The sequence below is a fragment of the Gammaproteobacteria bacterium genome, from assembly GCA_028819075.1.
Taxonomy (GTDB): Bacteria; Gemmatimonadota; Gemmatimonadetes; order Longimicrobiales; family Gaopeijiaceae; genus BD2-11.
Genome location: JAPPMM010000052.1, coordinates 1 through 115343, shown reverse-complemented (window position 1 = coordinate 115343; position 115343 = coordinate 1). Strand labels below are relative to the sequence as shown.

Below are 115343 nucleotides of genomic sequence, written 5' to 3'. Positions count from 1 at the left end.
AATCACGGCAGGAAGTCACGTAAGTTGAACTGGGACTGCACGATCTGCGTTTCTTGCCGTGGGACAATACTTGTTTCCGTCGAGTCAACATAGCCGGAAAGACAAATCGTTTGGCCGGAACCGCGCGCACCCCTAAGGGCCCCTGCACTTGCTTCTCCGGCCCGGAGCCGGTCCAGATGATTCGGCGAAGCCAACCTTAGTCACTTGCCGTTTCGGCCAGGAACACCCTTCGGGAGCAGGATCGGGTGTTGGGCGTGCAGAACTCGGGCGCGGTCAAGTGTCAGGCAATTCCTCAGCGGATCCCACTTTGCACTCGACGGGGCACCCCCGGATCAGCGAAGCTCGTCCGGCAACCTCTTCACCACCACGTAAGGCACGTCGAAATCGTCCGTCTCCACGAAGGCAGCTAGCCCGTCGGGGCCGAAAGCCTCGGGTAGCGCCATGGAGCCGGGCGCAAATGTCCCCAAGTAGCGCCCGTCCGCTGTGATTAGATCGATGGGGTCGCCTCCCGTCCCTTCCTCACCTCGGCGGCGGACCCAGATGGTCCCTTCCCAGCCCGTCCGTAGGCCGAGCAGGACTGGCATTTCTGGGTAGAACTCCATGGACTCGATCCCGGCGCGTTGGGCTTCGATCATCGGCTGATACATCGCCCGCATGGTCGCGTCACCGGTCGGTTGTCCCCCTTCAAGGGCCTCCAGTCGGCGCTCGATCTCCTCAGTCCTGATTCGGGACGATACGGGCCTGGGCTGGAACGGCCGCGTCACGATCCGGGTCACGCGGCCGCCCGGCTCGGTGAACTTGATTGCGTAGGCGGAGGAGTCGGAATATGCAATGCCCCCGCCAGGAAGCGCACCCGCCATCAGCTCCGGCTTGAATGCATGCCGATCCGAGGGGGGGTTCCATGCCGTCGCAGCCGTGTCAACGGCGGCCTCGTCACCGCTAAGGTCGTAGCTCAAGACGTACCGGAACTGGGATCTCCGCCCCGGATCCGATCTCCCCATGTAGATGACCAAGGTCGTGGAGAGCACCCGCTCCAATCCCGGGAGGGCCTGAATGCCCCCCCAAAGGATCGGACGCCCCGTGCGGTCGCCGCCCACAGGGATCGTACGTTCAAACTCGCCGCCTGCACCGAAGAGGGCGAATCCGACGCGCCCCGCATCGTAGACGGCAACCCGCCCGTCCCGCAGGACGGCGAACCGGAGAGCCGCTGCGTATTGGTTCCCGAACTCACCGGGGCCGTCCCCCTCCCCGATGAACTGGCGCACCAGATTGCCCTCCGGATCGACCACCGAGATCCGCATCGCTTGTGTGTCGAGAATGTAGAGGTTGCGGGCGCCGTCGAAACCGAGGCCGGCAATCCTACTGAAGGTGTCCCAGCCACCCCCATCCAGCGAGCCCAACTGGTAGATTTCCTCGAAGTCGGGGTCGAGGAGCCTGTCCTCGGTCGGCAGTTCGATCATCTTTTGGGCGGCGAGCGAGGGTGCGGTCCCTGCGAGCATCGTGATCAAGGCCACTGCGCCCGCCACCATACGGCGTAGCGACGACACGACATAGGACATAGTGCAACTCCTTAGAGTAAGAGCGCTTCCACAATTTCAACGATCCCCAGCTACTCGACGAGGAGAGGAGTAGGCGAGCATGGAACATCGAGGACGGAAACCCCGTCACCTCGGTCAGCAGAGCTTCGCCGCCTGATGCCGTTTACACAAATCTCCCGACACGAACCCCTGACATGGTGATCTGGAGCGAGCATTGCATTCGCGCCCTCGCGCCTTCCGGAAACCGGCTCGAACGCCGCATCAGCTGATCCACCTTTGCGAACATTCACATCGAATAAGTTCTGCTGCTCCGGCGTCAACAGGCTCCGCACCAGCTCCCTATACTTCATTTCCAACCCGAGAGCCTGCATCACCACCGCCATCTGGTTATTCCCGCGCAACTGGCCGTACTCTTCCAAGTACTCGGTCCTGAGCTCGTCAACTCGCTTCAGTTGTTCGGTCGACAGCTCGATCTCGTAGGGGCGGGCGATCCAGGTATCAATGGGTGTACGGCGGCCCTCGGAAGCCGTGTCGGCGCGCGGCTCCTGAGCGACCGTAGGCACAGCAGCAACACACAGCGCGCAACCGACGACGGCCACGTAGAGTGCCGTAGCTCCGCATCGGATCCTCATAGGTTTTTTCATGGGTTCTGAATCCTCCAATGAAACGGGCACGATGTGATCCACGGTCGGACTTCCCACCGGCACCGGCAAGGGATCAACGTCAGCGACTCGGGTCCGCTGCCTCGCGGACGCGCTCCACCAGCTCCCCAGCCGTGACTCCGCCGGTGGCGATGCGATCGCCGATCTGGAGAGCAGGCGTGCCGCGAACGCTCAGTGTACGGACACGTGCTAGGTCCGTGCGTACGGCTGCCCTCGCCGCCGAGGCAAGGTCGGACATGCACGCCCCAAAGGAAGTCGAGTCCGGAATGTCGCTCTCTGCCATGAGCGATGACAGAGGCAAAGACTCACCATTCAGTGGATCGCCGAAGAGTGCCTCATGCATCTCCGGGAAACGGCCCTGCTCGCGTGCACACTCCGCCGCGACCGCGGCCTCGAACGCAAGAGCGTGCCCGGTCAACGGAAAATGGCGGTATATGACCGCGAGACTGTCGCCCAACTCTTGACGCGCCAAGTCGAGTTCTCCCTCAAACCGACGGCATGCAGGGCACTGATAGTCGAACCACACAACCAGCCTGTACGGAGCATCCGCCAACCCGATTCGCCGGTCAAACATCAAGTCTTGCTTCCACCCCTCGAAAGCTGTGGCGCCATCGATAACCTCGGGGGAAAGCATAAGACTACGCACGACAGCCCACGTCATCAAAACGGCGCAGGCCACTAGAACGAGGTCAAGGGCCTTCGTCAATCTCGACCGCATGAAACCCTCCGAATGCCGAATAAACGAAATCGAAAGCGCCGCCGCTTGGGGGGGGGCACCGACCGTCGGTGTCCCCCCAAGTCTCCGGATGCGCTTGCCTTCTTCCTGACTACCTATCTCTCGCAGCCACAGAACTTGGGGCCGCCGCTCCCTTCGAAGAAGCAGCAATACGATCCGCTGTCGCATAACTTGGTGGGGACGCAGCAGTCGGTGGGAGGCGGGTCACTGCAGCCGAACGCGCTGTTCGCCACGGCCGACTGCGGAATGGCCAAGAACAACAAGCCGGCCATGATGACGATAGCCGCGGCAAGCCGCCCGGTACGATTCAGCATTTGATCCTCCTTGGTTGAGTTCTTCGGTGCCCCGCATCCGACGGGACCGCCTTTCCGGCGCTTGGGATAAAGATGCGCGGTACCGCGACCCGACGTTAGCGGGAGATTCCCGCAACTGCTGACGGGAGAATTACTGATTCCCATGACGGGAGAATCCCGTCACAGCTTTCGGCGGTCCGCCGGTTGTGCCGCCGTCTACTCCCGTTCGTTGCCGCGCAACAGCCCGCTCTCGAGAGCGAACCGCAGGATGTCGGTGCGGCCGGTCAGGCCCAGCTTGCGCCGCGCGCGCGCCAAGTACCCCCCGACCGTCTTCGGACTGACGAACATCCTCTGGGCCGTCAACCCGCTGGCGTACAACTGGATCGCCGTGCATTCCTGCGCCGACAGAGCTTCCAGCCCGGGCGCCTCCCGGACAGGGCTGCGTTGGCGGCGAGCGAGAAGCGCAGCGCCACGGCGCCGGAGGGTAGGAATGCCCTCGCACCAGGGCTTCGATCGCCACGATGAGGTCCGTATCGGCCACCGACTTTGTTGAGATAAGCCCGCCGCCCCGGCATCGAGCGCCCGCGAAAGCTGATCCCTTCGGCTGGACGGGCGATCGGGCTTGGGTTGATCGCGCTGGTCGCTCGGGCCCTGGTCGGCGAGGAGACCGTGCCAGCATCCGGGGTATCGGTGTGCAGGTTGTAGTGGCGCACGCCGGGGCGCGACCGGAGCTGGACCTCTTTCCGTTTACCGGGCCGCCCCCGCTTCACCCCGAGTTCCTTCGGACCAGTTCTTGAGCCCGAGATTGGGCGCGGATCGGCATCGGCAGCTTTCGTTCCCGACGGCCGGATTGAAACCCATGGCACGCGAGAGTCGTAGGATGCCGCCCTTCGGGTCACCGAAGCGTGAAGGGCAGCACGAGCGAACGACGCGAAGCACCGGAGGAGTCGCGCGTAGTCAGGTTGATCCACCCCAGGGCGGAACCGGTGCCCGTGTCCATCGACATGGGCGCTTGCGGGCTCGTTCGCCGAACCGGCCTCCGCGTGACCGCCAGCCGCGCTTGCGCGAGGGCCGCTTGAACGGGTTTCCCGGAGCGCTCGCCGACGTGCTCCTGCCCCGCGTCGGCGGCTGCGGTCGCCGGGTCCCGGACGCGGCCCCCACGGGCTTCTCCGACGCCCGTTTCGTGGTCCAGCCCAGCCAGCCAGCCCAGCAGCTTACTCCTTGGGGCCACACTCCGTGCGTCCCCTGCGGAGGCTGGCGGGGGGCCGCGCCCCCTCTGACCCCGGCACAAACCCCGCGCCGGCAGCGTTCGCGGTTGGGGGTCCGAAGGTCCCCCCCGGTCGGCCAGTCGCCAGGTGTCCTCCCGGCCGCCGACCGATCACCGCCGGTCGACGCCCGTCGGCTTCGCGGCTGAGTCCGCGGAGTGACCGGCGAGCGGCGTGGTCGGCGTCGCCGCCGCTTCGGCGCCGGTCCCCCGGCCTCCGGGACGGACTCCGTCCGTTCCTCCCGCCGGGGTCGAGTCCCCACCCTACCCCGGACGGAAGGAGGGCCAACCCAACGGCTTTAGCACCTGACGTTGCCAGAGACAACTGCAGGGAATCAGCTCTACCCCAACGATCGACGTCTGAGCGAATGATACGCTCGCTCCCCGTTCCTTTCGAGTAGCCAACGCGCTCTCGCGACTCGATGAGACGCTTGGAAGATCCGCCCGTTGGACAAGTCGAAGTGGGCCGTCGCGAGTTCCCTCGCGATGCGCGCCCGAACCTGCTGAGACTTCTCGCTGCTCACACTCCCCAACCCGTAACGGCCAGGCGGGGCACCGGAAAGCGGATACGCTTCTTCCGCCGCTTCGATCACGGCAAGGCCGTCACGCCAAACGGCGTCCACCACCCGCCGAAGCGAGCGAACAGGCTTCTCGAAGTCGGACGCGAAATGAGCTTCCTTCGCGGAAGCAGCCAAGAACGCATCGTCGATACTCCGAAAACGATCAACAGCGCTATCCCATGTCGCGGACTTCCAGACCGGATGCCAAACGTTCGGTCGCAGATGCCATTCATTGGGGGACATGATCTGATTCCTTGCCGATCAGGATGGACGAATCGCGGCAGACAAACGGGGCTGGACCAGTGAACAGGAATGGCGTCTGGTTTTCGCCGCCACGGCTCCTTGGGGTTGTAGCCTCGTGCCCGCGCCATGCACACTGACACCTCGCGTGCTCCAAGGCGTGGCAGCGATCCGTGAGAGTGCAACAAGTCGCGGACCGGGATCATTGCTCCGCGATCTCCAAATGGGGGCGGCTTTCGCGCCCAGCGTCTCCAGCCAGTCCGTCCCCCCGCCCATCAATTCTACCACGGACCCACGCATGTTGGGAACCCAGCCGAGCGGCCGGGCGTTCGGATCGTCCGCCTCCGCGCGAACGGGGCGCGGCACCGCCGTGGATGCCTGACTGACTAGCCCCCAAAGGGCGGGATGGGCCGACACCCGGAGGTCACGCCCTCTGGCGGAGAGCTCCTCGTCCGGCGAGCTTCCGTTGCGCAGATCGTGCAGTCCATCAATCGAGGGAATCGAACGATGGCACGCACGAAACGAAGTCGTCGGAGCTACGGCGCTGGCGAGTGGGGCCGGAACCGGGTGAGAGTGTTCCCCGATCCCAAGACCGGCATCTTCCAGATCGAGTGGCGGTCGGTGGCGGAACGGATCGCGGAGTTGCGGGCGGCTGGGATTCGGAACGGGGATGCATACAGGAGCGTGAGGCCATGAGCAAAAAGAGGCGCGCAACCGAAGGCGACGTGGTGGCAGAGGAGAAGAAGCGGGTGCCGCTTCCGGGTTTATCCAAAGCGGATCTCGAAAAGGTACGGCGGGAGGGAGAACAGCACGCCCGTGACATGGCCAGCATCGGCCACAACTTTCTCCTTCACGTTGTGTCGCCTCCGCATCTACCTGATCGCCCGGTCACTCTCCGGGCGGTAGCCATCCCCCTTGACTACAAATGCAAGATTCGGGAGAAGATGGTTCGGTCCGCAAGGGAATTCCTCCGCTATGCGTCCATGATCGAGGATCTGGACCAAAGGCTGACGTTGATCCTCGGCAACGCCATCGAGGGCAAGCCGTTGCTGGACGAGGTTGACGGGGCACCTACGGGAGAGTGAACCGATGAAGGATGGTTTACCTGATCGCACTAAGTGAACCTAGGAGCCTGGCGACGGTGGAGCCGCCACGACGCGAGCGTCGTCGCGGGCGCGGGCTTCACGGTCCCGCTGGCCGCCAGCCTGAACTTCGGGGCGGAGGTCATGTACCTGGACGGGGTCCTCGGGATCGACGAGGAGTACACCATGACGGGCAGCCTTCACGGCGACGGCGGGGTTCGGGATTCCGCTGGGGTGAGGAGGATAGCTACGTGAAGGCCATGGCGCTTGTGCGAGAGTTGCAGGCGGCGAGAGCGTATCGGGTCCGGGACTGGCACTCCTTCGAGCAACTGATTCCGGCCGCGCCCGGCGTGTACCGATTCACGAATGCCGACGGGTTGCGAGTCTATGTTGGCGAGACCAGCGATCTCCGCGAGCGGCTTCGCTATCAGGTTGTCGGTGCCCGGATCGACAATCCTGGGTGGAAACCGCGTCCTTCTGTCGGTGGAGTCAACCTGGTGAACAAGGTGGCGAAGGATCAGCGCGACGGACGCGGGTGGTCCTCCTACGAAATCGACCCCAGCGATCCGACCGAGATCGAGGCGCTGAACGCGACCCTCGACGCCATTGACGGGCTGTCCGTGCAGTGGGTGGAGTGTCCGGACGGAAAGAACAAGCGCGAGCGCGTCGAACACTTGGCCGATCGTTGTGTCTTTGACGGGCGGTGCAGGTGTCGTTCGTGACCTAGCATCCCGACGCCGCAGGACCCGCAACCGCCGCGCACCCGCGCGCGACGCACGGCAATGATCGCCAGTACATCCGTGGAGTTCTAACCGAGCATGTGGACAGATTCGTCGACGAGTACCTCCGCGTGAAACGGAGCGTGGTGCGGGAAATAGACTGGGCGGGAGGTGCCCACCCACCTCATCGGCGTCATTTGCTGGTCCGACGAGGACCGAGGGGTTGAAGCGTGGCCTGTGGAATCTGGTACTACACCGTCGCCGAAGCTGAGCTTGTGGGCGTGCTCCTCGGTGCGTATGGCGTTCCGCGGGAGAGCTTCGCCGACCTTGCCGTAGCAAGACCGTATGGAGGAGGACGTCTTGGAGAGGGTAGGTATGGAGGCCGGCCACCCATCCGCCATGCAGCGATGGATCAGGGTTGCCGTATGGCTGGAGCTAATTCCTCCTGATCGTAAGCTGACCACTACGGATCGGCGAAAGAACGCCGTCGCGGCGGTGATGGGCCTACTGATCCTAGTGCTCGCCATGCTCGCGGATGTCGCTGTCGTCGGTGTCCGAGCTTGCAGCGGATCGCCCGACTAATTGGGCTGGCACGCAAGCCGAATCGTCGGGGGCCGGGCGCGTTCACCGCGGCCTTTGGCGCCCCCGCCTACGCCGCACCGTAGTGTGAGAACGACGGTGGGGGGCGATTCACACTTCAACCCTCCGGCGATTCACGCCGGCCTTCCTGCGCATCCGCTGGCGCGGCAGTGTCTTGCGGTACCACCGCCGGTTGCGCGGTGGCACACCGGCGACAGGTGCCGTGACGGGAGCGACCCCCCTCGCCGAGGGCTCGGTACGGCGTAGGGCCGAGCGTGGTTTCACACCCTCGTCCCCGCCTCCAAGGGGTCGCTCCAGCAGCATCAATCCGTCCCGGAAGGGTGTCGAGCGCCGCTACGAGGCGGCGGAGGACCGGTTGGCCAGACCGGCTGGTCGGCCCCGCCGCCTCGGCGCCGGTTCCCCGGGCCTCCGGGACGGGCAAAGCCCGCCCCTCCGGCCGGGGCGCTGACTTCACAACTCGGCGGCCCGGCCGCTTACACCCCGCCGTAGCCGACCAAAGCTGCATGGTGGGTTGTCAGGGAGGGGCGGCGGAATCGGACCCGCGTTCGGATGACGAGTCTCCCGGGGCCCGAACGTTGGTGGACAAGCGAAGCGCGTCAGCCCGCCAGCTGCGACCGATTGCCAGATCAGAGCAAATCGTCGGAGCCTCGAACGGGATTCGGTGAGGAAACGGCGGTGCGGGTCCTGCGGCAAGCGCCAGGTGGGCCGTCCCCGGCAGGAAACCGTGTGCGCGGTTCGCTTCGAGATCCCCGGTTCCTCGTCGAGGCTGTGCTCGAAGGCGATTCTCACCCGACCCGTACCCCTCGGAGACCCGAGATCGTCGAGCCTGGGCGATCCTAGAGCCCGTAGATACGCCGAAACCACGTCTGGATCGACCGTTTCCAGACGATCCGCGTGGCGATGGGCGCGCCCGCGCCCAAGACCGGCCGAGCCGCCGACTCTGGACGACGCGCCCGAGCGGCGCGAGGTTCCGAACGTGCAGATCGTGCAATCCATCGAATCGAGAGAGGAATCGAACGATGGCACGCACGAAACGAAGTCTGCGCTCGTACGGCGCCGGCGAATGGGGCCGAAACCGGGTGAGGATCTTTCCCGACCCGAAGACCGGCAACTTCCAGATAGAGTGGCGCGCGAACGGTCGGAGGCTCACCCGGTCGCTGGGGCACCGGGACTGGGTGAGGGCGAAGAAGCAGGCGGACGAGTTCGCCGCGGGCTTCATCGACGCGCCCAACGGCAAGGCGGAAGCCGAGCCCGAGCCGCTCACGCTGGAGAGTGCGGAAGAGCCGCGTCGTATGGGCGCATCACCGGTCCGTCCGCTCGATCACTTCCCAAACGCCCTTTCGACCTCGTCGATGATAGGAATCGCCGTGGTGGCGAGGTCAGTCATGCCGTCAACGTAGTAGTCCGTAATTGGGCCTCCCCCATTCTCCAATTCCCGGTACAAGTCTGGAAGAAGGGCATTCCAGCTGGCTTTTTCGTCGCTAACCCGCCCCAAGTACGGCCACCAGGAGTCGCTTCGTCCCGCAACGAGGCCAGTTCGAAGGTTCTCCTCAAGACGCTCGCGCCGCTCCTTTTCCGCCCTAGTAGCTATGCTGCTCTTGGCCAGCGGGTGAAGCACGCCCCACCTCCAACCGTTTGGTCCTGGCCCTGCCGATTGCATTACGACGGCCGTACACCCTTCGTACGGAGGGTGCGTGGTTCTGCGGTTCTCCCACGGACGCCAGCTCCCGCGATAGATCCAAAGAAAATTGGCCCATCCTTTTTCTCCACCGTACTTGGTTTCTGTCTGGAGATCCGAGCCACTGCCGCCCAATTCCTCCTCGACCCTCTTGTGGATCATCGTGCGCAGATGTTCCAGGAACCGCTCGCACAGCCTTGCCTTGATGGCTGGCCACGCGTCATACACCGCTTGCGCGGTTGGAAGCTGATTCGGGTTTGAGAAGAGGTAGTCCTGCATGGCGCGAGTTTCGCTGTCGGTCGGCATCGAATGACCTCCGAAGTTTCGGCAATACGTTTCAGCGTCCCTGAGGAAGTAGCGTAGTCGTTCGGGGTCGCAACGTTGACGGCAAGCCGCGAACCAGTTCGCCAGCGAAAGCTCTACTCGGAAATCGTCGAAAACGTCCCCAGAGCTGCCTTCCGAGTCCACGCTCGCAGCGTCGGCCCGATAGGCCATGATGGCGAAGCGTTCGTGCCATCGCTGAAGCTCGTCTTGCGGGATACTCGATTCATCGGGACCGTCGCTCGTGGGCGAAAGATAGAGCAGCAGAAAGCGGTTGGAGTACTCCTGTTCGAGATAGCCGAGGTAGTCCTTGACCTGGTTGGGCTGGTCATCCGCGTAAGGCTTATTCTCGATGGCGAGGCAGAAGGCACGATCACCGTCCGGGATCTCCACGGAGATGTCCAGGCGACGGTTGTTCGTGATGGTCCTCTCCGTGACTACTCCGATCCGTTTCGTGAAGGCGGTACCCAGCTTCGGCCGGTGACGAATCTCGGCCAGTCCTTCTAGCAACGTCGCGAGGAAGATCGTTCCTTGGCCGTGGGGCCCCGCGGGATTGAGCAGATCGGCAATGATCCTCGAGAGTCCGGCCTCGGACGTGTTCAAGTAATCGGAGACGTTGAAACGACGTGCTAGGTGACGGTCAAGATCTCGTTCGAGAACCTTGGCGGTGTCCAGCCGAGGCGACAACTCCACGAAAAACCGCACGATCTGGCGATGCTCTGCTCGTCTAGCATCTTCGAGGTGCCTACCGAGTTCGCGGAAGAAGCGTGCGTATCGTCGCCGACTCTTCAGGCTCGCGTCATCCATGATCCTGATTGCCGCCTGCCAAGCCAACTCCTCCCACAGCGTCCGCCAGACCAACCCCGTCGTTGATCATCGGCCAGCCTCGCCCCGCGTTCGCTCCGGCGGCTTTGCGGCGCTGCCTGCCCGCCCCCCGCAAGGTGGTATAGCGCGATCAGAATGAAGTCTCTCGCCTTCTCGTGGAGAGTCGGGCTCTGCGCGGCTACCGGGGACGCCTCATGCGCGGAGCGCGACGGAACGCCAAGCGCGCGAGCGTCATAGCTGAATGTGCCACTCGAAATCAGGGATGCCCGAACATGTAACGGTGACCAGCCGTAACCCGGCCTCGGTCACGAACAGGGCCTGACTGCCGCCGTGCAACTTGTTCCACGCCACGCAGACGACCTGCGTGAACTCCATCGCGTCAAGGCTCTTGGTACCGACCATGCGGCCCGTCTCGTGGTTGAGCACCACTCCCAGCCTGTCACCCTCGCGCTCAACTCTGACCACAACATCGCAGATTGCGTCCATGAGGCTTAGGCCAAGCGCCGCCGTGCCGTTTTCCTCGCAGCGCTGGAGCCGGGCTAGCTCCTCACGCAGGCGGTCCTGTTCCACCACCCTATCGAATTCCTCCTGACGCGCGCGGCTTTCGAGGACGCTCTGGCAGATGCGCCAGAAGGCTGCGGAATCTCGAATGACGGTTTTGGCCCGGCAGTAGTCGAAGTCCTCGGTAGAGAGCGTGGCGATTAGCGAGTCGTGGTGTGCTACTACGCTGTCATAGGCGGGATCGCCTTGGTTTAGGCCGAGGAATCGCAGGCACCGTTCCTTCCATCCTTCCTCGTAGACACGGTTTGACATCTCGCGGACGCAAGACATGTATTGCGCGTTGGTCAACTCCTGGGCGTGCACGTGTCCCGTCAGGATGCTCGCCGTAGTCGCGAGCGCGATGATGGCGAGAACGGTCCTCATGTTGCTTCCCTCGCTGGCGCACATGTAATGCTCTCATATACGAAACTGCGGAAGCGCCCGAGAGCAAGCAAGAACAGCGCTACCAGAGGTGAAACTGCCCGCCGATGGCCTCCACGTCGCGTGCGGGGATCGAAGCTCTGGCGCAAGAGACTGGGCGCGTCCTGACCAGCGATCCCCGCTGAACGAACCAGCGCGACGCCGTTCACGGGGGACGCCCTGCGAGCCGTATCACGAGGCACTGGTCAAGCCCCTCGACGTCGTTCGTAGAGCCATGCGCGCGCCGATATGCGCGCGCGCTCCAGTCTTGCTTCATGCTCGTGCGCGCGCCTGGAGCAAACGGCATCGCAGTAATCCGATTCGCGGTTGGGATGCACCGGCCGCGAACAGCCGTCGCGCTTGCAGACCTTGTCAGCGCGCTCGACGCGGAGTCTCTTGCGTAGTATTCGCCGCCTCATCGCACATGCAGGAACTCGAAGTACGCGCGCCCTTCCTCACCAAGCGATCTGACGGTCACCGCAGCGCCCCTGACCCGGCTCACGCCAGCCTCCAACATCATCTACGATAGGCGCTCGGCCAACATCGTCGTGTCGCCGACGACCCGGACCGGCCGGAGGGAGGTGCTGTGCTGCTTTCGTCGAGCAAGATGGATGTGATCGGTCAGCACTTGTGCGACGTCACCAGCGCATGGCGAGGACCGAGGAAACGTCGCCACGCCAAGCCCAAAGGGGATGGGTGCCGACCTTCCAAGCTGTCATGCGAAAGACCGGATATCCTGCCAGCACGGTTGCACCGTCCTCGCTGGCTGGATCGGCCTCCGGCCCCTCCAAGAGGAACACGGGCCCCTCCCCGGTGCTCTGGACGAATACTGTAGTGCCCTGCGGGATGCCATCAAGGATGTTTTGGGGCTCGCGGGTCACGTGAATTCGCTTACGTTGCATTCGAGTGCGCGATGTGCATCAGTAGTCGGCCGCTTCCCTTCAATACTGGCCATCGTTCCCCCGCGGGGCTAGACGAAAGCCCATCTCGTCACGATTCTGCCGCTAAATCGCTCCTATGGTGCCAGTTTTCCACTTATCCACCGCGTCTTTCCACCGATCTGCTCTCCAGTCCATCACGTCCGGGAGGTGAATCGTCTTGCAGTCGCTCTTGGCGGCATAAGGCATCGATATCGTCGCATATGAGAAACGCAGGAGACCCGCTGCTGAAGCGATCACGATCACGGCGTTCGTCGCAGTCATGTGGCCCGGCGGACTACTTGTACCGATACGTGATGCGGCCCTTCGACAGATCGTAGGGTGACAGCGCGCACTTGACCCGGTCGCCCCCCAGCACCCGGATGTAGTTCTTGCGCATCTTTCCGGCGAGATACGCGAGAATCGAGTGGCCGTTCTCCAGGCGGACCCGGAAGGTGGCGTTGGGAAGGACTTCGGTAACGACCCCTTCGATTTCGATCGCCTGTTTTGCCAAGGGCGGGTCTCTTCTCAGGAACAGAGGTAGGCAGCAGGTCAGCCTAACGTCCGTGACACGATCCCGCCGCGCAAGCCGCGTTGTCGGGCCATGCTCGAATCGGCCCTCGCCGCGATGGCGTTGGCGCCAGCAGACGCCTGCAGGCTCGGGATGCGGTCGTCCCAGGCGTCCAATGGCCTTCCTGCCAAGGATTGATGGACTGGGAGCGACCCCCGGGGGAGGGTGGGATGGGCGTGCACATCCCGACCCTCCCCGATGCCCGCACTGGGCATCGAAACAGGGGGGTCGCTCCCAGCCACGGCCAAGGAGCGCGGATCGGCATCGGGTGCTCCGTCGGCCGTGGCGCAACCGCTAGGCCGTCAGCGACTTGCGGCATTTGGCGCGTGTCCATATGAGCGCGGATTCCGTGTCCGGTCGACGTCGATGTCAAATACACATCTCCCGTTCGGCCACGGGACGGCCGGATTCCCCGTCAGAACAGCGTCCGCCCGAGCCACTCCGTCCGCCATGCGTTCACCCGGTGCAACAGCCCCGGCCGGACTCTCGGCAAGCCCGATTCTTGAGTTCCACCACCCGCACGAGTCCACCCCGGATGTCGCCGCACACCCCTCGGGGCGGGCTATCCTCCAGCACTGGCCAAGACGCTCGCCTCGGGCGAAGTTTCGTGCGCGCAGATCGTGCAGTCCATCATCGGAGGAATCGAATGATGGCACGCACGAAACGAAGCCGCCGGAGCTACGGCGCCGGCGAATGGGGCCGCAACCGGGTGAGGGTGTTTCCTGATCCGAAGACCGGCCTGTTCCAGCTTGAGTGGCGCGAGAACGGGCGCAGGCTCACCCGGTCGCTCAAACACCGCGACTGGGCGCGCGCGAAGAGGCAGGCGGATCAGTTCGCCGCCGGGTTCATCGACGCGCCCAACGGCAACGCGGAAGCCGAGCCCGAGCCGCTCACGCTGGAGACGCTGTTTGACATCTATGGTGAGGAGGTGACGCCCACCAAGGCGGAGGCGTCTCAACGGTCCGACCGGGCGGCCACGAGGATGTTCCTCCGGTTCTTCGGAAGGGACCGGAAGCCCGCAACACTCTCCCAGCGCGACTGGGACCGGTTCATCCGGGCGCGGCGCGCGGGCAAGGTCGGACCGAGCGGCAAGCCGGTATCGGACGCGACGCTCGAACACGACCTGAAGTTCCTGATCGCGGTGCTCAACTGGGCCACGAGGTCGAAGGACGAGCGGGGCCGCCCGCTTCTGGACAGGAACCCGCTCAAGGGCCTGAAGATGCCCACGGAGAAAAACCCCACGCGAGTGGTGTTGTCCGAGCAGGAATACCAGGCGCTTCTCGGAGTGTCCCAAGAGGTCGATTGGCGCTTCCACGTCGCGCTCGTGCTCGCGCACGAGACCGGACACCGGATCGGGGCCATCCGTCACCTGCGGTGGCCGGACATCGACCTTGAAGACGGAGTCATCCGGTGGAGGGCGGAGCACGAGAAGACCGGATACGAACACCAGACGCCGGTCACCGCCGAGGCGGTCGCGGTTCTGGAGGAGGCGCGAGAGAGAAGTTCGGGGATGGATGGGAGTCCCGTGCTCCCCGCATTGAGCGATCCCTCGCGGTGCGCGGGCCGGTCGCTGGTGCGCTGCTGGTGGAACCGGGCCCGGAAGCTCGCGGGACTTGAACCGAAGCGCGGGAGAGGTTGGCACTCGCTGAGGCGCAAGTTCGCTAGCGATCTCATGGATCAGCCGCTGAAGGTGCTCTGCGAGCTGGGGGGCTGGAAGACGGCCAAGACGGTGCTTCAGTGCTACCAGCGAGCCGACGAGGGACAGCTTCGGAAGGCACTGGAAGCCCGCCGGAGACCCGGCGGCTGAAGCTCACGAATCAGCGGGAGTCATTTGGCGGGAATCCGGCCTACGGAGCGCGTAACAATCAGTGATTGCACGAGATGGAAATCTGAGAGCGCATGACGTTACGTGAGGGTTCTCAACTGCCCGCGAGGCTGACGTAGACGCCGCGCACGAAGCCTTCGGGATTCTCGCCCCAGTTGGCGTCGAGATCGGAGGTGGGGCCCGCGGCCACCACTTCGTCTTCCGTCATCCCGTCGTCGATCATGCCGCTCACCCGCTCGCGCACCGTCGACAGCATGTCGCGATAGGCCTGCAGCGACGACTGGTCGGTGATCTCGCCGTGCCCGGGGATGATGCTCGTTTCGGCAGTCGAGTGCTCAAGCACGTAGTCGGCGATGGCGATCACCCCGTCGACGTTCCCGCCGCTGTCCACATCGATGAAGGGGTAGCGCCCGTTGAAGAACGTGTCTCCCATGTGCACGGCGTCGGCGCCCGAGAAGAACACGAGCGCGTCGCCGTCGGTGTGTGCGTTGGGCATGTGGTTGACACGGATGTCCTCGCCGTTCCAGTGGAAGCTGACGCGGTCGTTGAAGGTCACCACCGGGAGCCCCTCCGGGGCGACCTGCTGGGAGCGCCCGACCAGGTCTGCGAACTCGGCGGGATTGAGGCGGCGGTACACGTTCTCGTGCGCGACGATCAGGGCGCCCTCGCGGCCCAGATTCTCGTTGCCGCCGGTGTGGTCGCCGTGCCAGTGCGTGTTGAGCACCCAGCGCACCGGCTGGTCGGTGACCTCCGCCACCGCGGCGAGGATCTTCTCGGTGAGCGGGGCGAACTGGTCGTCGACCAGGAAGGCCCCGTCGTCTCCCACCGACAGACCGATGTTGCCGCCCGCTCCGAAGAGCACGTAGAGCCCGTCGGCGACCTGCTCGGTGCGAATCTCGACCTGCGAGAAGTCCTGCTGGGCCGCGACCGGCGGCGAGGCAAGCGCCAGCGCGGCGACCACGACCGGCATCGCGCGCGGCAAGCGCGCCCCGGCCTTCATTGGCAAACCTTGCGGCCGGTGAGGAAAACCACCGCGGCACCCACCAGAGCGACGCCGACCGACGCCGCGTTGGCACTGACGACGAACCAGATCACCCCGTAGGCCATCACAAAGGTGGCGACCAGCAGGACGTAGAAAACGAGGGGATTGTGACGGGCAGCGGCCATCGATCGATCTCTCGGCTGGGAGTGCGCAGGCAGGGCCCGTCCGGACGCGCCGGACAGGGGGTTCTTCAGGTCGAATCTGCCCAGCCCCGGATGGTGTGTCAACGACGGCGGAAACGCCCTCCGGAGCGCGGACGGTTGTCCGATCCGCGATTCCATCCGCATTCTTCCTTCCGTAGCAAGTGCGCTCGAACAGAGGGACTCGCATGGCGTTCGAGATCAGGCTTCATCGGGACGTTGCCGCGGAAATCCACCGCGTCGCGCGCGGGCAGGTGGACCGGGCCATGGCGGCGTTCGACCGAGCCCGCGAGGGGCGTTTCAAGGGGGTTCACGACGCGCGCAAGCGCTTCAAGGCCATTCGGGCGCTGCTGCGGCTGGTGGCGCCCCGGCTGGGGCCGGCCTTCCGTCGGGAGAACCGCTGGTATCGGGACGCCGCCCGGAAGCTCGCGGGGGTGCGCGAGGCTCAGGCGAGTCTCGAGACGCTGGATCGGCTGGAGAGCGCGGAGGATGCCACCCTGCGCCGCGGACTCGAGGCCCGTTACGAAGCTCGACGCGGGTTCCAGTTTCGGGACACCGATACGCTGGCGGGGCTGCTGGAAGACCTGGCGGAAGCCAGGGAGCGGGTCGCCGGATGGCGTTTGGCAGGAGAGGGGTTCGAGGTCATCGAGCCCGGCCTGCGCGTGACCTATCGGAGGGGACGCAGAGGCTTCCGGCGGGCGGTCGGAGGCGCGTCCGCGACCGACCTCCATGAGTGGCGCAAGGATGTCAAATACCATCGTCACCACCTTGAGCTGCTGGTCCGGCTTTGGCCCGATGTCCTGACTGGTGCTGCCGGGACGGCACGGCGGCTCGGGGATCTGCTCGGCGATCATCACGATCTGCACCAGCTACGCGCCCTGCTTTCGAGGTCGCCCGGACTCGCGGGGAGCGAGCGTGAGCGTGTGTCTGTGCTGGCGGCAGCCGCCCGTCGGTCGCGCGAACTGGAGGCGCACGCCATCGCCGTCGGCGGGCTGGTCTACGCGGAGAAGCCGGGACGCTTCATCGCACGGATGGGTGCCTATTGGGACACCCGCTCCCAGGGGCCGGGCCTGACGGGACACTGATCCGACGCGCCGGTCCGCAGTGTTAGCTTAAGCGCTCGTGTCATCTCCCTCCGATCCCATCAAGCTCATGAACCGCGCCTACTTCACGCCCGCCACGTTCGATTTCCTGACCGAGCTCGCCGCCAACAACAACCGCGACTGGTTCACCGTGAACAAGACGCGTTACGAGGGCGACGTGAAGGCCTCCGCGCTCCGCTTCATCTCGGATTTCGCGCCCCACCTCGCGCGTATCAGCCCCCGCTTCCGCGCGGATCCCCGGGCCAATGGCGGCTCCCTGTTCCGCATCTATCGGGACACGCGCTTCTCCAGGGACAAGAGCCCCTATAAGACTCACACGGGCATCCACTTCAGGCATGAGGCGGCGAAGGACGCGCACGCCCCCGGCTTCTACCTGCATCTTGAGCCCGGCAGCGTCTTCGTGGGCTGCGGCATTTGGCGGCCCGGGGGTCCCGCGCTGCGGAAGATCCGGGAAGCGATCGACGAAAACCCCGATGCGTGGCTGCGGGCCTCCCGGGACGAGGGCTTTCGGGCGTCGTTCGAGCTTGAAGGCGATTCCCTGATCCGCGCCCCCAAGGGCTTCAGCGTGGAGCATCCGCTCATCGTGGATCTCAGGCGCAAGGACTTCATCGGGGTCGCGCATCTCAGCGAAGAAGCGGTGTCATCGGAAGGGTTTCTGGAGACGTTCGCCGGACTGTGCCGGGACGCCGCGCCGTTCCAGCGCTGGCTGTGCGGGGCGCTCGGGGTGGGGTATTGAGGTGCCGGGTCGCGCGGGAAGCTTTTCGGCCTGGCGTGGGTATCGATAGAAGATGGATCCAGCCGCAGAGAACGCTATGGTGGAAAAAGCGCGTTTGGTGAAGCGTCCCCTCCACGCTACACGAAAACTCATCCCTGGTGTGTACGCGCTGGTGGCTGTTCTTGCGGTGACCGAAGGCGCCGCCGGGCTTCAGGAATCCGGTTCGGTGATGGGTCTGGTCTTGGATGAGGAAGGCCTCGCGCCCGTGTCCGGCGCCCTGGTGGCGCTCCCGGAATTCACGCACCACCGCACGCGTACGGACGCCGACGGATGGTTCCGGCTCCTCAACGTTCCCGCCGGAGAAGTCGTGGTACGCGTCGAGGGCGACGGGTTCATCACCCTCGTCGAAACAGTGGAGATCACTCCGTTGGAGGAATCGCTGATCCACTTCCATGTCCACCGTGTCTCGGTCGTGCTGGATCAGCTCCTGGTGGAGGTTCCGCGACGCGACGATCTCGGGCGCGGACACTCGGAAGCGCGCGTCACCGGGACGGGCGCAAGGTCACGAACTGCCGCCGACCTCCTGTTGACGGGCGTCCCGGGCGTCGCGGTCCAACAGCCCCAGGGGGGAGTCGGGATCGGAGTGACGATTCGGCTCAGAGGCGTGAACTCGTTCCTGCTGAGCGAGGAACCACAAATCTACCTGGACGGCGTCAGGATCGACGCCGGCGGGCAGGACCGGGCAATGTTGACTCTCGAGCAGATCCCGGCAACGTCCGTAACGCGGATCCGAGTGCTGCGCGGACCCGCATCGACATCGCGGTACCCGGGTGCCGCGGCGGGCGTCATCCTGGTTGAGACGATGAGCCGGGGCGGTTAGGGAAGAGACTCCGCGGAAGCCTCCGACCCCCCACAACGGGAGGCCGGAGTGAGCTTCCGCACAGGATGCAGGATCAGCTTCCCACCTGCTCGTTCTGAGCGATTGGGAAGCAAGTTGTGTTGCCGTAGACCTGACCGTACTGATCGACCCCGTTCGGATGATCGGAGCCGGGTTCACCGAGGTACGGGATGTTGAACTGGGTGCCCCGCCACCGCAGATGGTCCCTCTGGCGATGACCGCCTTCGACGAAGAACTCCCGACGGCGCTCCTCGATGACTTGCCGGATGACGTCGTCCTGGGTAGGCACGTCTTCCGCGGTGATCGGAGGAATCCCGGCAGCGGCGTGGAAATCATCCATGATGCTGATCGCCGTGGCCAGGTCCCCGGTCAGGGCCGAGGCCTCGGCAATGATCATGCGGGCCTCACGCGACGAAGCGATGATGACGTCCTGGGCCGCGCCCGCGGGGAAACTCTCGGGCGTCTTGTTGTGGCGCCAGACGATGGTGGCGTTGTCGTGGCCGATGAGCCCGGTTTCCATGACCGTCACCCGGGGGTCGGGCACGCCCTTCCACCGCACGTCACGGTAGCTCGGGGCGACGGTCGACTGCTGGTTGGTATCGAGCTCGTTCGTGTTCGCCATCGAGTTCTCGCGCCGATTTTCTCCATACTCCCGAGTTGCGTAGAAATCGAGGTCGGGATCGTTCACGATAGACTGCGCGTCGGCGATGGCGTTGGAATACTGATCCAGGTTGAGGTACGCCCGGGCGCGTCCAATCCGCGCCGCCTGCACAAGTTCCTGACCCCGCCTCGTCCCCAACTGCCCGGCGATGCTCAGGGCCTCCGTAAACTGATCCACGGCGATCTCTAGGAGCTGTTCCGGAGTCCGGACCACGCCGTCTCCGTTGAGCGGCGTTCCGCAGAAGCCCTCGCCGAAGACCACGTATATGAAGCCCCCGTACGTCCGCATCTCGGCCAGATATTGGGTCCGGTTCAGGACGTCAGCGTCGGCAAAGGTCTGAAGCCGGTCAAAATGGCTTTCGAGCATGACCCTCGCCCGATGGAGCCGGCCGAAGACGTTGACCTGATACCGTGGCTCATTAGCCGGGATATCCCGGATCTGCAGTCGTCGTCCGGTGAAGTTCCCGGAAGACTGGATGTACTCGTCCGAATGTTTGGCCGCGAAGTCTACGTACTCATCCCACGCCCACTCGAAGTCACCGATGGCGGATACCCGCATGGTACCGGCCAAACTGGGATCCTCGATGTCCTCGGCCGTGACGTTACCCGGAAGATCCACCTCGAGGAGCTCGGCGGTGTCGCACCCCGCCACCCCAAGGGCCACCGAAAGCGCCACAACGCCGGGCAGCCTCCGCCACCACGGCACCATCTCGATCACTCTATTCATGACAGGTCCCTCTGTGGTTTCGTCTGAAATCAACAATCCGTTTCTGGATCCCTCCGCCTGCGCGCGCATCACCAGGTCACCCGCACGGTCGCCAGGAAACGTTTGAACATCGGGAAACCGTCCTGCGTATAGGCTGAGATTCCTCCGGGGTCGGTATTCCTTGCGCCGGTGTCCCGAATCTCCGAATCGACGATGGAGTGCCCAAAGGCTTCGCTCTGCGCTCTCCATATCCTCCAGAGGTTCTGACCGGAGAGCGTCAGATTGAGCCGGGAGGCACCGAGTCTCGCGGCCATTTCACCTGAAAAACTGTGACTCAGCGACACGCTCCGCATGGTGAGCTGGGAGGCGTCGAAGATCCCCGACGGGTTGACTTCCCCGATCTCGTCGTAGCCGAGGAAGATCGGGTCGGTCTTCTCGTTGATCGCCCTTGTGTTCCGGAAGAAAAGGTGGGAGCCCGCCGTGATCCCGTCCACCATGGTGTGCCCGCCCACGTATTGCAGGTCGACGTAGAAGCGTGTGTTGTCCAGGAACGACACGGTCGCGTTGAAAGCCATTTCGCGTGTAGGAACAGTCGAGCCCCTGTAGACCTCGGGCGCGGTCTCTCCGCTGGTGCACGGCACAGGAGGACCCCCTCCCCGGGTGATTCGGGTGCCCGGCGCTGCGATCGGACCGCTTTCGCACATCACGTTCGTCGCGCGCGCCTGCAAGCCTGTGCCCACGATGTCGGACGACACCACCACAGGCAGGAAAATGGACCCAAGCGGGAAGCCCACTGCGTGGCGCTGGCCCGTCCACCCGGTTGTAAAGTTCCGCCCGAACACGGGAATCGGGTCCAATCCCCCCAGATCGAGCACCTCATTCCTGTTCGTGTGGAGCGCCAGGCCGAACTCGACCCCCACGGTCGAACCCTGGTATGCATCCACGTTGAGCCCGAGTTCGAATCCCGTGTTCTGAATCTCTCCGATATTCCTGAGCTGGGAGCCGGGAAAGCCCGTCGAGGGCTTAACCGGAACGCTGATCAGGGCATTCGTCCGCCTTTGGTCGTAGTAGGTAAACTCGAGACCGACTCGGTCGTTGAAGAGTCCGGCGTCGAAGCCGATCTCGGTCTCCACGCCAACCTCGGGTTGCACGTCGGAGTTTCCGATCGTCAAGGGAGTCACGCCGCCCGCGCCCTGGTATCCCGGCTCCGGATTGTAGAGCCTCACCGCTGCGAACTGATCGGGCTGCTGTCCGGCTTTCCCCCAGGCTGTCCGGAGCCGCAGCGAGTTGATCCAGTCCAAACCCTCCAGCGCGGACTCCTCCGAGACAACCCAACTCGCGCTCAGCTTCGGATAGACTACGAAGTCGTAGTCCGCCCCGAAGGCGGAGTTGTCGTCCCCTCGGAGAGCACCGGTCAGGAAGATCCGGTTCTGCCAGGACATCTGCTCCTGAACATACATCCCGATGGTCTTGTTGCTGGAAAAGCCATCGGACGTCTCTCGGGTTTCTCCCGCGGAGATCGTCTCGAGACTGGGCACCGCGAAGCGTGATCCACGCCCCGCGAGCCACTCCGAGGACCGCTCGTAGTACTGGGCACCGGACGATGTCGCCAGCGAGAACCCGGCTACAGGCTCGTAGGTCAGCGTACCGGAGTAGTCGAAGCTGAAATTGTCGGTGTTGCGAAATTCGAGCCTCTTGTCGCCCTGACGGCCGCTGATGCCAACCCGCCCCGACGAGTGGCGATTGAGCCGGAAACCGTTCGTCTCCGCCTGGTCCAGTCCCACGACCAACCGGTGGGTGAGCCAGTCGAATGGGCGATGCGTGGCCGTTAGCGTATAGATGCTGCGATAGACTTTCTGCCCGGAATCGAGCAACTCGTCGTACAGGTCCGGCAGATACGCGATATAGCCGCGGAAAGCACCATCCAGCGCGTTGGGCGTCCCTGTACCGATCTCGCATCCACCGCCAGGGCAGGACCAGTGGAACCCTGTAACACGCGCGGGCTGGCGCCCCGTCGTGGTGTGCAGTTCGGAGCGAATCCCCCCGAAGCCGAAGTCCACCGTCAGGTCCTCGCGGGGCAGCCAGTTGAGGTTCGCACGTGCGTCCAGCCTGTTGTTGGTATTGTTTGGGACGGGTCCTTCATCAAAGTCCCAGCCCAGCGTGAAGTGATACCGGACCGCGTCCGTGCCTCCCGAGACGGTACCGACGCTTCCAAGAGGCATTCCGACCTGGAAGTGCTCCATGCCGTGGACCTCGTAGTCGCGCTTAAAGACGTTCACTTCCACGATCTCACCGGGAGTGCACGGATCCGTACCGCGGCCGGTGCAGGTGTAGAAACTTCCCGGCCAGTGCTCCTTGGGATCCCGATACCAGTTCTGCCCGACCTTCGACGTCAGAGTGAAAACGGGAGCGCCCCGAGCGCCTCGCTTGGTGATGATGTTGATGACCCCGTTCGACGCCTCCGTCCCGTAGAGCGTAGCCGCCGCCGGACCCTTGATGATCTCGATGGACTCGATGAGTTCCGGGCTGATGTCGTTCAACCGCGTGGACGGACTCTGCGTGCCCACGCCAAGGGACCCTTCGGCCCCCGGACCGCCGCTGTTCACCCGGACACCGTCGATGTAGATGAGTGGCTGCCCTGAGAGGACCATGGATCCGGCTCCCCGGATGCGTATGTTGTTGCCGCCCCCGACGTGGCCGCCGCCGTAGGCCACGTTCACGCCCGGAACGGCGCCCCCCAGCATGGTCTCGAAGTTGTCCCGGGGAGCGATCACCTGCGTTTCGGCCACCGGGAGGGATCCGACCGTGGTCCCGAGGGAACGGGCCTGCTGCTCCCCTGCCGTCCCGGTAACCACGATCTCGTCGAGGTTGATGGCCGTCTCGACCAGGAGGAAGTTCACCTCGGTCGGGGCATCGGCCGTGACCGTGACCGCCTGTTCCGCAGTGCGGCGTCCGATCAGCCCCGCCGTCAGGACGACGTCCCCAACCGGGACGTTCAGGAGAATGAACCTGCCGTCGTTGTTTGTGGCCCCATTGATGTCTGTGCCTTGTACCTGGATCTCAACGCCGCTCAGGGGGACCAGGGTGTTCGCGTCCGAGACCAGGCCGGTTACCGTTGCGGTGTTCTGCGCCGCCGCGATGCCGGGCACCAGCAGGGGCAGACACGCCACCAGCGTCGACATACATCGCGCGGATCTCCGCAGAGACGTCCAGTTGGCGCCTACGCTTTGCAGACAGAATTCGAGCATCATGACCTCCTCGCACATGGCGATTCCGGGGAGACTTGACTTGAGGGAGGCCCCCTCAGAGACGTTGCACTACGCTATCCATCAACGAGCACTCGCACCGGGATCATCGGCCCCGACCAGCTGCCGGAAGTCCGGGTGCTCGTGGAGAGTCTCGAAGTTTCGGTCGCGGGGCAGGGTGCGCATGCGACCGGGGTTCAACTCGACTGCCCTGCGGAGCGACTCCAGCGCATCCGCGTCGCGTCCCATACGGGCCTGCACAGTCGCCAGTGCCACCCACGCGTTGTCGTTCTCCGGCGACTTGTCGCGCGCGGCGGTGGCAGTGGCCAGGGCCTCTTCCAGGTTCCCTTGCGCCATGCTTGCGTTGGCGTTGCGCACCATCTGGCCGGACCGGAAGAGGTTGAGCACGCGCCGGAGCTCGTCCAGCGGCCTGGCATGGTCGTCCACCCGGATATCCACGACCCGGTCGCTGAACCCGCCGCTGCCGGCACGCGGAGCCACCACCAGGATGGCGCCCGACTGCTTGCCGCGTGCGTCCCCGCCCGCAGCTTCAGCGGCGTCGAGCGCGTCCATCAGCCGCTCGGCCAGCGGACCGCTGGACGCTTCGAAGGAAGCCGCCATGGCGTCGACCACTTCGGGACCGGCCAGGATGTTGCCCTGGGCGCAATAGTCCCGGCCGCACCGGTGACCCTTCCAGTCGCTGGCGCCGGCTCCGGTCCAGGCCGCCGTGCGGCCCTCCATGTCCAGAATCGCCACCTGGCGACGGTCACGCCCCTCGTCGCTCGCCACCATCATGTCGAGCGCCTCCTGCGGGCTGTAGCCGCGCTCGATCAGGTCGACGCCGATCGCGCCATACATGGGGTTGGCCGACGCCTGGTGCGCGATGACCGCAACGCCGCCCTTTGCGTGCATGGCCCGGTTTCCGGCCGCGAAGGCCTTGGACTGGACGCCCATGCCGAGTTCACCGGTGCCCCGGTCGCGAGCGATGATGGAGTAGGTTGCCAGATAGTTGGGATCTTCTTCCTGCGCGGCCGCGGCCTCCGACGTCGAGGGCGGCAGCAGGGTCACCACCACGAGGGCCGTGGGGAAGAGAAGGGTGCCGGCCTTCATGGCGGACCTCCAAGGTCGAGAGTGGCTCGGGTACCGCGATTCACGCCCTGCGCGAACGGTCAGGTGCATCCCGAGAACGATCGGGAGTCCCTTGAGGACGAGCCGGTACCAGGAGCGCACCGGTAGACGCCCATGAGGGACGCCGACTCCGGCTTGCCGGCCGAGGACGGGTGGCTGGTGCCCGCTGTCAGGGTGAAGGGGAAGGCGACTGCAGCGTTGATGTTGACGAACGACCTGCAGCCGGGCACCGGGAGGGCCACCATCGTCACCGGGTGGCATAGCTCAGATTAGCGCTGCTGGCCACCAACGGAAAGGGGAGATCAGGCTCGACGCCGCGAGTTGCGGGGCCGAATGGCCCTCAGGCTCTGCGCAGGCGCGCGAAGGGCAGGTACATCCCGACGACGATGACCAGCAGGAGCCCCTCGAGTACCAGCAGGTACCACGGCCATTCCGGGAAGATGTCCATGAGCGACGCGGACTCCGGTTTCTCCACGATGTACAGGTAGTTCGTGCCCACCAACAGGTTGAAGACGAAGATGACCGCCGCGTAGATATGGACGAGCGCGAGGGTCCACAGAGTCGAGCGAAGGCTCGGTGCGTACTCCTCCACGAGGATCACCCACAATCCGGCGACCACTATCGTGGTGTGCGAAATCATCGTTGCCACGAAACGTACGTGGGGGAATCCATACGGGCTGTCGGGTTGGAGGACCCCCTGGATCGCCCCGGCGATCCCCAGATAGTACATCAGCGGGCGGGTCCAGGGCCGGTCCGTCCAGAGCCCGTAGATGCTCACCCACACCATCGCGCCGGACATGTGCAGGGGGAGGCGCTCCGCCACTGCCCACTCCCCGTGGAATACGTGCCAGAAGTGTCCTTCCACGAAGGTGATGAGGAGCAGCGCGATCATGCCCCGCTTGATCCGTAGCCGGGTCTCTTCGCTCCCCGACTGCCCGAGGCGGAGCGTCACATATCCGAGGGCGGCCAGCACGGCCAGGGAGAGCAAGTGTGCACCCCCGAAGATCACGAAAGGGTTCGCGGGATCGCCTGCGGCAAAGAAGGAATCCAGGACGCCTGCCTCCCCACAGTTCGTGCTTCCAGGAGACCGGGAGAAGCCCGGAGCGAAGGCTCAGACTAGCCTTCGGCGCCGGGCCGGGAAAGGGAGTTGAGGCTCGCCCCTTCCTCTATTGGCCCGCCCCGGCGCGGTGGTCGCCTATCCACTCTTCTTGTTGCCTCTGCGGCCGGTTCGTATCGTGAATCTCTAGATGATGGGGCCGATGGTCGGTCTCCAGATCCTTCCAGCGGAGTCATGAAGATGCTGCACCGCCTGATCCCGTCTTTCGCCGTCCTCACGATCATCGCCGCCGGCTGTGCCCCGGCCGGCGACGCGCCCGAACCGGCCGCCGAGAATCCGCAGGCGCAGCTCCTCGCCCGCGCTGCCGAGCTCGAACTTCCGGGCGAGTACGCGCTGCCGCCCGGAGACCCGGTGGTGCATTCGACGGCGGGCTTCGCGAAGATCCTGTGCTCCAACGTCTTTCTGTCGGGGCTGGATCCGGACTTCGCCGCCGAGCACACCGGCTTCTTCACCGCGCTGCGCCAACACCGCGGCGCTGTGACCGATCGGGTGGTGGACTACGAGAACCAGCGGGTGCACCTCACCCTGCCGGACGGCACGGTGCGCTCGGCCAAGCTGCACGGCGACCAGGGGTGCCTCGCTCTCCCCATCGGCGAGGAGGAGCCGTACTACGAGTCGGTCGAGGTGGTCTCGACCCTCCCGGATGCCGAGGCCACGCCCTGGCCGCTGGGCGACCTCCTTCCGGACGAGCCCTTCCCGGCCGATGTGGACATGGACAAGGTCGCACAGGCGGTGGATGCGGCCTTCGCTCCCCCGGAGGCGCTGACCGCGGCCTTCGTCGTGACCCACCGGGGCCGCCTGCTGGCCGAGCGCTACCGCGAGGGCATTGACCACACTACTCCGCTGGAGAGCTGGTCCATGAACAAGAGCCTCACCGGCACGCTCATGGGCATCCTGATCCAGAAGGGCGTCTACGACCTCTGGCAGTCCGCGCCGGTACCCGAGTGGCAGGGCGAAGGCGACCCGCGCCAGGCCATCCGCATCGGCGACATCATGCGGATGTCATCCGGGCTGCGCTGCCGCAACCTGGGCGATCCCGGCGACGACCCGGACATCGGGTACCCCGACCACCTGTACCTCTATACGGGCACCGTCAACTCGTTCGAGTGGGCGGCCGGCAAAGATCAGCAGTGGGAGCCCAACACGGTGGGACGGTACCGGAACTGTGACCCCGTGCTCACCAATTACCTGGTCCGCCTGGGCGTCGAAGGGGAGCTGGGCGAGAACTACCACCAGTTCCCGCAACGGCATCTCTTCGACAAGCTGGGGATGCGCAACTTCATCGCCATGACCGATCCCTACGGCAACTTCCTGCTCCAGGGGTACGGCTTCGGCAGCGGGCGCGACTGGGCCCGGCTCGGCAACCTGTATCTGCAGGACGGCGTGGTGAACGGCGAACGCATTCTCCCGGAAGGATACGTGGAGTACGCGTCCACGCTCGCCCCCGCCTGGGTAGCGGACGGGCGTCCGGTGTACGGAGGTGCCTTCTTCTGGGTGAACGGCGATGGCGGCCGCCCCATCCCGACGAGCGCCTTCCGCATGGCGGGCGCCGGAGGCCAGAGCACGATCATCATCCCGACACACGACATGGTGGTGGTGCGCATCGGGCACTACAGCGGCGGCGGACCGGGGGGCCGGGCGCTCAACGAGGCGCTGAGCCTGCTGATGGAGGCGGTGCCGACGAACTGAGGAGGCCGCCCACGAGCGAGTCGGCCGGTACCGGTTAGCCAACCGGGCGAGTCACGCATGGCTTCGCGCCCAAGCCCGGATGTCCTTCCGCGCGCGCGCCACCCCTACGTGGTGCCACTTCCGTCTGCGGGAGCGCCGCGCTCGCCGGTGGCAACGGCCAGCACGGCCGTTGCCACCGGTTTGGTGAACGCGCCGCAATCACGGGCCGACCTATCTGGTCCCGCAGAAAATGAACCAGTACAGCGGCCAGCACCAAATCCAGTTGCCGTTGAGATCGAGGTCCGGACGCCCATCGACGATCTCCTCGTCGGCAGGTGGCTCGTGATAGAAGTGCTGCGCCGATGCGGGTCCGGTTGGCAGGGCGAGGGCGGCCGCGAGGGCCAGCACGGGCATTGTGAGGCGGGTCGAGGTCTTGCGTCGAGTGATCATGTCCAGTCTCCGGGTTGGGGGGCAGGCTCTCGGGGGACGCTTGAGTTCCCCTCATGAACCATTCCGAACCGGGACTCCCGGGCGAGTCCATGGCTGACCGGGACGTCTTTACCGCGGGCTCGACCCCGGGGATCGGGACGGGCCCGGACGGCGCCCGGCGCCCATCACCCGACCAGCGCGCACCGTCTCTCGCCTTCAGCGACCCGATGGGGTATTCTGGAGCGGTCCGAGCCGAGGAAGGGACGATGGTTCATCCGGAGCCCACGACGACGATAAGCCCTTGAAACCAAGACATATCCGGTAACCGGACCGGAACCGACAGGAGCGATACGGATGAGCGGAAGACTCGAGGCGATCTGGCTGAAGCGGCAGCGCGGGGGCGAGATGAGCGCCGTCTCGGAGGCCACCGCGGAGGCGGGAGGCGGACTTGCCGGCGACGCGAACTACGGCCGCACCCGGCGCCAGGTCACGTTGATCGAGAAGGAAGTCTTCGACACGCTCAACGACGAACTCGGCACCCCTGTCGATCCAGCTCTCAGGCGCGCAAACCTGATGGTGAGCGGGGTGAGCCTGGCGAACACCCGCGACCGCAGGATCCGCATCGGCGGCTGCATGCTTCAGGTGCGCGGCGAAACCCGGCCCTGCACGATCATGGAGGAACAGCTCACCGGTTTGCGGGACGCCCTCGATCCCAACTGGCGAGGCGGAGTCTTCTGCACGGTGCTGAGCGACGCCCGCATCCAGGTAGGTGACGCGGTGAGCTGGGAGGATTAGCTGTGGGGCCTACCGCCGATTTCCTCCCGGAGGAGGCGGTGGCGGCACCACCGTCTCGGTCGTCTGCGGAATCCCCTTCTCCTTCCAGGGGTCGTGGACCCCGAGTCCCTCGCAGAAGTCGCCCGTGTCGAGGAAGTGGGTATGCTCGCACTCGCGGCTGGAGCCGAGGCTGACCAGCAGTTCCTCCGTTTCGGGGTAGGCCACGCGCACGAAGAAGCCCGAACGGCCCCCACGGGCCATGTCGGCCGCGGATTGACCCAGCCGGGTGATGGCGGTCACGTCCGCTCCCTGCTCGACCAGGTACATGATGAGCTCGTTGTCGCCACGGGCCGCGGCGTAGTGGATGGGCCGGTACAGCCACGAGTCCGCCAGGTTCACGTCCGCCCCGTGCTCGTCGACCAGGTACTTGACGGCATTGAGGAAGTTGTCGGGGACGCTGCGCACGCTGAACGCACCGAGCCCCTGCCAGCCGCCACCGGCGGCCGCGTGAATGGCATAGGCGTTGAACTCACCTTCGGGGATCCAGGGCAGACCTGAGTCCTCCTGCTGGCGCCCGTCCTGCTGGCGGCGTTCCCGCATGCCGACCGCTGGCCAACGGGTTGGGATGTCGGGATCGGCGCCGTGGGCGGCCAGCATCTTCATCGCCTCGATGTCCTGCGCGAAGGCGGCCCGGTAGAACGGCGTGGCGCCCTCCAGGTTGATGCCCATCTTGGTGAGGCCGAACTCCCAGTACCACAAGTGCGTGTTGAGCTGGACGTTCGGGTCCGCGCCGGCGTCCAGAAGCGCCTGCAGCAGCTCGAGGTACTCGGTCTGCTCGTTGTCGTGTGCGCGGGGCTGCGGATAGTTGGACTTGGGCGCCCAGTGGGTCTGCAGAACCGCGAACAGCGGGGAGATGCCGTCGGTGTCGGCGGCGCGGTCAGGGTCGGCGCCGCGCTCGACCAGCTCCATGGCCAGATCGAACTGGCCGTTGAGGATGGTCATCAGAAGCGGGCTGGTGCCGTCGGCGCTGACCTGGTCGATGTCGGCCCCGCCGTCCAGCAAGGCGAGCCCCGCTTCGACGTGCCCCTCGCGCGCGGCGTGCAGCAGCGCGGTCATGCCGCCGGTCATGCCGACCAGCGTCTCCCGGTAGGGTGGGCGCGCGAGCGGTGGGCCGCCCGGGTAGTCCGCCCGGTACTGGGTGAGATCGTCGGAGTCGAAGTCCCGCTGCGAGTGGTCGGCGCGCAGGAACTCCCGCTGGGCCGCGATCGCCTCCTGCACCTGCGCGGGGGTCAATTCGGGTTCCGTGCCGGGTTCGGCTGCGAAGCGGAGCCCCTCGATGCGGTCGCGCAGGAGCCGGCTGGCCTCGCGGTCGATGGCCACGTTGCGCAGCACGTCCACGACCCGGGTGGCCAGGTTCGGGTCCGCCCCGTGCTTGAGGAGCACCTGAATGGTCGGCGTCCGGTTGTAGGCGGCCGCGAACATCAGCGGGGTCTGGCCGACGGAGCCCTCGCGCGCGTTCACGTCGGCCCCGTGCTCCAGGAGCGCGGCGGCGGCTTCCTCCCCGTCCATCACCCGCGCGGCCAGGTGAAGCGGGGTGGTTCCGCTGTTGGTGGTCGCCAGTGTCGCATCCGCGCCCTGCTCGAGCAGCGCGCGCACCACCGCGCCGTGCCCGGCCTGACTGGCCAGGTGGAGCGGTGTGTACGCCCCGATGCGGGTGGTCGCGCCTACTTCGGCGCCCGCTCCCAGCAGCACGGCCACCACATCGGCGTGCCCCTCGAGCGCCGCCATGTGCAGCGGCGTCATGCCGTCGCCCCGCGCCAGGTTCGGGTCCGCGCCTCCGGCGAGCAGCGCCTGCACCGCATCCGCGTCACCGTGCTTCGCGGCCCCGATCAGTCCGGCATCCTGGGCCTCAACGGAGCCGGCGAGCGAAACCAGCAGCAGGGTCGCGCCCAACAGGCCCATGCGGCGTCGCACCGCCTTGTCCCGGGCCCTCACGAACCCGCCTCCCGCAGCGCGTCGGCAATGCCGCCTCTCGGGAACGTCAGCGGGAACGCGCTCACGCTGTCGCCGAACGCCCGCATGTCGTCGTGTCCGATGCCCTGCATCAGGCTCACGAACGCGTCGGCCATCGGGGTCCCCTTGGGCGCGCGCAGATGCAGGTTGCCTTCCAGGGCGCCGTTGGCGTGCCCCATAAGGATGAGCGGGCACCGGCGGTGGTTGTGCAGGTTCGGATCGCCCATGGACGAACCCCAGACGATCGCGGTCTTGTCCAGCAGCGAAGCGTCGCCCTCCATCGTGTTCTTCATCTTCTCCAGGAAGTACCCCATCAGGCTCAGCCTGTGTGTGTTGATGAGGTTGAAGTCCATGATGTCGGCGGGGACGTTGCCGTGGTGCGAAGCCCCGTGGAAGGACTTGTTGGTGCCGCTGACCGGGAAGGTCCGGTTGGACTGGTCGAAGCCGATCTTGAAGGTGATGACCCGGGTCATGTCCGTCTGCAGCGCGAGCAGCTGGAGGTCGAACATGATCTCCATGTGCTCTTCCCAGGAATCCGGGACGCCGGACGGAGCCTCGGGCATGGCCCGCTCCTCGCCGCTGCTGTTGCGCTCCTCGACCAGTTCGATGCGGCGCTCCAGCTCGCGGATGTGGGTCAGGTACTCGTCCATCGCCCGTCGGTCGACCGCCCCCAGATCCCTCTTCAGGCGCGCCACCTCGGCGGCGATCCAGTCGATGACGCTGCGGTCGGTGCGGCGGCGGGCGGCGCGGTCGGCGGCGGAGTCACCCGCGCCGAAGAGCTGCTCGAAGACCGCGCGCGGCTCGCGAATGGCCGGAAGCGGCTGGGTCGGAGAGGCCCACGCCACGGAGGTCGTATAGGCGCAGTGGTAGTTGTAGGCGCAGCCGCCCCCGCGGTCGATCGACTCGGTGGTGAGTTCGAGCGAGGGCAGGGCGGTATCCTGACCGAAGCGGCGCGCGTGCAACTGGTCCAGCGAGGTGCCGAGATAGACGTCCGATCCCTGGGTTTGCTTGGGATGGGCCTGGGTCAGGAAGACGGCGGTGGTGCGGTCGTGGTCGCCGCCGATCTCCTCGGCGCGGTACGCCTCCGCCATGCGCGAGTCGGTGTTGCTGATCACCGTCAGGAACTCGCGGTAGGGCTCGAGCGGCTTGAGCTGGCTGGTCGCCACGAACTCGAAGTCGCGGCCGACCTTCTCGGGGGCGAACAGGAACTGCTGGTCGCCCCAGTCGCTCCCGCCCGCGCACCCCATCGACTCCTCGATGCCCACGAAGCGCGTGAACTCCGTGGCGGCGCGGTCGCGCCACAACCTGCCCGCTGGGACCATCGCGTCCAGCAGGGGGAGGGCAACCGTCGTGCCCATCCCGCGAAGGAAGGTACGGCGAGAAAGGTGCTTTCCCGTGATGAAGTTCATGGTCGCTTACACTCCCTGGTTGGCTTCGGTGTCTGCGGTCGCCTCGGTTCGTCTCATCCGGAACGGATCGCTCTTCACGACCCCCAGAACGAAGGCGGACATTCTGTATCCCTCGGCCTCCGCGTGGTTCGCGATGGCTCGAATGGTCGGCTGATCGAAGTACTCCACGGGGCGGCCGATCGCGTACGCCATCAGATGCGCCGTGAAGTTGCGCACGAGCGGGACCGGACGCTTGAGGATGACCTCGGTCAGTTCCACCGGCGTGGTGATGGGGGTTCCGTCGTAGAAGTCGCCGCGCGTGTCCAGCGCCACCATGTTCTCGCGGATGCGCCAGCGGCCGGTCACGTCGTAGTTGTCGAGCGCGAGACCAATGGGATCCATGAAGCGGTGGCAGGCGTTGCAGGTCGGGTTGGCGCGATGCCGCTCCATCCGCTCGCGGGTGGTGAGGCGGCGGCCGTCCGCCGTTCCCTCGGTCTGGTCGAAGGCGGGAACGTTGGGCGGAGGATGCGGCGGAGGCGTGCCCATCAGGACCTCCATGACCCACTTCCCGCGCAGAACCGGAGAGGTGCGGGCCGACATCGAGGTCAGCAGAAGCACGCTTCCGTGGCCGAGGATGCCGCGGCGCTTGTCGTCGGGATAGGTGACCAGGCGGAAGTCGCTTCCGGTGACGCCTTCGATCCCGTAGTGCCGGGCCACGCGTTCGTTGAGAAACGTGTAGTCGGCGCTGAAGAACTCCAGGAAGTTGCGGTCTTCCTGCACGAGATGGTTGAAGAAGAGTTCGGTCTCCCGCACCAGATCGTCGCTCAGCTGACCCGTGAAATCCGGGTACAGGTAGGGCTCCGGGTTGTTCTTGGCGGCGTCCTGCAGGCGCAGCCACTGATGCGCGAAGCGCGTTCCCAGCGCCTCGGAGCGGGGATCGGCGAGCATGCGCCGCACCTGCGCTTCGAGCACGGCGTCGTCGGAGAGCCGTCCGCCCGCCGCGACATCAAGCAGCTCCTGGTCCGGTGCCGAAGCCCAGATCAGGAAGGAGAGCCGGGAGGCCAGGTCCAGGTCGCTCAGGTAGTAGTTCTCGCCCTCGCCGGCGCCGGATGGCTCGCGTTCCAGTCGGAACACGAACGAGGGGCTCGCGAGCAGTGCCTGAAGCGCGGTGCGCACGCCGATCTCGAACCCGCCGTCGTCGGATCCCTGGTCGTAGAACGCCATCAGCCCCACCATGTCCTCGTTGGTGACGGGGCGGCGATAGGCCTGTTCCGCGAGTCTCGCGACGATGGACTCCGCGCACGGACGCTCATCCGCCGCGGACGACGGACGGCACGAAAAGACCCTGTCCCGGGTCGGCGTGTCGGACACCCCGGTCACGGTGGTGGGCCCGGTGATCATCAGGTTGGAGAGGTGCGGGAGCGCCGTGATGCCGTAGTTGGCCCACTGCTGGGCGTCCTCACCGCCCACGAACGACCAGTCGAAGGGGCTGAAGCGGTCGTCGTAGGGACCGTCCATGCGCCGCACGAAGGCTGCCGCCACCTGGCGCTGGCCCGCGCGCACGAAGATGGGATCGGTGCCGAGCGGCACGCCGCGCTCGCCGTTGTGCGGGATCGGTATGACCGCCACGCCCTCGCCGTCGATCGAGATGTCGAGGTCCTCGAAGCCGGTGCCCTGTCCGAACAGCGTCTCCACCGTCAGGACGTATTCGCCGTCGGCGGGGAAGTCGTGGGTGACCACCATCCCGCCGCGGGTGCCGAACGGGGTTCCCTCGATGTGATCCCACGCGTGCTGCGAGACCTCGATGGGGTTGGTGTACTTCGACGAGGACGAAACCGCATCGGGGTTGCCCACGGCGAGGCGGCTTACCTCGGTCGCGGCGCGCATGTACGAGGCCAGCAGGGTCGTCGACAGGCCCTGGGCCGCGGACAGGTTGTCGAAGCTGCCGAGCAGCACGTCGGCGGGGAGCCAGCGGCCGGCGTCGATCTCGAGGTCCAGCATGTCGTGGATGACACGCTCGTACTCCGCGCGGCTCAGCCGCTGGAAGCGGCGGGATCCGGGATTGGGGCGGAAGGCCGCGGCCTCGTCGACCAGTTCCTCCAGGGTTTCGACCAGCACCTGGAGGGTGTCGCCCGACGGACGCGGCATCCCGGGCGGGGGCATCATGCCCGCGCGCAGCTTGCGGATCATGCGTTCCGCAGTCTCTGCCTCCTCCGGAGCACGTTCCACCTCGAACCCCTGAAACGAGACGTTGCCTGTGAGCAGCGCGTCGTTGTGGCAGACCTGGCAATACTGCGTCACCACGCGCGTGAGCACAGGAGACTCGATCGATGGCGCGTGCGTTGCAGACGGGGCCCGCGCCGGATCGGGTGGGGATTCCGCGCGGGGAAGGGGGTGGGGATCGCCGAGCAGCGCCAGCGCCACACCCAGAGACGTTCCGATGACGAGTGTCCTCATTGCCTCCGCCTGAATCGTAGGGGACCCGCCTCGTCGCGACGAGACACTCCGCACCAGCCTTCAGTATAGGATGGACAAGCGGTAGTCGCAAAGAGTTGTGGATCAGTTTGTTGGATCAGCTTGTGCCGTCGGGCTCGCCCGACAATCCGGGGCACAGCGCGCGCAGCCCATCGAGGTCGGCGGGGCTCACGTCCGGGCCCGTGTGGCCGTCGCCCTCGGGTGCGGGTCCGCCCCACATCAGCGACCCCGCGTCCGGCACGTGTCCAAGGCCCAGGGCGTGACCCAGTTCGTGTGCCGTGACCCGTCGAAGATCGTCCAGATCGGCGAAGCGGTAGATGCGGATCTCGCGGCTCACGGCGGCCTCGCCCGGACCGTCGCGGACAACCGCCTCGCGGTAGACCGCCGCCTCCGCGGTATCGGGAGGCAGGAGTTCCGCGAGTTCACGGGCACGAACCTCGAAGTCGGCGGGCTCCAGGGACTCGCGCGAGCGCTCCAGCTCCGCCTCCAGCCGCCTGCGGTCGTCGGTGCGCGCCTGGCGCTGGTCATAAACCAGGCGGACGGGCATCCCGGTCTCCGGATCGTGCACGAAGAGCGACCGGCCGACCGCCGTTTCCCAGAGTGCGGCAGCCTCGCTCACCACGGTTGCTACGGTCAGGGCGTCCAGCCCGAACTCCTCGTCCAGCCGCGCGATTCGCCATCGGAGGGGGACCTGGCACGGCATCGACGACCCCTCGGTCGGGAGTTCGACCTGGTCCGGTTGGACCTGGTCCGGTTCGGCCGGAAGCGGAGCCGGGAGGGTGTCCCCCACGGGCTCCGGCCGAGTCGCAGACAACCAGAACATGAAGGCGCACACGGTCAGGATCGCCGCCAGCCAGGGCAGGGGAATCTTCATGCGGTTCCGTTCCGGCGCGGTCTCCGGATGACGCGGATCGGGCTTGTCCGTTCCGCACTTCCCTCCCTAGTGTGACCCATGTTCGCTCCCACCGCCAACGACCGCTTCAAGGCAAAGTGGGGCGATCGGCTGGCCTGGTCGATCGTGGTGGCCGTGTTCGTCCATATGGCGGGCTTCGCGTTCTTCCCGGGATGGAGGCTCAGGGATCTGTCGCCGGAGCCCCTCTTCGGCGCCCGGGGCACGGAGTGGATCCTCCTCCAGCCTCCCGGACCCATGCCCGGCCTTGAGGCCATCGCCTTCGCGGCCGTTGCGGGCGCGGGTGAGGATTCCGCTTCCGCCGGAGAAGTCGAAGCGGAGGCAGGGCAGGAGGATTCCGACCCCGCCGAGTTCGCGAATGGTGGCGGCGAGGGTCGCGGTGGCAGTTTCCTCGACCGCCTGCGTGGGCGTGCGGCGCCCCGGCCGGTTGTCGTCGAACCGGAGCTGGACGCCTCGGAGCCGGAGGCCCCCGCGGCTTCCGGGGGCGAGGAGGCTCCCGCCGAAGACGCGCTTTCGATTGGAGGCAACGCCTCCACGGCATCGCTGGAATCGCTGCCGGATCCCGATGAGCTCGATCTCGACCGGCTCTCCGTGCTCGAGCCCGAACTCTCGCTGACCTCGCTGTCGGCCTGGGTGCTGGTGCGCAATCCGGACGAGGTCATGGAGTTCATGCGCCGTTCCGCGGCGCAGGAAGGCCTGGCCGAGGAGGACTTCATGACCGTGCGCGTCACCCTCTGGATCGACCGCACCGGGTCGGTCGAGTGGTCCGAGATCATGGAGTCAAGCGGCGACCTGCGCGTTGACGAAATCGCGCTGGAACTCGTCAACGAAGTGATCTCGTTCCGGCCCGCGCGCGAGCAGGGCGTCTCGGTGGCGCGCTCCGCCGTCTTCAGCATCCCCTTCCCTTGGACCTGATGCGACCGAGCCCCGCGGCTGGTGCCCTGCTGGCGGGGATGCTGTTCCTGGGGTGCGCCGTCGGCCGGGGGCCCTCGGGTCCGTTACGGTCGGCCACCGGGATCGTCTACCCTCCGGGAGTACCGCCCGCCGAGACCCGGTTTTCCCAGACCGCGACCCTCTACCTCAACATCAACGGGGAGGAGGAGGCCGCGCTCGCGCAGGCACTGGAGGGCATCGAAGCCGATCCGGGCAACTCCATCCACTACTTCCTCGCCGGCGTAGCGGGGACCAGGCTCGGGGAATACCGCGACGCCGACCGCTGGTTCGTGGAGGCCGAACGCATCTATCCCGCGTACGAACTGGAAATCGAGCCGGAGCGCGAGGCCGCCTGGGCCAGGGCCTTCAACGCGGGCCTGGAGGCCTACGCGAGGGGCGAGACGGATGCGGCTGCCCAGCACTGGCTCCGGGCCACGGAGATCTACGACCTGCAGCCCGCGGCGCATCGAAACCTGGCCAGCCTGCTGGTGGAGCTGGAGCGCGGGGACGAAGCCATCCGCGTGTATCAGGATGCGCTGCGCGGCCTGGAGAGACGTCCTGCGACCCGCGTGCTCGAGGAGGACGAGTTGCGCTTGCGCGCCGAACTCCGCGCCGACACCGAGAGTCGGCTGGTGCAGCTCCTCCTCGCCACCGGCCGCTTCGCCGACGTCGAACCGCTGCTCCGGGAGCAGCTTGCCCGGGATCCCGGGAGCATCCGGGTGCGCAGCGATCTCGCGAGGACGCTGGTGGAACTCGGGCGCGTGGACGAAGCCGCCGAACTCTACGCTTCGCTCCTCACCGACGAGTCGCTGGCCGCGGCCGACCTGTTCAACCTGGGGATCACGCTCTTTCGCTCATCGCGCTACGAGCAGGCCGCCCGCGCGTTCGAGCTCCTCACGGAAAGGCAGCCCGACTCGCGGGACGCGTGGTTCAATTACGCCAACGCGCTGTTCGCGGACGAGGCGTGGGCGGCGCTCGCCGACGCCGGCGACCGGCTGCTGGCGGTCGATCCGCTGAGCGAGGCGGCGCATCTCATCACGGCGCGGGCCCGGCTGGAGACCGGAGACGAAGCCGGCGCGCGCGCCGGGGTGGCGCGTTCCGACGGCCTGCCCGTCCACCTCGACGGCCTGAGGCTGCGCGTGACCGACGAGGGGACGCTGGTTCAGGGACGCATCGTGGGGAACGCGCTGCCGGAGGGCGCGCCGCTAAGGCTGCGTTTCGTCTTCTACGACAACGCCGGAGTGCTGGGAGAGAGGTTCCTGGAGGCCGCCGCTCCGGCGCCGGGCGCCAGCGCGGACTTCCGGGTCTCCATCGAGGGTCGCGCGCTAGGCTATCGGTACGAGCTCGTAGGGGCGGGTACGCCGTAGAGACGCATCGCGCGGCGGCGGCTCACGCCGTCCGGACCGGCGATCTACGGCCTGCTGCAGGCCGCGCGGGAGGCGCGCCGGTGGTCGATGGGCTGGACGGTGAGAATGAGCTCGTCTCCGTCGATGACGTCGATGGGCTCCGAGAGCACGCATCCCTGGGCGAGAAAGTCCATGAGGAAGTACACGCGCCCTGCCAGGTTCCATCGGAAGTTGAAGGTGTCGCGGTTGAGCGCCTCGACCATCCCCAGGCGGTTCTGGTAGGTGTCGCTCCACACGTAGATGGTCACGGCGTTGCGGCTCTGGTTGTTGACCTCCAGGGAGATTCCCTCGACACGGCCGGGAGGCCGCGGCTCACCCCGCGTCGAAGTGCAGGCGGCCAGCGCGGCCACCAGCAACGTCACCGGTAGCAAGCTCAGCCGGTTTGCCGGCGGAGACCACATGTTGCGGGCGCCTCGCGGCATCGGCGTACCCAACTCCTTTCGTTCCCTGCGGCCGCGGGGTCACCAGCCCACGGCCCGTCTCACCTCGGGGCCCGGCACCGGGCGTGAACCTCCCGATGCGCGTATACTCACCTGTAGTGATAGGCCACCTGGACCGATGGAGGTCCGATGAATCTGCTTTCCGGCCTGCCAAGCGAGTTCCTGTCCGCCGTGCGCGCGAGGGTCGGCCTTCTGGCCCTCATCCCCGCCGTCGTCCTCGGGCCGGCGTCGGTCCTGGCCCAGAGACCGCTCCACGGCGTTGTCGCAGATCAGGCCACGCTGTCTCTCATCGACTCGGCCAGGGTGACGGTGGTCGGCACCGGGCTTGAGGCGGTTACCGGCGGGGACGGCACCTTCTCGTTCGAGGGCGTGCCGCTCGGCGCCCTGGCCGTGCGCATCGAGGCGCCGGGATACCCGGTGGTGGTGGAGCAGGTGGAGGTGGCGCGCGACGTCGTGCTCTACATGCAGGTCATGATGCCCAGGACCGATGTCATCCTGGGAGAGCTCGCGACCCCGCCGGCCGCCACGGGCGAAGCCAGGACCGCCGCCGAACTCGTGGCCCGCAAGGTCCTGGACATGAACCCGAACTCCGGGAATCTGGGCCTGAACACGAACCCGGTGCGCCTGCGCGGGACCGGGACCTTCGGGCTCGGCGGCGAACCGGCGGTGTTCCTCGACGGGGTCCGGATCGGAACCTTCGGCCCCGCCATGGAGGTGCTGAGCCAGATTCCGGCGCGCGATGTACGCAACATCCGGGTGCTGCGCGGGGCGGCCTCGGCATTCCTTCAGGGATCCGCGGACGGCTCCATCCATATCGAGACTCGATCGGGTCCGGGCTGAGTTCGCGCGCGGGATTGGCCGGACCGCCGAGCGTAACCCCGTACTACCGCGCCGTTTGACACGCGGAACCCCGCCCCGTATCAGTCAAGCGGGCGATCAGCTTTCCCGATCGAGATTCGCGGACTGCCGGAGGAATTCCGCTGCCGGCGTCGCCGGGGCTGGTAAGCGCTGCCTTCCGTTCGCCCGCAGCGTGTCCCGTGTGACCCACCTCCCGGAGTGCTCTCCTTTTGCTCCGTCCCCGCCTGGCGCCGCCCCGGGTCCCATCTCGCCGTGGCGCCCCAACCATCCCTCACCCTGGAGGAGCCATGCTTCGACGACTTTGTCTTCTTTCCCTGCCCGCGGCGGCCTTCCTCGTGCTTGTGCCGGGCGTGCAGGCGCAGCAGGCGACCCTGACGGGAACGGTAACCGACCGGCAGACCGGCGAGCCCCTGGCCGCGGTCCAGGTCTTCATCGCCGAACCCAGCATCGGCGCCCTCACGCAGCAGAACGGGCGCTATCTCCTGGCGGGCGTGCCCGCCGGCACCCACTCGGTCACAGCCCAGCGCATCGGCTATACGTCCTCGACCATCGAGGTGACAGTCACGGCCGACGAGACCACGCTGCTGGACTTCCAGCTCACCGAGGAGGCGCTCGGGCTCGACGAGATCATCGTGACGGGGACGCCCGGCGGTACCCAGCGGCGCGCGATCGGCAACGCGGTGGCCACGCTGGAGGCTGCGCAGGTCACCCAGGAGGTGGCGGTGCTCAACATGCAGGACCTGCTGACCGCCCGGACCCCCGGCGTGCAGTTCGCCAGGGCCGGCGGGAACGTCGGGACCGGGTCGGCGATCGAGGTCCGGGGCACCGGGAGCTTCAATCTGGGCTCCAATCCCCTCATCTACGTCGACGGCGTGCGCGTGAACAACAACTCGCAGGCCGGACCCGATCTGGGCAACGAGCGGGAGGTCAACGTTCTCAACGACTTCAATCCCCAGGACATCGAGAGCATCGAGATCATCAAGGGACCCGCGGCCGCCACGCTGTACGGCACCGAAGCGTCCGCCGGGGTGATTCAGATCATCACCAAGCGCGGCGCCGAGGGCGAGGCGCAGTTCGACGCCTCGGTGCGCATGGGCACCAACTACCTGCGCAATCCGGCGGCGCGCATCGGCACCAAGTGGACGTGCCAGAACAGCTTCGACCCGCCCTGCCGCGAGGGCGACGGGCTGGTGCCCTACAACGCCTACGAGGAGTCGAACGTCCTGATCGACCAGGGAGCCTTCCCGTGGCCGCAGGACGAGCTGTTCCAGAGAGGTCTCAGCCAGAGCTACAACCTGGGTGTGCGCGGCGGCACCCAGAACTACCGCTACTTCCTCTCCGGGAACTACGACAACGACGAAGGAATCACCTACTACAACTGGAACAAGGCGTTGCGCCTGCGCGCCAACGTCGGCGTCGTCTTCTCCGAGAACTTTTCGCTCGACGTCTCCACCGGATATGTGGACGGCAAGACGAGGTTCCTGTCGCCCGCGGACGGGGACGGCGGCATCTGGGAGGACCTGGCGTGGGGCAACGGCTTCTGCTATCCGCGCATCAACGGGCGCAACGCATGCGCGCGGCTGATGGGGTTCCAGGAGCACCTCCCCTCGGACGTGGCCAAGCTCGAGGCGACGCGCGAGTTCAGCCGCTTCACCGGAAGCGGCACGCTCAACTTCACCACCGGCGACTGGCTCTCGTCGCGGGTCGTGGTCGGCCTGGACAAGGGCTGGGACGAGAACAACGTGCTCTGGCCCCTCGAGGTGCAGCTGTCGCCGGTGTACGAGGAGACCGCCTCCGGGCTGGTCGTTCTTGAGCGGCCGGTCACCACCAACTTCACGGCGGACTGGTCCGCCACCGCCCGGGTGCCGCTGACCGACTCCTGGGGAACCGCGACCTCCGTGGGTGCGCAGTACTACTTCGAGCGCCTCTCCATGCTCGGCACCACCGGACGGGGATTCGCGTCTCCCTTCTCGCGCACCGTCAACCAGACTCCGCCTGCGAGCGCCGATCTCAACTTCGACTACATCGAGAACAAGTCCATCGGCTTCTACGTGCAGGAGGAGTTCAGCTACAACGACCGGCTGTTCCTTACCGGCGCGGTGCGCTTCGACGACAACTCGGCGTTCGGCGCCGAGCTCGAGCCCGAGACCTATCCCAAGGTCTCGGCCACCTGGGTCATGTCCGAAGAGAGCTTCTGGAACTTCGACATGGTCAACTCGTTCCGCCTGCGGGGCGCGTGGGGCCAGGCCGGCCGGCAGCCGGACGCCTTTGCCGGAACCAACCAGTACAGCGTCATCCCCGGGGCCGGCGGAACGACGGCTCTCGATCCGTCGAATCCGGGCAACCCGGCCGTGGGTCCCGAACGCAGCACGGAGCTCGAGGTCGGGTTCGACGTCGCGCTGCTGGACGACCGGGTATCCGCCGAGTTCACCTACTTCGACCAGAAGAACGAGGATGCGCTCCTGGCCGTGGCCCTTCCGCCCAGCCTTGGCTTCGGCGGAGTCACCCAGCGCAATCTGGGCCGCATCGACAACTGGGGATGGGAGGCTTCGGTCAACACCCGGCTCTACGAGGGGTCGGGCATCTCCGTCAACCTGGGACTGAACGGGTCCTACGTCATGAACCGGATCAAGGACCTGGGATCGTTCGCGGGCACCCGCGAGATCCGGATCGGGCTGCCGTACCCGAACTACTCCGAGCCCAGATACTACGTGATGTCGGCTCAGTTCGACCCCAACGGTCCGGTCCGGAACGCCTACGGCGAGAACGTCAGCGCCATGTGCGACGCGGGCGTCATCATCGGTCCGGATGGCACTCCGGCCACGGTTCCCTCCGGCACCGGGCCGACCGATCAATACGGCGTGATCCTCGGGGGACCCCTGATTCCCTGCGCGGACGCCGGGTACAACATCATGGCCGGACCGGCCTTCTTCCCGTACAGGTTCTCCGTCAACCCGAGCATCAGCCTCCTCGACAACGCCGTCTCCATCCACCTGCTGGCCGACGGCGGCTACGGCAAGGTGGGGCTGGACGGCGCGCAGGAGTGGGGGCACCGCTACAACAACAGCTACGACTCCCGCTGCGAGTGCGACCCGGTCTGGGTCGCGGGTGACCGGTATCGCTCCCAGGCAACCTGGGGCTACTTCGACGCCGACTTCTGGAAGCTCCGCGAGGTCGGGGTCCGCTACAACTTCACCCAGGCGATGGCCAATCGCATAGGGGCGGATCGCGCGTCGCTGTCCTTCTCGGGCCGCGAACTGTGGACCATCTGGCAGCGCCAGAAGGAGGTGGGCAACTTCCTCGGCACGCAGGCCGGGAATCCCGGTCTCCCGGTTCTCGACCCCGAAATGGGCACGTCCGATTTCGGGAGCGCGAACCACAGGCTCATGGCGCCGCTTACGAGCATGCACCTCGAGATGCGGGTCACCTTCTGATGTTGTCCGGGAACGAAATACCGTCGGAGGATAGATGCATATGAACAGCTTTCCTGAATACGCGCGTACCGCGCATTGGATGCGGCAAGCGCTCGCCGTGCTGGTGACGGGCTTCTCGCTTGCGGTGCTCGGCGCCTGCAGCGATGTGCTGGAGGTCGACCTGCCCGCCCAGCTCACGGACGAGGCGCTGGTGGATCCGGCCGGGGCCCAGACCCAGGTCAACACCATCATCACCCACTTTCAGAACACCTACAACGACTACGTATGGGAGATTCACGGCCGCGAGGACGGCGGTGAAGTCTATCTCTGCAGCGGCGGCACCGACTGCGGACACTTCCAGTACAACTACCAATTCCGGTTCCTCGACTTCATGACCGCGCGCAGCTTCGCCGCCGGACTGCACGACAAGCTCGAGAACGAGTGGACTGCCGATCAGGTGTCCAATCGGGCCCGGTTTCTGGCGATCGCTTCCCTATACGAGGGGGCCGTCTTCAACCTGATGGGCTCAACGATGTGCGAAGTGTCCATCGACGGGGGACCGCTGATGACGCCTGCGGAGACCCTGGGCATGGCCGAGGACCGGCTCACGCGGGCTCTCGGCGAGATCGGGAGTTCCGGAGACTTCGAGATGCCTTTCGATATCGCCTCGAGCGCCCAGGCCATGGCGTACGGGCTGCGTGCGCAGGCGCGCTGGATGGCCGGCGACGGCTCGGGTGCGCTGGCCGATGCCCAGCAGGTGCCACAGGGGTTCGTCGCTTACGTCACCCGGGATCCGGGAGACCCGGTGCGCCGCAACAAGCCCTACTACGCCGGCACCTTCATTCACTACGGTGAGCTGTACGACGTCATCGACTGGTGGGAGGGACCGCCCAACCCGGTGACCGGTGCCCCGTGGCCAGATGTCATTCCCTTCACCGGCTACCTGAACCTGGGGATCCTGCCCGACGGGCGGGCGATCCGGGCGGACGGCATTCCGATCCGCACGGCGGGCGACCATCGCATGATGGACGAGGACGCCGCCGTGCCCGACTCGCGCGTGCAGCACATGGAGGCGGAGATCCAGGGGGTCGGGGTGGAGTCCTTCGTCAACGCCAGGTACGACGCGGAGGGCGCCGACATTCCCCTGGTCAACTGGAAGGAGATGGTGCTGATTCGCGCGGAGGTCGAGGGCGGCCAACGGGCGATCGACCTGGTCAACGAGCTCCGGGCCGCCGACGGGCTGCCGCTGGTGACCTACGCGAATCCGGGCGATGCCGAGGAGATCCGCTACATGATCATCGAGGAGCGGCGCCGGGCACTCTTCCTCGAGGCCCGCTACTTCATGACCAAGCTCCAGAACCCGGATCTGCTCTGGTTCCCGCGGGATGTGGGCGCCACTCTGCGCGGCGGCCACCAGCTGCAGGGCGGGGTTCGCTTCCTCATGCCCGACAACGAGTATCACCTGAACGAGAACACGACCATCGCCGATCGTGCAACGCTCTGCGATCCGGCCACGCGGCCCGTCGGCTTCTAGACTGGTTCGACGCCGGACGCGGGTTTGTGACGCACCGACCCCGGGGCTTGCCGGCTCCGGGGTCGGCTCGTTCCTTGCCGGCGCGTCAGCGGACTCGGCCCCGAAGAAGCATCCCGCCCTGAGGAGGACGTCATGAGAATCGACTCGTCGAGGACCCGGGACCGCGCGCGGGTGGCCGTCTCGCCGTACTGGTGGACACCGGTCGCGCTCCTGGCGGCCCTCACCGGCTGCGGGCCCGTCCCTGAGGCATCGCCCGCGACGGATGACGCCGCCGGCCCGAAGGGGGGCGACGACCGCACCGGCCACTACGAGGTGGTGGAGGGGTGGTGGAAGGCCGCCGCCAGCCACGACGAGGACTGGACCTGGGGACGTGTCGCGGGCGTGGCGGTGGACAACCCCGACCGCATCATCGTGGTGACCCGGGGCGACCTCCCGGTGGACTTCGACGACGACCGCCCGTGGGCCGAGCAGGCGCGCCCCGGCAACTTCATCGTGGTGGTCGACCGCAACGGCAACATCATCGAGAACTGGAGCCAGTGGGACTCGATCATGCGCGAGCCGCACACGGTCTACATCAGTCCCTACGACCCGGAGCGGCACGTCTGGGTCATCGACAACCGGCGCATGCAGATCTTCAAGTTTACCAACGACGGCAGCGAGCTGGTGATGGAGATCGGGCAGGCGAACTATCCCACGACCATGGTGGAGGCGCGCGCCAACGACGAGCCGTACGTGTTCGGGCGCCAGGCCGACATCGCCTTCCTGCCGGACGGGAGCTTCTACGTGGCGGACGGCTACTGGAAGACCCGGGTGGTCAAGTTCAGCGCCGAGGGCGAGTACCTGATGGAGTGGGGCACGCCCGGCGACGGGCCCGGGGAGTTCGACCTGCTGCACAGCATCGCGGTGGACGCGGACCGGCGCGTCTATGTGGCGGATCGCCGCAACAGCCGGATTCAGGTGTTTACCGAGGACGGCGAGTTCATCGAGGAATGGCCCGATATCTTCGACCCGGTGAACATCTACATCGACGAGAGCCATGCCGTGTGGGTGCTGGACGCGACCCTCAACCGGCTGCTCAAGTACGACCGCGACGGGCGGCTGCAGGACACCTGGGGAGCGTACGGCGAGGCGGGCGCGATCGGGCGGCCGCCGTGGCCGGGCGGGCTGGTGCTGCCCCACCAGGCGGCGGTCGATCAGGAGGGCAACCTGTACGTCGCCTCCTACAACGGCGGGCACGTGCAGAAGTTCGTGCCCAGGCCGGGGGCCGACCCGGCCAGGCTGCTGGGGCAGCCGATGCTGCTGAACTGAGGGGCGGGCGCTTGCCCGCAGCCGCTGCCCCGGGCATCTTTCCCGGCCATGTCCCGACCCGATCCTCCCCGTAGCCATCTCTGGCCGCGCACCCGCGACGGGCGCATCGCGGTGGTTGCGTTCGTCCTGCTGTTCATGCTCGCCATGCCGCCGGTGACGCACAGGGTGCTGAACCGGATCGAGCCGACCTTCCTCGGGCTGCCGTTCCTGTACGTCGCGCTCTTCGTGGTCTACTCGGTGCTCATCGGCGTGCTGATCTGGGCCTACCGGCGGGGTTTGTAGAGGTGGCTCCCTGATGGAAACCTGGGTCGTCGCCACCAGCCTGATCTTCATCTACCTGCTGATAACGCTCGGGGTGGCCGTGGTGGCCAACCGGCACATGTCGGTGGACATGGAGGACTTCCTCCTGGCCGGCCGGCGCACGGGGTTTGTGGTTCTATACCTGACGGTGGTGGCCACCTTCCACTCGGCCTTCGCGTTCCTGGGTTCGGGCGGGTTCTTCTACACCCACGGCATCGGCTTCTGGGCGGCCGGGGCGTGGACCGTGCTGGTCGGCGCCATCACCTACGTCATCGGCACCCGCATCTGGGCGCTGGGGAAGACGTTCGGCTACATCACCCCGGCGGACATGCTGGCCGACTTCTACGAATCCGAGGCGGTTCGGGTGGCGATCGCGCTGTTCTCGGTCCTCTTCACCATCCTCTACATCCAGGTGCAGGCCCTCGCGCTGGGCTACATCGTGGAGGTCGCCTCGGACGGGCGCATCTCGTTCGAGGTCGGCGTGTTCGTGATGCTCGCGGTGGCCGCGGTGCACCTGGCGATCGGCGGGCTGCGGGCGGTCTACTGGACCGACGTCATGCAGGGCGTGTGGATGTACGTCGCGGTGTGGGCGGGGGCGCTGGTGCTCTCCTTCGAGCTGTTCGGGGGGCCGGTCGAGCTCTGGCGGGCGGTGGCGGAGCAGCGTCCCGAGCTGCTCACGCTTCCCGGCCCGGAAGGGCTGTTCACGCCGGGCATCTGGGTGGGGATGGTCATCACGCTGTCCTTCGGCATCGTGCTGCAGCCGCACATGATGATCCGCTACTACACGGCGGTGGACGGGAGGACGCTCAAGCTGCTGGGCGCGACAACCCCCATCTACCTGATGACGCTCTACATCCCGGCGGCTCTGGTTGGCCTCGGGGGCGCCCTGGTGCTCCCGGACCTCGCCCAGGCGGACCGCATCTTCCCGGAGCTGCTCTTCTCCTTCGCGCCCCCCTGGCTCACCGGCCTGATCCTGGCCGGCGCGGCGGCGGCCGCCATGTCCACCCTGGACTCCATCCTGCACGCCAACATGACCGTGCTGACCCGGGACGTGTACCAGCGCTACCTGGTGCGGGACCGCAGCCAGAAGCACTACGTGCGCGTCGGCCAGGCCATCGTCCTGGCATTGCTGGTGGTGGCCTACTGGCTGTCGCTCCAGGAAGGCGCCCTGCTGGTCAGCATCATCAACCTCTCGGGCTCGGGCGCCCTCCAGTTGCTTCCCGCCATCATCGGCATCTGCTTCCCGGGCGGCCGCTCGCTCAGCAAGGCGGGCGTGCTGGCCGGGCTGGCCGCCGGCGTGGCCACCCTGTGGTGGTCCCTCCTGCTCGATCCGAACCCGATGGGCATCCACGGCGGGCTCTGGGGCCTTGCCGCGAACTTCGTCGTTGCCGTTGCGGTATCGGCCGTCACGGCAGGACCGTCCGCCAAGACGGTCAAGCGCGTGCACGGGGAGGTGGAGCGGTTCGTGTACGGGGAGGAGCAGTAGAAGATCGCCATGCCCCAGGACGACCCCCCGCGCCGAGGTCCGCCCCGCCGCTACAGCGACAAGGAGGTCGGCCGTCTGCTGAAGTACGCCACCGAGCTGCAGCGGTCGAACGAGGCCGGTGGGCCCGGTGGCCAGGAGGGTCGCGGGATGACGCTGGCCACACTGCAGGAGGTGGCCGCGGAGGCGGGGATCGAGCCGCGCTACATCCAGTTGGCGGCGGCCCGCATCGACGGCCCGGAGCCCACGGGACTCAGAGACTCGCTGGCCGGCACCCCGCTTCTGGTTCGCGCCGAGCGGATCATCCCGGGCGAACTGCGGGACGAGGACTACGAGCAGATCGTCACGGAGATCCAGATGGCTACCGATGTACCGGGCGACACATCGATGGTCGGGCGCATCCTGACGTGGAGATCCGAAACTTCGGACTACCAGACTCGCTCCCTTCAGTTGATCGTGGCGTCGCGCAACGGCGAGACGCGCATCCAGGCCGAAGAGCGCCTGCAGAGTTACGCGGGAGCGCTCTACGGCGGTGTCGTGGGCGGAGGCGGGATGGGAATCGGGATGGGTCTCGGTTTCGGAGTGGGCCTGGGAGCGCTGGGCTCGGCTCTCTTCGCACTGGCCTTTCCCTTCGCCCTCACCGGCACACTGTACGTGGCGATGCGCCAGGTCATGAAATCGACCGGACGCAAGCGCCGCGCGGAGGCGGAAGCGCTGGTGGACCGGATCGCCCGGTACGTGCAACTGCCATCGCAATAGCAGGCGGTACACGTGAGTTGCGCCGGTTCCTCGATCAGCTCCTGGCCATGGTCATTCTCCTGGTGGTCACCAAACTGGCCGCCCAGGAGGGAGGCTTCGCTGGCCCTGATCGCCCTCGCTGCAGTGTCCTGCGATTCTGCGGAGGGACCGGAGGCGGTTGCGATTCCTCTGACGCCGTTCACGTCTTCGCCAGCCCCTCTTTCCATTAACGGGTATCTGGCACTCACCACCGAGGCCACGGCGTGCGTCGTTGACGACTACGAAACAAGGGTTCACTGCATCTATCGTGACGGTGAACAGGCGGATGTCTTCGGACGGCAAGGCGGAGGTCCGGGGGAGTTCCGTACCCGACCCCGGCTGGTCACGCGCGGACCTGACGGTACCGTCGCCGTCATCGGATACAACTGGATCGCGCTATTCGAGCCTACCGGAAGGTTCGTTTCCGAGGCGCCGGTGCCAAGGAGTATCAGGCTCTCGGGATCGGCAGACTCGGTGTTGATGGGCTCCCAGCTTGAAAGCGATGGTCCATCGCGTTCCGTGCATGTGCGGCACCTGGAAATCGATATCGCAACAGGGGAGATCCTCTGGGAACGGTATTTCCCGACCGCGATAGTCGCGCCGGCCGACTGTCCCCCGTTCGTGTTCTCCACGGGAAGCACCCGTCGGAGCCTGGGTAACGCACGAAGGTTTCCGTCCGGCGGCATCGTCTTCGCCTCCCTTTGCCGCGGACAAATGCTGTACCTCTCCGACCCGGACGACGAGTTCGGGATCCTGGTACAGCCTCCCCTGCACACGCTCGAGTACCCCACCCGCAGAGATGTGGAGCGCTACCTGGAAGCCTGCGAATTGCCAGCCACGAGGCTGCTCAGCCTGCCCTGCGAGGTTGAAGAATACCGACGGAGACCCAAGTACTACGGCATACACTACTGGGTCGACGACCAGGACCGGCTCTGGGTCCTCACCGACCGCGACCGCGAGCGTTACTCCTACCTAGACGTGTACACGGGACCCGAGTTTTCCGGCTCGGTGCGCGTGCGCCATCGGGGCGTGGGCTTCGACGTGCTCGGCTCGACGCTCGCCGTGCTGGTCGAGCGTCCGGTCGGACCTGACGATGCCGATGCGATCCCGGACCGCGGAATCGACTGGTACGACATCCAGCGGCTGAAGTTCGGGACGCCGATCCCGTGACGAATTGGTTTGAGAGCGTCTGGCTCAGCGCAACGGAGGCGTGACACCAAGATGTCGTTGACACGTAGCACGGGCTACGTTATACTTGCTCCCGAGAGAACTCAGAATCCTAGTGGTAGTCAGTTATCTCCACTTCCCTGGGACCATCGGATGCCCAAACGAAGCAGACTCGGTATTGCTTGTTGATCTTGATCGCCCACTGCCCTGCTCGCTCTCGGTGCAGCTTATGCAGCCCGTATCCAAGACCTTTGAGATCTTGCAGGCTCATCGCGTAGTTGAGCGCGTCCAACACTTCCATCGCCGCGGAGAACAAATGGGTAGGGCACGCCTTTCGGGCAGCTTTGGTATTCTGCCCGTCGAAGATGTCTTCCGTGCCCTTGTCGCCGAATGAGACGATCACGGTAACGACCCTCCAAAGGAACACCCAATGATTCGATTGCCGAAGAACCGTCCTCCCACCCACCCTGGCCTGCACGTGACGAGGGTCATAGCCACGCATGGGCTTACGCAGACGAGAGCTGCCCGAGCGCTCGGGATTTCATTCCAGCGGCTGAACGCCGTCATCAACGAGCGGCGAGGGGTTACCCCGGATACCGCGCTGCGACTTGAGAAGTTGTTTGGGGTGTCCGCTGGCTTCTGGCTCACCAGCCAACTAGCATGGGATCTCTGGCACCAGATGCGAGAAGAATCCACAATATCCGCGGTTGGCCGAATCGAGCCGGTTCGAGCCGACGAGCGCCAGGAAACGCCGGTTGGCATCCGGTAGGTTCTCATCAAGATCATTTGTCTTCGGTCTCCGAGACACGAGAGGACGTTCGGTCGAGTTTCCAAGATAAGGACTACTTTATCCTAGCCTATCAGTGCTGTGCTGTCAAGTGTCACTGCTACCAGTTGACAAGAAGGGCATCGCATACCAGATTACTTCCTGCGTATCTACTTGCAGGAGGTGCATGAGAATGCCAGAGACGACAAAGCCATCGCGGACCCGAAGCCCGGAACATCCAGCAATCGCACTCGAAGACGCCATTGAGCGCACCAGGACACTCTACGAGCAGGAGCACTTCAATGAGGTGCCAGCGGCAACCGTTCTGGACCACTGGGGATATCGCCCCAAGAGTGGCCTCGGACAACGGATCCTGGCAGCCCTCCGACACTACGAACTCCTGGAAGAAAAGGGTAGCGGAGATCAGCGGGTAGTTTGGCTGTCCGAGAACGGCAAGGTGCTGGCGCTCAAGGCGCCCGCTGATCCAGGGTGGATTGAAGCGTGCCGGGAAGCAGCGTTGGCTCCGACGATCCACGCGGCTCTCTGGGAGAAGTGGAAGGAAGGCGGTCAACTCCCCTCGGAAAGCACGATGCGTTGGGAACTGGCCAACCGAGGGTTCAACCGGAAGGCGATCGACAGCTTCAGCGCAACCTTCCGGGCTACGTTGCAGTTCGCCAGCCTGCTTGGTGATGGCGTTCGCGACACGCCTTCGGGCGAAAGCGACGCATCAGACCCGCGCGAACCGGAACCCGATGCCCTTGCCGAAGAGCCGGAGAGCAGCCCGAGGACCATTGACCGACCGATGCCGTCGACGGATGCCTCGACAACGAAGGACTGGGACTTGAACATCCCGCTTGTGAGCGGCGGTCAGGCTGTCTTGAGAATCCCCATCCCATTGAACGAGACGGACTTCGAACTGGTGAAGGCAGTCGTCAACGCGAATCTGGACGCACTCAAGCAGTCCATCACTCGTAAACCGGCGGGGATGGAAGACCCGGAAGAGGAATAGCCCCGAACCTCCCCCCTACCTGAACTCCTCCATCAGCGCGTCCATCTGCTCGCTGCCGGGGCAGAGGTCCTCGTGGGACAGCTCGGCGAGCGGCGTGGGCGTGGTCGCGTTGTCGTCGTGCATGTCCTCGCCGCCGGGGTCAAGGTAGAGGAGCCCCGTCACCACCTCGCCCCGGTTCTGCAGCGATCGGTAGTGCTCGTAGGCGGACAGGCGGTCGGTGGGGTCGTAGTCCTCGGGGACCTTGCGGAAGCGCACCATGCTGCCGTCGTGCATGGTGATGGAGGTGCGGCTCCCCTTCTCGTACGAGGCCGAGATCTCCGAGCGGATGGGCACGAAGTCCACCGGCACCAGCTCGTGTCCGTGGTGGCGGGTGTAGAGGTAGCTCTTCGTCGACCCGACGTGGTCGTTGAAGGTGACGCACGGCGAGATCACGTCCAGGAAGGCGAATCCCTTGTGCATCAGCCCGGCCTTCAGCAGTGGGAGGAGCTGCTGCTTGTCGCCCGAGAAGCCGCGCGCGACGAAGGTGGCCCCCAGTGTGAGCGCCAGCGCCACCGGGTCAATGGGCTCGCTCTTGTTGGGCACGCCGCGCTTGGAGCGCGAGCCCACGTCGGCGGAAGCCGAGAACTGCCCCTTGGTGAGCCCGTAGACGCCGTTGTTCTCCAGCACGTACAGGATGTTGACGTTGCGGCGGATGGCGTGGCAGAACTGGCCCAGGCCGATGGAGAGCGAGTCGCCGTCGCCGGAAATGCCGATGTAGTAGAGGTCCTTGTTGGCCGCGTTGGCCCCGGTCGCGAGGGCGGGCATGCGCCCGTGCACCCCGTTGAACCCGTGCGCCTCGTTCACGAAGTACGCGGGCGTCTTGGCCGAGCAGCCGATGCCGCTCATCTTGGCGATGCGGTGCGGCGGGATGGAGAGTTCGTAGAAGGCCTGGATGACCGCGGCGGTGACCGAGTCGTGGCCGCACCCCGCGCACAGGGTCGAGATCGTGCCCTCGTAGTCCCGCATGTGCAGGCCGAGGTCGTTGGCGCCCAGGCCCGGATGCCGGACCGCGGGCTTGGCGATATAGGTCATGCCACCGCTCCTTCCGGCCGCTCCGCTGCCGGCCGCACCTTCGTTTCCTCCGGCGCGCGACCCAGGTGTTCGTTCACCTCGCCGGCCACGAAGGCCGCGCTCATGGGGAAGCCGCCGTAGTCCAGCACCGAATGCAGCCGGGCCGGATCCACCTCGGTCTCGTTCACCAGCAGCCGTCTCAGCTGCGCGTCCCGGTTCTGCTCTACCACGATGTTGAGTTCGTGCGCGTCCAGGAACTCGCGTACCAGAGCGTCGAACGGGAAGCCGCGCACGCGCATGTAGTTGACCGGCAGACCCTGTCGCTCCAGGATGTCTGCCGCCTCACGCACCGCCCCGTCGCACGACCCGATGGTCACTAGCGACATGGTCGCGCCCTCGCGCATGCGCACGGCCGGCGCGGGCACCTCGCTCGCGGCGGAGTCGATCTTCCTGCTCAGCCGGTCCATCACCTCGGTGTACTCGTCGGCGTCCTCGGTGTACGTCCCGCGGCTCGTGTGCCCCGAACCTCGCGTAAAGTACGCCCCCTTGGGGTGCACGCCCGGAAGGGATCGGTACGGAATGCCGTCGCCGTCCACATCCATGTAACGGTAGAATTTCTGGATCTTTTCCAGTTCCGCGGCCCCGAGCACCTTGCCGCGGTCGGGCACGAAGCTGTCGTCCCAACGGAGCTTCGGGATCATCCAGTCGTTCATGCCGATGTCCAGGTCCTGCACCAGGAAGACCGGGCTCTGGAAGCGCTCGGCCAGGTCGAAGGCCTCCACCGCCATCTGGAACGACTCCTCCGGATTGGCCGGGAAGAGGGCGATGTGCTTGGTGTCGCCGTGCGAGGCGTAGGCCACCGCCGCGATGTCGCCCTGCTGCGTGCGGGTGGGCATGCCCGTCGACGGCCCTACCCGCTGCACGTCCACGAAGACCGCCGGGATCTCGGCGTAGTAGGCCAGCCCGATGAACTCGCTCATGAGCGAGACACCGGGGCCGCTGGTGGGGGTGAAGGCGCGCGCGCCGGCCCAGCCCGCTCCGATGACCACGCCCGCCGCCGCCAGCTCGTCCTCGGCCTGGGCGATGAAGAAGCTGCGCTCGCCGGTCTCGGGATCCTTGCGGAAGCGCTCGCAGAAGCGCTTGAAGGCGTCCATCAGCGAGGTCGAGGGCGTGATCGGATACCACGCGCCCACCGTCGCCCCGGCGAACACGCAGCCGAGCGCCGCCGAGGTGTTGCCGTCCATGAGCACGTGGTCCGAGGTCGCGTCCATGGTCTGGAGCCGGATGGGCAGCGGGCAGTCGAAGTGCTCCATCGCGTAGTCGTAGCCCAGCTCGATCGCCTTGTAGTTGGAACCGATGAGCTTGGGCTTGGCCGCGAACTTCTCCTGGATCATCCCGCGGATCACGTCCAGATCCATCGACAGAAGCGCGGCCAGAGCACCCGCGTACGCGATGTTCTTCATCAGGATGCGCACCCGCGCCCCCTTGAATTCGCGCACGCACATCTCCCCCAGGGGAACTCCGAGGAAGGTGATGTCGTCCCGCAGGAACTCCTTGGCCATGGGCCAGGAGGAGTCGTGCAGGAGGTACCCGCCGGGGCGCACCTCGGCGATGTCGCGCTCGTAGGTGGCGGGATTCATCGCCACGATGAGGTCGAACTCCGGGGTGCGCGCCGAGTACCCTTCGTGGCTCACCCGGATCTCGTACCAGGTCGGGAGCCCCTGGATGTTGGAGGGGAAGACGTTCTTGCCGGTGCAGGGGATCCCCATGCGGAAGATCGCCTGCATGATGAGGCCGTTCGCGCTCGCCGAGCCGGTCCCGTTGACGGTCCCGATCTTGAACGCGAAGTCGTTGGTCCGGTCGGTCTTCTCTAGACGTGGGTCGGACATGCCGCTTCCTGCCCCGCGTAGGGAATCAACAGTTCGAACTTGCGCATGTCCCAGGCCGCCGTGGGACAGCGCTCCGCGCACAGGCCGCAGTGGACGCAGAGATCCTCGTCCTTCACCATCACGCGTCCGGTCTGGGGGAGTCCTTCTGATACCATCAGATCCTGGGTGAGGTTCTCCGCGGGCGCCATCAGGCGCGTCCGGAGATCCTCCTCATCGCCGTTCACGGTGATCGTGAGGCAGTGCACCGGGCAGATGTCGATGCAGGCGTCGCATTCGATGCACAGCTTGGCCTCGAAGTGGGTCTGGATGTCGCAGTTGAGGCAGCGCTCCACCTCGCGCGCGGTCTGCTCCGGGTCGAACCCCATCTCCACTTCGATGGACAGCTCCTCGAAGCGGCGCACCAGCTCCACGTGCTTCATCTTCTGGCGCGGCGAGGGATTGTAGTCGTTGGAGTAGGCCCACTCGTGCATCCCCATCTTGGCGGAGATGAGGTTCTGGTCCTGCGGCGGGCGGTCTTCGGTAAGCGACAGCCCCTGGCAGTAGTTGTGGATCGAGATGGCGGCCTGGTGGCCGTGCTCCACCGCCCAGATGATGTTCTCCGGCCCCCACGCCGCGTCGCCGCCCACGAAGATCCCCTCGCGGGTGGTCATGAAGGTGGTGCGGTCGACCTCGGGCATGTCCCAGTGGTTGAACTCGATGCCGATGTCGCGCTCGATCCAGGGGAACGCGTTGTCCTGGCCGATGGCGAGGATGACGTCGTCGCAGGGGAGGATCTCGGTGTCGTGCACCGTCGCCTTCAGCCGTCCGCTCTCCTCGTCCTTGTGCCAACTGACCAGCTCGAACTCCATCCCGACCAGCCTGCCGTCTTCCAGCACGAACCGCTTCGGGGAGTAGTTCTCGACGATGTCGACGAGCTCCTCCTCGGCGTCCTCGAGCTCCCAGGGCGACGCCTTGAAGTAGGGCCGCGACTTGCGCGCCATCACCTTGATGTCTGTGCCGCCGAGGCGCTTCGAGGTGCGGCAGCAGTCCATCGCCGTGTTGCCGACCCCGATCACCAGCACGCGCTCGCCGATGGCGTCGACGTGCCCGAAGTGCACCGCCTCCAGCCACTCGATGCCGATGTGGATGTTGTCGGCGGCTTCCTGGCGGCCCGGGATGTTCAGCTCCTTGCCCTTGGGGGCGCCGGTGCCCACGAAGACGGCGTCGTAGCCCTCCTCGAGAAGCTCCTTCATCGAGTCGATGCGCGTGTTGTAGTGGATCTCGACGCCCATGTCGAGGATCATGTCGATCTCTTCCTCGAGCACCGCGACGGGGAGCCGGAAGGCGGGGATGTTGGTGCGCATGAGCCCGCCGGAGCGAGGGAGCGCCTCGAAGATCGTGCACTCGTAGCCCAGCGGCATGAGATCGTTGCAGACTGTGAGCGACGCCGGCCCGCACCCGACCAGGGCGATGTGCTTGCCGTTCTTCACCACCGGTATCTCCGGCAGGCGATTGTCGGTCGGATCGCGCAGGTCGGCCGCAACCCGCTTCAGGCGGCAGATGGCGACCGGTTTGCCGTCCACGCGGGTGCGCCGGCAGGCGGGCTCGCAGGGACGGTCGCAGGTGCGGCCCAGGATCCCCGGGAAGACGTTCGAGGACCGGTTCAGCCAGAACGAGTCCGTGTAGCGGCCGTTGGCGATGAGCCGGATGTACTCGGGCACGTTGGTGTGGGCCGGACAGCCCCACTGGCAGTCCACCACCTTGTGGTAGTAGTCGGGGTTGCTGACGTCCGTGGGTTGCATCAGTCCTTGGCCGTGTACCCTTGGGAACGCATGCGGCTCGCGGAGTTGGCGTCAGCGCGGACAGGCGCCGAGGCAGCCGGAGACGAGGCGGAAGCGGGGGAGGGGCCGAGTGTTGGTCACGAAAACGGCTTGTCTGGGTACGACCCCGTCTGTGGCTGGGCCGGAAGGCCCGTTGGCGCTGGGGGTCGCATCCGACCCCGAGTGTTCCCAATGATGTACCAGAACGCCTTCGATGGCAAGATTTTGGGGACGCTGCGCGTCCCGTTACCAATTCACGGTCAAACCGAAACGGAGGGCGGTGACCCTTGCCTGAACGACAGACCCCCGAATCCCGGACCGGCCTGGCCCCCTTCCGGAGCGCCGAGCTGCCGGTCCCGCCCCGGCCCCGGGGACTGGCCTGGATCGGGGTCGTGGGCCCCGGAGTGATCGTGCTGGGCGCCTCCATCGGGGGCGGGGAGTTTCTGCTGGGCCCATCCGCCTTCGTCCGCTACGGGCTGGTGCTGCTCTGGGTGACAGCGGTCGCCACCTTCCTCCAGACCGTGTTCAACACCGAACTCATGCGCTGGACGATCGCCACCGGCGAGCCCGTCTTCACCGGGTTCATGCGCACGCGGCCGGCGGCGCCGTTCTGGGCCGTGGTCTACGCGCTGCTGTACTTCCTGCAGCTTGGGTGGCCGGCCTGGGCGGGCACGGCGGCGGGCGCGGTGTTCTTCCTGGTGTTCCGCGACCTGGCCGGGCCGGAGAACGCCGGACTGGTGCATGCCTTCGGGGTGGGGACGTTCGTCCTGTGCGTCGCCATCCTGCTCTTCGGACGGCGCATCGAACGCACGCTGGAGATCCTGAACTGGATCCTGGTAGTGGCGATCCTCGGGACCTTCCTGGTGCTGGCGCTCATGTTCGTGGCCCCGGAGACCTGGGTCGCGGGGGCGGCGGGGCTGGTGGGATACGACCCGGCGCAGGGGGCGTTTCGCTTCATTCCGGCGGGCGCCGACTTCTTCCTGATCGGGGCCTTCGCGGCCTACTCGGGTGCGGGCGGGATGACCAATCTGACCCTCTCCAACTGGGCGCGCGACAAGGGGTACGGGATGGGCAGCGTGGTGGGCTACATCCCGGCCGCCGTGGGCGGCAAGCAGGTGCGCCTCGCCCCGACCGGCTACATCTTCGACCCCACCGCGGAGGCGATGGGCCGGTGGCGGGGGTGGTGGCGCATCGTGCGCGCCGACCAGTGGGGCATCTATTTCACCGGCGCGCTGCTCGGGATGATCCTGCCCGCCGTGCTCTACGTGACCTTCATCGAGGCCGGCACCGACATCCGCGGCCTGTCGGTGGCGGCGGCGCTGGCCGACGCCATGGCCACCCGGGCGGGCGCGCTCTTCGGGGGCATCATCGCCCTCATGGGCGTCTGGATCCTCTTCAAGACCCAACTGGACATCGTCGACGGAATGACGCGCGCCATCACCGACATCCTGTGGACGGGCTCCCGGCGCGTGCGGCGCTGGCGCGGGGGGGACGTGCGCTTCGTCTACTACACGGTGCTCGTCGGGATCGCCGGATGGGGGATCATCGGCCTCGGACTGGCGCAGCCGATCGTGCTGCTGCAACTGGGCGCCAACATGGCCGGCATCGTGTTCGTCATCTCCTCGCTTCACCTTCTTTACATCAACACGCGCTTCCTTCCGAAGGAGATACGCCCGCCGATGTGGCGGAGGGTGGCGCTGGTCGCCACGTCGGTGTTCTACGGGGCGTTCGTGGTGCTCTGGCTGAGCGGGCTTTTCTAAGGCGATGGCCGACGACGGCAGGTCCTCCCTGCGGGTCGGCGCGCGCGCCGAAGTCCTGGTCGACTCCGAAGCCGTGTGGGCGGCCGTTCAGGCCGATCTCGCCGCGGCGCGCCAGTACGCCTTCATCCAGACCTACTCGTTCGAGGGCGATTGGGTGGGGACGGCGCTCTCGGACGCCCTGCTCGCCGCGCGCGCGCCGGACCGCCGGCTGCTCGTCGACTCCTATACGCGCGCCAACCAGAACGACCGCTGGATCGCGCTTCCCGGAACGCTTTTCGATCGCGGGTTTCGGGCGGAGGTGCGCAACACCGGGCGACTGGTGCGCCTGCTGCGGTCCGAGGGCGTGGGCGTCCGCTTCGGCCGCCCCTTCGGGATGCTCGGGCAGCGCTTCCTCAACCGCGACCACAAGAAGGTCATCCTCTTCGACGACCGCGTGTCCTACATCGGGGGCATCAACTTCTCCGAGCACAACTTCGCGTGGCACGATCTCATGGTGCGGGTCGAGGATGCGGATGTGGCGCGCTTTCTCAGGCGGGACTTCCAGTCCTCGTGGGAGGGGAGTTCGCGGTATGCGCGGGCATCCTTTCCAGGGCCGGAGCTGGACCTTCATCTGCTGCCGGGTGAAGGCAACCGCGCGGCCTATCGCGACCTACTCGGGCTCATCGATGGCGCCAGGCGCTCGATTGACGTCATCAGCCCCTATCTGAGCCCGCCCTTCACGGATCATCTGGCGGCTGCCGCGGCGCGTGGCGTCCGGGTCCGGATCGTGACCCCGCGCTCGAACAACAAGGCCTATCTGCAGAAGTATCTGCTGGCGATGGCGGAGCGGGCCGGCTTCGAGGTCTGGCTGTTCGAGGGTGGCATGATCCACATGAAGTGCATGCTGATCGACGACGGCATGCTGGTCACCGGGTCCTCCAACTTCGACCTGATGAGCTACAACGGGTTCCTGGCCGAGATCGTCGCGGTTTTCCGGTCAACGGAGGTCGTCGCAGCGTTCCGGCGCCGGGTCCTGGAGCCGGATCTGAGGGCTTCGCGGCGGTTCGAGGACGATGGCGGTGCCGGAGGGGGACGGCTGGGGAGAGCGCTGCGCGCGATGCCGATCCGGGTCGCGAAACGGGTGGCGAGAGTGCTCGGTCCCGGGTGAGGGCACTGCGTCCCGGCGCGGCCGCGTGCTGACGATGTTGGCCCGCGTCAAAATGGGGCCAGGACGGCTCAGCCGCGCTCCACCGGACGGTCGGGATCCGTGACCCATTGGCTCCACGAACCCGCGTAGAGCCGCCCGCCGCCGAGCCCGGCGTGTTCCATGGCGAGCAGGTTGTGGCAGGCGGTGACGCCGGAACCGCAGTACGACACCGAATGCTCCGGAGGCGTGTCGCCGAGGATGGCCCGGAAGCGTTGGCGGAGCTCCTCGCGCGACTTGAAGGTGCCGTCCGCGGAAAGGTTTTCCTCGAAGGCCGCGCACACCGCTCCCGGGATGTGGCCCGCCACCGGGTCCAGCGGTTCGACCTCGCCGCGGTAGCGCTCTCCGGCGCGTGCGTCGATTAGGGGGGTGGAGGCGTCTCCGAGGCTGCCGAGCACGTCGGCCGCCGGGACGACGCGCTCGGGCCGCGGCGCGGCCGAGAAGACCCGCGCCGGCCGCGCGGCCACCTCGGCCGTGGTCGGCCGCCCCTCGGCGCACCAGCGCTGCCAGCCGCCGTCGAGCAGGGCGGCCGCGTCGTGGCCGACCCAGCCGAGCATCCACCAGAGCCGCCCCGCCATCGCGCCTCCCATGTCGTCGTAGGCCACGACCTGCACCCGCCCGTCGACGCCCCAGGCGCCGAGCGTGCTCGCGAAGTCGGCGGCCGCCGGAAGCGGGTGGCGGCCGGTCGTGCCCGGGACGATGGGACCGGAGAGGTCTTCCTCCAAGTGGGCGTAGGCGGCGCCCGGAATGTGCGCCGATGCGTACTCGCGCCGGCCATGTTCGGCGTCGGCCAGGGAAAAGCGGCAGTCGACGATCACCCAGTCGGGATCGTCGAGGTGTGCGAACACTTCTTTCGGGGTCACAAGCGTGGTGAAGGACATATCGGCGTGATCGGGGTAGGGAGGGTGAGCATCGGGATTCGCTTGTTCCGGATCCCTGTGAAAAGTTCACGTGAACATTCTCGGTCTTCGCGCGCCAGCAGTCCATCCACGGGCGGCCAGACCAGCGCGCCAAGTGGAAGAGACTGTAAGTAGTCGCAAACAGACCGCCGACCACGAGGTGACTCTTGTCGGTTGCAAGCCGAATCGTACCACCCTCCGGCCAGGCCGGCGAAGGTGCCGCACCCGCCCGGCTTGAACTCCCCGTCACGGGGATGTCGTGCATGGGTTGTGCGGCGACCATAGAGAACGTCCTGCGCGCGGGCGTCCCCGGGGTGGTGAGCGCGGACGTTAACTTCGCCTCCGGGCGCGCGACCATCCAGTACCAGCCCGACGCAGTGACCCCCGCCGAGATGACGCGCGCCATCGAGGAGGCCGGCTACGGGGTGGTCGCCGAAGCGCTGGAAGAGGAGGACAGGGGTTCCGGAGCAAGAACGGAGGACGCCGAGGCGGCAGCCCGCGCGCGCGAGATCGACCGGCACGGCCGCGAGTTCCGCACCGGGCTGGCCTTCACGCTCCCCCTCTTCCTGGTCAGCATGGGCCGCGACTTCGGGCTGGTGGGCGCGTGGGCTCATGCGACCTGGGTGAACTGGGCCTTCCTCGCCCTCGCGACCCCGGTCCAGTTCTACGTGGGATGGAGCTACTACACCGGCTCCTTCAAGGCACTGCGCAATCGCGGCGCCAACATGGACGTGCTGGTGGCGCTGGGGTCTTCGGCGGCGTTCTTCTACAGCGTGGTCGTGACGGTTGCGCTCACCGTCGGGGTGACCACGGCGGGCGAACACGTCTATTTCGAGACGGCCGCGGCGATCATCACCCTCATCAAGCTGGGCAAGTGGCTGGAAGTCCGGGCCAGGGGCGAGACCGGCGACGCCATTCGCCGGATGATGGCGCTCCGCCCGCGCACCGCCACCCTCCTCGCAGACGGGGAGGAGCGGGAGGTGCCGCTCGACCAGGTACAGGTGCGCCAGGTCGTGCTGGTGCGCCCCGGCGAGCGGATTCCGGTCGACGGCGTCGTGCTCGGCGGGCGCTCCTCGGTGGACGAGAGCACCTTCACCGGCGAGAGCCTCCCGGTGGACAAGGAGCCGGGGGCGGAGGTGATCGGCGGCACCCTCAACCACGAGGGGCTGCTGCAGGTGCGCGCGACCCGGGTGGGCGCCGACACCGCCCTGGCGGGGATCGTGCGCCTGGTGCGCGAGGCCCAGGGCAGCAAGGCGCCCGTGCAGCGGCTGGCCGATCGGGTGGCGGGGATCTTCGTGCCGATCGTGATCGTGATCGCGGCGGGGACCTTCCTGGTGTGGTGGATGGCCGCGGGTGCCGGTCTGCCGGCCGCGCTGATCCGCACGGTGGCGGTGCTGGTGATTGCCTGCCCGTGCGCTCTGGGGCTGGCGACCCCCACCGCCGTGATGGTCGGGATGGGGGTGGGGGCGGGGAAGGGCATCCTGTTCCGGAACAGCGAGGCGCTCGAGCTCGCCCGGCAGCTGAAGGTGGTCATGCTCGACAAGACCGGCACCATTACCAGGGGCGAGCCCGCAGTGCGCAAGGTGGTGGGGAACGACCCGCGCAGGATCCTCGGGATGGCGGGCTCCGCCGAGTGGGGCAGCGAGCATCCGCTGGCGCGCGCAGTGGTGCGGGAGGCACAGGCGCGCGGCATCGAGCTGGAACGTCCGCGCGACTTTGAAGCCGTGCCGGGGTCGGGGGTGGCAGCCACCGTGAGCTATCACCGTGTGGTGGTGGGGAAGAGGCGGTTCGCGGGCATCCTCGGCAGTCTCGGGCAGGACCTGGCGACTCAGGCGGAGCGCCTGGAGGCGGAGGCGCACACGGTGGTCTGGGTCGCGGTCGACGGGCGCGCGATCGGCCTGATCGCCATTGCGGACGAACTCAAGCCGGGCGCCCGCGACGCGATCGAAACGCTGCGAAGGCGCATGCGGGTGGTCATGGTCACCGGCGACAACGCGGCCACCGCCGCCGCCATCGCCGACGAAGCCGGCATCCGCGAGGTGCGCGCCGGCGTCCCGCCGCGCGAGAAGGCCGAGGCGGTGAACGCCCTCAGGGAGGAAGTGGGCGGGCGCGTCGCCATGGTGGGCGACGGCACCAACGACGCTCCCGCGCTAGCCCGCGCGGATGTCGGCATCGCCATTGGAACGGGCACCGACGTGGCCATCGAAAGCGCCGACATCACCCTCATGGGCGGCGACCTGGCGGGCGTGCACGAGGCCATCCACCTGTCGCGCGCGACCATGCGCACCATCCGCCAGAATCTCTTCTGGGCCTTTGGCTACAACGTGGCGCTCATTCCGGTAGCGGCCGCCAGCAGCATGCTCCACCCCGTTCTGGCCGCGCTGGCGATGGCCTTCTCGAGCGTCAGCGTGGTGCTGAACAGCCTGCGCCTGAAGCTCAGGGCCGACCGGCCTCTGGCCTGGTGAAGACCAACACCCGCCAGACCACGCCGGCGCGCTCGAATCGCTTCACGAGTCCGTAGCTCTCCACCACCGCCTCCACCGCGGAAGGCTCGTGCGCGAAGACGCGGAACGGATGCCGCCTGAGCCGCTGGATGAAGTTCACCAGCCCAACGCCGAAACGGGCCAGCGGTCCGCCATGCGGCATCACCAGCCCGAGGGTCCGCCTCGCCAGGGGCGCCGCCGCGCCCAACAGGGCCGGCATGTCGGGATAGCAGCAGACCACCCGGTCGAGAGTCACCAGGTCGGCCGCCGGGAGTTCGCGCGCCCGCTCGACGAAGTCGCCGTCGACGTAGCGAATGCGTTCGGCATAGCCCCGCGCCTCGGCCTCGGATCGCGCCGCGCGCAGGAACGCCGGAGCCGCGTCCGAGTGGGTTCCCCCGGCCGCCCCGCGCGCCATCAACTCGTGCTGAATGGCCCCGATGCCCCCGCCGACGTCGATGAAGGTGCGGCCCTCGACGCCGTCCTGCGCTACGGCCCCCAGCAGCCGGCGCGTGGCTTTGGCCGGGCCCTTGCGGCGGAACCTGCGCAGGTTCCTGAGCGCGTGCGCGTCGTCGAACTGGCGTTCGAGCCCGCAGCACTGGCGACAGCTCACGGCGATTCGCGGATCAGATGCGCTGGTGGTCGGCCCGCCAGTCCTCTACGGCCTGCTTGATCTCCTTTCGGTCCGTCAGCTCGCCGTCGAGGACCGCGCGCACCAGACCGGACAGCTCCGCGTCGGAAGCGAAGCGCAGCCCGATCAACTGATCCGTCGTCAGATCCTCGATTCGGCTCTTCAGGTCATCCGGAAGGAGTCTCTCCATGCGCAGGCGCTCCTCGAGGCGGATCACCCGGTCCTGCACGCCCGTCGAAAAACGGCGCGCGAAGAGAAGGCCCGTCGCCGCGCTGGCCGCGACCAGGAACAGGGCCAGGTTGCCGGTGCTGAAGTCGGTGACGAGCTGGTAGCCGATCGCCAGCGCCGCCGCCGTGGAGCTGTAGGCCCCGGCAAGGAACAGCAGAGGAGGCCGCTTGGCGTGATTGGCGTAGTTCTGGGGTTCGGCCATCAGGACTCCGGGGTCCGGGGTGTTGGTCGGGTGGCCGGGCGTTGCGGCGCTCAGGAGCTCCGGCGGCCTACCAGTCTTCCTTCTCCAGCTCCTTCATCTCCTTCCGCAGTCGGTCCCAGTCGGTGTCGGAGATGTCCGAGTCCACCACCGGGACGCGCTCCCGTCCCTGGGCCACGTTCCTGCGCACGAAGAAACCGATGAGGATGCCGGAGAAAGCCACCGCGACCCACGGCATGACGTAGCCCACCCAGTTGAAGCCCTCCATCGGCGGCGAGCTGATGATGTCCGTGCCGAAGTCGGCGACGAAGCCGGCCAGGATGACCTCCTCGGACTCGCCTGCCTCCAGCGCCGCCAGGATGCGCTGGGTGAAGGCGGGGGATTCGCTGCACTGCATCTGGTACTGGCAGATATGGGTGTCCAGGTTGCAGCTGCAGGTGCAGCGGATCATCTGTTCGATGCGGAGCAGGTCTTCGCCGTGCGGCCCGTCGTGGGAGTGCCGGAAGACGACGGCATCGGTGTAGCCCGCGTGCGAGGGGCCGGTGGAGAGGGGCTCCTGTGGCGCGCCGTGGGCGTGCATGGCAGAAGCGGCAAGCAGGATGGCGGCGGCAGCAGTCATGGTCGTCCTGTATCCTGGGGAACCGGCCGGTCCGGCGGCCGGAGTCTGATTGAATCTAACGGGTTGGGGTGAGGTCGGGGCAACTCGCTCTGGCGCTGGCGCCCCCATCGCTACACCTTCGCGGGTGCCTCTCGGCGGAGAGGCGTCATCTCCCTCGAAACGCGCCATGCCCAGAGAAATACATCCCGGGATCCACTGGATTCAGGAATTCGGGCCGGATCGGCCGGGGATCGCGAAGTCCCTGATCGATCGCGGAGCCCACTGGTATCGTCCCGGGCGCGAGATCCACGTTCCGCAGAACGCCTTCCTCTTCGCCGGGGACCAGACGTTGCTCTTCGACACGCTGTCGCCGGCCGCGACTGAACAGATTCTCGCAGACCTGGAGCGGGTGCTGGACGGCCGAGCGCTCGACTACCTCGCGCTCTCGCACCCGGACGTTCCCCACGCGGGCAACACCTTCCGAATACTGGAGCGGCATCCCGGGGCGACGCTGGTGGCGCCCCGGTTCGGAAGGACGCACGAACTCTATCATCTGGAAGACGCGCACAAGGTGGGTCCGGGGGACTCGCTCGATCTGGGAGGGAAGCGGCTGCACTTCCACGATGCCGCCTTCCTGGACGCCGCGATGTCGATGTGGATGACCGAGGAGACCACGGGGATGCTCCTGCCCGTCGACTGGATGGGGCTGCCGCTGATGGACGGGGAGGGGCTCCTGTTCGCGGACGAGTTCGGCTCTCCCGTGGACGAGGACCGCTACGCGGAATTCCACGGGCGCGTCATGTTCTGGATGCGGTACGTGGATGTGGCGCGCACGCAGAAGGAGATCGATCTGGTGCTGGAGACCTATCGTCCACGCATGATCGCCTCCGCGCACGGACCCGTGATTCGCGCCGACGTTCCGCGCTACTTCGAGATGATGAAGGACGTCGTGGAGCGGGTCGCAACCGGCGGCCGGACGGGGGTGCTGTGAGCCGGGTGGAGAGATACGACGACGGCGCCATGGGCGCTGGAACGACGCCGGGCGGACCGGGCGCGAGCGTGGCGCTTACGCGGGACGTGTCCTGGATTGCCGAGAACTACCGGCTCGGCGAGGGCCGCAACGTCCACGTGAGCGTGTTCCTGATCCGCGCGGGAGAGCAGAACATCCTCATCGACTCGGGCTCGTTCTATCATCGCGAAAGCCTGGTCCGGCGCATTTCGAGCGCCACCGCCGGCGAAGGAATCCATTCGCTGGTGCTGTCCCACTCCGACTATCCGCATTCCGGGAACATCCCCGCGTTCCGGCGCCGCTGGGGCGACTTCGAGATCGTGGCCTCCTCCGGCGAGCCGGAGATCCAGGGGCTTCCGTACGCGCGCCGCAGCCGGATCGGGGGCAGTCTGGAGGTGGCCGGGCGGAAGATCGACTTTCTCGATCCCCCGCTGGCAGACCGCTCCCACACCTCGTGGATCTACGACCGCGCGTCGCACGTGCTTTTCGTCGCGGACGGCTTCGGCTATCACCATGCGGACGACGAGACCGGGCTGACCTCGCGCGAGTTGCCCGACGGCTTCCGGAGTGAGGAGATCTACACCTTTCACCGCGACACGCTGATCTGGCTCCGCTACGCGGATCCGCCCGTGCTCATGGGGGTGCTGCGCGAGATGTTGGAGGCGCGTGACGTGTCCTGGGTAGCGCCCATCCATGGCAACCCCATCGCGGCCGAGCATCTGGACGACTACCTGGAGCAGCTCGAGGAAGGGGTGCGGCGTATCGTGCGGGAGCAGGCGATCTGAGACGGGCAATCTGCCATTTTGGCAGACGAAGGGCGCTGCGTAGAGCCAGCCTGCGCCGGGAGCCTGACAAAATGGCAGACGTGAGACCGTCCTCTACCGGTAGAACAGCTCCACCAGGCTCATCGGCACGGCGGGGGCTAACAGCAGCCGCACCGCTTCCGATGCTGGCTCCCCAAACCGACCCGACCGGCCGCGCTTGAGCTCTCGTCCTTGCAACGGGAAGGCTCCGGCGGGCGTCCCAATCAAAGGACTGTGGGCCGCCCAGCCGGGGCGAGCGGATGGAGCGTGATCCGGGGAGCGACGGAATGAACGGTATCGAGCTCGAGAAGGTCGGCCCCCTGACGCTACGCGCGTGGGGGCTGGCGACGGCGCTCGTGGTGTGGGGTCTCTACTTGCTGACCCTCGCGCCGACGGTCGGTTTCTGGGACAGTTCGGAGTATGTGACCACGGCGCACATCCTCGGGTTGCCGCATCCCCCGGGAAACCCGCTCTTCGTCCTTGTCGGCCGCGTGTGGAACCTGCTGCTCGGATTCACGGGTCTTCCGGTCGCGCTGCGGATCAACGCCCTCGGAGCCACACTGTCGGCCGGCGCGAGCTTCTTCTGGTTTCTGGCGGTCGCACGGATCGTCGGGAGGTTCCGCGAGAACCGGCACGAGGTGCTCGTGGCCGCGATCGTCGGCGTGTGGGTCGGCGCCACCACCTTCACGGTGTGGACCCAGTCGAACCTCAACGAGAAGGTCTATCCGCTCTCGATGTTCATCGTCGCACTGGTGAGCTATCTGGCCATGGCGTGGATGGACGAGGCGGATACGACACGCGGCAACCGGCTGCTGCTGCTCATCGCGCTGGTGCTCGGGCTGGGGTGGGCGAATCACACGATGTCCCTGTTGCCGGGGCTGGCCCTCGCGGCTCTCGTGCTCATCCACCGCTGGCGCACGGCGCTGAATCCGCGCGTTCTCGGGCTCGGGATCCTGCTGCTCGCGGTCGGCTATTCCATGCAGTTCCTCTTCGTTCCCATCCGTTCGGCGCAGAACCCGATCATCGATGAGGCCGATCCGGAGTGTCCCACGCTCGTCTCCGCCATCACTCCGAAGCGGATCACGGATCGCTACGGCCAGAGCAAGCTCGCCGTGACGTGCGAGCCGCTCGCGCTGTCGCTGATCCGCGACCAGTACGCGGCGCCGCCGATCACGCAGCGCCAGGCGCCGCTGTCGGCGCAGATGGCGAACTACCTGCAGTATTTCGACTGGCAGTGGGCGCGGGCACTACCGCCGGGGGGGCGGCTCGCCGCGAGCATTCTCTTTCTCTTCCTCGCCCTGGTTGGCCTCTGGACCCACTTGCGGAGCGACCGAAAGACGTTCGTATACGCCGGGACCCTGCTGTTCACGGTCACCCTGCTGCTCGTCTACTACCTCAACTTCAAATACGGCTATTCGATCTACCGCGAAGCGGTGCCCGGCATCTCGGCTCACGAGGTTCGCGAGCGGGACTACTTCTTCGTCATCGGTTTCCAATTGTGGGGGATCTACGCCGGGGTGGGACTCGCCTCGCTCTGGGGCCGTTGGGCCGTGTCCGTGCCGGCCGGCGTCCCGGAGGGTCGGCCCTCGGGATTCAGTGCTCGGCACCGTAAGGCGGCCGCGCTCCTCGCCGTTGGACTCATCCCCTTCGGCTTCAACTTCACCCGCGCAGATCGCAGCGACGAGCGGGCGGCCCGCAACTGGGCCTACAACATGCTGCAGTCCGTCGAGCCGTACGCCGTGCTGTTCACCTACGGCGACAACGACACCTTCCCGCTGTGGTACTTGCAGGAGGTCGAGGGAGTCCGCCGCGACGTGACGGTCATCGTCCAGACCTATCTGGGAACCGACTGGTATCATCGGCAGCTTCGTCGCTTGACGACGCCATGCGGGCCGGGCGAGTCCCCGGAGGATTCTCCGACGACGATCGTGTGCCAGCGTCCGTTCGATCCGACGACCGCGCCGAATCTCTATGCGGAGGCGGATACGACGCCGCCCACCCGCTCGGCCGTCCCTCCGCCCGGTTCGGGAGTCGACGATCTCCAGCGGTCGTTGCGGGTCCCCGAGGACTCGACATACCGGCTCTCGGTTTGGGTCACCGGGACCGTGCGCGGGGGTGACATCGTGTCCCCTGGGGACATCCGCGCGTTCCAGATTGCGAGACAGTCGCTGGGGGATCGGCCGGTCTACTTCGCGGCTACCGCCGGCCAGGTGTGGGACAAGTGGCAGCTTAAGTCCCACCTGGTACGCCACGGACTTGCCTTCAAGCTCGTGGACGCTCCGCTCGAGGCATCGGAGACCCTGGTCGACCTGACCGGGCACGTTGCGACGCCGTGGGTACCCACGTGGAACGATCGGACGCGGACCGGAGCGCTGCTCGAGGACGTGTATCTCGTCGACGACCTCCTCGAAATGGAGGAGTGGCCCGAGCCGTCGTCGAGGTCGAGTGTCCCGTCCGCGTACTCCATGGCGCACGCCTTCCAGGGAGTCTCCGAGCAGTTGCACGGGAACGTGGCGGCCGCGGCACGGGCGTACGGGCGCGCGAACCACTTCGGGCGACTGGCCAACGGCGGCGATTAGCCGGCGACGCCGGAAACGGACGATAGCGCCGTCCCCTACCGGTAGAAGAGCTCCACCAGGCTCATCGGCACGACGGGGAGGTAGGTGACCATCACCAGCACCGCCAGCAGGACCGCCACGAAGTAGACGTTCACCTTGCTGACGTCCCAGATGTCGGCCTTCGCCACCGAGCACGCGGTCACCAGCACGCTCGCGACCGGGGGCGTCTGCTGGCCGATCCCGAGGTTCAGGGTCACCACCAGGCCAAAGTGCACGGGATCGATGCCGGCCGCGTGCACCAGCGGCATCACCACGGGCACCACCAGGATGATTGCCGCGGCGGAGTGCAGGAAGAGCCCGATCGCGAGGAAGAAGACGTTCAGCAGCGCGAGGATGGCCCAGCGCGACTCGGTGATGCCGATGATGCTGTCCGCCACCCGCTGCGGCACCTGGGCTTCGGTGAGGTAGTCGCCGAGCAGCGCCGAGGTGGCCACCAGCAGCATGACCACGGCGGTCTGCACGCCGCCGTCGAGGGCGGCGGAGCGGAGCGCGGCTAGGTCGATCTCCCGGTAGATGAGCCCGCCCACCACCAGCGCGGCCACCACGGCCAGGCCGGCTCCCTCCGTGGCGGTGACCCATCCGGTGAAAATCCCGCCCAGGATGATCACCGGGAGGAGCAGCGCCCAGCCGGCGTCGCGAAAGGTGGTCCACACGCGGCGCAACTGGAAGGCGTGCTCGACCGGGAAGCCGTTCCTCAGCGCCAGCGCGTACGCCACGCCCATCAGCAGGATGCCGCCCACGACGCCGGGGATGACGCCGGCCACGAACAACTCGACGATGGAGCTCTCCGACATCACCCCGTAGATGATCATGGGGATGGAGGGCGGGATGATGACGGCGAGCGTCGCCGAGGAGGAGGTGACGGCAGCCGCGAACGGGGTCGAGTAGCCTCGCTTCTTCATCGCGGGGATCAGGATCGACCCCAGCGCGGCCACGTCGGCCACCGCTGAGCCGGAGATCTCGGCGAAGAACAGCGAGGCCGAGATGGAGACCATCGCCAGCCCGCCGCGGATGGCGCCGAAGAGCGCGGAGGCGAAGGCGATCAGGCGTCGCGAGATGCCGGTTGCGTTCATGATCGCTCCGGCCAGGATGAAGAGCGGGATGGCGATCAGCGGGAAGGAGGTGGCGCCGGTGAAGAGCACCAGTCCGGCGTTGGGGATCGCCGCGGCCCCGGAGGTCACCACCATCGCGATGAGGGCGATGACCCCCAGCGCGACCGCGATGGGTACGTTGATCGTCACCAGCGCGATCATCCCCAGGAACATCAGCAGCAGGGTCACGGGCCGCCCTCGCTCTGAGTTCCAGCAGCCGTCCGGTTCGCACCGTTGCCCGTGCCCGGGCCCGCTGCCGTGCTCGCCCCGCCGCGCCCGCCCGCCGGCGGACTCGCCCCGCCGTCCGCGTCTGCGTCCGGATCCGCGTCCTTACCACCCCGCAGCATCTCCGGCAGGCTCAGCAACTGCGCGATCACGAAGAGGACGCAGCCGATGGGGATGACGGATTGCGTGAGCCGGGTGGGCACCCACGGCAGGCTCACCATGCCGGAGCCCTCCAGGATGACCAGCACCCGCCACCCCGCCCACGCCGCCACCAAGAAGAACGCGACCACCACCGCCTCCCCCGCAACCACAACCGGGATCCGCCATGGCCGCCCGAGCCGCCGCACCAGGTTGGGGAAGCCGATGTGTGCCCGCTTCAGGGCCGCGAGCGCCGCCCCGTAGTACGTGAGCCAGGCCAGCAGGATCGACGCCACTTCGTCGTACCACACCAGCGCCGCGCCGAACTTGCGGAAGCCCACGCCCATGACCACGACCACGGCCAGGGCCGCCACCAGCACGAGCACGACCGCCTCCAGCAGGCGCTCGAAACGGGTGCGCAGGGCGGTCATGGGCAGGGTGGTCACCGGGTGTGTCCCAGGATGGTGGGTGCGATCATCCGGGCAGGATCCACGAATCTCGCCCGCCGGGCAAGTCGCCGATGAGCGTCCCGCGTCTCTGGCTCGACCGGGGTCCCGGTTCTCGGCATGCGACCTCTTCGACATTACTCTCCGGTGTTGCCGGATCCCGCCATTGCCACATCGCCATGCTATACGGGAGGCATCTCCTGTTTCAACCTCGCCTGGACACCCTCTCCCATCATCAGCGACGCGTGCTCGCGGAGCTTGGGGCGACGCCACGCGGGTTCGTCCTCCATGGCGGAGCCGCGCTGGCGCTCCGGCTGGCCCATCGCAGGCCGGAGGACTTCAGCTTCCTGTCGACGGCGCCGTTCGATCCTCATCGGCTCCTCGACAAGGTCCCGTACCTGCGCGGCGCCGAGGTCATCCGGCGTGGCCGCGACAAGCTCACGTGCATCGTGGATCGCGGCGGTATCGTGCGCGTCTCCTTCTCCGGTGACGCGGTGCGCAGGCGTGTGGAGGAGCCGGAACTCGCCGAGCCGCCCGGGATCGAGGTTGCCTCCATGGTGGACCTGGCGGCCGCCACGGTGCAAGCGATCCAGAGCCGCTCCCGTGCGCAGGACTATCTGGATGTCGACGCCATCGTCCGTCCGGGCGGCATCAGCCTGAGTAGAGCCCTGGGTGCCGCGACCGCCGTATTCGGCGATCGGTTCAATCCGATGCTTACCCTGAAGGCGCTCACCTTTTTCGGAGACGGGGATCTGCACACGGTGCCGGAATCGGTGCGGCAGCGGCTGGTGCGGGCGGTCGAAGGGGTCGATCCGGGCGGTATCCCGCGATTGGCGTCACGCCCTGGACTTCGGCCGGCCCGGGAGCCGCATGGGCGGTCCGCCGGAAGCACTGCGACTCTCCGGCGCCTGCCGATCCGGAAGCGACGCGCATAGAACGCCTCGGCTCCGCAAGGGAGCAGCCGGTGCCCGGAGCGCTCAGCGGCGGGCCGGCAGCGTGATGAACCCCGCCACCATGAAGTGGTGGTCGAGCGTGAGCGCGTCCTGGATGCCCAGTTCGGTCATGACCACGAAGCTGGCGGCGTCGGCGAGCGAGAAGGGCTGATCCGAGAAGCGTTCGATCCAGTTCCCGATCGCGGCCTCCTCGCGCTCCGGAGTGATGTACTCGATCTGCGTGGGAGCCTCGCGGACCGCCTTGAGATAAGCGGAGGCGGCGTGAAGACCTGCGCGACGAAGGAGCAACGCGTGAGTCTCGGCGACCACCACGTTGGTGGTCACGATGCTCGCGCCCTGTCGGACGCGGGTGCGCAGGCTCAGGGCGAAGGCCTCATGATCGGGGTGCCGGTCGTTGGCCAGCGGGTACCACGCGCTGGTGTCGACGAAGAGGCTCTTGGCCCGGATCAGGACTCGCCGCGCTCTTGCGAGGAGGCTGGCCAGGACGCGACCTCGGTGGCGGCGAGATACTCGTCGTGCTCTCGCGCAACGTCGATCCCGAGATCGTCGTCGGGCACCGACACCATCCCGATGATCTTCAGCACCGGATGATGCTCCGGATCCGAGATCTGAAGTTCCAGGGCCTTCAGCCCCCGCCGAAGGACATCGGACTTGGTGGTATCGAGCTCCGCCGTCAGTCGCTCGAGACGGTCTTTTTCGCTCGGACGAAGATAGACCTGGACGGGCTCGGCGACGCGCCGTTTCGGGGTCTTGTCCTTAGAATAGTTCATGACTCATGATAATGAAATCGTAGCGACATCGCCAGATTAATCCGTCCGGTGCCCTCACCGCGCCAACTCCCCCACCCACCGCACCAGTTCGCCGCCGCCATCGACCTCATCGGCGAACTCGTCGTAGATCGCGTCGCTGGCGTCGCGGAAGCGTGCGCGGTCGGCCTCGTTCACCTCGATGCCGGCGGCCCGCAGTTCCTCCAGCAGCTCGGCGTCCATGCGCGCTGCTGTCTCGTACACGAACTGCTGCATCTCGCGCGCCGTGTCCTCGAGGATGGCGCGCACCTCCTCGGGCAGCCGCTGCCAGCGCGCTTCGCCCACGGTGACGAACGCGGGCGTGTACACGTGTCCCGTGAGCGACAGGTACGACTGCACCTCGTGCAGCTTGGCCGAGGCGATCTGCGCCAGCGGGTTCTCCTGTCCGTCCATCACCCCGGTCTGGAGCGCAACGAAGACCTCGGCCAGGGGCATGGGCGTGGGGTTGGCGCCGTAGGCCTGGAAGAGCTTGACCCGCCAGACGCCGCGCGGTGTGCGCAGCTTGATGCCCGCGAGATCCTCCGGCCCGCGGATCGGGCGGGCGTTGTTGGTGATGTGGCGGAAGCCGTTCTCCCAAAGTGCGAGGATGCGGTATCCCTCGGCTTCGGCAAGCGGGGCCAGGTGATCCCAGAAGACATCCTCCTCGATGCGCTTCATGTGCTCCCGGTCCTGCACCAGGTACGGCATCTCGAAGAGTCCGAAGCCGTCGATCACCGACGACATCACTGTCGATGGCAGCGACATCTCCACGGTGCCCAGCCTGAGTTTCTGCAGCAGCACGTCGTCCCCGCCGAGCTGGCTCGATCCGTAGACGATGACGCGTCCGGCCTCGCCCAGGCGCTCGTTGGCGCGCTCGGCGAATTCGTTCGCGACGATGTCGTAGAGGGACTCGGGGGCGCCCACATGTCCCAGGCGGATCTCGACCGGGCCGGTGTCTTCGCCCGGGGCGCAGGTGGTCAGGGCGGAGACGGCGATCACAGCGGGCGCCAGAATGTGCTTCCGGGACATCGTTTCCCTCCAGCGTCTGATATCATCCATTAGTCGCGTATAGTATCATGATTCATACAAGTGATATCATGCATGAGCGGCGCGTGATATCAGTGATCATCCTCATCCGCTCGCTGGCTCGTCATCGCGAGATGGTCGAGGGCCGCATCCACGCCCCCACCGCTGTGGGGAACCCGCGCCAGCCGCAGCCCCATCTCGACGCCGGCCAGCGTCCCTGCGAGGGTGAGCTCGTTCAGGTCTCCCAGATGGCCGATGCGGAACACACGGCCGTCGAGCTTGCCGAGCCCGGTTCCGAGCGACATGTCGAAGCGATCCAGGATGACCTTGCGCAGGGCGTTGGCGTCGTGGCCATCGGGGAGCTGGACGGCGGTGAGCGAGTTGGAGTGCTCGCACGGGTTGAGGCTGTAGCACTCGAGGCCCCATGCGGCAACCGCGGCCCGGGTGGCCTCGGCGAAGCGCCTGTGGCGCGCGAACACACGGTCCAGTCCCTCCTCGGCCAGCATCGCGAGCGACTCGCGCAGGCCGAAGAGGAGCGTGGTTGCGGGGGTGTATGGGAAGAAGCCGCTCGCGTTGGCGGTGAGATGGTCGTCCCAGTTGAAGTAGGAGTGGGGCAGGGGTGAGGCCGGGCGTGCGGCCAGGGCGCGCTCGCTGGCGGCAGTGAACCCGAGGCCGGGCGGGAGCATGAGCCCCTTCTGCGACCCGGTCACGGTTACGTCGACGCCCCATTGGTCGTGGCGGAAGTCGATGGACGCGAGCGAGGACACCGTGTCGACCATGAAGAGCGCGGGGTGTCCGGTGGCGTCGACGGCGGCGCGGATGTCGGGGAGGTTGGTGGTGACGCCGGTGGACGTCTCGTTGTGCACGATCATCACGGCGCGGATGCGGCCCTCGCGGTCGCGGCGGAGTCTGTCCTCGACCAGTTGGGGTTCGACGCCCGCGCGCCAGTCGCCCGACACCAGGTCGACATCGAGGCCGAGGCGGTCGGCGACCTCCGCCCACTTCCCGGCGAAGAAGCCCCGGTCGAAGGCTAGGACGCGGTCCCCGGGGGCCAGCGTGTTCACTAGCGCCGCCTCCCACGCGCCAGTGGCCGAGGAGGGGAAGACGAACACGGTGCCGTCGGTCTTGAAGACGGGTTTCAGGTCCTCGAGCACGCCCAGCGTGAGTTCCGCGAACTCGGGGCCGCGGTGGTCGATGACCGCCCGGTCCATGGCGCGCCGCACCCGCTCGGGTACGTTGGTGGGGCCGGGGAGCTGGAGAAAGTGCCGGCCGCTGCGTGTGGTCATGCGCGCTCTCGGGTGACGTGGAGAGGGCCGCGGATTAGAATGCGGCGACCCGCCGGCGACGAACCCTGCAAGCTAATGAAGCGCGCCCATGCCTGACCACCGATGCGGCTGTCCTTGCCTCCGACGCGCCCCGCCCGGCTGCGGATCCGCCCATGCCTGACCGCCGGCCGAAGATCGGGGACCTCTCCCTCGCAGCCCGGCTGCGGCGCGAGCTGGAAGGCGAGGTGCTCTTCGACCCGGTCAGCCGCGGGCTCTACAGCACCGACGCCTCCATCTACCAGATCGAGCCGGTGGGGGTGGTGGTGCCGCGCACCGTGCAGGACGTGAGGACCGCGATCGAGATCGCCGTGCAGGAAGGGGTGCCGGTGCTCCCGCGCGGGGCGGGGACCTCGCAAGGCGGGCAGGCGGTGGGCCGGGCGCTGGTGATCGACACCAGCAAGCATCTGGGCGCCATCTCGCGCCTGGACAGGGAGGCGCGGACGGTTCGGGTCGAGCCGGGCGTGGTGCTCGACGACCTGAACCGCTGGCTGGCGCCGCACGGGCTCTTCTATCCGGTGGACGTGGCTACCGCCAGCCGGGCCACGTTGGGGGGAATGGCCGGGAACAACAGTTCCGGGGCTCGGTCCATCCGCTACGGCATCATGGCCGACCGGGTGCGTGCCATCGACGCGGTGCTCGCGGACGGGAGCGAGTTGCGCTTCGGGGAACTGCCTGATGGGGTATCCGAGCGTGCGCGCGCGGGGAAGAAGAACGGGGATGGCGGGGTCCAACTGGCGCGCCGCATGTGGGAGATCCGCGCCCGCGAGGCGGAGGAGTTGGAGCGGCGAATACCGAAGGTCCTCCGCCACGTCGCCGGCTACAACCTGCATCGCCTGGAGCGTCCCGGGCTGAACCTGGCGCCGCTGCTGGTGGGCTCGGAGGGAACGCTCGCGTTCTTCACCTCGCTCGAACTCGATCTGGCCCGCCTGCCGCCGCACCGCCTGCTGGGCATCTGCCGTTTTCCCGACCTGGAGAGCGCGCTCGATGCCGTGCAGCACATCGTCACCCTCGACCCAACCGCGGTCGAGCTGATGGACGACAACGTGCTCCGCCTGGCCTGCGCGAACCCCACCTTCCGCCCCGTGGTGGAGCGGGTCTTCCCCGGCGACCCGGGGGCGGTGCTGGTGGTGGAGTTCTCGGCCTTCCAGGAGCGGGCCGCGCATGAGGGACTGAATCGGCTCGAGGAGCTGATGGGCGATCTGGGCCATCGCGGCCCCATGAGGCGCGCGCTCACCGCCGCGGACCAGGCCCAGGTCTGGGGTGTGCGCAAGGCCGGTTTGAGCATCGTCATGTCGTCGCCCGGCGACGTGAAGCCGGTCTCGTTCATGGAGGACTGCGCCGTGCCACTGCCGCGCCTGGCGGAGTTCGGGGCGCGGGTCAACGATGTATTCGGCCGGCACGGGGCGGACGGCACCTGGTACGCGCACGCGTCGGTGGGGTGCCTGCACGTGCGTCCGTCCCTGAACCTCAAGCAGGCGCCCGACGTGGGCCGCATGCGCGCCATCGCCTCCGAGGTGCACGAGGTCGTGCTCGACCTGGGGGGATCGCACTCCGGAGAGCACGGCGACGGGCTGGTGCGCTCGGAGTTCATCGAGGGGCTGATGGGGCGGCGCATCGCGGCGGCGTTCGAGGAGGTGAAACAGGCCTTCGACCCGCGCGGCTTCATGAATCCGGGCAAGATCGTCGATCCCCCGCGCATGGACGACCGCAGCCTCATGCGCTACCGGCCCGGGTACGCGCACAAGCCCTTCGAGACCACGCTCGACTGGAACCGGTGGGGCGGGCTGGCCGGCGCCGCCGAGATGTGCAACAACAACGGCGCCTGCCGGAAGGCCGATCCCGGGACCATGTGCCCCTCCTACCGCGTCACCGGCGACGAGAAACACGTGACGCGCGGGCGCGCGAACGCCCTGCGGCTGGCGTTGACCGGGCAGCTCGGCTCCGACGCGATGCGCTCACCGGAGATGAAGGAGGTCTTCGACCTGTGCATCGGCTGCAAGGCGTGCCGGCGCGAGTGCCCGGCGGGCGTGGACATGGCGCGCATGAAGGTCGAGTTCCTGCACCACTACCGGAAGAAGCATCCCGCCGGCGCGCGGGATCTCGCGCTCGCGCATCTTCCGCGGCTGGCGGCACGCGGGGCGCGGTTGGCGCCCCTGATCAACGTCGGGGGACGGAGTCGGGTGCTCCGGGGCGTGGGCGAGCGCCTCACCGGCATTGCACGGCAGCGCGAGCTGCCCAGGTGGGCCAGAAGGCCCTTCCGGAATCCTCCGGCCCTCGGGGACAAGCCCGAGGTGGTGCTGCTGGTCGACACCTTCAGCCGTTACTTCGAGCCCGGGAACGCGCGGGCAGCGATGAGGGTGCTGGAGGCGGCGGGATATCGCGTCGAGGTGGCCGGGGCAGGGCTTGGCTCACGTCCTCTGTGCTGCGGCCGCACCTATCTGAACGCCGGGCTGGTCGAGGAAGCTCGCACCGAGGCGCGACGGCTGCTGGACGCGCTGTCGGAGGCGCGCGCCCGCGACGCGGCCATCGTCGGGCTCGAGCCCTCCTGCCTGCTTACCCTGCGCGATGAGATTCCGGCAATGCTTCCGGGCGCCGAATCAGAGCAGGTCGCCGAACGTGCCCTGCTGCTGGAAGAACTCCTCGTCCGCGATGAGGAACGGATTCGTACGCGCCTCGATCTCCAGGTGCCGAGCGCAGATGCCGCCTTCATCCACGGGCACTGCCATCAGAAGGCCTTCGGCGCCTTTGAGGCCACGCCCCGGGTCCTCGACTGGATTCCCGGGCTCAGGCCCACCGTCATCAAATCCGGCTGCTGCGGAATGGCAGGCTCCTTCGGCTACGAGGCGGAGCACTACGAGCTGTCGATGAAGATGGCGGAGCTGGATCTGCTCCCCGCGGTGCGCGCTGCCCCCGCAGACGCCCTGGTTGTCGCCGACGGCACCAGTTGCCGGAGCCAGATCGCGCACGGCAGCGGCCGCGAGGCGGTGCATGCGGCAGCGGTGCTGGCCGGGGCGTTGGGGGCGAAGAGCGGCTGAGGACGCAATCTCCGGAGTTGATGTCTGGTGCTCGCATGTCCCGTTGGGACCATCTTGTAGACATCTGCAACAACTGAAGTCACTTCGGTTGACGGCGTTCAGCGTCCATGGATACCGTCAGAAGGATCCACGATGGTCGCGCGTTCCCGAGCCAAGGAGGAGTCATGGCGGACGCAACACGGATACCCGACCAACTGCGCACGCACGTATGGGAAGGGCGTGTCAACGCCGATCGACTGCGGCGCTACTACGGTGAACTGGCTGGAGTCCTCACGCGCCGGGCGTCGATGCTTACGACGCTGGGATGCTTCGTCGCATTCGTGGGCCCACACCTCGATGGCCTGGGTGCGCCTGCATGGCTGGAGGTGTTGGTATCGCTGGCGGGAGTGGTGCTTGCCATCAGCACGATAGCGCACAGTCAGAACAGGATTATCGAGGCACTGTTCCGGCACCAGCAGTTCGCCGATCTGCATACGGAATGGACCGGCCTCTGGCAACGTGTCGAGGACGAAATGGCCGCGGTCCCCGAGGTCCAGAGCCGATGGACCGAATTGACGCGAAAGGCCGACGCGATCACGGTCCGGAGTCCCCAGGACAAGATCAACCAACGCGTGCTCGACGCCGCGGAGCAAGCGACCTACGCCTACTACGAGCAGGAGGCCGCTCCTGGTGTCCCAGCCACAACCTGATCCCCAGGGTCATCCGCCTCCCAAGCCGGCCCCTGAGAAGCGCCAGGGCGGATGGCCACCCCCGAAGAATCCACCTCCCCCTCCCCCGCCAAGAAAGAACTGAAGGGAGGGGTCCGTTAGCCAACCGGACGCCCCAAGGCTCGCCTTGGGCTCGTCAATCGTGCTTCTCGTCAACCCGTGCTTGAAGGGCGCGGGCGCATCAGGAGCCCCCTCACCACGCGAACGTCTGCGAGTACTTCAGCGAGATCGACCGGCCCGTCGACAGCGGCGTCCGCGGGATCAGGTTGGCGTCGCGCTCGGTGAGCAGTCCCTCGTTATAGACGATCCAGAGGTCGGTGCCCTCGCGGAAGTGATAGCGGAGGCGCGAGTTGATGCTGGTCAGGTCGTCGACGCCGTTGTACTGGGCGTAGGCGCTCACGGCGAAGTGCGTGTTGAGCGCCACCTCGAGCTTGAGCTGCGCAATGTGCGCGGTGGTGGCCATGTCGCGCTCTGAGAAGTCGATCCGGTTGAGGGAATACACCGCCGCCATCTCCAGATAGCGGGACAGGTTCCAGACCGGCCCGACCGACATGCTGACGCGGCTGCCGTCGTAGAAGCTTCCCGCCGAGACGCTGTACCGGCCCCGGAAGCTGGCGGTGCGGCCGAGGTCGAGGTTCGCCTTCACCTCGTGGAACCAGTAGTCGCCCGCCGGCACCACCACCTCGGCGATCGGGAAGGGCTCGCGCACGCTCTCGTACTGCGATTCCAGCCCCACGTCCACACGCCCGCCGCTTCTGAACTGGGCCTCCAGCCTGGGATTCACGAGCCGGGTCTCCGCGGTGCGGTCGGAGTTGCGGGTGAACTGCCGCGCGGTCAGCCTCACGCCCTGCGATCGGAACAACGTCTCGGGATCGTCCAGGAACTGCCCGTATGCCAGATCGCCGCCGATGAAGTTGTAGGCCTTGCGGCGCTGGAACCCGAGGCCCGGGTTGTAGTCGGATCCCACCCGGACGGCGTCGAACGAGTAGGTGAAGCCCACGTCGCGGCGCCGCTCCCAGCGCGCTCTCAGCAGTCCCGTCTCCAGGCCGCCCGCGTCCGCCGTCCCCTCGTCGAATGTCTGCGCCCACTGCAGGAGCGCGTATTCGTCGCCGGTCGGCCGCAGCGACGCGTCCAGCCCGTACGCGATGTTGTCGCCCCCGTAGCTCCCGAGCCGGGTGGTGACCATCGCGCCCACGTTGGAATAGGAGTTCAGCACCTGCTGCCGCAGCCGCAGCACGCCCATGTTCTCCGACGAACGCTCCCCGTGCGCCGCCGTCTGCATGTTCAGGAGCCCGTAGTCGGTGCCCCCTACGCGCCCCACCGCGCGCGCCCCCCCGTAGATCCTGACGATGTCGCCCGCGTCGAGTCCGATCTTCCTGCTGTAGAAGAGGCGGTTGAAGGGGCCGCCGGTGTTAAAGTCGAAGGTCGCGGAGCGCTCCTGAAAGAACTGGCGTTTCTCCGGGACGAACAGCGCGAAGCGTTCGATGTTGACCTGGACGCTGTCCGCTTCCACCTGCGCAAAGTCCGTGTTCGCGGTGACGTTCAGCGAGAGATTCGACGTCGGGGCGTACCTGATGTCGAGCCCGACTTCCCGGGACCCTTCGCGGTCGGTTTCCCACGCGGACTCCGGTCCGCCGGGACCATCCACGAGCTGCGGCGTCTGCCGCACTCCGCCCAGTACATAGGGCGTCACGTAGACGGGCGTGGACTGCTGCACGCCCCGCAGCAGGACGCGCTGCGCCTGCGAGGGCTTGGCGAAGGCGATCCCGCCCCAGCGCGGATCGATGTCCGGGAAGGTGTGGCGTTCATTCTTGCGCGCGATGATCCGGTAGAAGATGAACCCCATCGTCACTTCGTCGCCTTCGACCTGGAAGCCGAGGGTGGCGAAGGGGATACGGAACTCCGCGAACCAGCCCTCCTCGTTCTGGCTGGTGACGACGTCCCAATACGAGTTCCAGTCCTCGTTCGACGGCATCCCGGCGCGCGGCACGACCTGGGCATCGTTGAAGACCGTGCGGTCGATGCGGTTTCCCGCGGGGTTGGTGACGAACCAGACACCGGTCTCGAAGTCGTTGTAGCTGTCGAAGATGACGGCGAGCCCATCGTCGCCGCTGTAGCGGTCGCGGTAGAAGGTGTTGGTGCGGACGGCCTCCGGCTCGGAGTCGTAGAGCCGGCCGGACACGTAGACGTATTCGTCGTCGTGGGCGATCCGCACTTCGGTGGTCTCGGTGGGCGGCGCCCCGTAGGTGGGACTGAACACCGTGAAAGGCAGAGGCTCCAGGTCGTCCCACGCCGGCTCGTCCACGATGCCGTCCAGCTCGATGGGGCCGCTGATGCGGGGGATGAGGATGGGCGTGGTACGGGAGTCGTCAGCCGAAGGGCCCGGTTCGGACGTCGGAGTCTGGCCGTGGAGTGCTGACGGGGCGAGCAGAGCCGCGAAAACCGCGGCAGCCAGGGATGTTGCGAAGGGGAGGCTGCAGGGCGGGGAGTGGGCGGCCCGCGTGCGAGAGATCGTCATCGTTTCCCGTTTCGTCCTCGTTCACCCAGCCCGTGCCAGACCTCTGCGTCCGCCCCGCGCGCGTGCGCCCGGAGGTGTCCCGGAACCGACCTCAACGCTCTACCCTCCAGGGGTTTTCCGCAAGCGGTCGGGGCACGGTGGCGGGCGAGCGCTGGTATGAAGAGGCTGAGCGTCGGGCTGATCCGTCACATTTTCCACGTCCCGGTCGTTTCCTGGACGACAACACTCCATAACAGAGAGCGGGCTCGGGTGGAGCCAGAGGCCTTTTGCGACGTCTTCGACCAGCTGAAGCCGAAGCTGCTGCGCTACTGCACGTACCGGTGCGGAGATCCGGATGCGGCGGAGGACATCGTGCAGGAAGCGATGGTGCGGCTCTGGCGGCGGGACGCCGATGCGCCTCCCGCCGATCCCGCGGCGTGGCTGTTCACGACTGCCCGGCACCTCATCCTCGATGGGGAAAAGGTGGCCGGCAACCGACAGCGGCTGCTGGTCTCCAATCCGGTGTCCGAGGCCGAGCCGGAGCAGGCGGACCGGGCTCTGGAGCGCGAGCAGGAGCGGCAACGAGTACGCGAGGTGCTGGGAGAGATGCCTGATCGAAGCCGGGAAATCCTGATGCTCCGCTACTCGGGGTTCAGCTATCGCGAGATCGCCGGGAAGGTCGGCATCGCGCCCGGGTCGGTGGGCACGTTGCTGGCCAGGGCCGAGCGCCGTTTTCTGGAGCTATTGACAAGGCCCGAGGAGGATGCGCGGCGATGATCCACCTGACCGAGGACATGATTCTCGCGGTGCGCGACCGGGAGCCGGTTGCGGACGAGGTGCTGGCCCACATCGACGAGTGCGGCGCCTGTGCGCGGGCCCTGGAGGATGCCCGGTCGCGCGCCGAGGCCGTCGAACAGGCGCTGGCGGCGCTGACGGTGCCGCGGAGGATGGAAGGGCGGGCAGAGATCCCCGAGGGGCGCGGGCGTTCGGATGTGGCTGCGGGCGCAGGGACTCAGGTGGTGTCCATCGAGCGCGGGCGTTCGGATGGGACGGCGGGCACCGGAGTCCGGGTGGTGCCCATCGACCCTGGGCTCCGGGATGCGGGACCGCGAACGCGGGCACGCCGGAGCGTCTGGTCGGTGCGCTGGCTCGGCCGCGCAGCCGTACTGGTGCTCATCGCAGCGGGGGCGCTCTCCGCGCTTCCCGGCCCGTTCAACGGGTGGATCCCGCGGGTCTTCTCGGGTGGGTCGCCGCTGGCCACGCCGATCGCCCCTGCGCCCGAGCCGGCCGGCCAGGTCGGGGGCCGAATGGAGGTTGTGAGCGGGCCGGTGCTCGTGCACTTGGAGAACGTCGTGCCCGGCACCGTCATCGATGTCCGCCGGGTCGCCGGTCGGGCCGTCGGGGTGCTGGCGGCGACCGGCAGCGAGTTTTCCTACGGGAGCGGGGAGGTACGGGCCGCCGTCGTGGCGGGCCCGGTCACGGTGGAGCTGCCGGATGGAGTGGTGCCGGCCACGCTGATCGTGAACGGGGCGACCTATCTCGTTGTCGACGCGGTCGGGATGGAAGTGCCGGGACCGGCCACGGCGGCCGTCGGGGAGAGCCTGGTGACGTTCCAGGTGCCGAATTGACGAGGGTCCGCGTGGTCGCGGCCGGGCCTGCGCGGGCGGACGTGCGCGGTGGTTTGCCGGTGGGTCGGCGTTGCAAAGGCAGCCGCCTCGCGCGGCTGGCGGTTGCGGCGTTCGCCGTCGCGGTGAGTCCCGCCCTCGCCAGCCCGCAGGCCGCTCCCGACAGTGCGGACGCTTCTCTGCACGGAACAATCACCGGGGTCTTCCGGGAGCGCATCGGCGTACTCCCGCACGCGCTGCTGGCGGTCGAGACGCCGGCGGGCCGGCGGTGGGTGCAGGCGGGCGAGAATGGCCGGTACTTCCTGGGCGGACTTCGGTCCGGTGTGGTCACCTTGCGCGTGCGCCATCCCGGCTACGAGGCGATCGCGGTCGAAGTCACCCTGGCTGCCGGCGCGTCCGTGGGCGTCGACCTGGAGCTCACCGGCCGGCCGCTGCGCCTCGACCCGGTGGAGGTCCGGGCCGACCGGCTGATCGGAGAGAGCACCGGCGAGGGCGAGCCCGGACGACCACGGCCCATCCCGGAACTGGAGATCCAGGCGCTCGACCTGACCCCGGGGGTGGGGGACCCGGCGCTGGCCGCGGCGGTGCGCGCGCTTCCCGGCAACGATCCCGCCAGCGCCACCGACGTGCTCTACCTGAGGGGCTCCACCGCCGACATGAAGCTCGTCCTGCTCGACGGAGCGCCGGTGTACACCCCGTTTCACGTGGCGGGCCTGATGCCCGGATTCGAGCCGGCGTTGCTGGGAGCCGCCGCGCTCCACCGGGGCGGGGCCCCCGCGCGCTACGACGGCGGCCTGACCCACATCCTCGACCTCCGCACGCGCTCGCCCCGCCGCGACCGGGTGCGCGCCTCGGCGGCGCTCGATCTGCTCACCGCGTCGGGCGCGTTCGAGGGGCCGCTGGGCGCACGGGGCGGGTTCCTCGCCTCGGCGCGCGGGCTCCACGATGTCGGATCGGGACCGCTGGGGGGCGACCGTCCCTACGGATACTCCGATCTTCTGCTCGCGGCGGAGTACGAGCCCGGCGACGACCATCGCGTAGGAGTTACCGCCTTCCGCAATTCCGAAGCGGTGCTGCTCGACTACGAAGCCGCGCCCGACGATGCCACCTGGTCGAACCGCGCTCTCTCGCTCAGCTACGAAGGCGCCGCCGGAGGTGCCCGCGTGCGCGCGCTGGCGGCCGCCAGCGACTACGACGCCTCGCTCCCCCTCCAGCCGGCGAGTACTGACTCGGTGCCCGCGGCCGCCCCGCTGCTTGCGACCGGCGCCAACCGGCGTGTTCGGCTGCTTGCCGAGGTGGAATGGGGAGGGGGTGCCGCGCGCACCGTTGTCGGCCTGTCCCACAATTCCATCGAGGCGGAGTACGGCGCGCGCGCTCCAGCCGCCGGTGCGAGCACAACGGCGAACGCCACCCACACCACCACCGGGCTCCACATCGACGCCGTTCGCCTGCTCGCGCCGGAGGTCACGCTGCGCGCTGGCGTGCGCGCCGACCTCTTCCCGGATGGCGAACTGGCCCTGGCGCCCCGTGCCCGTCTCGCCTGGGCCTTCGATCCCCGCGCGCTCCTGAGCGTGGCAGTCGGACGCTACCACCAACCCACGCGCACCCCGGACGTGGAGGTCGAGCGCACGCTCCAGGAGGTCGTGGCCTCCGACCTGTCCGCGCCCCAGCTTCTCCCTGTGGCCCGGGCAGACCACGTCGTCGTTTCGCTCGACCAGCTACTCGCCGGGCGCGTGCGCCTCGGGCTGCACGGCTACTGGAAGGGGTACGAGGGTTTGGCGGCGGCATCGAGCTCGAGCGGAGGCGCATCGATCCGCAGTTCCGGGGTGGATCTCCGCCTGAGCAGCGCCGGAGAGCGCGAGGTGATCTGGCTCGGATACGGACTCTCCTGGTTCTGGTCCGACCGCGACCTGTCCGGGTACAGCCGCGACTTCGCAGGCCGCCACCTGCTCACCGCGGGGGTGGCGAGCGAGCTCTGGGGACCCGTGCGCGGGGAATTCCGCCTGGCCTACGGGGCCGGCCTTCCGTACACCGCCATTCCCTTCCGCTCTTTTGGCCTGGACCAGGAGGCGGCCGCGCCCACCGCACCGCTGGAGCCCACTACAACCCCGCCCCAGCCTCCCGTCGCCATCGACTCACCCCTTCTGGAAGGACTGGACGACGCCTTTCTCCGACTCGACTTTGAACTGCACGCCCGGCTGACCGCCCAGTGGGGCGGGCATGACTGGAGCGTCCGCCCCTATCTGCGCGTGCTCAACGCCCTGCAACGCCGCGACGCCCTCTTCTACGCCTTCCAACCCTGGCGCGCGGATTCCCTGACCCCGCTCGCGGAGCGTCCCTTCCTGCCCGTGATCGGGGTCGCGATCACGTTCTGACGCCCCACCCTTACATCCTCGCGTTCGCCGCCGTGGGGGTCGTCGGCGGATGGTGGCGTCTCGCCATCGGTCATCCGTCACAAACCGGGCTTCCCGGTCGCTCTCCAGATGAATGCCGCGGTTCATCCGCGGGCTGATCCATCCATCAAGAACGTGGCCGAAAAAAATGTCTCAGAATACGACCAGCAAGCCCCAGCATCGCATCCCGGCGTCCATCGCCGTCCTGATTGCCTCCCTTCTGACCTTCTCTCCCCTCAGTGCCCAGCTCATCCCCATCCGCACGGTCCCGGTCGCGAGCGGCGACCAGTTTCTCACGGTGCCGTCGGAAACTCTGGGCATGGCCGGCACGACCATCGCCGTGGACGACTCGGTCGCCGACCTGTGGTCGAATCCTGCGAAGGGTGTGTTCATCGACGAGCCTGTCATCATCGGAGCCCCGACCTTCTTCGGTGTGTCCGACGAAGGCGGCGGGGGAAAGACGTTCCCCTTCACGGGCCTCCTGCGGGACGGCGACTGGTTCGGAGGGGCATCGGTGGCGCTCCAGCAGCTGAGCGGTAGCGAGCGGGGCCGCTTCGGGCCGTTCTTCGACGGCTTCTGGCCGGGTCCGTTCAACCGCCTGTCGGAGCGGTCGGCGCGCAACCTGTACGGGCGCGCGGCCATCGGGCGGAAGCTGGCCGAATCGGACTGGTCGGTGGGGCTCGCCGTTTTCCGGGCGGGTCTGAACATGATGACCGGCGTGGACCAGCTCTACGCGGGAGCCGACCGCATCGACCAGCAGGGCGCGGTCACCGACCTGCGCGCGGGCGTCTTCCGTGATGGAGAACGGGACCGCGTCGGCTTCACGCTGATCCACAACCGGGTTTCGATGGAGCATGAGGTGCACTACGCCGACATCGTCGCCCGGGACACCATCACCTGGGAACCCACGTTCGAGTTCCGGGAGGAGCTCAACGAGGACAGGACCCGCACCCTGGGCGGGCACCTCGAGTGGGACCGGAAGCTGGGGGCAGAAGGATGGAGCATCGGCGCGACCCTGACCGCGAACCACAAATCGCATCCCAAGATCCCCAACTACGAGATCCAGAACATCCCGCGCGACCCGGGAACGACCTGGGCCTATGAAATGGGGTTCGGCATCGGGCGCCACCTGAAGTCGACCTCCTTCGGCATCGACGTCGCCTACCAGCCCATCTGGAGCCACACCTGGCAGGAGGCCGATAGCCGCATGGAAACGCCCAGGGGCGTCCTCGAAATCGGCGACATGACGATCGAGAACCACTTCACCTTTTCGAACGTCGTGCTCCGGTCCGGGATCTCACAGCGCTACGACAGGTTCGGCTTCCAGTTGGGTCTGGAGGCGCGGTCCTACGCCTATCACCTGGAGCAGGACGACCATGTCGAAGCCACTTCGCGCGATCAGGACGAGGCGTGGACCGAGTGGACGCCCTCCTTCGGGGTCCAGTTTCGCACCAGCGACTTCGAGCTGCACTCGAGCACTCGCATCACCTCGGGCACCGGCTTTCCGGGCATCGATGACTTCTTCGTCCAGGAGGACATGGCGCTTGCGGCCCCGTCGTCCCCGGACTTCATCGCCGCGCCCCGGGGCGCGCTGACTCTACAGGATGTCACCGTGCTGACCCATCAGATCTGGATCCGGGTGCCGATTCGCTGATTCGACCCGGCCCGCGCCATCGCCACGCTGGACCTGCGCGACTTCGGTGCCGTAATAGTCGTCAGGTGGGCCGGAGCTGTGGCCGAGGGATTTCCAGGAGCTGGCGACGAGAGCAACATGATCTCGGTGATCGTCCCCGCACATGACGAAGAGGCATGGCTCCCGGCCACCCTCGACTCCATCCGGACCGCGGCGGATCACGTCCGCGCGCGATCCGGCGTAGACGTCGAAACCATCGTCGTCGACAACGGCAGCACGGACGACACCGCTGCCGTCGCACGGGACCGGGGCGCGACCGTCGTTCACGAGCCCGTCCGGAGCATCGGTCGCGCGCGCAACACGGGGGCGCGCCATGCGTTGGGCGAGGTGCTGGTGTTCGTGGACGCCGACGTTCACATCCGGCGCACCCTCCTCGACGTCATCCACGAGACCATGCTCGATCCGCGATGCCTCGGCGGCGGCGTGGACACCGAGCACCATCCCCGGCGTCTCCTCGTCCGTCTGCATCTGCGGGCGTGGCGGGTGCTTGCCGCGGTGATCCCGCTGGTGCAGGGGGCCACCCAGTTCTGCCGCAGGTCCGCGTTCGAAGAAGTGGGAGGCTACCCGGAGGATGTCTGGATGGGCGAGGACACCGACTTCTACGGCAGGCTGAGGAGGCTCGCCAGGAAGACGCGGGGGACGGTCCGGCTGATCCGTGCGCCGCGCGTGAAACCCTCCAGTCGCCGGTTCGACGAGTGGCCTCTGTGGAAGACACTGGTCTGGACCAACCCGCTCTTCATAGCGCTCTTCCGGCGCTGGAAGGCCGCTTGGGGGGGCTGGTACGCCCGCCCGGTGCGGTAGACCGTCCCGCGCGGCAGACATTCGTCGGGTGCGGGCGAGACGCCCGTCGCGTACGGCAGATGCCCTCCCGGTTGGGGGTAGACGCCCCGCCGACCGACCTCAAAGCGATCCGGCGAGCGCCTCCAGCTGGTCGGCGGCCATGCCCCAGCCCTCGTGGAAGCCCATCCGCTCGTGCTCCCTGAGTGCTTCCTCATCCCAGTGCATCGCGTTCGCGGTGTAGCGGGTCCGGCCATCGCCCGCATCCTCCAGGAGTACCTCCGAGACCATGAAGGCGCGTCCGCTCGGGATCCAGCCGGGCACGAAGGCGTCGGTGGTCTTCAGCCGGCGCATCGGCTTGACTTCAAGCACGACCCCCATCTCCTCGAACCTCTCGCCGTCCGGACCGTTCATCACGAGTGAGAACTCGCCCCCGGGTTCGAGTTCGATGCAGGCGTCGGTGACGTACCAGGGCTTCGGGCAGAACCACTGCTCCAGAAGCTCCGGCTCGGTCCAGCAGCGCCAGACGTTGTCGACCGCGGCATCGATCAGGCGCTCGAGCGTGAGAACGTGGGCGGGACCGGGTCTGCGTTCGGTCGGCGCCGTCATGGCTTGCTCCTCACTCCAGCAGCTCTTCCGCCTGCTCCAGATCTTCTACTCTGACCAGCAGCCGGGCCGGGTTCGCGAACGCCATGCCGATCTCGGAGCCTCCGGAATCGTCGACCTGCAGCATGCAGGGGATTCCCGCCGCATCGAGGACGGCGCGCGCCACTTCGCCCTGGTAGCGGTAGCTGAAGGTGCGGACCACGGCGACGTCGTGATGAAGGCTGCGCCGATAGGGAGGCCGCCTCCTGGTCACGGTGCCATGCCTCCGCCCGGAAGGTCCCCCGAAAAATCCGCCCCCGCGGAGTCCCGATTCATCGTCCGCCCGTCCGCTACCATTCCATCTCCGGCAGCACATCGCCCTGCACGCGGAACATCTCGTTGATGACGTTGACCGCGGCACGATAGGAATGGGTCGTGGGATCGAGCATCAGCGCCTGGAGCAGCGTCGCTCGTGAGCCTGTGTCGAAGGCGTCAACGAGGAGCTGGTGGATGCTGGTCTGGGTACGCAGCAAGGACAGGATCCCCTCGGGGAGGCGCTTCATGCTCCGCGGATGGAGCCCGCGTGCGTCCACGCGCGCCGGTACTTCGACGACGGAGCCGTCGGGGAGGCCGGGGACGTGGCCCTGGTTCGGGATGTTGACCGCGTCGAGATAGGTGTCGACGCCGCAGAGGATGCCCTCCAGGAGCGGGACGGCCAATTCGCCGGAGGGGGTCAGAGGGCCGGGGAAGTCCAGTCCGCCGGCGTCGTTCCCGGATCCCTCATGCGCGCGCCCCGAGGCTCCCTCTGCGTTGCCGGATTCTGCTTCCGCGCGCGCCGCCCGCGCCTCGGCCGCCGCTGCCCTCTGCTCCCGGGTCGGCTTCATGCGGGGCACCGGTCCGCCCGGAAACGCGGGCATGTCGGTGGGATGGTCTGCGAGGTTGTAGATCCAGGTCGGCACCTCGCCGGTCTCCCAGGGCGCGCCCTCGACGGGGTCGTAGAAGAACTGCACGACGCTGCTGCCGAGGAATTCCTGCGCCCATCCCAGATACTCGCCGATGTGGTTGGCTCCCGGGCTGGGGAACCGGCCGAAGATGCGGAAGAGGATGCGGCTGAGGGCGATCTCGTCCCAGTCGTGCAGCAGATGGGCCTCGCGCTCGCGCTTCTTCAAGCGGGGATACAGGTCCTCGCCGGTTTCGCGGTCGTGCACCGACTCGAACCAGGTAAAGTGGTTGATGCCGCTGGCGCGGGCGTCGAGCTGTCCGGTTGGGACGCCGAGGATGCGGGCCATCTGCTCGATGCCGTGAAAGACGCCGTGGCAGAGACCCACCACGCGCACGTCCGTGAGCCGGGACTGGGCCTCGCACAGCTTGGTGAGGGGGTTGGTGTAGTTGAGGAGCCACGCGCCGGGACAATGTCTTTCCATCGCGCGCGCGACGTCCACGCAGGGGCCCATGTTGCGGAGCGCATGGAAAAGCCCGCCCGGGCCGCCGTTCTCGCCGTAGATCTGCGGGAAGCCGAAGGTGCGCGGAATGTGGAAGTCCTGGGCCCAGTAGAAGTAGCGGTCCAGTTCGATGGCCATCACGACCGCGTCGGCTCCCGGGAGCGCGTCGGCGAGGCGGGTCGTGACGGACAGCCGCGGCGAGCAGCCCAGGCGCCCGGCGACGGCTTCCGCGTAGCCCTTCATCCGCGGGAGGTCGGAGGCGTCCAGGTCCATGAGGACGATGTCGAGTCCGTTCTCGCAGAGCGGGTCGCTCAGAAGCAGGTCGCGGATGGACGCGGGTCCGAACTCGCGGCTTCCGGCGCCGACCAGGACGACTTTCATTGAGTGGCTTCCTTCATTGAGCTGGTGGGCGCCTCGCCGACGTTGGCGTGGGCGCTTCGCACCGCCAGTGCTCCCGCGCCCAGCGAGACGACAACAAGAAGCGTGCCCGCGATGGCCTTGCCGGTCAGAAGATAACCGACGCCGAGCAGGCTGGCGTAGACGAAGAGTGCTCCGAGCAGGAAACCCATCCACATGCGGCCCGCCGACGGGTCGTTCGAGGTGATGCCGGTACGGCGCGCTACCCGGTCCCACCAGCCTCCCGGATGCACCCTCCGGTAGAAGCCGTCCAGCACTTCGTCGGACTCGGGCTTTGTCGCCAGGGCCACCACGACCCAGAGAACGGTGCAGACGATCAGGATGACCACGCCGCGAACGAGGTCCATGCCGGGCGCGTACATGGCGTCAACGGTCTGAAGCACAGCCGCCGGGACCACGGGCTCGATCAGCCCGAGCAGCACCCGGGTGTTGGCCAGCACCACCGAGCCGGCCATGGCGGCGATCTCGGCCCAGGCGTTGACGCGCCACCAGTACCACCTGAGCAGCCAGACCAGCGCGATGCCGGCGGAAATCTCGATGATGTAGATCCAGCCGCGCTGGATGGAGTCCATTTGCCAGGCCACCAATGCGGCCACGCCGGCGAGTAGCACGACGGCGACCCGGGAGGCGGCCACGTAGTGGCGCTCGGAACGGCCGGGGCGCATGAAGCGCCGGTAGACGTCGTTGACCATGTACGACGCGCCCCAGCACAGGTGCGTGTCCATGGTGCTCATGAAGGCCGCCAGGAAAGTCGCGACCATCAGCCCCCTCAGTCCCGCGGGCATCAGCTCGCGGATCATCATGGGGTAGGCGAGCTCGGGGTCGGCGGCGAGCGCGGCGTCCATGGTCGCGGGGGGGAAGACCAGCAGCGATCCGAGACCGACGACGATCCACGGCCATGTAAGCAGGACCGTCCCGGCGAAGGCGAACCACAGCGACGCCTTCACCGCCTGGCGCTCGTCGCGGGTCGCGAACAGGCGCTGGGCCACGTACCCGTCACCCTGCCCGCTTCTCAGCCAGAGGATGCCGATGAGACAGATGAAGGAGACGATCTCGAGCGAGGACGCGTTGGCTGCGGTCGGCACCAGGTCGAGGGCGCCGGGAGGGGCCTGTGGGACGTTCCGGACGGCCTCCGCCATGGCGGCCGGGCCCCCGAAGCGGGTCAGCACGATGCCGGCGAGGGTCAGCGCCCCCAGCATGCCGGCGATGAACTGGAGCAGGTCGGTGACCACGACCCCCCAGAGCCCCGAGGCCACGGTGTAGGCGAGCGCCAGCCCGCCGCAGACGGTCAGGGTGAAGGCGGGGTCCCACCCCAGCAGCACGCTGCTGAACTTCACCATCGCCAGCATGACCCAACCCATCACCACGGCGTTGCGAAGGAATCCCTGGTAGATCGCCGAAAAGCCGCGCAGGATACGGGCGGGCGCGCCCCCGTAGCGGATCTCGATCACCTCGGCGTCGGTGAGCACCCCGGCGCGGCGCCACAGGCGCGCGTAGAAGAAGGTCAGCATGAGGATGCCGGCCGCCTCGTACCACCAGAGCCAGTTGCCGAAGATGCCCTGCTGGCGCACCAGCGCGGCGGTGGCGAGGGGCGCGTCGCTGGCGAACCAGGTCGCGGCGATGGAGGTGCCCGCCAGCCACCAGGGGAGGGAGCGGCCCGCGACGAAATAGTTCTCCACGCTGCCGCCCGCGCGCCGCGCCATGCCGAACCCGATGGCGAGGACCACGGCGCCGTAGACCGCGACGACGATCCAGTCGAGGGAGGTCAGGGCCATGGGTCAGGGGGTGGGCGCACCCTTCAGCGACCCGAACCCGCGGAGAGCACGTTGGAGAGGATGCGGAACGCGCCCGGGATGCCATAGGGCAACTGGCGGTGCAGGGCGAGCGCCAGATAGGTGTAGTGGCCCTCGCCGATCTCGGCGGTGAGCCAGATCCCTTCCTGTGGATCCTGTCCCTGGTCGTGGGTTTCCACCAGCGGCGTGTACGCGGCATCCCATTCGGTGAAGAACTTGGAGCCGCGCTGCTCGACCCATCCATCGAAGTCCGCTTCGGTGATGCGGTTGGGCGTCGTCATGAACGGATGGGCCGGCTGTAGGAGGCGCACCGGGGCGTCCTCTTCCGAGACCTCCTCCGCGCCGCGCGGGAGGGAGGCGGGGTAGGGGGCCATCTCCTCCGGCACGAACTCCTGGGTCTGGTAGAGGATTACCAGATGGCCGCCGGCGCGCGCGTAATCGATCAGGCGCTGGTTGTGCTCCAGCAGGTCCTCGCGCACCGCGTATGCCCGCGTGCCGACCACGATGGCGTCGAGGCCGGAGAGCGATGCGGGGTCGGCGAGGGCGGCCGCGTCGAGCATCTCCACCTGGGCGCCCAGCGACTCGATTCCGGCCGGTACTTCGTCGCCCACACCCATCACGTAGCCGACGCGCGCGCCGTCCAGGCGGGCGACCGCCACCGACCGCACGGTTGTGGTCGCGGGGCGCCACAGCCGAGCCAGCCGGAGGTCGCGGTGTTCGATGGTCTGGTAGCCGGTGCGGTATTCGCGCCTGCCCGCCCGCGACACCGCCTGAATGGTCGCGGCGCCCTCCCACCCGTCCGGTGGGGTGACCTCGAAGGCCACCTCGGCCACCTCGCCCGCGCGGGCGAAGTCGTGCGCCACGGTGGCGGGCACGGCGGCCCAGCCGGCCGGGACTTCCACGCGGGTCGTGGTGGGGAGGGGGGCGGTGTTCGCGGTGACGCGCACCTGGATGGGAATGACGACCGCCTGGGGGCTCGCCGAGGCGGCCGGGCGCCCGGATGCGCTGGTGGGGCGGCCCGGCTGTCCGTTCCCTGGCGTGGTGGGGCCGTCGGATGTGGTGGTGGGACTGCCCGGTCGCGCGTCGCTAGGTGGCGCGGCCGGCTCCTCCACGGGAACCACCCGCACAGCGGGGTCGACCACGACCGACAGGGCGGGCAGAACCTCGACCGGGCGGGTCACCGACCCGTACGGCAGGCGGGGCACGGGGGCGGTGACGGCGGCGGTGTACACTATGGTCGTCCCCTCCACCACCAGGTCGACGGCAACCGACAGGGCGGGTCGCCGCCACGGAAGGTGCAGGTCCGCCGAGTCCGCCACCTGGTAGTGGTTCTGCGCGATCCCGTCGCGGGCGAAGTAGGGGGTGGCCGCCCTCGCCTCGGCGTCCGCATCGGCATCCACCTCGGGCACGCGCATCTCCGTCTCGGTCGCAAAGGTGTTGCCGGTGCGCGCAAAGCCGAAAGTTCGGCCCAGCACGACTCCCGCCCGGTCGACCACCCGGGCTTCCGAAACGCCGACACCTGCCACTCCGGACAGCTCGACCGCGATTCCGACCGCCAGACTCTGACCGGGCACTACGACTGCGCCCGCCGATCCACCCGGCAGTCCCGCCTGGACGCGAAAGCCGCCCGCGGCGGCGATGGCGTCTTCGAACTGCCGCTCCTTCAGCCGCAACTGGAACTGGGTCTCGGGTGCGCCCATCGAGGACGCAATCGCGGACCGCAACAGACCGAGACCCCGCACCAGATCCGGTACCGACTGTCCCGGGGCGCGGAAATCGAACCCCGCGACGACCTCATCAACCAGTTCCTGAAGCTGCGCCAACAACGTACTGGTCTCCGGCGCTGCCGTCTCGCCCAGCAGGGCGGGGAGCCCGTTCAGCGAGGTGTCCAGGCCGGCAAAGAAGGAATCCTCGGCCCGACTCGCGGGCAAGGCTTCATCGCCGCGCCCGCGCGCGCCCGCGATCCCGCCCCCGTCCGCGCTCCCGCCCGCATCGCGCAGCTCATATCGATAGAGCCCGCCCCCGACGCGCACGCGTCCCGCCGTCTGCGAGCGCTGGAGACCGAGTCCCCTGCTGGCCCATGCCTGAAAGCTGGTACCGACCCACGGACTCTCCCCACGGGCGTCCACCTCCACGTGAAATGGCTCGTCCACGCGAATCCCGCCGCGGTAGGTGCGCAACACCCGCCACGGCCGGAGCCCCTCCTCCTCGATCTGTCGCGGGAACCGCCCCGGATCCGCAGCGGCCTCCACCGCCTCCGGCGTCAGCAATCCCGACGCATGATGATGCCCGTGTCCATCGCGCCTCGACCCGTGGAACCGGGCCACCACCACCAGCGGACGGTTCAGGCGGATCACCCGCACCATGTCCTCCAGCACGGCCTCCCGGTCCCAGCTCCGGTAGGCCTCCTCCACCGTCTTGGAGTAGCCGTAATCCACGGCCGTGGTGAAGTAGAGGTCGTCCAGACCGTAGTAGCGGCCCGCCAGGACCAGCTCGCGCGTGCGGATCAGCCCGAGGCCGTCGAAGAGTTCGGGGCCGATGGCGTTGGCGCCGGCCTCGCCCCGGTTCAGGCTCAGAAGGGCGGTCCGCGCCCCCCAGCCACGGCTTGCGAGCGTGAGCATGCCCGAGTTTTCGTCGTCGGGATGGGCGGTCACATGGAGGAGGCTCGCGGTGGTGCCGAGCTTGAGGATGCGCTGCCAGGCCCCCATCGCGCCCCGGTCGGGATCGAGCCGCTCCTCGGCCACCGCAGCGGGGAACGCCAGCACCCGATCGAGCCCGGGCGCGCCGTCCGTCGACTGAGCCGCGAGGCCGACGGGGCCAGCCAGGGCCAGAAATGCAAGACCAACCGCCGCCGCGCGCCTCGCGATGTCCCAATCAGTCATCACAGCGCTCCGCTTAACTCCCGCCCGCCCCGAGCACCGCGAACTTCTGCGCCCGGAATCCAGCCTGGACGCTGTCCCCCGCGGCGTCGAAGATCCACGGCCCCGCCGCCTCGGCCACGAACATGTTCCCTTGGGGATCGATGGACAGGTTGTGCGGCCGACCCAGCTCTCCGGGACCCACCCCCGGCCCGCCGAACTCGTCCACCACCTCCAGGTCCGAGCGCCGCAGGACCAGAATCACATGCGAGCCCCCGTCGGCGACGTAGAGCCAGGTCTGCGCCTCGTCGGGGGAAAAACCGACGGAAAAGGTTGCCGAGCCACCGCAATCCGGCACCGGATCGCCCTCGGGCGGGCACAGCGGGCGCACGATCTTCTCCATCACGTACTCGCCGTTCTGCCGGAAGACCTGGATCCGGTTGTTGGCCCGGTCCGCGAGGTAGATGAGTCCGTCCCGGGACCCGAAGATGCCGTGCGCGGTCTGGAACTGCTGTGAGGGTTCACCCGACATCGGATCCCAATCGTAGTCGTCGTCCGGCTGCTCCCCGTACGCGCCCCAGTGCCTCAGGTACTCCCCGCTCTCCCCATCGAACACGATCACGCGCCGGTTGCCGTATCCGTCGGCGATGAAGACCTCGTTGTCCTCGGGATCCACCCAGATCTCGGCGGGACGCCCCATCAGCGTGGGGTCGTTGCTGCCCCCCGTTTCATCGAAGCGCCCGAGCGTCATCACGTGCTCCCCGTCGCGCGTGAACTTGAGCGTCATCTGGCTCTCCCGCGCGTTCGTCCACACGAAATCGTTGTGGTCCACGAAGAGGCCGTGGATCGTGCTCCAGTTGCCGTCCGGGCCGGCCGCGCTCCAGGACTGCAACAGGTTCCCCTCGGTGTCCCATTCCCCGATCTGGCTGCCGCTGGAGGTCCAGACGTGTCCCCGGCCGTCGGCGAAGAGGCCGATCACCTGCCCCCACTCGAAGCCCTCGGGCAACTGAAACCACCCCTCCACGGGCTCGAACTGCGGGACGCCATCCGGCATCCCTCCCGCAGAATCGGGACCGCCCGAAGAGTCGGCGTCGTCCGGAGCCGCGCACGTCATCGTCATGACGATGAGACCGGCGGTAACGACGGTGATGACGAGAGACGCGACACCTGGATGCTTCCTGCGGACGGTCATGGGGCCACCTCTTCTGGCCGGGAGGAAACCGCGCCCGCCGGGGCGATGAGATGGCGAGCGGGGAATCCTTCCATCGTGTTCCCGCGCATGGCTTCGGGCAAGAGCGAGGTTCCCGCCGCAAGTGCGCTGCCCGCGCGCGCTTTACTGTCCCCGGGCGCACCCGCTCCGTATGTTGCCGGGTTGCCGTCCCGCAGGCGGGACCCGCGGGCGAGTTGAACTCCGAAGACGCCAGACGGAGGAAGCGCCTTGACCCAGCCAAGCGCCGGAGAACCCAGGCTTACGCCCGTACAGAAGTTCGGTGAGGTCATCGCCGACTTCGTCGAACGATGGATGCCGAACCCGTTCCTGTTCGCCATCATCCTCACCTATGTCGCCGCGGTGACGGCCTGGCTGTCCGAGGGATCGAGCCCCGCGGAGATCGCCTTCGCCTGGTACGACGGCTTCTGGGTTCTGCTCACCTTCGCCATGCAGATGGTCATCATCCTGGTGACCGGCTTCGTGGTGGCGTACCACCCGGTGGTGAAGCGGGGAATACTCTGGCTGGTGCGCCTCCCACGGAACGGGCGCCAGGCGGTGGTGCTGGTGGGCGTGGGCTCAATGCTGACGGGATGGATCTCGTGGGGTCTCGGGCTCATTTTCGGCGCCATCCTCGCGCGCGAGATGGGAAAGGTGGCGCATCGCAGGAGCATGGCCGTCCACTATCCGCTGCTCGCCGTGGCCGGATACATGGGCATGAGCCTGACCTGGGGATGGGGCATGTCCAGCTCCGCGGGCCTACTGCAGGCGACCGACAACAACGTGTTCATGCAGATGGGCATCGTCGACCGGGTGATCCCCGCCAGCGAGTGGGTCTTCCATCCCTATCCGCTGCTGCTCACGGCGCTCGCGCTGGCCTATGGGTGCCTGATGCTCTACCTGCTCGCGCCGCCGGACCGGAATTGCCGGGGGATCGCGCGCTACGTCCCCGATGCAGCCGATGCGGAGGACGCTCGTACCCCCGCGCCGGCGATCGCCAAGCCGAGCCCGGCCGACCGCATCAACCACAGCCGCATACTGGGCGGAATCATCGCGCTGACGGGCGTCGTGATGCTGGTACGGGAATTCGTGACGGACCCGATGGGCGCGCTCGACCTGAACGTCTTCAACTTCGGGTTCCTGATGATCGGGATGCTCCTGTTCATCAGCCCCTCCAAGTACCAGGACGAGTTCACTGACGCGGTGAAGGGGAGCGCAGGCATCATCCTGCAGTTCCCCTTCTACGCGGGGATCGTAGGCATCATGACCGGTACCGGGCTCGTCGCTACGATGACGGAGAGCCTGCTCAACATCTCGGCCGCCAACCCCGACGTCTTCCCGGTGGTGACGTGGATCACGGGCGGCATCCTGAACGTCTTCGTGCCCTCGGCGGGGAGCGAATGGGCCATCGTCGGGGGCCCGATGATGCAGGCAGGGGCGGAACTGGGCGTGCCGCACGGCCAGACCATCGCCGCCTACGCCGTGGGCGATGCGCACACCAACCTGTTCAACCCGTTCTGGGCGATCCCGCTCCTCGCTATCACGGGCCTGCGCGCCCGCGACATGTTCGGCTACGGCATCACGATGATGATCCTGCTGGTGCCCTTCATCGCGCTGGCGCTGTTCTTCCTGCCGTATTGAGGGTATCGAGCGCTCGGAGGAGGACTGAAGGACTTGAAGGCGCCGGTTGAGATCAGGTTGGCCGACGTAGCTTCAGGGGTCCTGAATGGCATCCGGCGCCCCGCGGTGTTCGGGCTGTTCGCGACAGCCCTGCTGGCCTGTCGTGATGGAGGCTCCGGTCCCGCCGCCCCCCCCGACGAACTCATCATCGCCTGGCCCGCCTCCCGCGAGCCCGCCTCGCTCGACGGCCACATCGAGCCGTACCAGACGGCGTGGCTCATCGACTACAAGATCGCCGATCCGCTGCTGATTCTCGGGCCGGACGGCGAATTCCATCCGGCGCTGGCCGCGAGCTGGTCCTCCAACGCCGTCGCGGACGAGTGGACGTTCAACCTCCGGAGCGGGGTCGTGTTCCAGGACGGCACGCCCTTCGACGCGGAAGCTGTCAAGTACAACGTCGAACGCATCCTGGACCCGGCGACGCGCTCGGGGGAGATGGCGGCCCACGTCGGGCCGGTCGAGCGAGTGGAGGTGATCGACGACACCACCGTCACCCTCCATTACGAGGCGCCGTGGGTGACCGTCCTCGACGCCTTCCGCAGGGTCCCCATCTGGTCTCCGACAGCCGCGGAGCGGTGGGGCATCGAGGAGTTCGACCGGCATCTCGTGGGTGCCGGGCCGTTCCTGCTGGAGGAGTGGGTGCCCAACGACCACGTGACCGTGCGGCGCTGGGACGGCTACGGCGGATGGAACTGGATCAGCAGAGAGGCGGGCCCGGCCAAGGTTGAGCGCGTGACCATCCGCTTCATCGGCGAGGAGGCGGTCCTGGGCAACATCGTCCGCACGGGGAATGCCCATATCGCCATGAATCTGCCCACGGCCTACATTGATGACTACCGCGATGCGGAGGGCTTCTCGCTGCTCACCGGCTACCAGGCCGGGACCGGGCTGCAGATGGTCATGAACGTGCGGCGCCCGCCCTTCAGCGACCTGCGGGTCCGGCAGGCCGTGCTGTACGCAACCGATCAGCCCGCGATCAACGACCTGCTCTACGACGGGCACTTTCTGTCGTCTGACGGCCCCCTGAACACGGTCCATCCCTGCTACTGGGAAGGGAACGCGGACCTCTACCCGCACGCCCCCGAGACCGCGCGGCGGCTGTTGGAGGAGGCCGGGTACACGGACCGGGATGGCGACGGCATCCGCGAGGCATATGGCATCGCCGGCGTCGAGAACGGCACGCCGCTCCGCGTGCGCTGGACCATCCTCGACCGCGAGGAGATGGGAGAGGCGGTTCAGGCCCAGTGGCGCGCGATCGGCATCGACGTGGCCATCGAGATCGTCCCCGGCCCGGTGCAGCTCGAGATGGTCAACAACCGCGACTTCGACCTGATGTACGAGCGCCAGCGCAGCCCCGATCCCCTGCTGATGGACATGCTCTGGAACTCGGCCCACGACGTGGTCGGGGGATGGGCTTGGACCGGCTTTGTCGACGAGGAACTGGACCGGCTCGTAGGTCAGCTCAGGACCATCCCGGACACGGAGGCCCGGTGCGAGCTGGCCCAGGAGGCCCAGCGCATCATCATGGAGAACGCGCTGATGCTGCCCACGCTCAGCGAGCCGATCTTCTACGCGGTGTCAGACGAGGTGCGCGATTTCGAGCTGATGTCGGAGGGACAGTTCTACTTTGTGCACAATGCGAGGTTAGTTAGGGATTAGTGGCGGAGCTGGCCTTGGAGAGCCCCAAGGTGGCCTGCGCCCCCCTTACTCGTACCTCAGCGACTCCACCGGATCCAGACGCGCCGCCCTGCGCGCAGGCAGGATTCCGGCCACGAGCCCGATCGCCATGAGCATGCCGACGCAGATCGAGGCGATCGGGAGCGAGAGTTTCGGGTTCAGGATGTACTCCAGGGCCGGGTTGTCGCTGGGAATGCTGTCGATGCCGACTACCAGCAGCGAGGCGATGACGAGTCCGAGCAGACCCCCGCCGACCGTGATGACGATCGCTTCCGACAGGAACTGGCTGACGATGTGCCGCCGGCGCGCGCCCACGGCGAGCTTGATGCCGATCTCGCGTGTCCGCTCACGCACGACGACATACATGATGTTCGCGACGCCGACCCCGGCGACCAGCAGCGTGAAGGCGCCTACCAGCCCCAGGAATACCTGGATGCCGTAGCCGATCTGGCCCACGATCTTCTCATCCTCGATGAAGTCCCAGATGCCGAGCGCCCGTTCGTCCGCCGGATCGAACCTGTGCCGGCCACCGAGGACCCGGTACATCTCCTGCTTGGCGAACGGGGCGTCCGCGACGGTGCGCGGCCGCACGAGGAGGTGGTTCACGAATTCGTTGCCGTAGATGGTCCGGAACGTCGAGGCCGGGATGATGGCGCGGTTCTCGTCCGGACCATTGTTGCTCGAGTCCTGGAACTTGGATTCCATCACGCCGATCACCCGGAACGAGAGCCCGTCGAGCAGGACGGTCTGTCCCACGGGCGGCGTGTCGCCGAACAGGCGCGCCGCGATCTCGTCGCCCAGAAAGAGCACGCGCCGCCTCTGATCGACGTCCCGCTGATTGATGAACCGTCCGCCGGGAGCGGGGAACATGCGCCGCAGCTCGGAGAAGATCGGGTCCACGCCCTCCATGTAGGTCGTGGTCTGGTTCTCGCCCGCCTTGAGATGGGTCCTGCCGCGCCCGTAGGACGGGCTGCCGAACTCGAACTCCGGGACCGCGCGCAGGACCAGGTCGAGATCATCTTCCCGCAGCCGTATCCGGCGCCCCGCCGAAAGACCCTCGTGCTCGAGGCTCGTCTCGCCGCCGTAGACCATGAAGATTCGCTCTCCCGCATTGAGCAGCCCCTCGGAAACCTGAGTTCGGAGCCCCCGGCCGAAGGCAAGCAGCAGAACGATCGAGATCGTGCCCCACACCATCGCGAAGATGGTGAGGAAGCTGCGGGTGCGGTTGGCTCGCAGGTCACCGAGAACGTCTTCGAGGAGGATCTTCCACATCGGTCAGACCGCGGGGGCAGGGAGCGCGACCGCAGGAGCAGGGAGCACGACCGCGAGGGCGAGGACCACCCCGCGCGTGCCGTGCGCCGCCGCTAGTGACGGAGACATTCGACGGGATCCAGCGCCGCGGCGCGACGAGCGGGCAGCCAGCCGGCGAGCATCGCGACGAACGCGAGCAGCGCCATCGTCACGGCGGCCACCTGGAGCGAGATCACGGGCGTGCCCACGATGTCGTTCATCGGGAACAGCGACACCACCTTCACGAGTCCCGTCGAAACCAGGACGCCGAGCGCGGCCCCGACAGCCACGATGAGGACGCTCTCGGCGAGAAACTGCCAGAGGATGGACCTTCGGGTCGCGCCGACCGAGCGCTTGATCCCGATCTCGCGCGTGCGCTCGTGCACGACGATGTACATGATGTTCGCGACGCCGATCCCGCCGACGCTGAGCGTGAAGCTGCCCACGATCGCGAAGAACAGCTTGAACCCGAGGAACAGGAAGCCGAACATGCGCTCCCATTCGGCCGTGTCCCAGAGCTGGAGCGCGTCCTCGTCCCGTGGACTGAAGCGGTACTTCCTGCCCAGCACCTCGTAGACTCGCTCTTCAACCGCCGCGGTGCGCGAGGCATCCGCCGTCCGGTAGACCAGGTTCGAGACGAAGCGCGAGCCGAAAAGAGCCGCGTGCGTGCTCGCCGGAATGAACACCCGGTCTTCGTCCCGAGAGTTGTAGGAGCTGTTCTGGATCTTGGGCTGGAGCACGCCGATCACGGTGAAGGGGGAATCCCCGATCCGGACCTGGTCGCCAACGGGATCCGCGTCGCCGAACAGGACGCGGGCAACCTCGTCACCCAGGAATACGACGCGGCGGCGCTCTTCCTGATCCCGCTCGTTGATGAATCGGCCGCCCGGAAGCGGGATGACGTTCCGCATCTCGCCATACACGGGATGAATGCCGGTGATATTGGGATTCACTCCGTTCCGGCCGCGGCGGACGGGGGCCTCGCGCGTCGAGTACTCCGGGCTGATCATCGTGATGTCGGGGATCTGGCGGGCGAGGATCCGGGCATCCTCTTCGCGCAGCCGGATGGTTCGCCCCTCCCTGAACCCCGCGTGGGCCAGCGTGGTGCGTCCGCCGAAGAGCACGACGATGCGGTCGCCCAGCCCGTGAAACCGTTTGATGGTCTGCCGTTCGAGCCCGACCGAAAAAGCAAGCAGAACGACCACCGCCACCGTGCCCCAGGTGATCCCGAGTATGGTCAGGACCGTGCGCAGACGCTGGGCGGAAAGATCCGACCACAGTTGCCGGACAGCGTCGACGAGCCTCACGGCGTCTCCTCTGCCCGCGGCCCTAGGTGATCTCGCGCCGCGGGGGCTCCATGACGCGCTCGCCCTCCGCCAGGCCGTCGAGCACCTCGACGCTGATCCCGTCGCTGAGACCCGTCGTGATCTCGCGCTCCTCGGTCTCGTCGGGCCCCGTGCGAACCGTCACGAACGCTCCCCCCTCCTCGAACCTCACCACGCGCTCCGGGATGATCAGGATGTCGGACCGGCGCTCGATGATGACCTGGGCGTTGGCCGAATAGCCCGCCCTCAGCAAGGTGCCCTCTGCAGGCAGGACCGCGATTTCAACCGGAAAGATGGTCGCGTTCTCCTCGTCGCGTCCCGTGAGCGAAATCCTCGTCAGCCGCCCCTCGATGCGTGTGTCGGGAAGCGCCCCGATCGTGACCTCAACCGGCATTCCCTCCGCCAGCCGGCCCACATCGATTTCATCGACCGTGCCGCGAAAGAGCAGTTCGTCCATCTCGGCCATCGTCATCAGGACGGTCCCTTCCTGGAACGTCGTGAGCGGGACCACCGGATCTCCGATTTCCACCATTTTCTCGAGGATGAAGCCCTGGATTGGGCTCTGGATGACCGTCTCCACGGCCTCGTCTCCGATGGTCACGCGGCCTTCCGAGAGCAGGGCCAGGCGCTCCCGGGCGATCTGGAGTTGGAGCGTGACTTCGTTGAGCGAGTATTCGGCGTCCTCGAACTGCTCTTCCGACGCGAGGTCCTGGTCGCGCAACGCAGCCAGCCGATCGCGGCGCCTCTCGAGTTGCTGCAACTCGATTTCGCGCAGTTCGATGTTGCGACGCGCCTCGACCAGCTCGATCGGCGTCGGGTTGGGCTGGACTTCGAGCAGAGGCTCACCCTGCCGGACGTATTGGCCGGGCTCCTTGAACATCCGGCGCACGACGCCCGCGAGTTGCGACTTCACGCTCACTTCGACGAGCGGTTCGATGCGTCCGACCGCGAGTGCGCGGTCCACGATCTCGCCCCTCTCCACGGCGACGGTGTCCACCTCGGTCTCGCCACCGCCCGCGGCCGCAAGCACTGCGAACACCGAGGCTCCCAGGCCCCCGACCACGATCGTGCCGACTACTACCTTTGCGCCCCTGCTCATGCGACCGGTGCCTCCCGCCTGATTCGCGCCTGAAGCGGCCCGCCCGTCCATCGCAGGGGGGCTCGCGCACTCTGGCAAGCGTACGGAAGTACCCGGGGGGTTGGTTTCGCTTGCGCTAACGCACGGGCGCGGCGCGACTGCGCGCCCGCTGCCGACCCTCAGCGAGTCGATCTTCCAGGCGGTGTCAACCCGTCACGGTTGACCCTTCTCCTCCATGATCTGGATCAGGTTGCCGCATGTATCGTCGAGAACTGCGGTAATGACGGGCCCGAGGTCGGTTGGCGGCTGAACGAAGCGCACACCGCTTGCCAGGAGGCGCTCGTACTCGGCTTCCACATCATCGACTGCGAAGCCGGTAAACGGGATCCCGTCCTCCACAAGGGCCTTCTTGAACGGGCGCGCTGCGGGATGGGCATCGGGCTCGAGCACCAATTCCGTCCCCTCGGGCGCTTCTGCGGATACCACTGTGATCCAGGAATGCTCTCCGAGAGGGATGTTGTGCTTCAACTGAAAGCCCAGCGTTTCCGTGTAGAAGCGAAGCGCCTTCTGCTGGTCGTCTACCATGACGCTGGTGGCGTTGATTCTCATTGCTCGATGTCCTCGTCCGTTGAGTGTGAAGTGTGCGGGTCTGGTGAAGTGTCCCGGTCTTGCGATTTGTCCTGGTCTGTCGAGATCGGCCACCGCTCCCCGATGCCCTTCAGCGGCGCGCCCTCGAACCAGTGGAGCTTCGACCTCCCCTCGCGCCTCGTGCGAATGAGGCCGGCGGCTTCCAGGACGTCCAGGTGTTGGGAAATCGCCTGCCGCGAGGAGCTGATGCCGTGTTTCATGATCAGGCGCGCGCAGAGCTCGAAGAGCGTTTGACCCGAGCGGTCGACGAGTTCATCCAGGATGGCCCGTCTGGTGGGGTCAGCAATCGCGCGATAGATGTCCACGTACCAGGCTTACGCAAGTGATTGCTTGCATGTCAAGGCTTGATGATACGCAAGCATGGACTTGCATGTCAACTGCACGCGCCGCAGATCACGGCACAAGGGACGAACGTTCTTCGTAGGCACGGAGAAGGGCCAGCGTCACAGGAGAACGTGTGAGTGATCTGAGAGTCGAGTATCCGGGAGCTGGGGCGGGGACCGGAGCTGCGGCGACCACTGGAACGCAGGCGGCGAACCGGCGCCACCGGACGAAATCGCGGCGTTTCCTCGGCAGACTCGTGCGTTGGGTTGTGACGGCCGTCCTGCTTGCGGTGCTCCCGTTCATCCTCCTCGTCCGCGGAGGCGTCTTCGCCTACCAGCAATGGGGGCTGGGGGCATGGTCCTCGCTGGCCGTCTCGACGGCCGCCACCGCGCTGCTCCTGGCGTGCTACGCGTGGGCCGCAAGTCGGCGCCTGGGGGCAGGGAAGTGGTTCAGGAAGTTCGCGATTCGGGTCGCGGCCCTTGGCGCCGCCGCGTTCGTGCTCTACTCGCTGGTGGTCATCGCGGGCGGCAACGTGAAGTCGGAAGAGGTGCGCGCCGAGTACTCGGCCCTTCATCCTCTGTTGCGGATGGGCGTATCGGTCTTCGTGCTGGCCGACGCCGAGGCCGTGATCACCGACGCCGACCGCACGCCCGACTTCTACGCTCGCGCCGGGCTCCCGGCCAATGAGTCGTCACTGCACTTCCGCCAGGACGACGGATTCGTGCATGCGCTGGATCTTCGCACCATCAACCGGCCCGAATGGCGCAACCTGGCAGCCGAACTGGCGTTCAGGGCGATGGGGTTCCACACGCTCCGCCACGTGGGCACCGCCGACCACCTGCATGTGTCGCTGAGGTTGCCGGAGTAGAGTCCCCGTCAATCCCTGCGCTCAAGTGAATTCAGCGCGGCCACAAACTCCGACCAGGGCACCGGCTCCCCGTGGACGGGCGCTACGGTGGACACCTCCAGCCCCATCCTCTCGACCTGGTTGTAGAAGCTCCGCATCGCCGGCAACTGCGCCGGCCGAGGGGGCTCGTGCGTGTCGAAGAGATCCGCCTGGAATGCGATGCCCTCCTCCGGCAGATAGGCCATCAGCATCCCCGAGACGTGCCGAAGCGGCTGAACGTAGTAGACCCGAAGGATCCGGGAATTGTCGGTGATGACGTAGTTCTCCTGGACCGCCTCGTAGTTGTAGCCCTCGGCCAACTCCGTGGGTGGCCACATGGAGACGATGTCGGGCTCCACGGTGCGCGGCTCGTAGGCCAGCACGTCGGTGTTCAGGAAATCGAGGTTGATCATGTGCGTGACGACCGTGGCGCCGATGTGCAGGTAGGTCCTGAGCCCGCCGATGTGGTCGAAGTGCGCGTGCGAGCTGATGATCCAGCGGATCGGCTTTCCGGGGGCGAGGCGGACGATCTCCTCGATGACCGCGAGGCTCCGCTCCTCATTCCCCGGGGCCTCGAATACGGCAACGAACTCGTCGAATTCGACCATATAGCTGTTCGCCGGGCTCCCGCCCAGGAGATAGACGCCGTCCGCCATCTCGGTGACGGTCACCTCCGTTTCGAACGACGCCTCCGCGACCGCCGGAGGCACAGGGCCCGGATCCGGGCACACGTTGGGCTGCACATCCGGGAACCGGCCGCCGTAGCCGTTGTGACCCGTGCTCTGGCGGTAGAACTGCCAGTTGTCGTCCCAGCCATGGTGCGAGTGCCATGCGATCGGCCACTTCACGTCGCCGAAGGTCGTCTGCTCCGTCGACTCGTGCTCGATGTTGAAATCGCCGAGCGCGGGTTCGTTGACCGTGGTCTTGATCCGCTGGATCTGGTTCTGCGGGTTGATCGTCGCGTCCACGCGATACTTGCCGAACATCGTGATTGCCACGACGTGCATCTTCTCGGGGCGGACCACGTTCCCGTCCCGCCCCTTCTCGATCTGCTCCCACCGCCAGAAGGCGACAGGATCGGCCCCGGGCAGGCGCGCGGCCTTGATGAAGCCGGGAGGATTGAGCCAGAGATCGAGCTGGTACAGCTCCGCGAGATCCGGCGGAACCGGCACGGGCTCTCCGTCCCCATCGATGTGCCAGGCATGGTCGCCGCTCACGACATGCGTCTGTTGCCTTTCCCTCTGAGTCGGCGTGCCTCCCTCCCAACCCAGGCCGTACTTCCACGCGGCCGGACTGATGCCCGGTTCCCGGTCGAAGGTTTCGATGCTGGTCCGGGTCTCCCAGTTGATGCTTCGGGTGTAGTTGTTCAGGTTGCCGATCCGCGGCCAGTCCACGTTCACCGCGTTCTCGAACGTCTGACCGACGGCTCCGCTGTACCCGTTACCCGAAAACGTGATGCAGCGGAGATTCGCTTCGCCGATTTCCTCGGCGGCAGCAGCCAGGAGGGGCCAGGGGTCGACGTATCCCGGCGGAAACTCCTGGGCCGCCGCCGAGTTCATCCAGAATGGCAGTAGAGCCAATGCCCCAAGAGCATTCCTCGCCATCTTTCCTCCTCCCCTGAGCGTCGGAACAGGATCCGTCGCGAATCAGGGTGATTGGGGGGTCGAACGCACCGGGCAAATTGCGCAGTTTCGCTGCTGTGCAACAGGCAGTGGCCGCCTTGCGCCGCCTCCGCGCGCTGAGCCTGGAGCAAGCCATCACCGCGCCGAACCGAAAAGCGGGCACGGTCACTTGGCAGCCTGGCGTTGCGGGCGACCAGGCGACCGAGTTAGAATGTTGTAAATCCTGCTATGGAGAGACAGATTTGCAACAAACTATCTCTCGCACCGCATTGACCACCCAGATCACCCGCGGCCTCGCGGAATCCCCCGCGGTGGCGCTGCTGGGTGCCCGCCAGGTCGGCAAGACCACGCTGGCCCGCGAGATCGCGGCGTCCTGGCCCGGCCCCGCCACCATCTTCGACCTCGAGGTGGCCACCGACCGGGAGGCGCTCGTCCGGACTCCTGCCCGCTTGCTGGGGCACCGCGAGGGACTGGTCGTGATCGACGAGGTGCAGCGCCTCCCGCACCTCTTCGAGGCCCTCCGGCCCGTGTGCGACGACCCGGAGCGAAAGGCGGTCTTCCTACTCCTGGGAAGCGCCTCCTGGGATCTGGTGAAGGGAGTGTCGGAGTCGCTGGCGGGGAGAATCCTTTTCGTGGACGCGACCGGGTTCTCGCTGGAGGAGGTGCAGCCCAACTTTCTCGATCGGCTTTGGATGCGCGGCGGCTTTCCCCGAGCTTGGCTGGCCCCGTCGGCCGGCGCCTGGACGCGATGGATGGAGTCGTTCTCGCGAACGTTCCTGGAGCGCGACATCGCGGGACTGGGGTCGAGCGTCTCGCCCGCCGCGCTAGGCCGCTTCTGGAGAATGCTGGCCCACGTGCACGGCCAGACCTGGAACGCCTCGCGCCTGGCGCGCTCCATGGACACGGACGCGCGAACCGTCAACCGCTACCGCGATCTCCTGGAGGGCGCGTTCATGATCCGCGTCCTGCGCCCCTGGTTCGCGAACCTGGGCAAGCGGCTGGTGAAGTCACCCAAGGTCTATCTGCGCGACAGTGGGATTCTGCACTTCCTCCTCGGCCTCGAAGAGAGCCACGAGCTCGCCGTGCATCCCGCGTACGGGGCCAGTTGGGAGGGCTTCGCCCTGGAGCAGACCCTGATCGCCCACGGTCAGCGCGACGCGTATTTCTACGGAACCCAGCGAGGGGCGGAACTGGACCTGCTCCTGCTGCGCCGGGGCCGACGCTGGGGGTTCGAGTTCAAGTGCACGGAAACGCCCCGCACCACGAAGTCCATGCGCGTCGTCATGAAGGATCTCGAGCTGGCACATCTCTGGGTGGTCTATCCCGGCAACCGTGAGTTCCCGGTCGCGGAAGGGATCACGGCGTTGCCGCTGACGCGGATTGGGGGCCCCGATTCGTTCTTCCGGACGAGTTGAAAGGCGGCTCGCTCTGACACACGGATCTAGCGGCGCGTAGCGCTACGCGCTACAGTTAGTCATGAAGATCCGCCACAAGGGGCTACGGGCGCTCCATGGACGGGACGATCGGGCTCGGCTCCCGGCGCAGTTGGTGCCGCGCCTTCGACGCATCCTGTTCCGGCTACAGGAAGCGACGCATCCCAGGAGCGCAGACGCGCCCGGATTCCGGCTGCATCCGTTGAAGGGAGACCGAGCAGGCCAATGGAGCGTGCGCGTGTCGGGCAACTGGCGCGTGGTGTTCCGGTTTGAGGAGGGCGAGGTCGTGGACGTGGACTTGGTTGATTACCACTGAAGGGAGGGAGGAGAGATCATGAACGGTACTGGTGGCGAGCGCGTGGGCGCGATGCTGAACCCCCCGCACTTGGGCGAACTGATCCGTGAGAGCATGGACGAAGTCGGATGGAACGTCACCGAGACGGCGGCGCACCTCGGCTGTGAGCGGGGGACCCTGTCACGACTACTGAATGGCAAGGCGGGTGTGTCGGCAAACATGGCGCTCGCGTTGGAAGCTCTTGGCTGGGGGACAGCCGACCATTGGATGCGCATGCAGGCGAGCTACGAACTGGCGCAGGCTCGGAGGTTGCGCGTATGGCGGGAAGACACAAGAGCGCGGGATGCGGTCACGCGGTAGCGCCTTAACCTCATGTCCGAGTCCGCCACCTACGTCGCCGTCGTGAAGGACGAGTGCGAGACCTGCCACCTGGCGGTGCCCGCCCTCGCCGAAATCCACCAGGCCGGCCATCCGCTGACGGTCTACTGGCAGGACGACGGCGGATTCCTGGGCCCCGTCCTCGCCGCCGCGGCCGTGGACGACCGCACGCTCGAACGCTCCTTCCACCTCGCCGTCGAGACTGTACCGACGCTGATCCGGCTGGGGGGCGGTGCGGAAACCGGCCGCACGGTGGGCTGGCATCGTGAAGACTGGCGCGCGCTCACGGCCATCCCCACGCTGGGCGCGGGACTGCCGCTCCGCCGGCCCGGCTGCGGCTCCCGCTCGGTGGAGCCGGGGGTCGCGGAGGCGCTGCGGGTGCGCTTCGGCGAAACCGGAATCCGCGCCCGCACGGTCGAGGTCGCGTCCGGCGCCGACGCGATCGAGGCTTGCTACGACCGCGGCTGGAGCGACGGCCTCCCGGTCGTCCCGCCGACGCCCGAGCGCATCCTACGCATGCTGGGCGGCACGCGCCGCGACCCGCACGAGGTCATCGGCCGGGTCCCGCCCGAGCTGGCGCCCTGCACCGTCGAGAAGGTCGCCATCAACGCCGTCATGGCCGGGTGCCGCCCCGAATACATGCCGGTCGTGCTCGCGGCCCTCGAGGCCGCCCTGGACCCGGGGTTCACCCTGCACGGCGTCACCTGCAGCACCTGCTTCTCGAGCCCGGTGATCATCGTCAACGGCCCCATCGCGAAGCACATCGGCATGAACTCCGGACTCAACGCGCTCGGACAGGGGAACCGGCCCAACGCCACCATCGGCCGCGCCGTGAACCTCGTGGTCCGCAATGTGGGCGGAGGGCGGCCCGGCGAAATCGACCGCGCGACGCTGGGCTCTCCGGGCAAGTACACGTTCTGCTTCGCGGAGGATGAGGGCGACGAGGGCTGGGAACCGCTGGCCGTCTCGCGCGGAATCGCTCCCGGAAAGAGCGCGGTGACGGTGTTCGCCGGCGACGGGGTCCAGGGAGTGACCGACCAGAAGGCGCGCACGCCGGGCGAACTCACCCGCTCCCTGGCCATGGGGCTGCAGGCGGTGGGACACCCCAAGCTGTGCGAGTGGGCCGCCGCCGTTCTGGTCCTGTCACCCGAACACTACGCCATCTACCGCGAGGCGGGGTGGGACCGAAGCCGGATCACCCACGCGCTCCAGGACGCGCTGCTGCTCCCGGGCGAGAAGGTGGCTGCGGGCGCCGACGGCGTCGCCGAGGGAATGCCCCCCTCCCGCGCGGGCCAGCGCATCCCCAAGTTCCATCCCGGCGCCCTTCTGCTGGTGCGAGCCGGAGGTCCCGCCGGGCTGTTCTCGGCCATCCTGTCGGGCTGGCCGGGGGGACGCCTTTTCGAGGAATCCCACCCCGTCACCAGAGAGATCACCGAATGACCGAATCCACCGTCACCCTGCACGACCCCACGTCCGAGACCGCGCCCGCGACGCGTCCGCGGTGCAAGCCCCCGGCGTCGCTGGAGGGCAGGACGGTGGCGCTCTTCGACATCGGCAAGTCCCGCGCCGACGAGTTCCTCGACTGCCTCGAGACTCGGCTCCGTGCCCGGGGCATCGCCACCGCGCGCTTCGCGAAGCCGACCAACGCCAAGCCCGCCAGCAACGCGATCCTGGACGACATCGCCGCCGGAGCCGACGTGGTCGTGGAGGCGCTCGCCGACTGAGGATCGTGCGTATCGTGCGGTCTGCACGACATCAAGGCTCTCGACGATCGCGGCCTCCCCGGCCTCCTGATCGCCACCACCGCCTTCCGCGAGGCGGCCTCCTTCCAGATCCCCTCTCTCGGCTTCGAGCCGGAGATCGTGTGGGTGCCACACCCGGTCCAGAACCGGCGCCCCGAGGAACTCGAGCAGCTCGCGGAGGATGCGCTGGAGGTGGTGTTGCGGAGTCTGATGTCCGGGGGCGAGGGGTGATACTATGCGTGGGCGATAGGTGATACTATCGGTCGTCCCTCAACGGACCTCCACCACCGCGCCAGCCTCGGGATCTCCCAACTGCCGGCGCACATGCCGCAGCGTCTCGGCGTAGAATCGCCCAAGCTCGGCTTCCCGCGACCGAACGTCGGTTACCATGACGCCGAGGTAGATGATCGGGCCGGGCTGGTCCGTGGCCGCGAAGAACTGCGGCTGGATGATCCCGGCGGAGACGATCCGATCGTACTCGTGGAGCGATTCCTGAAGGGCGTACGTGAGGGAGAGCGTGGAGAGAATCGGCAGATCGAAGTGCCGCACGGCTTCTGTCACGCTGGCCAACTCCCACGCCGTACTCCTCAACGGCGTGAGGCCGAGTCCTTCGGGCAGTGCTCCGCTGATCGAGATGCTCTGGCGTTCGCCGCTTTCGGCAGCCCGCTGATTCTCGACGAGCCCCGGCAGGATCCGGTCGTGATAGGCCATGCGACGGTCGAGGGTTACCGTGTTCTCGGCGATTTCCGCGGCCAGGGCGTAGAGCGTCTCGTTGACGAGTTGGCGGTTGTCGAGGGTGGTCATCCACTGATCGAACCCGAGGGCGACGAGAACGCCGACCACGATCACCACGAACTCAAGCGCAAGACGGCCGAAGGGGATGCGATGGGTCACGCGACCTCCACCCCGTGCGTCGCCGGGGGAATCGGGAAGCCCGCTTTCGTCGTCGGCCTCGCGCGGCGGCTGCGTTTCCTTGGAACTGTCGTCCGGCATAGCTGCAAGCCTCTCGGGGGTGGACCTGGAAGCAACGGAAACCGTTTGCACGCTTGATCGTACCGCAGGTATCCTCGGGTGGCACCAGTTTCACCACAAGCAGGACGTTCGCCATGTCGCGTTGGAAGAGGGTTATCCGCGGTGTCCTCGGGATGGGGCTGACCTTCGGCGCCATCGGCGCGGCGTTCTTCTCTCTGGTTGCCCTGGTGAGTGCGGTGTTCTTCCCCGGCGCCGAGGACGAGTTGGGGTTCATGATCATCGCGGGGGCCGTCTGGGGCGTCGGGATCGGTACGAGCTTCTCGGCCATCCTGGCGATCGCGGCGCGCGGCCGCTCGCTGGAGGAGCTTTCCTACTCGCGGGTCGCCTCGGTGGGCGTGCTGGGCGGCCTCCTGCTGGCAGGACTCGTTGTGGGCGGCAGTTGGGGGGACTGGCCCAACGGGGGCGCCATCGTCCCCTTCAGCATTCTGCCACTCCTTGGTGCGGGAGGAGGCGTGGCCAGCCTGCTGATCGCCCGCAAAGCCGGGCGCGCGTTGCGCTCCGGTGACCAGACCGGGTCGCTTCTGGAAGGATGAGGGGTTTGACGCGGCCGTTGCGGTAGCCACGAGTCCGTGGTGGCGGCGGTGGCTAAGCGATTCCGTTCTCTGCCGATCACCCGCTCGATCACCTTGGATTCCGAAGTCTCCGAGGCGCACGCTGTCTATCTTGACGGATCCGCAAGGGATGGGATGATTGCTATGGCCGGGAGCAGGGTGATTTGGGGCTCGCAGTACAGGGCAAGGAATTCCGGGCCGAGATTCGATGGCTTGGCATCCGCTTTGCACCGGCCTAGGTGGGCGAGCCGGAGAGCATCCATCTGCACGACTTCGAAACTCTTGAGGAGGCCAGAGAGGTGATGGGGACCTTCATCGAGCGCTAAGACAACGGTTGGCTCCTCCAGCGGCACGGATACATTACCCTAACCCCTGCCCGCGAGCAGCTCAGCCACAAGGCACCCTGATGCCCAGCCCATCCACTCATCCATACAACCGGAACCGGCACCAATGAACTTGGAGGTCTTCGTAGTCGGGGGGATCCTCGCAGCAGCAGTGGTCCTGTTCGTGACCGAAAAGGTCCGGGTGGATCTGGTGGCGTTGATGGTGATGCTGGGGCTCGTGGTGGCAGGCATCCTCGATGGCGAGGAGGCGATCATGGGCTTCGCCAACGAAGCGGTCATCACAATCGCTTCGGTCCTGGTCCTGAGCGGAGCGCTCGCGCGGACCGGGGTCGCTCGTTTCATCGGCCAGCGGGTTCTGGCGGCATCGGGTAGTGGAGTCGGCCGTCTCACCGCGGTGATGATGGCCACGGTGGGCCTCCTGTCGGGAATCATGAACGACATCGGGATCACCGCCCTCATGCTGCCGGTGGTGCTGGACATGGCCCGCCGCATAGGGACGCCGCCATCCAAACTGCTCATGCCGCTGGCCTTCGGATCCCTGCTTGGCGGGATGACGACCTTGATCGGAACGGCGCCGAACATCCTGGTAAACGGGGCGTTGCGCGATGCCGGGCTTGAGCCGTTCGGGATGTTCTCGTTCACACCGGTCGGGTTGACGGCGCTTGCTGCAGGAATCGTCTACATGACCTTCCTGGGGCGGCGACTGTTTCCGAACCGGGATCCGAAAAAGGAATCGGCTCCGGCGGATCTGGGGGGACTCTACGGCCTGGGTGGCCTGGTCGGAATGCTGAAAGCGCCCAGGCATTCGACTCTGGCAGGCAAGACACTGCAGCAAAGCCGGTTGGGCCAGGCCCTGGGTCTGAACGTGGTCGCCGTGCAGCGAAGCGGGCAGATGATCCTCGCTCCCGGGCCGGACTTCGTTCTGAGCGGGGGAGACGAGATGGTTGTTGAAGGAACCCTGGAGCGGTTCGAAGGCTTGCGCGCATGGAAGCATCTGGAGATCGAGTCGAGAGATCGGGCTCTTGAGCGGATTACAGATGCCTCCATCGAGGTAGCGGAACTGGAGTTGGCGGAAGGTTCGCCGCTGATCGGGCAGACGGTTCGAAAGGCGAATCTGCGCCAGACTCGTGGCCTGCACGTTCTCGCGATTCTGCGGGGTGATCGGGTACATCGCACGGGATTGCGCCTGATGACTCTTGCTGCAGGCGATCGCCTGGTGGTCGCGATGAAAAGCGGGCGATTTGCCGAGCTGGCGGAGGACAAGACCTTCGGTGCGATCCATTCGGTGTCGGCAAGTGAGCTGATCTCCCACTACCAGATGGAACGCAGGATTCAAAGCGTCAGAATCTCGGAAGAATCGCTGCTGGCCGGTCAGTTGCTCGCGGAAACCCGGCTGGCCGATGCGTTCGGCCTGACGGTTGTGGGCATCCTGCGGGCTGATGAAGAGCTTCTCATGCCGGATCCGGATACAATCCTCGAGGGAGGGGACGTTCTCCTGCTCCGGGGACGAATCGAGGATCTCAGGATCCTGCGGGCGCTCCAGGAATTGACGGTGGGCGATAATCGTCCCCTGGACGTGAGCCGACTGGAATCCGACACCGTCGGCCTGGCGGAGGCTTCGCTGTCTCCACGCACGACATTTGCGGGAAGGACAATCGAGGAACTCAATTTCCGCGAAAACTACGGTGTTTCCATCCTTGCGATATGGCGGAATGGAGAAATATACCGGAGTGGGCTCCGGCAAATGAAACTGCTCCCGGGTGATGCGTTTCTGCTTTATGGCGACAGAAGCAAGCTCGCGCGCCTGGTGGAAAACCCGGACTTCCTCGTCATGACCGAAGGAGCGGCAGAGGTGGTGCGAAGCCGGAAGGCTCCAGTCAGCGCCCTGATCATGGCAGGCGTCCTGACTTCGGTGGTCTCGGGCCTTCTGCCGATTTATGTCGCGGCGCCGATCGGAGCGGTCCTGATGGTGCTGACGGGCTGCCTCAACATGGAAGAGGCCTATCGGTGCATAGAGTTGAAAGCAGTGGTCCTGATCGCGGGGATGCTCAGCCTGGGACTGGCGATGCAGGAATCCGGAACTGCCGCGCTGGTGGCCGAGACGGTGTTGGGCTCCATTGCCGGCTTTGGTCCTCTGGCCGTGGTGGCGGGACTCTTCCTGATCACCGCCCTTTCAGCTCAGGTAATGCCGACGGCGGCAGTGGCGGTACTCATGTCGCCCATTGCACTCAGCACGGCCGCCAGCGAAGGGTTCTCGCCCCAGGCTCTGATGATGACGGTGGCGATAGCGAGCTCCTGCGCCTTCATGAGCCCGGTGGGACATCCGGTGAATCTGCTGGTGATGGGGTTCGGAGGATACCGGTTCGTCGACTTCATCAAGGCGGGATTCCCGCTGTTCCTCCTGGTGTTTGCGGTGGTCTTGACCGTGCTCCCGCTCGTATGGCCGCTGGTGCCGGGAGGGTGAGGAGGGAGAGGGTTCCGGTCGCGCAACAGCTTGGTCTTGGCCGCCGGAGCAAGCAGTCCCATCCGGCCATGGGAGCAGACACCGGAAGTCCAGTATCATCCATAGGTGTCCATAGAGTCCCGTAACAGGCGGTATTCCAACGTGTTAGTCAGGGTGTCTCCTACGCTCGTCTGCCCGCTACGTCCCTTGCAATCCTGCTCCATCCCGGCTACGATTAGGGAATGAATAATGTCACCACAACCCGCACCCAGCGCCGACGAGGCAAGCCCAAGGGCCGCCATCCCCACAACCGGCTGTCGGCCGCCTTCGTGCGCTCCGCCCCGCCCGGTCGGCACTGCGACGGGAACGGGCTGTACCTCTACGTCAAGAAGACCGGGACCCGAAGCTGGATCCAACGGCTCGTCGTCCGGGGCCGCAAGCGTGAGATCGGCCTGGGCAGCGTCGTCCTCGTCTCGCTGGCCGAGGCGCGCGAGCAGGCGCTGGCCAACCGGAAGCTGGCCCGCGCGGGCGGCGATCCGGTGGCCGAGAAGCGCCGGTCCCTTGGCGTCCCCACCTTCGCCGAGGCCGCCGTGCGCGTCATCGAGCAGAAGCGCGGCGGGTGGCGCAGCGCGAAGACCCCGAGGTTGTGGACCCGCTCGCTGGAGATGTATGCCTTCGGACGACTTGGGAAGCTGCCGGTCTCCGAGATCACCAGCGCCGACGTGCTGGAAACGCTCTCTCCGATCTGGCACGCGAGGCCGAAGGTCGCCCGCTCCGTCCGGCTTCGCATCCGGGCGGTGCTGGAGTGGGCGGTCGCCATGGACTGGCGGAAGGACAACCCCTGCGACCGGCTCCTGCCGGTGCTCGGCCCCCAGCACGATGTCGTCACCCACCGGAAGGCCCTGCCTCACGGCGAGGTATCGGCGGCTATCGCGAAAGTGCGGGCGGCGAAGCCGGGGAAAGTGGACACGCTGGCGTTCGAGTTCCTGGTCCTGACGGCGGCACGGGGCGGCGAGGTCCGCGGGGCGGTGTGGAGCGAGATCGACCAAGGTGCGGGCGTGTGGACGATTCCGGCAAGCCGGACGAAGACGGCGAAGGAGCACCGGGTGCCGCTGTCCGGGCGGGCGCTGGAGGTGCTTGACGGGGCGCGGCAGCTCGGCGATGGGGCGAGTCCGATCGTGTTCGTCAACGAGCGCGGCAAGCCGCTGACCCGCAAGCGGCCGGGGCGGTTGCTCCTGAGCTGCGGGATCTCGGCGGTGCCTCATGGGTTCCGGTCCAGCTTCCGTGACTGGGCCGCCGAGAAGACCGATCACCCAAGGGAGGTCGTCGAGGCGGCGCTGGCCCATGTCGTTCAGAACAAGGTCGAGGCGGCGTACATGCGGACCGATCTGTTCGAGCGGAGGCGTCGGCTCATGGAGGACTGGGCCGAGTACCTCGCGGGCTGAGACACGGCAACGAGCCTCGAACGGGGCTCGGAGGCCATTTCGGGGCGTTCTGAAAGCATTTCGGGTATTGTACGGGCCACAGGATCGCGCAGGATCGACGAACTCAAGTCTCCGAGGGGTACGGGTAGGGTAGAATCCGGGCCGCGCGGCAGGGGGCAAGGCCGTCGTACAGGGACATGACGGGTTGCCGGTCGCTCTCATCGCCCGTGAGGCTGCCGACCGGGAGGCCGAGGAGCTTGCCACCGACGGCCCGGTCGAGCTTGTTCCGGGCGATGCCCGGGGAGGCGTGTTTGGCGGCTCCGCCGAGGGGCTGGCTCACGCTCTTAAGGTTTGTGAGCCAGCACACGCAACAAGATGTATCGGATCCACAACTCGTTGCACCCGATGAGT

96 protein-coding genes and 2 pseudogenes are annotated in these 115343 nt (G+C 67.1%); 48 read left to right on the top strand and 50 right to left on the bottom strand.

All coding sequences use genetic code 11. The annotated features are described in order from the left end of the window. Positions 1-332: 332 nt before the first annotated feature. From OXU32_15130 to OXU32_15110, 5 genes are all read right to left on the bottom strand, one after another. Positions 333-1559, bottom strand: coding sequence for a hypothetical protein (locus OXU32_15130; GenBank protein ID MDE0075288.1), 1227 nt, complete (start codon positions 1557-1559; stop codon positions 333-335). Between the two features lie 50 nt (positions 1560-1609). After that, positions 1610-2224 carry a hypothetical protein gene (locus OXU32_15125; GenBank protein MDE0075287.1) on the bottom strand — a complete coding sequence of 205 codons (615 nt, stop codon included), beginning with the start codon at positions 2222-2224 and terminating at the stop codon, positions 1610-1612. Positions 2225-2261: 37 nt separating this feature from the next. Further along, positions 2262-2918, bottom strand: a complete 657-nt coding sequence (locus OXU32_15120; GenBank protein MDE0075286.1) for a thioredoxin domain-containing protein — start codon at positions 2916-2918, stop codon at positions 2262-2264. Positions 2919-3445: 527 nt separating this feature from the next. After that, entirely contained in the window at positions 3446-3637 is a 192-nt protein-coding gene (locus tag OXU32_15115) for a LuxR C-terminal-related transcriptional regulator (GenBank protein ID MDE0075285.1), read from the bottom strand. Positions 3638-4124: 487 nt separating this feature from the next. Beyond that, complete coding sequence (locus OXU32_15110; GenBank protein MDE0075284.1) at positions 4125-4460, bottom strand: hypothetical protein; 336 nt, start codon at positions 4458-4460, stop codon at positions 4125-4127. A gap of 1340 nt (positions 4461-5800) precedes the next feature. On the opposite strand from OXU32_15110, the gene OXU32_15105 reads away from it, so the two are divergent. From OXU32_15105 to OXU32_15085, 5 genes are all read left to right on the top strand, one after another. Continuing rightward, a complete protein-coding gene (locus OXU32_15105; protein ID MDE0075283.1) occupies positions 5801-5989 on the top strand; it encodes a hypothetical protein in 189 nt (62 codons plus the stop codon). Next, positions 5986-6378 (top strand): hypothetical protein, encoded by a 393-nt coding sequence (locus OXU32_15100; protein ID MDE0075282.1) that lies wholly within the window; start codon positions 5986-5988, stop codon positions 6376-6378. The genes OXU32_15105 and OXU32_15100 overlap by 4 nt, the downstream gene beginning before the upstream one ends. Positions 6379-6411: 33 nt before the next feature. Continuing rightward, on the top strand, positions 6412-6630 hold the full coding sequence (locus OXU32_15095; GenBank protein ID MDE0075281.1) for a hypothetical protein: 219 nt from the start codon (positions 6412-6414) through the stop codon (positions 6628-6630). Positions 6631-6635: 5 nt separating this feature from the next. Beyond that, positions 6636-7097 (top strand): hypothetical protein, encoded by a 462-nt coding sequence (locus OXU32_15090; GenBank protein ID MDE0075280.1) that lies wholly within the window; start codon positions 6636-6638, stop codon positions 7095-7097. Positions 7098-8713: 1616 nt separating this feature from the next. Then, complete coding sequence (locus OXU32_15085; protein MDE0075279.1) at positions 8714-9094, top strand: hypothetical protein; 381 nt, start codon at positions 8714-8716, stop codon at positions 9092-9094. Here the strand turns inward: OXU32_15085 and OXU32_15080 are convergent. From OXU32_15080 to infA, 3 genes are all read right to left on the bottom strand, one after another. Further along, positions 9016-10500, bottom strand: coding sequence for a PD-(D/E)XK nuclease family protein (locus tag OXU32_15080; GenBank protein ID MDE0075278.1), 1485 nt, complete (start codon positions 10498-10500; stop codon positions 9016-9018). The two genes, OXU32_15085 and OXU32_15080, sit on opposite strands and share 79 nt — an antisense overlap. 249 nt (positions 10501-10749) lie before the next feature. Then, positions 10750-11442, bottom strand: coding sequence for a hypothetical protein (locus tag OXU32_15075; protein MDE0075277.1), 693 nt, complete (start codon positions 11440-11442; stop codon positions 10750-10752). A gap of 1251 nt (positions 11443-12693) precedes the next feature. Continuing rightward, entirely contained in the window at positions 12694-12909 is a 216-nt protein-coding gene (gene infA, locus OXU32_15070; protein MDE0075276.1) for a translation initiation factor IF-1, read from the bottom strand. A gap of 703 nt (positions 12910-13612) precedes the next feature. On the opposite strand from infA, the gene OXU32_15065 reads away from it, so the two are divergent. After that, positions 13613-14773, top strand: coding sequence for a site-specific integrase (locus tag OXU32_15065; protein MDE0075275.1), 1161 nt, complete (start codon positions 13613-13615; stop codon positions 14771-14773). Between the two features lie 112 nt (positions 14774-14885). On the opposite strand, the gene OXU32_15060 is transcribed toward OXU32_15065, so the two are convergent. Together OXU32_15060 and OXU32_15055 are read right to left on the bottom strand one after the other, a co-directional pair. Beyond that, positions 14886-15791 (bottom strand): MBL fold metallo-hydrolase, encoded by a 906-nt coding sequence (locus OXU32_15060; GenBank protein ID MDE0075274.1) that lies wholly within the window; start codon positions 15789-15791, stop codon positions 14886-14888. Next, complete coding sequence (locus OXU32_15055; GenBank protein ID MDE0075273.1) at positions 15788-15958, bottom strand: hypothetical protein; 171 nt, start codon at positions 15956-15958, stop codon at positions 15788-15790. Before OXU32_15055 ends, OXU32_15060 begins: the two co-directional genes overlap by 4 nt. Before the next feature lie 203 nt (positions 15959-16161). On the opposite strand from OXU32_15055, the gene OXU32_15050 reads away from it, so the two are divergent. The 3 genes from OXU32_15050 (at position 16162) to OXU32_15040 (ending at position 18671) form a co-directional block, all read left to right on the top strand. Next, on the top strand, positions 16162-17058 hold the full coding sequence (locus OXU32_15050) for a CHAD domain-containing protein (protein ID MDE0075272.1): 897 nt from the start codon (positions 16162-16164) through the stop codon (positions 17056-17058). Between the two features lie 37 nt (positions 17059-17095). After that, on the top strand, positions 17096-17812 hold the full coding sequence (locus OXU32_15045) for a DUF2461 domain-containing protein (protein MDE0075271.1): 717 nt from the start codon (positions 17096-17098) through the stop codon (positions 17810-17812). Positions 17813-17909: 97 nt separating this feature from the next. After that, on the top strand, positions 17910-18671 hold the full coding sequence (locus tag OXU32_15040) for a TonB-dependent receptor plug domain-containing protein (GenBank protein MDE0075270.1): 762 nt from the start codon (positions 17910-17912) through the stop codon (positions 18669-18671). Between the two features lie 73 nt (positions 18672-18744). Here OXU32_15040 and OXU32_15035 read toward each other — a convergent pair whose 3' ends face one another. The 6 genes and pseudogenes from OXU32_15035 to OXU32_15010 all read right to left on the bottom strand — a co-directional run bounded on the left by OXU32_15035 (position 18745) and on the right by OXU32_15010 (position 25437). After that, a complete protein-coding gene (locus OXU32_15035; protein ID MDE0075269.1) occupies positions 18745-20076 on the bottom strand; it encodes a RagB/SusD family nutrient uptake outer membrane protein in 1332 nt (443 codons plus the stop codon). Positions 20077-20144: 68 nt separating this feature from the next. Beyond that, the gene (locus tag OXU32_15030) at positions 20145-22277 is read right to left on the bottom strand and encodes a TonB-dependent receptor (GenBank protein ID MDE0075268.1); all 2133 of its coding nucleotides are present in this window, start codon (positions 22275-22277) and stop codon (positions 20145-20147) included. A 201-nt stretch (positions 22278-22478) separates the two neighbouring features. Continuing rightward, positions 22479-22829: pseudogene (locus OXU32_15025) on the bottom strand (TonB-dependent receptor plug domain-containing protein). A gap of 87 nt (positions 22830-22916) precedes the next feature. Then, positions 22917-23237: pseudogene (locus OXU32_15020) on the bottom strand (carboxypeptidase-like regulatory domain-containing protein). A 147-nt stretch (positions 23238-23384) separates the two neighbouring features. Then, positions 23385-24410, bottom strand: coding sequence for a DUF1028 domain-containing protein (locus OXU32_15015; protein MDE0075267.1), 1026 nt, complete (start codon positions 24408-24410; stop codon positions 23385-23387). A 358-nt stretch (positions 24411-24768) separates the two neighbouring features. Beyond that, positions 24769-25437, bottom strand: coding sequence for a TIGR02206 family membrane protein (locus tag OXU32_15010; protein MDE0075266.1), 669 nt, complete (start codon positions 25435-25437; stop codon positions 24769-24771). A 282-nt stretch (positions 25438-25719) separates the two neighbouring features. Between OXU32_15010 and OXU32_15005 the strand changes: the two genes are divergently transcribed. Continuing rightward, positions 25720-27234, top strand: a complete 1515-nt coding sequence (locus OXU32_15005; GenBank protein ID MDE0075265.1) for a serine hydrolase — start codon at positions 25720-25722, stop codon at positions 27232-27234. A gap of 210 nt (positions 27235-27444) precedes the next feature. On the opposite strand, the gene OXU32_15000 is transcribed toward OXU32_15005, so the two are convergent. Continuing rightward, positions 27445-27663, bottom strand: coding sequence for a hypothetical protein (locus OXU32_15000; GenBank protein MDE0075264.1), 219 nt, complete (start codon positions 27661-27663; stop codon positions 27445-27447). A gap of 333 nt (positions 27664-27996) precedes the next feature. Here OXU32_15000 and OXU32_14995 point away from each other — a divergent pair, with 333 nt between their 5' ends. Continuing rightward, on the top strand, positions 27997-28437 hold the full coding sequence (locus OXU32_14995) for an MOSC domain-containing protein (protein ID MDE0075263.1): 441 nt from the start codon (positions 27997-27999) through the stop codon (positions 28435-28437). 9 nt (positions 28438-28446) lie between these two features. Here OXU32_14995 and OXU32_14990 read toward each other — a convergent pair whose 3' ends face one another. The 4 genes from OXU32_14990 to OXU32_14975 all read right to left on the bottom strand — a co-directional run bounded on the left by OXU32_14990 (position 28447) and on the right by OXU32_14975 (position 35166). After that, positions 28447-30411 (bottom strand): ankyrin repeat domain-containing protein, encoded by a 1965-nt coding sequence (locus OXU32_14990; protein ID MDE0075262.1) that lies wholly within the window; start codon positions 30409-30411, stop codon positions 28447-28449. Next, complete coding sequence (locus tag OXU32_14985) at positions 30408-31838, bottom strand: DUF1552 domain-containing protein (protein MDE0075261.1); 1431 nt, start codon at positions 31836-31838, stop codon at positions 30408-30410. Before OXU32_14985 ends, OXU32_14990 begins: the two co-directional genes overlap by 4 nt. Before the next feature lie 6 nt (positions 31839-31844). Beyond that, a complete protein-coding gene (locus OXU32_14980; protein ID MDE0075260.1) occupies positions 31845-34274 on the bottom strand; it encodes a DUF1592 domain-containing protein in 2430 nt (809 codons plus the stop codon). A 115-nt stretch (positions 34275-34389) separates the two neighbouring features. Next, a complete protein-coding gene (locus tag OXU32_14975; protein MDE0075259.1) occupies positions 34390-35166 on the bottom strand; it encodes a matrixin family metalloprotease in 777 nt (258 codons plus the stop codon). Positions 35167-35244: 78 nt separating this feature from the next. Here OXU32_14975 and OXU32_14970 point away from each other — a divergent pair, with 78 nt between their 5' ends. Next, on the top strand, positions 35245-36117 hold the full coding sequence (locus OXU32_14970; protein ID MDE0075258.1) for a TonB family protein: 873 nt from the start codon (positions 35245-35247) through the stop codon (positions 36115-36117). Further along, on the top strand, positions 36117-37502 hold the full coding sequence (locus OXU32_14965) for a tetratricopeptide repeat protein (GenBank protein MDE0075257.1): 1386 nt from the start codon (positions 36117-36119) through the stop codon (positions 37500-37502). Before OXU32_14970 ends, OXU32_14965 begins: the two co-directional genes overlap by 1 nt. A gap of 44 nt (positions 37503-37546) precedes the next feature. Here the strand turns inward: OXU32_14965 and OXU32_14960 are convergent, their stop codons facing one another. Continuing rightward, positions 37547-37963 carry a hypothetical protein gene (locus OXU32_14960; protein MDE0075256.1) on the bottom strand — a complete coding sequence of 139 codons (417 nt, stop codon included), beginning with the start codon at positions 37961-37963 and terminating at the stop codon, positions 37547-37549. A 147-nt stretch (positions 37964-38110) separates the two neighbouring features. Here OXU32_14960 and OXU32_14955 point away from each other — a divergent pair, with 147 nt between their 5' ends. The 8 genes from OXU32_14955 to OXU32_14920 all read left to right on the top strand — a co-directional run bounded on the left by OXU32_14955 (position 38111) and on the right by OXU32_14920 (position 48824). Continuing rightward, positions 38111-38821, top strand: coding sequence for a carboxypeptidase regulatory-like domain-containing protein (locus OXU32_14955; GenBank protein ID MDE0075255.1), 711 nt, complete (start codon positions 38111-38113; stop codon positions 38819-38821). Between the two features lie 305 nt (positions 38822-39126). Beyond that, positions 39127-42273: a SusC/RagA family TonB-linked outer membrane protein gene (locus OXU32_14950; protein MDE0075254.1), complete on the top strand. Its 3147-nt coding sequence runs from the start codon at positions 39127-39129 to the stop codon at positions 42271-42273. Positions 42274-42313: 40 nt separating this feature from the next. Then, complete coding sequence (locus OXU32_14945) at positions 42314-43786, top strand: hypothetical protein (GenBank protein MDE0075253.1); 1473 nt, start codon at positions 42314-42316, stop codon at positions 43784-43786. A gap of 132 nt (positions 43787-43918) precedes the next feature. Next, positions 43919-45094, top strand: coding sequence for a 6-bladed beta-propeller (locus OXU32_14940; protein MDE0075252.1), 1176 nt, complete (start codon positions 43919-43921; stop codon positions 45092-45094). Between the two features lie 48 nt (positions 45095-45142). Beyond that, complete coding sequence (locus tag OXU32_14935; protein MDE0075251.1) at positions 45143-45376, top strand: hypothetical protein; 234 nt, start codon at positions 45143-45145, stop codon at positions 45374-45376. Positions 45377-45389: 13 nt separating this feature from the next. Next, positions 45390-46880, top strand: coding sequence for a sodium:solute symporter family protein (locus OXU32_14930; GenBank protein MDE0075250.1), 1491 nt, complete (start codon positions 45390-45392; stop codon positions 46878-46880). Positions 46881-46889: 9 nt separating this feature from the next. Then, positions 46890-47636: a hypothetical protein gene (locus OXU32_14925; GenBank protein ID MDE0075249.1), complete on the top strand. Its 747-nt coding sequence runs from the start codon at positions 46890-46892 to the stop codon at positions 47634-47636. 732 nt (positions 47637-48368) lie between these two features. Then, positions 48369-48824, top strand: a complete 456-nt coding sequence (locus OXU32_14920) for a hypothetical protein (protein ID MDE0075248.1) — start codon at positions 48369-48371, stop codon at positions 48822-48824. Between the two features lie 109 nt (positions 48825-48933). Here OXU32_14920 and OXU32_14915 read toward each other — a convergent pair whose 3' ends face one another. Next, the gene (locus tag OXU32_14915; protein ID MDE0075247.1) at positions 48934-49224 is read right to left on the bottom strand and encodes a type II toxin-antitoxin system RelE/ParE family toxin; all 291 of its coding nucleotides are present in this window, start codon (positions 49222-49224) and stop codon (positions 48934-48936) included. A 27-nt stretch (positions 49225-49251) separates the two neighbouring features. On the opposite strand from OXU32_14915, the gene OXU32_14910 reads away from it, so the two are divergent. Then, the gene (locus OXU32_14910) at positions 49252-49590 is read left to right on the top strand and encodes a HigA family addiction module antitoxin (protein MDE0075246.1); all 339 of its coding nucleotides are present in this window, start codon (positions 49252-49254) and stop codon (positions 49588-49590) included. Between the two features lie 190 nt (positions 49591-49780). Continuing rightward, on the top strand, positions 49781-50596 hold the full coding sequence (locus OXU32_14905) for a hypothetical protein (GenBank protein ID MDE0075245.1): 816 nt from the start codon (positions 49781-49783) through the stop codon (positions 50594-50596). Between the two features lie 15 nt (positions 50597-50611). Here the strand turns inward: OXU32_14905 and OXU32_14900 are convergent, their stop codons facing one another. From OXU32_14900 to OXU32_14890, 3 genes are read right to left on the bottom strand one after another with little or no spacing between them, the layout of a single operon-like run. Beyond that, positions 50612-51667 (bottom strand): 2-oxoacid:ferredoxin oxidoreductase subunit beta, encoded by a 1056-nt coding sequence (locus tag OXU32_14900; protein ID MDE0075244.1) that lies wholly within the window; start codon positions 51665-51667, stop codon positions 50612-50614. Further along, positions 51664-53535 carry a 2-oxoacid:acceptor oxidoreductase subunit alpha gene (locus tag OXU32_14895; protein ID MDE0075243.1) on the bottom strand — a complete coding sequence of 624 codons (1872 nt, stop codon included), beginning with the start codon at positions 53533-53535 and terminating at the stop codon, positions 51664-51666. The genes OXU32_14900 and OXU32_14895 overlap by 4 nt, the downstream gene beginning before the upstream one ends. Continuing rightward, a complete protein-coding gene (locus tag OXU32_14890) occupies positions 53517-55316 on the bottom strand; it encodes an FAD-dependent oxidoreductase (GenBank protein MDE0075242.1) in 1800 nt (599 codons plus the stop codon). The genes OXU32_14895 and OXU32_14890 overlap by 19 nt, the downstream gene beginning before the upstream one ends. A gap of 305 nt (positions 55317-55621) precedes the next feature. On the opposite strand from OXU32_14890, the gene OXU32_14885 reads away from it, so the two are divergent. After that, positions 55622-57094, top strand: a complete 1473-nt coding sequence (locus tag OXU32_14885; GenBank protein MDE0075241.1) for an Nramp family divalent metal transporter — start codon at positions 55622-55624, stop codon at positions 57092-57094. A gap of 4 nt (positions 57095-57098) precedes the next feature. Continuing rightward, the gene (locus OXU32_14880) at positions 57099-58241 is read left to right on the top strand and encodes a phosphatidylserine/phosphatidylglycerophosphate/cardiolipin synthase family protein (protein ID MDE0075240.1); all 1143 of its coding nucleotides are present in this window, start codon (positions 57099-57101) and stop codon (positions 58239-58241) included. Between the two features lie 68 nt (positions 58242-58309). Here the strand turns inward: OXU32_14880 and OXU32_14875 are convergent, their stop codons facing one another. After that, the gene (locus tag OXU32_14875; protein MDE0075239.1) at positions 58310-59158 is read right to left on the bottom strand and encodes a sulfurtransferase; all 849 of its coding nucleotides are present in this window, start codon (positions 59156-59158) and stop codon (positions 58310-58312) included. Positions 59159-59430: 272 nt separating this feature from the next. Here OXU32_14875 and OXU32_14870 point away from each other — a divergent pair, with 272 nt between their 5' ends. Continuing rightward, positions 59431-61641 carry a heavy metal translocating P-type ATPase gene (locus OXU32_14870; GenBank protein ID MDE0075238.1) on the top strand — a complete coding sequence of 737 codons (2211 nt, stop codon included), beginning with the start codon at positions 59431-59433 and terminating at the stop codon, positions 61639-61641. On the opposite strand, the gene OXU32_14865 is transcribed toward OXU32_14870, so the two are convergent. The 3 genes from OXU32_14865 to OXU32_14855 all read right to left on the bottom strand — a co-directional run bounded on the left by OXU32_14865 (position 61613) and on the right by OXU32_14855 (position 63333). Then, the gene (locus tag OXU32_14865; GenBank protein ID MDE0075237.1) at positions 61613-62269 is read right to left on the bottom strand and encodes a methyltransferase; all 657 of its coding nucleotides are present in this window, start codon (positions 62267-62269) and stop codon (positions 61613-61615) included. The two genes, OXU32_14870 and OXU32_14865, sit on opposite strands and share 29 nt — an antisense overlap. Positions 62270-62282: 13 nt before the next feature. Beyond that, entirely contained in the window at positions 62283-62717 is a 435-nt protein-coding gene (locus tag OXU32_14860; GenBank protein ID MDE0075236.1) for a DUF6526 family protein, read from the bottom strand. Between the two features lie 67 nt (positions 62718-62784). Further along, positions 62785-63333 carry a cytochrome c-type biogenesis protein CcmH gene (locus OXU32_14855; GenBank protein MDE0075235.1) on the bottom strand — a complete coding sequence of 183 codons (549 nt, stop codon included), beginning with the start codon at positions 63331-63333 and terminating at the stop codon, positions 62785-62787. Positions 63334-63499: 166 nt separating this feature from the next. Between OXU32_14855 and OXU32_14850 the strand changes: the two genes are divergently transcribed. From OXU32_14850 to OXU32_14840, 3 genes are all read left to right on the top strand, one after another. Continuing rightward, positions 63500-64303: an MBL fold metallo-hydrolase gene (locus tag OXU32_14850; GenBank protein MDE0075234.1), complete on the top strand. Its 804-nt coding sequence runs from the start codon at positions 63500-63502 to the stop codon at positions 64301-64303. 29 nt (positions 64304-64332) lie between these two features. Beyond that, positions 64333-65106, top strand: coding sequence for an MBL fold metallo-hydrolase (locus tag OXU32_14845; GenBank protein MDE0075233.1), 774 nt, complete (start codon positions 64333-64335; stop codon positions 65104-65106). A 305-nt stretch (positions 65107-65411) separates the two neighbouring features. Beyond that, a complete protein-coding gene (locus tag OXU32_14840; protein MDE0075232.1) occupies positions 65412-67703 on the top strand; it encodes a DUF2723 domain-containing protein in 2292 nt (763 codons plus the stop codon). 35 nt (positions 67704-67738) lie between these two features. On the opposite strand, the gene OXU32_14835 is transcribed toward OXU32_14840, so the two are convergent. Both OXU32_14835 and OXU32_14830 read right to left on the bottom strand, forming a co-directional pair. After that, a complete protein-coding gene (locus OXU32_14835) occupies positions 67739-69022 on the bottom strand; it encodes a TRAP transporter large permease (GenBank protein ID MDE0075231.1) in 1284 nt (427 codons plus the stop codon). Beyond that, on the bottom strand, positions 69019-69642 hold the full coding sequence (locus OXU32_14830) for a TRAP transporter small permease subunit (protein ID MDE0075230.1): 624 nt from the start codon (positions 69640-69642) through the stop codon (positions 69019-69021). Before OXU32_14830 ends, OXU32_14835 begins: the two co-directional genes overlap by 4 nt. A 245-nt stretch (positions 69643-69887) precedes the next feature. Between OXU32_14830 and OXU32_14825 the strand changes: the two genes are divergently transcribed. Further along, positions 69888-70577: a hypothetical protein gene (locus OXU32_14825; GenBank protein ID MDE0075229.1), complete on the top strand. Its 690-nt coding sequence runs from the start codon at positions 69888-69890 to the stop codon at positions 70575-70577. A gap of 42 nt (positions 70578-70619) precedes the next feature. On the opposite strand, the gene OXU32_14820 is transcribed toward OXU32_14825, so the two are convergent. The 4 genes from OXU32_14820 to OXU32_14805 form a co-directional block, all read right to left on the bottom strand. Then, positions 70620-71042 (bottom strand): PIN domain-containing protein, encoded by a 423-nt coding sequence (locus tag OXU32_14820; protein ID MDE0075228.1) that lies wholly within the window; start codon positions 71040-71042, stop codon positions 70620-70622. Next, positions 71042-71365, bottom strand: coding sequence for a hypothetical protein (locus tag OXU32_14815; protein ID MDE0075227.1), 324 nt, complete (start codon positions 71363-71365; stop codon positions 71042-71044). The genes OXU32_14820 and OXU32_14815 overlap by 1 nt, the downstream gene beginning before the upstream one ends. A 54-nt stretch (positions 71366-71419) precedes the next feature. Then, positions 71420-72409 (bottom strand): TRAP transporter substrate-binding protein, encoded by a 990-nt coding sequence (locus tag OXU32_14810; protein MDE0075226.1) that lies wholly within the window; start codon positions 72407-72409, stop codon positions 71420-71422. An 89-nt stretch (positions 72410-72498) separates the two neighbouring features. Then, positions 72499-73692: an aminotransferase class V-fold PLP-dependent enzyme gene (locus OXU32_14805; GenBank protein ID MDE0075225.1), complete on the bottom strand. Its 1194-nt coding sequence runs from the start codon at positions 73690-73692 to the stop codon at positions 72499-72501. 152 nt (positions 73693-73844) lie between these two features. On the opposite strand from OXU32_14805, the gene OXU32_14800 reads away from it, so the two are divergent. Together OXU32_14800 and OXU32_14795 are read left to right on the top strand one after the other, a co-directional pair. Beyond that, complete coding sequence (locus OXU32_14800) at positions 73845-76766, top strand: FAD-binding protein (protein MDE0075224.1); 2922 nt, start codon at positions 73845-73847, stop codon at positions 76764-76766. A gap of 164 nt (positions 76767-76930) precedes the next feature. After that, positions 76931-77455 (top strand): hypothetical protein, encoded by a 525-nt coding sequence (locus OXU32_14795; GenBank protein MDE0075223.1) that lies wholly within the window; start codon positions 76931-76933, stop codon positions 77453-77455. A 211-nt stretch (positions 77456-77666) separates the two neighbouring features. Here the strand turns inward: OXU32_14795 and OXU32_14790 are convergent, their stop codons facing one another. Continuing rightward, on the bottom strand, positions 77667-79991 hold the full coding sequence (locus OXU32_14790) for a DUF5916 domain-containing protein (protein MDE0075222.1): 2325 nt from the start codon (positions 79989-79991) through the stop codon (positions 77667-77669). Between the two features lie 156 nt (positions 79992-80147). On the opposite strand from OXU32_14790, the gene OXU32_14785 reads away from it, so the two are divergent. The 5 genes from OXU32_14785 (at position 80148) to OXU32_14765 (ending at position 86482) form a co-directional block, all read left to right on the top strand. Then, the gene (locus tag OXU32_14785; GenBank protein ID MDE0075221.1) at positions 80148-80747 is read left to right on the top strand and encodes a sigma-70 family RNA polymerase sigma factor; all 600 of its coding nucleotides are present in this window, start codon (positions 80148-80150) and stop codon (positions 80745-80747) included. Next, positions 80744-81598 carry a hypothetical protein gene (locus OXU32_14780; protein MDE0075220.1) on the top strand — a complete coding sequence of 285 codons (855 nt, stop codon included), beginning with the start codon at positions 80744-80746 and terminating at the stop codon, positions 81596-81598. Before OXU32_14785 ends, OXU32_14780 begins: the two co-directional genes overlap by 4 nt. Continuing rightward, positions 81595-83970 carry a TonB-dependent receptor gene (locus OXU32_14775; GenBank protein MDE0075219.1) on the top strand — a complete coding sequence of 792 codons (2376 nt, stop codon included), beginning with the start codon at positions 81595-81597 and terminating at the stop codon, positions 83968-83970. Before OXU32_14780 ends, OXU32_14775 begins: the two co-directional genes overlap by 4 nt. A 166-nt stretch (positions 83971-84136) precedes the next feature. Next, the gene (locus OXU32_14770) at positions 84137-85642 is read left to right on the top strand and encodes a hypothetical protein (protein ID MDE0075218.1); all 1506 of its coding nucleotides are present in this window, start codon (positions 84137-84139) and stop codon (positions 85640-85642) included. A 117-nt stretch (positions 85643-85759) separates the two neighbouring features. Next, positions 85760-86482, top strand: coding sequence for a glycosyltransferase (locus OXU32_14765; GenBank protein MDE0075217.1), 723 nt, complete (start codon positions 85760-85762; stop codon positions 86480-86482). A gap of 99 nt (positions 86483-86581) precedes the next feature. Here OXU32_14765 and OXU32_14760 read toward each other — a convergent pair whose 3' ends face one another. The 6 genes from OXU32_14760 to OXU32_14735 all read right to left on the bottom strand — a co-directional run bounded on the left by OXU32_14760 (position 86582) and on the right by OXU32_14735 (position 94745). Next, the gene (locus OXU32_14760; protein ID MDE0075216.1) at positions 86582-87067 is read right to left on the bottom strand and encodes an SRPBCC family protein; all 486 of its coding nucleotides are present in this window, start codon (positions 87065-87067) and stop codon (positions 86582-86584) included. A gap of 10 nt (positions 87068-87077) precedes the next feature. After that, positions 87078-87317, bottom strand: coding sequence for a DUF2007 domain-containing protein (locus OXU32_14755; protein ID MDE0075215.1), 240 nt, complete (start codon positions 87315-87317; stop codon positions 87078-87080). Positions 87318-87393: 76 nt separating this feature from the next. Then, positions 87394-88866, bottom strand: coding sequence for a hypothetical protein (locus tag OXU32_14750; GenBank protein ID MDE0075214.1), 1473 nt, complete (start codon positions 88864-88866; stop codon positions 87394-87396). Continuing rightward, the gene (locus tag OXU32_14745) at positions 88863-90677 is read right to left on the bottom strand and encodes a Na+:solute symporter (protein ID MDE0075213.1); all 1815 of its coding nucleotides are present in this window, start codon (positions 90675-90677) and stop codon (positions 88863-88865) included. Before OXU32_14745 ends, OXU32_14750 begins: the two co-directional genes overlap by 4 nt. A 23-nt stretch (positions 90678-90700) precedes the next feature. Beyond that, on the bottom strand, positions 90701-93577 hold the full coding sequence (locus OXU32_14740; GenBank protein MDE0075212.1) for a PIG-L family deacetylase: 2877 nt from the start codon (positions 93575-93577) through the stop codon (positions 90701-90703). 13 nt (positions 93578-93590) lie between these two features. Further along, positions 93591-94745 carry a hypothetical protein gene (locus OXU32_14735; protein ID MDE0075211.1) on the bottom strand — a complete coding sequence of 385 codons (1155 nt, stop codon included), beginning with the start codon at positions 94743-94745 and terminating at the stop codon, positions 93591-93593. 246 nt (positions 94746-94991) lie between these two features. On the opposite strand from OXU32_14735, the gene OXU32_14730 reads away from it, so the two are divergent. Both OXU32_14730 and OXU32_14725 read left to right on the top strand, forming a co-directional pair. Then, entirely contained in the window at positions 94992-96401 is a 1410-nt protein-coding gene (locus OXU32_14730; GenBank protein ID MDE0075210.1) for a TIGR00366 family protein, read from the top strand. Between the two features lie 33 nt (positions 96402-96434). After that, entirely contained in the window at positions 96435-98099 is a 1665-nt protein-coding gene (locus OXU32_14725; protein ID MDE0075209.1) for an ABC transporter substrate-binding protein, read from the top strand. Between the two features lie 45 nt (positions 98100-98144). Here OXU32_14725 and OXU32_14720 read toward each other — a convergent pair whose 3' ends face one another. The 5 genes from OXU32_14720 to OXU32_14700 all read right to left on the bottom strand — a co-directional run bounded on the left by OXU32_14720 (position 98145) and on the right by OXU32_14700 (position 102763). Then, positions 98145-99389 carry an ABC transporter permease gene (locus OXU32_14720; protein MDE0075208.1) on the bottom strand — a complete coding sequence of 415 codons (1245 nt, stop codon included), beginning with the start codon at positions 99387-99389 and terminating at the stop codon, positions 98145-98147. Positions 99390-99481: 92 nt separating this feature from the next. After that, positions 99482-100714: an ABC transporter permease gene (locus OXU32_14715; protein ID MDE0075207.1), complete on the bottom strand. Its 1233-nt coding sequence runs from the start codon at positions 100712-100714 to the stop codon at positions 99482-99484. A 22-nt stretch (positions 100715-100736) separates the two neighbouring features. Further along, entirely contained in the window at positions 100737-101831 is a 1095-nt protein-coding gene (locus tag OXU32_14710) for an efflux RND transporter periplasmic adaptor subunit (GenBank protein ID MDE0075206.1), read from the bottom strand. Between the two features lie 192 nt (positions 101832-102023). After that, on the bottom strand, positions 102024-102419 hold the full coding sequence (locus tag OXU32_14705; protein ID MDE0075205.1) for a VOC family protein: 396 nt from the start codon (positions 102417-102419) through the stop codon (positions 102024-102026). Further along, positions 102416-102763, bottom strand: a complete 348-nt coding sequence (locus OXU32_14700) for a helix-turn-helix domain-containing protein (protein MDE0075204.1) — start codon at positions 102761-102763, stop codon at positions 102416-102418. Before OXU32_14700 ends, OXU32_14705 begins: the two co-directional genes overlap by 4 nt. Before the next feature lie 152 nt (positions 102764-102915). On the opposite strand from OXU32_14700, the gene OXU32_14695 reads away from it, so the two are divergent. Further along, positions 102916-103650 carry a hypothetical protein gene (locus tag OXU32_14695; GenBank protein ID MDE0075203.1) on the top strand — a complete coding sequence of 245 codons (735 nt, stop codon included), beginning with the start codon at positions 102916-102918 and terminating at the stop codon, positions 103648-103650. Between the two features lie 8 nt (positions 103651-103658). Here OXU32_14695 and OXU32_14690 read toward each other — a convergent pair whose 3' ends face one another. Further along, complete coding sequence (locus tag OXU32_14690) at positions 103659-105272, bottom strand: MBL fold metallo-hydrolase (GenBank protein ID MDE0075202.1); 1614 nt, start codon at positions 105270-105272, stop codon at positions 103659-103661. 260 nt (positions 105273-105532) lie between these two features. Between OXU32_14690 and OXU32_14685 the strand changes: the two genes are divergently transcribed. From OXU32_14685 to OXU32_14665, 5 genes are all read left to right on the top strand, one after another. After that, the gene (locus tag OXU32_14685; protein ID MDE0075201.1) at positions 105533-106705 is read left to right on the top strand and encodes an ATP-binding protein; all 1173 of its coding nucleotides are present in this window, start codon (positions 105533-105535) and stop codon (positions 106703-106705) included. A 61-nt stretch (positions 106706-106766) separates the two neighbouring features. Then, on the top strand, positions 106767-107039 hold the full coding sequence (locus tag OXU32_14680; GenBank protein MDE0075200.1) for a type II toxin-antitoxin system RelE/ParE family toxin: 273 nt from the start codon (positions 106767-106769) through the stop codon (positions 107037-107039). An 18-nt stretch (positions 107040-107057) separates the two neighbouring features. Continuing rightward, positions 107058-107378, top strand: coding sequence for a HigA family addiction module antitoxin (locus OXU32_14675; GenBank protein MDE0075199.1), 321 nt, complete (start codon positions 107058-107060; stop codon positions 107376-107378). A gap of 12 nt (positions 107379-107390) precedes the next feature. Further along, positions 107391-108836: a thioredoxin gene (locus OXU32_14670; GenBank protein MDE0075198.1), complete on the top strand. Its 1446-nt coding sequence runs from the start codon at positions 107391-107393 to the stop codon at positions 108834-108836. After that, positions 108833-109120 (top strand): hypothetical protein, encoded by a 288-nt coding sequence (locus tag OXU32_14665; protein ID MDE0075197.1) that lies wholly within the window; start codon positions 108833-108835, stop codon positions 109118-109120. The genes OXU32_14670 and OXU32_14665 overlap by 4 nt, the downstream gene beginning before the upstream one ends. Before the next feature lie 288 nt (positions 109121-109408). Here the strand turns inward: OXU32_14665 and OXU32_14660 are convergent, their stop codons facing one another. Beyond that, positions 109409-110032, bottom strand: coding sequence for a hypothetical protein (locus OXU32_14660; protein ID MDE0075196.1), 624 nt, complete (start codon positions 110030-110032; stop codon positions 109409-109411). Between the two features lie 212 nt (positions 110033-110244). On the opposite strand from OXU32_14660, the gene OXU32_14655 reads away from it, so the two are divergent. From OXU32_14655 to OXU32_14645, 3 genes are all read left to right on the top strand, one after another. Further along, complete coding sequence (locus OXU32_14655) at positions 110245-110703, top strand: hypothetical protein (GenBank protein ID MDE0075195.1); 459 nt, start codon at positions 110245-110247, stop codon at positions 110701-110703. 468 nt (positions 110704-111171) lie between these two features. Then, entirely contained in the window at positions 111172-113529 is a 2358-nt protein-coding gene (locus OXU32_14650; protein MDE0075194.1) for an SLC13 family permease, read from the top strand. Between the two features lie 221 nt (positions 113530-113750). After that, positions 113751-114953 carry an integrase arm-type DNA-binding domain-containing protein gene (locus OXU32_14645; protein ID MDE0075193.1) on the top strand — a complete coding sequence of 401 codons (1203 nt, stop codon included), beginning with the start codon at positions 113751-113753 and terminating at the stop codon, positions 114951-114953. Positions 114954-115343 lie beyond the last annotated feature (390 nt).

What these genes read in the sequence shown, in the direction of transcription:
- OXU32_15000 (MDE0075264.1), bottom strand. Translation starts at nt 27,663, where the DNA reads ATGATCACTCGACGCAAGACCTCGACCCGCCTCACAATGCCCGTGCTG.
- OXU32_14810 (MDE0075226.1), bottom strand. Translation starts at nt 72,409, where the DNA reads ATGTCCCGGAAGCACATTCTGGCGCCCGCTGTGATCGCCGTCTCCGCC.
- OXU32_14765 (MDE0075217.1), top strand. Translation starts at nt 85,760, where the DNA reads ATGATCTCGGTGATCGTCCCCGCACATGACGAAGAGGCATGGCTCCCG.
- OXU32_14705 (MDE0075205.1), bottom strand. Translation starts at nt 102,419, where the DNA reads ATGAGAATCAACGCCACCAGCGTCATGGTAGACGACCAGCAGAAGGCG.
- OXU32_14850 (MDE0075234.1), top strand. Translation starts at nt 63,500, where the DNA reads ATGCCCAGAGAAATACATCCCGGGATCCACTGGATTCAGGAATTCGGG.
- OXU32_14995 (MDE0075263.1), top strand. Translation starts at nt 27,997, where the DNA reads ATGAGCGGAAGACTCGAGGCGATCTGGCTGAAGCGGCAGCGCGGGGGC.
- OXU32_14960 (MDE0075256.1), bottom strand. Translation starts at nt 37,963, where the DNA reads ATGCCGCGAGGCGCCCGCAACATGTGGTCTCCGCCGGCAAACCGGCTG.
- OXU32_14870 (MDE0075238.1), top strand. Translation starts at nt 59,431, where the DNA reads ATGTCGTGCATGGGTTGTGCGGCGACCATAGAGAACGTCCTGCGCGCG.
- OXU32_14785 (MDE0075221.1), top strand. Translation starts at nt 80,148, where the DNA reads ATGAAGAGGCTGAGCGTCGGGCTGATCCGTCACATTTTCCACGTCCCG.
- OXU32_14875 (MDE0075239.1), bottom strand. Translation starts at nt 59,158, where the DNA reads ATGTCCTTCACCACGCTTGTGACCCCGAAAGAAGTGTTCGCACACCTC.
- OXU32_14815 (MDE0075227.1), bottom strand. Translation starts at nt 71,365, where the DNA reads ATGAACTATTCTAAGGACAAGACCCCGAAACGGCGCGTCGCCGAGCCC.
- OXU32_14925 (MDE0075249.1), top strand. Translation starts at nt 46,890, where the DNA reads ATGCCCCAGGACGACCCCCCGCGCCGAGGTCCGCCCCGCCGCTACAGC.
- OXU32_14805 (MDE0075225.1), bottom strand. Translation starts at nt 73,692, where the DNA reads ATGACCACACGCAGCGGCCGGCACTTTCTCCAGCTCCCCGGCCCCACC.
- OXU32_15035 (MDE0075269.1), bottom strand. Translation starts at nt 20,076, where the DNA reads ATGAATAGAGTGATCGAGATGGTGCCGTGGTGGCGGAGGCTGCCCGGC.
- OXU32_14670 (MDE0075198.1), top strand. Translation starts at nt 107,391, where the DNA reads ATGTCCGAGTCCGCCACCTACGTCGCCGTCGTGAAGGACGAGTGCGAG.
- OXU32_14845 (MDE0075233.1), top strand. Translation starts at nt 64,333, where the DNA reads ATGGGCGCTGGAACGACGCCGGGCGGACCGGGCGCGAGCGTGGCGCTT.
- OXU32_14935 (MDE0075251.1), top strand. Translation starts at nt 45,143, where the DNA reads ATGTCCCGACCCGATCCTCCCCGTAGCCATCTCTGGCCGCGCACCCGC.
- OXU32_14645 (MDE0075193.1), top strand. Translation starts at nt 113,751, where the DNA reads ATGAATAATGTCACCACAACCCGCACCCAGCGCCGACGAGGCAAGCCC.
- OXU32_15120 (MDE0075286.1), bottom strand. Translation starts at nt 2,918, where the DNA reads ATGCGGTCGAGATTGACGAAGGCCCTTGACCTCGTTCTAGTGGCCTGC.
- OXU32_15065 (MDE0075275.1), top strand. Translation starts at nt 13,613, where the DNA reads ATGATGGCACGCACGAAACGAAGCCGCCGGAGCTACGGCGCCGGCGAA.
- OXU32_14735 (MDE0075211.1), bottom strand. Translation starts at nt 94,745, where the DNA reads ATGACCGTCCGCAGGAAGCATCCAGGTGTCGCGTCTCTCGTCATCACC.
- OXU32_14905 (MDE0075245.1), top strand. Translation starts at nt 49,781, where the DNA reads ATGCCAGAGACGACAAAGCCATCGCGGACCCGAAGCCCGGAACATCCA.
- OXU32_14880 (MDE0075240.1), top strand. Translation starts at nt 57,099, where the DNA reads ATGGCCGACGACGGCAGGTCCTCCCTGCGGGTCGGCGCGCGCGCCGAA.
- OXU32_14970 (MDE0075258.1), top strand. Translation starts at nt 35,245, where the DNA reads ATGTTCGCTCCCACCGCCAACGACCGCTTCAAGGCAAAGTGGGGCGAT.
- OXU32_14965 (MDE0075257.1), top strand. Translation starts at nt 36,117, where the DNA reads ATGCGACCGAGCCCCGCGGCTGGTGCCCTGCTGGCGGGGATGCTGTTC.
- OXU32_14955 (MDE0075255.1), top strand. Translation starts at nt 38,111, where the DNA reads ATGAATCTGCTTTCCGGCCTGCCAAGCGAGTTCCTGTCCGCCGTGCGC.
- OXU32_14930 (MDE0075250.1), top strand. Translation starts at nt 45,390, where the DNA reads ATGGAAACCTGGGTCGTCGCCACCAGCCTGATCTTCATCTACCTGCTG.
- OXU32_14720 (MDE0075208.1), bottom strand. Translation starts at nt 99,389, where the DNA reads ATGTGGAAGATCCTCCTCGAAGACGTTCTCGGTGACCTGCGAGCCAAC.
- OXU32_14860 (MDE0075236.1), bottom strand. Translation starts at nt 62,717, where the DNA reads ATGGCCGAACCCCAGAACTACGCCAATCACGCCAAGCGGCCTCCTCTG.
- OXU32_14940 (MDE0075252.1), top strand. Translation starts at nt 43,919, where the DNA reads ATGAGAATCGACTCGTCGAGGACCCGGGACCGCGCGCGGGTGGCCGTC.
- OXU32_15090 (MDE0075280.1), top strand. Translation starts at nt 6,636, where the DNA reads ATGGCGCTTGTGCGAGAGTTGCAGGCGGCGAGAGCGTATCGGGTCCGG.
- OXU32_14795 (MDE0075223.1), top strand. Translation starts at nt 76,931, where the DNA reads ATGGCGGACGCAACACGGATACCCGACCAACTGCGCACGCACGTATGG.
- OXU32_14910 (MDE0075246.1), top strand. Translation starts at nt 49,252, where the DNA reads ATGATTCGATTGCCGAAGAACCGTCCTCCCACCCACCCTGGCCTGCAC.
- OXU32_14655 (MDE0075195.1), top strand. Translation starts at nt 110,245, where the DNA reads ATGTCGCGTTGGAAGAGGGTTATCCGCGGTGTCCTCGGGATGGGGCTG.
- OXU32_14665 (MDE0075197.1), top strand. Translation starts at nt 108,833, where the DNA reads ATGACCGAATCCACCGTCACCCTGCACGACCCCACGTCCGAGACCGCG.
- OXU32_14800 (MDE0075224.1), top strand. Translation starts at nt 73,845, where the DNA reads ATGCCTGACCGCCGGCCGAAGATCGGGGACCTCTCCCTCGCAGCCCGG.
- OXU32_15100 (MDE0075282.1), top strand. Translation starts at nt 5,986, where the DNA reads ATGAGCAAAAAGAGGCGCGCAACCGAAGGCGACGTGGTGGCAGAGGAG.
- OXU32_14950 (MDE0075254.1), top strand. Translation starts at nt 39,127, where the DNA reads ATGCTTCGACGACTTTGTCTTCTTTCCCTGCCCGCGGCGGCCTTCCTC.
- OXU32_15030 (MDE0075268.1), bottom strand. Translation starts at nt 22,277, where the DNA reads ATGCCTCTTGGAAGCGTCGGTACCGTCTCGGGAGGCACGGACGCGGTC.
- OXU32_15085 (MDE0075279.1), top strand. Translation starts at nt 8,714, where the DNA reads ATGGCACGCACGAAACGAAGTCTGCGCTCGTACGGCGCCGGCGAATGG.
- OXU32_14840 (MDE0075232.1), top strand. Translation starts at nt 65,412, where the DNA reads ATGAACGGTATCGAGCTCGAGAAGGTCGGCCCCCTGACGCTACGCGCG.
- OXU32_15060 (MDE0075274.1), bottom strand. Translation starts at nt 15,791, where the DNA reads ATGAAGGCCGGGGCGCGCTTGCCGCGCGCGATGCCGGTCGTGGTCGCC.
- OXU32_14690 (MDE0075202.1), bottom strand. Translation starts at nt 105,272, where the DNA reads ATGGCGAGGAATGCTCTTGGGGCATTGGCTCTACTGCCATTCTGGATG.
- OXU32_15005 (MDE0075265.1), top strand. Translation starts at nt 25,720, where the DNA reads ATGAAGATGCTGCACCGCCTGATCCCGTCTTTCGCCGTCCTCACGATC.
- OXU32_14760 (MDE0075216.1), bottom strand. Translation starts at nt 87,067, where the DNA reads ATGACGGCGCCGACCGAACGCAGACCCGGTCCCGCCCACGTTCTCACG.
- OXU32_15015 (MDE0075267.1), bottom strand. Translation starts at nt 24,410, where the DNA reads ATGAAGGCCGGCACCCTTCTCTTCCCCACGGCCCTCGTGGTGGTGACC.
- OXU32_14920 (MDE0075248.1), top strand. Translation starts at nt 48,369, where the DNA reads ATGCTGTACCTCTCCGACCCGGACGACGAGTTCGGGATCCTGGTACAG.
- OXU32_14855 (MDE0075235.1), bottom strand. Translation starts at nt 63,333, where the DNA reads ATGACTGCTGCCGCCGCCATCCTGCTTGCCGCTTCTGCCATGCACGCC.
- OXU32_14740 (MDE0075212.1), bottom strand. Translation starts at nt 93,577, where the DNA reads ATGACTGATTGGGACATCGCGAGGCGCGCGGCGGCGGTTGGTCTTGCA.
- OXU32_14985 (MDE0075261.1), bottom strand. Translation starts at nt 31,838, where the DNA reads ATGAACTTCATCACGGGAAAGCACCTTTCTCGCCGTACCTTCCTTCGC.
- OXU32_14650 (MDE0075194.1), top strand. Translation starts at nt 111,172, where the DNA reads ATGAACTTGGAGGTCTTCGTAGTCGGGGGGATCCTCGCAGCAGCAGTG.
- OXU32_15050 (MDE0075272.1), top strand. Translation starts at nt 16,162, where the DNA reads ATGGCGTTCGAGATCAGGCTTCATCGGGACGTTGCCGCGGAAATCCAC.
- OXU32_14895 (MDE0075243.1), bottom strand. Translation starts at nt 53,535, where the DNA reads ATGTCCGACCCACGTCTAGAGAAGACCGACCGGACCAACGACTTCGCG.
- OXU32_15130 (MDE0075288.1), bottom strand. Translation starts at nt 1,559, where the DNA reads ATGTCCTATGTCGTGTCGTCGCTACGCCGTATGGTGGCGGGCGCAGTG.
- OXU32_14975 (MDE0075259.1), bottom strand. Translation starts at nt 35,166, where the DNA reads ATGAAGATTCCCCTGCCCTGGCTGGCGGCGATCCTGACCGTGTGCGCC.
- OXU32_14745 (MDE0075213.1), bottom strand. Translation starts at nt 90,677, where the DNA reads ATGGCCCTGACCTCCCTCGACTGGATCGTCGTCGCGGTCTACGGCGCC.
- OXU32_15075 (MDE0075277.1), bottom strand. Translation starts at nt 11,442, where the DNA reads ATGAGGACCGTTCTCGCCATCATCGCGCTCGCGACTACGGCGAGCATC.
- OXU32_14680 (MDE0075200.1), top strand. Translation starts at nt 106,767, where the DNA reads ATGAAGATCCGCCACAAGGGGCTACGGGCGCTCCATGGACGGGACGAT.
- OXU32_15105 (MDE0075283.1), top strand. Translation starts at nt 5,801, where the DNA reads ATGGCACGCACGAAACGAAGTCGTCGGAGCTACGGCGCTGGCGAGTGG.
- OXU32_14890 (MDE0075242.1), bottom strand. Translation starts at nt 55,316, where the DNA reads ATGCAACCCACGGACGTCAGCAACCCCGACTACTACCACAAGGTGGTG.
- OXU32_15055 (MDE0075273.1), bottom strand. Translation starts at nt 15,958, where the DNA reads ATGGCCGCTGCCCGTCACAATCCCCTCGTTTTCTACGTCCTGCTGGTC.
- OXU32_14900 (MDE0075244.1), bottom strand. Translation starts at nt 51,667, where the DNA reads ATGACCTATATCGCCAAGCCCGCGGTCCGGCATCCGGGCCTGGGCGCC.
- OXU32_14770 (MDE0075218.1), top strand. Translation starts at nt 84,137, where the DNA reads ATGTCTCAGAATACGACCAGCAAGCCCCAGCATCGCATCCCGGCGTCC.
- OXU32_14675 (MDE0075199.1), top strand. Translation starts at nt 107,058, where the DNA reads ATGAACGGTACTGGTGGCGAGCGCGTGGGCGCGATGCTGAACCCCCCG.
- OXU32_15080 (MDE0075278.1), bottom strand. Translation starts at nt 10,500, where the DNA reads ATGGATGACGCGAGCCTGAAGAGTCGGCGACGATACGCACGCTTCTTC.
- OXU32_14945 (MDE0075253.1), top strand. Translation starts at nt 42,314, where the DNA reads ATGAACAGCTTTCCTGAATACGCGCGTACCGCGCATTGGATGCGGCAA.
- OXU32_14790 (MDE0075222.1), bottom strand. Translation starts at nt 79,991, where the DNA reads ATGACGATCTCTCGCACGCGGGCCGCCCACTCCCCGCCCTGCAGCCTC.
- OXU32_14980 (MDE0075260.1), bottom strand. Translation starts at nt 34,274, where the DNA reads ATGAGGACACTCGTCATCGGAACGTCTCTGGGTGTGGCGCTGGCGCTG.
- OXU32_14710 (MDE0075206.1), bottom strand. Translation starts at nt 101,831, where the DNA reads ATGAGCAGGGGCGCAAAGGTAGTAGTCGGCACGATCGTGGTCGGGGGC.
- OXU32_14750 (MDE0075214.1), bottom strand. Translation starts at nt 88,866, where the DNA reads ATGAAAGTCGTCCTGGTCGGCGCCGGAAGCCGCGAGTTCGGACCCGCG.
- OXU32_14780 (MDE0075220.1), top strand. Translation starts at nt 80,744, where the DNA reads ATGATCCACCTGACCGAGGACATGATTCTCGCGGTGCGCGACCGGGAG.